The sequence below is a fragment of the Paenibacillus andongensis genome (assembly GCF_025369935.1).
Taxonomy (GTDB): domain Bacteria; phylum Bacillota; class Bacilli; order Paenibacillales; family NBRC-103111; genus Paenibacillus_E; species Paenibacillus_E andongensis.
In genome coordinates this window covers 543,529-658,871 of record NZ_CP104467.1, presented here as the reverse complement: position 1 = coordinate 658,871, position 115,343 = coordinate 543,529, and the positions used below count along the sequence as shown (strand labels likewise).

110 protein-coding genes, 2 pseudogenes and 3 riboswitches (2 of these 115 only partly in view) are annotated in these 115,343 nt (G+C 46.1%); of the genes and pseudogenes, 41 read left to right on the top strand and 71 right to left on the bottom strand.

Going from position 1 to position 115,343, the window contains the following annotated elements; genetic code table 11:
• From uvsE to NYR53_RS03065, 5 genes are all read right to left on the bottom strand, one after another.
• Nucleotides 1-741 carry the 5' portion of a UV DNA damage repair endonuclease UvsE gene (uvsE, locus tag NYR53_RS03085; protein ID WP_261303877.1) on the bottom strand. Its footprint begins 249 nt before the window's first position, so only the first 741 of its 990 coding nucleotides appear in the window; the start codon lies at nucleotides 739-741; the stop codon falls past the left edge of the window.
• Between the two features lie 152 nt (nucleotides 742-893).
• On the bottom strand, nucleotides 894-1,205 hold the full coding sequence (locus tag NYR53_RS03080; RefSeq protein WP_261303876.1) for a hypothetical protein: 312 nt from the start codon (nucleotides 1,203-1,205) through the stop codon (nucleotides 894-896).
• Nucleotides 1,206-1,848: 643 nt separating this feature from the next.
• A complete protein-coding gene (locus NYR53_RS03075) occupies nucleotides 1,849-2,166 on the bottom strand; it encodes a hypothetical protein (protein ID WP_057303481.1) in 318 nt (105 codons plus the stop codon).
• A gap of 6 nt (nucleotides 2,167-2,172) precedes the next feature.
• Nucleotides 2,173-3,321 carry a D-alanine--D-alanine ligase gene (locus NYR53_RS03070; protein ID WP_261303875.1) on the bottom strand — a complete coding sequence of 383 codons (1,149 nt, stop codon included), beginning with the start codon at nucleotides 3,319-3,321 and terminating at the stop codon, nucleotides 2,173-2,175.
• A 38-nt stretch (nucleotides 3,322-3,359) separates the two neighbouring features.
• The gene (locus tag NYR53_RS03065) at nucleotides 3,360-4,379 is read right to left on the bottom strand and encodes an amidase domain-containing protein (protein WP_261303874.1); all 1,020 of its coding nucleotides are present in this window, start codon (nucleotides 4,377-4,379) and stop codon (nucleotides 3,360-3,362) included.
• Between the two features lie 195 nt (nucleotides 4,380-4,574).
• On the opposite strand from NYR53_RS03065, the gene acnA reads away from it, so the two are divergent.
• Together acnA and sleB are read left to right on the top strand one after the other, a co-directional pair.
• Nucleotides 4,575-7,292, top strand: a complete 2,718-nt coding sequence (acnA, locus tag NYR53_RS03060) for an aconitate hydratase AcnA (protein WP_261303873.1) — start codon at nucleotides 4,575-4,577, stop codon at nucleotides 7,290-7,292.
• Nucleotides 7,293-7,540: 248 nt separating this feature from the next.
• Complete coding sequence (gene sleB / locus NYR53_RS03055) at nucleotides 7,541-8,200, top strand: spore cortex-lytic enzyme (protein WP_261303872.1); 660 nt, start codon at nucleotides 7,541-7,543, stop codon at nucleotides 8,198-8,200.
• A 104-nt stretch (nucleotides 8,201-8,304) separates the two neighbouring features.
• Here the strand turns inward: sleB and NYR53_RS03050 are convergent, their stop codons facing one another.
• Together NYR53_RS03050 and NYR53_RS03045 are read right to left on the bottom strand one after the other, a co-directional pair.
• A complete protein-coding gene (locus NYR53_RS03050; RefSeq protein WP_261303871.1) occupies nucleotides 8,305-9,210 on the bottom strand; it encodes a cation diffusion facilitator family transporter in 906 nt (301 codons plus the stop codon).
• A 127-nt stretch (nucleotides 9,211-9,337) separates the two neighbouring features.
• Nucleotides 9,338-10,081 (bottom strand): IclR family transcriptional regulator, encoded by a 744-nt coding sequence (locus NYR53_RS03045; RefSeq protein ID WP_261306262.1) that lies wholly within the window; start codon nucleotides 10,079-10,081, stop codon nucleotides 9,338-9,340.
• A 399-nt stretch (nucleotides 10,082-10,480) separates the two neighbouring features.
• On the opposite strand from NYR53_RS03045, the gene NYR53_RS03040 reads away from it, so the two are divergent.
• Nucleotides 10,481-11,500, top strand: coding sequence for an alpha/beta hydrolase (locus NYR53_RS03040; RefSeq protein WP_261303870.1), 1,020 nt, complete (start codon nucleotides 10,481-10,483; stop codon nucleotides 11,498-11,500).
• Between the two features lie 379 nt (nucleotides 11,501-11,879).
• Here the strand turns inward: NYR53_RS03040 and NYR53_RS03035 are convergent, their stop codons facing one another.
• From NYR53_RS03035 to NYR53_RS02990, 10 genes are all read right to left on the bottom strand, one after another.
• Nucleotides 11,880-13,199, bottom strand: coding sequence for a deoxyguanosinetriphosphate triphosphohydrolase family protein (locus tag NYR53_RS03035; RefSeq protein WP_261303869.1), 1,320 nt, complete (start codon nucleotides 13,197-13,199; stop codon nucleotides 11,880-11,882).
• A 305-nt stretch (nucleotides 13,200-13,504) separates the two neighbouring features.
• Entirely contained in the window at nucleotides 13,505-14,092 is a 588-nt protein-coding gene (gene folE, locus NYR53_RS03030) for a GTP cyclohydrolase I FolE (protein ID WP_261303868.1), read from the bottom strand.
• A 27-nt stretch (nucleotides 14,093-14,119) separates the two neighbouring features.
• The gene (locus tag NYR53_RS03025; protein ID WP_261303867.1) at nucleotides 14,120-14,698 is read right to left on the bottom strand and encodes a TetR/AcrR family transcriptional regulator; all 579 of its coding nucleotides are present in this window, start codon (nucleotides 14,696-14,698) and stop codon (nucleotides 14,120-14,122) included.
• Nucleotides 14,699-14,822: 124 nt separating this feature from the next.
• The gene (locus NYR53_RS03020) at nucleotides 14,823-15,032 is read right to left on the bottom strand and encodes a YneF family protein (RefSeq protein WP_036632513.1); all 210 of its coding nucleotides are present in this window, start codon (nucleotides 15,030-15,032) and stop codon (nucleotides 14,823-14,825) included.
• 91 nt (nucleotides 15,033-15,123) lie between these two features.
• Nucleotides 15,124-16,155 carry an HD-GYP domain-containing protein gene (locus tag NYR53_RS03015; protein WP_261303866.1) on the bottom strand — a complete coding sequence of 344 codons (1,032 nt, stop codon included), beginning with the start codon at nucleotides 16,153-16,155 and terminating at the stop codon, nucleotides 15,124-15,126.
• Between the two features lie 17 nt (nucleotides 16,156-16,172).
• Nucleotides 16,173-16,727, bottom strand: a complete 555-nt coding sequence (locus NYR53_RS03010; RefSeq protein ID WP_261303865.1) for a methylated-DNA--[protein]-cysteine S-methyltransferase — start codon at nucleotides 16,725-16,727, stop codon at nucleotides 16,173-16,175.
• Entirely contained in the window at nucleotides 16,724-17,920 is a 1,197-nt protein-coding gene (queG, locus tag NYR53_RS03005) for a tRNA epoxyqueuosine(34) reductase QueG (RefSeq protein WP_261303864.1), read from the bottom strand. Before queG ends, NYR53_RS03010 begins: the two co-directional genes overlap by 4 nt.
• Before the next feature lie 36 nt (nucleotides 17,921-17,956).
• Entirely contained in the window at nucleotides 17,957-18,556 is a 600-nt protein-coding gene (lepB, locus tag NYR53_RS03000; RefSeq protein ID WP_261303863.1) for a signal peptidase I, read from the bottom strand.
• Nucleotides 18,557-19,111: a DUF402 domain-containing protein gene (locus tag NYR53_RS02995; protein ID WP_261303862.1), complete on the bottom strand. Its 555-nt coding sequence runs from the start codon at nucleotides 19,109-19,111 to the stop codon at nucleotides 18,557-18,559.
• A gap of 142 nt (nucleotides 19,112-19,253) precedes the next feature.
• On the bottom strand, nucleotides 19,254-19,685 hold the full coding sequence (locus tag NYR53_RS02990; RefSeq protein WP_261303861.1) for a GNAT family N-acetyltransferase: 432 nt from the start codon (nucleotides 19,683-19,685) through the stop codon (nucleotides 19,254-19,256).
• A gap of 281 nt (nucleotides 19,686-19,966) precedes the next feature.
• Between NYR53_RS02990 and yfhS the strand changes: the two genes are divergently transcribed.
• Together yfhS and NYR53_RS02980 are read left to right on the top strand one after the other, a co-directional pair.
• Entirely contained in the window at nucleotides 19,967-20,173 is a 207-nt protein-coding gene (yfhS, locus tag NYR53_RS02985; RefSeq protein WP_047687546.1) for a mother cell protein YfhS, read from the top strand.
• 84 nt (nucleotides 20,174-20,257) lie between these two features.
• Nucleotides 20,258-20,869 (top strand): superoxide dismutase, encoded by a 612-nt coding sequence (locus NYR53_RS02980; protein WP_029194504.1) that lies wholly within the window; start codon nucleotides 20,258-20,260, stop codon nucleotides 20,867-20,869.
• A gap of 249 nt (nucleotides 20,870-21,118) precedes the next feature.
• Here NYR53_RS02980 and NYR53_RS02975 read toward each other — a convergent pair whose 3' ends face one another.
• Nucleotides 21,119-21,754 carry a LysE family translocator gene (locus NYR53_RS02975; protein WP_261303860.1) on the bottom strand — a complete coding sequence of 212 codons (636 nt, stop codon included), beginning with the start codon at nucleotides 21,752-21,754 and terminating at the stop codon, nucleotides 21,119-21,121.
• 177 nt (nucleotides 21,755-21,931) lie between these two features.
• Here NYR53_RS02975 and NYR53_RS02970 point away from each other — a divergent pair, with 177 nt between their 5' ends.
• Entirely contained in the window at nucleotides 21,932-22,615 is a 684-nt protein-coding gene (locus NYR53_RS02970) for a Crp/Fnr family transcriptional regulator (RefSeq protein WP_261303859.1), read from the top strand.
• A gap of 22 nt (nucleotides 22,616-22,637) precedes the next feature.
• On the opposite strand, the gene mutY is transcribed toward NYR53_RS02970, so the two are convergent.
• Complete coding sequence (mutY, locus tag NYR53_RS02965) at nucleotides 22,638-23,762, bottom strand: A/G-specific adenine glycosylase (RefSeq protein ID WP_261303858.1); 1,125 nt, start codon at nucleotides 23,760-23,762, stop codon at nucleotides 22,638-22,640.
• A gap of 99 nt (nucleotides 23,763-23,861) precedes the next feature.
• Between mutY and NYR53_RS02960 the strand changes: the two genes are divergently transcribed.
• Both NYR53_RS02960 and NYR53_RS02955 read left to right on the top strand, forming a co-directional pair.
• Nucleotides 23,862-24,554: a hypothetical protein gene (locus NYR53_RS02960; protein WP_261303857.1), complete on the top strand. Its 693-nt coding sequence runs from the start codon at nucleotides 23,862-23,864 to the stop codon at nucleotides 24,552-24,554.
• Nucleotides 24,555-24,929: 375 nt separating this feature from the next.
• Nucleotides 24,930-25,337, top strand: coding sequence for a c-type cytochrome (locus NYR53_RS02955; protein WP_290428985.1), 408 nt, complete (start codon nucleotides 24,930-24,932; stop codon nucleotides 25,335-25,337).
• A gap of 8 nt (nucleotides 25,338-25,345) precedes the next feature.
• Here NYR53_RS02955 and acpS read toward each other — a convergent pair whose 3' ends face one another.
• The gene (gene acpS / locus NYR53_RS02950; RefSeq protein WP_047687540.1) at nucleotides 25,346-25,732 is read right to left on the bottom strand and encodes a holo-ACP synthase; all 387 of its coding nucleotides are present in this window, start codon (nucleotides 25,730-25,732) and stop codon (nucleotides 25,346-25,348) included.
• Nucleotides 25,733-25,988: 256 nt separating this feature from the next.
• On the opposite strand from acpS, the gene NYR53_RS02945 reads away from it, so the two are divergent.
• Nucleotides 25,989-26,966 (top strand): aldo/keto reductase, encoded by a 978-nt coding sequence (locus NYR53_RS02945; protein WP_261303856.1) that lies wholly within the window; start codon nucleotides 25,989-25,991, stop codon nucleotides 26,964-26,966.
• A gap of 66 nt (nucleotides 26,967-27,032) precedes the next feature.
• Here the strand turns inward: NYR53_RS02945 and nadE are convergent, their stop codons facing one another.
• The 17 genes from nadE to NYR53_RS02860 all read right to left on the bottom strand — a co-directional run bounded on the left by nadE (nucleotide 27,033) and on the right by NYR53_RS02860 (nucleotide 46,441).
• On the bottom strand, nucleotides 27,033-27,842 hold the full coding sequence (gene nadE / locus NYR53_RS02940) for an NAD(+) synthase (RefSeq protein WP_060646892.1): 810 nt from the start codon (nucleotides 27,840-27,842) through the stop codon (nucleotides 27,033-27,035).
• 173 nt (nucleotides 27,843-28,015) lie between these two features.
• Nucleotides 28,016-28,453, bottom strand: a complete 438-nt coding sequence (locus NYR53_RS02935; protein WP_261303855.1) for a BrxA/BrxB family bacilliredoxin — start codon at nucleotides 28,451-28,453, stop codon at nucleotides 28,016-28,018.
• A 121-nt stretch (nucleotides 28,454-28,574) separates the two neighbouring features.
• Nucleotides 28,575-28,982 (bottom strand): DUF3905 domain-containing protein, encoded by a 408-nt coding sequence (locus NYR53_RS02930; RefSeq protein WP_437180126.1) that lies wholly within the window; start codon nucleotides 28,980-28,982, stop codon nucleotides 28,575-28,577.
• Nucleotides 28,979-29,866 carry a prolipoprotein diacylglyceryl transferase family protein gene (locus NYR53_RS02925; RefSeq protein ID WP_261303854.1) on the bottom strand — a complete coding sequence of 296 codons (888 nt, stop codon included), beginning with the start codon at nucleotides 29,864-29,866 and terminating at the stop codon, nucleotides 28,979-28,981. Before NYR53_RS02925 ends, NYR53_RS02930 begins: the two co-directional genes overlap by 4 nt.
• A gap of 68 nt (nucleotides 29,867-29,934) precedes the next feature.
• Entirely contained in the window at nucleotides 29,935-30,816 is an 882-nt protein-coding gene (locus tag NYR53_RS02920) for a polysaccharide deacetylase family protein (RefSeq protein ID WP_261303853.1), read from the bottom strand.
• A gap of 200 nt (nucleotides 30,817-31,016) precedes the next feature.
• On the bottom strand, nucleotides 31,017-31,997 hold the full coding sequence (locus NYR53_RS02915; protein ID WP_261303852.1) for a substrate-binding domain-containing protein: 981 nt from the start codon (nucleotides 31,995-31,997) through the stop codon (nucleotides 31,017-31,019).
• Between the two features lie 9 nt (nucleotides 31,998-32,006).
• A complete protein-coding gene (locus NYR53_RS02910) occupies nucleotides 32,007-33,797 on the bottom strand; it encodes a cache domain-containing sensor histidine kinase (protein WP_261303851.1) in 1,791 nt (596 codons plus the stop codon).
• On the bottom strand, nucleotides 33,794-35,410 hold the full coding sequence (locus NYR53_RS02905; RefSeq protein ID WP_261303850.1) for a response regulator transcription factor: 1,617 nt from the start codon (nucleotides 35,408-35,410) through the stop codon (nucleotides 33,794-33,796). Before NYR53_RS02905 ends, NYR53_RS02910 begins: the two co-directional genes overlap by 4 nt.
• Before the next feature lie 107 nt (nucleotides 35,411-35,517).
• Complete coding sequence (locus NYR53_RS02900) at nucleotides 35,518-36,552, bottom strand: ABC transporter substrate-binding protein (protein WP_261303849.1); 1,035 nt, start codon at nucleotides 36,550-36,552, stop codon at nucleotides 35,518-35,520.
• Between the two features lie 63 nt (nucleotides 36,553-36,615).
• The gene (locus tag NYR53_RS02895; protein WP_437180125.1) at nucleotides 36,616-37,620 is read right to left on the bottom strand and encodes an ABC transporter permease; all 1,005 of its coding nucleotides are present in this window, start codon (nucleotides 37,618-37,620) and stop codon (nucleotides 36,616-36,618) included.
• Nucleotides 37,621-37,640: 20 nt separating this feature from the next.
• Complete coding sequence (locus NYR53_RS02890; protein WP_261303848.1) at nucleotides 37,641-39,143, bottom strand: sugar ABC transporter ATP-binding protein; 1,503 nt, start codon at nucleotides 39,141-39,143, stop codon at nucleotides 37,641-37,643.
• A gap of 191 nt (nucleotides 39,144-39,334) precedes the next feature.
• Nucleotides 39,335-40,021, bottom strand: a complete 687-nt coding sequence (locus tag NYR53_RS02885; RefSeq protein WP_261303847.1) for a PspA/IM30 family protein — start codon at nucleotides 40,019-40,021, stop codon at nucleotides 39,335-39,337.
• 3 nt (nucleotides 40,022-40,024) lie between these two features.
• Nucleotides 40,025-40,483 (bottom strand): PspC domain-containing protein, encoded by a 459-nt coding sequence (locus NYR53_RS02880; protein WP_261303846.1) that lies wholly within the window; start codon nucleotides 40,481-40,483, stop codon nucleotides 40,025-40,027.
• Nucleotides 40,484-40,485: 2 nt separating this feature from the next.
• A complete protein-coding gene (locus tag NYR53_RS02875) occupies nucleotides 40,486-41,148 on the bottom strand; it encodes a PspA/IM30 family protein (RefSeq protein WP_261303845.1) in 663 nt (220 codons plus the stop codon).
• A gap of 43 nt (nucleotides 41,149-41,191) precedes the next feature.
• Complete coding sequence (locus NYR53_RS02870; RefSeq protein WP_261303844.1) at nucleotides 41,192-41,488, bottom strand: hypothetical protein; 297 nt, start codon at nucleotides 41,486-41,488, stop codon at nucleotides 41,192-41,194.
• A 323-nt stretch (nucleotides 41,489-41,811) separates the two neighbouring features.
• Nucleotides 41,812-42,054, bottom strand: a complete 243-nt coding sequence (locus tag NYR53_RS02865) for a hypothetical protein (protein ID WP_261303843.1) — start codon at nucleotides 42,052-42,054, stop codon at nucleotides 41,812-41,814.
• 47 nt (nucleotides 42,055-42,101) lie between these two features.
• Nucleotides 42,102-42,196: riboswitch (cyclic di-GMP riboswitch) on the bottom strand.
• A gap of 210 nt (nucleotides 42,197-42,406) precedes the next feature.
• Entirely contained in the window at nucleotides 42,407-46,441 is a 4,035-nt protein-coding gene (locus NYR53_RS02860) for an S-layer homology domain-containing protein (protein ID WP_261303842.1), read from the bottom strand.
• Between the two features lie 61 nt (nucleotides 46,442-46,502).
• Nucleotides 46,503-46,593: riboswitch (cyclic di-GMP riboswitch) on the bottom strand.
• A gap of 322 nt (nucleotides 46,594-46,915) precedes the next feature.
• A riboswitch (cyclic di-GMP riboswitch) is annotated at nucleotides 46,916-47,003 on the top strand.
• Between the two features lie 66 nt (nucleotides 47,004-47,069).
• Here NYR53_RS02860 and NYR53_RS02855 point away from each other — a divergent pair.
• Nucleotides 47,070-49,325, top strand: a complete 2,256-nt coding sequence (locus tag NYR53_RS02855) for a stalk domain-containing protein (protein ID WP_261303841.1) — start codon at nucleotides 47,070-47,072, stop codon at nucleotides 49,323-49,325.
• Between the two features lie 173 nt (nucleotides 49,326-49,498).
• Here NYR53_RS02855 and NYR53_RS02850 read toward each other — a convergent pair whose 3' ends face one another.
• Nucleotides 49,499-50,188: a 3D domain-containing protein gene (locus NYR53_RS02850; protein ID WP_261303840.1), complete on the bottom strand. Its 690-nt coding sequence runs from the start codon at nucleotides 50,186-50,188 to the stop codon at nucleotides 49,499-49,501.
• Nucleotides 50,189-50,497: 309 nt separating this feature from the next.
• On the opposite strand from NYR53_RS02850, the gene NYR53_RS02845 reads away from it, so the two are divergent.
• On the top strand, nucleotides 50,498-50,839 hold the full coding sequence (locus NYR53_RS02845; protein ID WP_261303839.1) for an ArsR/SmtB family transcription factor: 342 nt from the start codon (nucleotides 50,498-50,500) through the stop codon (nucleotides 50,837-50,839).
• Between the two features lie 2 nt (nucleotides 50,840-50,841).
• Nucleotides 50,842-51,375, top strand: coding sequence for an SRPBCC family protein (locus NYR53_RS02840; RefSeq protein WP_261303838.1), 534 nt, complete (start codon nucleotides 50,842-50,844; stop codon nucleotides 51,373-51,375).
• A 100-nt stretch (nucleotides 51,376-51,475) separates the two neighbouring features.
• On the opposite strand, the gene NYR53_RS02835 is transcribed toward NYR53_RS02840, so the two are convergent.
• Nucleotides 51,476-52,189 (bottom strand): MerR family DNA-binding transcriptional regulator, encoded by a 714-nt coding sequence (locus NYR53_RS02835; RefSeq protein WP_261303837.1) that lies wholly within the window; start codon nucleotides 52,187-52,189, stop codon nucleotides 51,476-51,478.
• 185 nt (nucleotides 52,190-52,374) lie between these two features.
• Between NYR53_RS02835 and NYR53_RS02830 the strand changes: the two genes are divergently transcribed.
• Nucleotides 52,375-53,004 carry a DUF5701 family protein gene (locus NYR53_RS02830; protein ID WP_261303836.1) on the top strand — a complete coding sequence of 210 codons (630 nt, stop codon included), beginning with the start codon at nucleotides 52,375-52,377 and terminating at the stop codon, nucleotides 53,002-53,004.
• Between the two features lie 46 nt (nucleotides 53,005-53,050).
• Here NYR53_RS02830 and NYR53_RS02825 read toward each other — a convergent pair whose 3' ends face one another.
• From NYR53_RS02825 to NYR53_RS02815, 3 genes are read right to left on the bottom strand one after another with little or no spacing between them, the layout of a single operon-like run.
• A complete protein-coding gene (locus NYR53_RS02825; RefSeq protein ID WP_261303835.1) occupies nucleotides 53,051-53,701 on the bottom strand; it encodes a hypothetical protein in 651 nt (216 codons plus the stop codon).
• Between the two features lie 32 nt (nucleotides 53,702-53,733).
• On the bottom strand, nucleotides 53,734-54,627 hold the full coding sequence (locus NYR53_RS02820) for an ABC transporter ATP-binding protein (RefSeq protein WP_261303834.1): 894 nt from the start codon (nucleotides 54,625-54,627) through the stop codon (nucleotides 53,734-53,736).
• Nucleotides 54,627-54,995, bottom strand: coding sequence for a GntR family transcriptional regulator (locus NYR53_RS02815; protein WP_261303833.1), 369 nt, complete (start codon nucleotides 54,993-54,995; stop codon nucleotides 54,627-54,629). Before NYR53_RS02815 ends, NYR53_RS02820 begins: the two co-directional genes overlap by 1 nt.
• Before the next feature lie 404 nt (nucleotides 54,996-55,399).
• Between NYR53_RS02815 and NYR53_RS02810 the strand changes: the two genes are divergently transcribed.
• From NYR53_RS02810 to NYR53_RS02800, 3 genes are all read left to right on the top strand, one after another.
• Nucleotides 55,400-55,720, top strand: coding sequence for a helix-turn-helix domain-containing protein (locus NYR53_RS02810; protein WP_261300830.1), 321 nt, complete (start codon nucleotides 55,400-55,402; stop codon nucleotides 55,718-55,720).
• Nucleotides 55,675-56,652, top strand: coding sequence for an IS3 family transposase (locus NYR53_RS02805; RefSeq protein ID WP_367618657.1), 978 nt, complete (start codon nucleotides 55,675-55,677; stop codon nucleotides 56,650-56,652). The genes NYR53_RS02810 and NYR53_RS02805 overlap by 46 nt, the downstream gene beginning before the upstream one ends.
• A gap of 303 nt (nucleotides 56,653-56,955) precedes the next feature.
• Complete coding sequence (locus tag NYR53_RS02800; protein ID WP_261303832.1) at nucleotides 56,956-57,942, top strand: metallophosphoesterase family protein; 987 nt, start codon at nucleotides 56,956-56,958, stop codon at nucleotides 57,940-57,942.
• A gap of 96 nt (nucleotides 57,943-58,038) precedes the next feature.
• Here the strand turns inward: NYR53_RS02800 and NYR53_RS02795 are convergent, their stop codons facing one another.
• From NYR53_RS02795 to NYR53_RS02780, 4 genes are read right to left on the bottom strand one after another with little or no spacing between them, the layout of a single operon-like run.
• Nucleotides 58,039-60,231 (bottom strand): hypothetical protein, encoded by a 2,193-nt coding sequence (locus tag NYR53_RS02795; protein WP_261303831.1) that lies wholly within the window; start codon nucleotides 60,229-60,231, stop codon nucleotides 58,039-58,041.
• 21 nt (nucleotides 60,232-60,252) lie between these two features.
• A complete protein-coding gene (locus NYR53_RS02790; RefSeq protein ID WP_261303830.1) occupies nucleotides 60,253-61,431 on the bottom strand; it encodes an ABC transporter permease in 1,179 nt (392 codons plus the stop codon).
• Nucleotides 61,428-62,153 (bottom strand): ABC transporter ATP-binding protein, encoded by a 726-nt coding sequence (locus NYR53_RS02785; RefSeq protein ID WP_290429002.1) that lies wholly within the window; start codon nucleotides 62,151-62,153, stop codon nucleotides 61,428-61,430. Before NYR53_RS02785 ends, NYR53_RS02790 begins: the two co-directional genes overlap by 4 nt.
• A gap of 34 nt (nucleotides 62,154-62,187) precedes the next feature.
• On the bottom strand, nucleotides 62,188-63,870 hold the full coding sequence (locus NYR53_RS02780; protein ID WP_261303829.1) for a permuted SH3 domain-containing protein: 1,683 nt from the start codon (nucleotides 63,868-63,870) through the stop codon (nucleotides 62,188-62,190).
• A 221-nt stretch (nucleotides 63,871-64,091) separates the two neighbouring features.
• On the opposite strand from NYR53_RS02780, the gene NYR53_RS02775 reads away from it, so the two are divergent.
• From NYR53_RS02775 to NYR53_RS02765, 3 genes are read left to right on the top strand one after another with little or no spacing between them, the layout of a single operon-like run.
• Nucleotides 64,092-64,412 (top strand): ArsR/SmtB family transcription factor, encoded by a 321-nt coding sequence (locus tag NYR53_RS02775; protein ID WP_261303828.1) that lies wholly within the window; start codon nucleotides 64,092-64,094, stop codon nucleotides 64,410-64,412.
• The gene (locus NYR53_RS02770; RefSeq protein WP_261303827.1) at nucleotides 64,405-64,848 is read left to right on the top strand and encodes an SRPBCC family protein; all 444 of its coding nucleotides are present in this window, start codon (nucleotides 64,405-64,407) and stop codon (nucleotides 64,846-64,848) included. The genes NYR53_RS02775 and NYR53_RS02770 overlap by 8 nt, the downstream gene beginning before the upstream one ends.
• Nucleotides 64,849-64,892: 44 nt before the next feature.
• On the top strand, nucleotides 64,893-65,330 hold the full coding sequence (locus NYR53_RS02765; RefSeq protein ID WP_261303826.1) for a cupin domain-containing protein: 438 nt from the start codon (nucleotides 64,893-64,895) through the stop codon (nucleotides 65,328-65,330).
• A gap of 405 nt (nucleotides 65,331-65,735) precedes the next feature.
• On the opposite strand, the gene NYR53_RS02760 is transcribed toward NYR53_RS02765, so the two are convergent.
• The 5 genes from NYR53_RS02760 to NYR53_RS02740 all read right to left on the bottom strand — a co-directional run bounded on the left by NYR53_RS02760 (nucleotide 65,736) and on the right by NYR53_RS02740 (nucleotide 74,196).
• Nucleotides 65,736-66,851, bottom strand: a complete 1,116-nt coding sequence (locus NYR53_RS02760) for a hypothetical protein (RefSeq protein WP_261303825.1) — start codon at nucleotides 66,849-66,851, stop codon at nucleotides 65,736-65,738.
• Between the two features lie 541 nt (nucleotides 66,852-67,392).
• Nucleotides 67,393-68,898, bottom strand: coding sequence for a sensor histidine kinase (locus NYR53_RS02755; RefSeq protein WP_261303824.1), 1,506 nt, complete (start codon nucleotides 68,896-68,898; stop codon nucleotides 67,393-67,395).
• On the bottom strand, nucleotides 68,895-69,578 hold the full coding sequence (locus NYR53_RS02750; RefSeq protein WP_029198880.1) for a response regulator transcription factor: 684 nt from the start codon (nucleotides 69,576-69,578) through the stop codon (nucleotides 68,895-68,897). Before NYR53_RS02750 ends, NYR53_RS02755 begins: the two co-directional genes overlap by 4 nt.
• A 286-nt stretch (nucleotides 69,579-69,864) precedes the next feature.
• Nucleotides 69,865-73,620 carry a M4 family metallopeptidase gene (locus NYR53_RS02745; RefSeq protein WP_261303823.1) on the bottom strand — a complete coding sequence of 1,252 codons (3,756 nt, stop codon included), beginning with the start codon at nucleotides 73,618-73,620 and terminating at the stop codon, nucleotides 69,865-69,867.
• A gap of 414 nt (nucleotides 73,621-74,034) precedes the next feature.
• Entirely contained in the window at nucleotides 74,035-74,196 is a 162-nt protein-coding gene (locus NYR53_RS02740) for a hypothetical protein (protein WP_261303822.1), read from the bottom strand.
• Nucleotides 74,197-74,526: 330 nt separating this feature from the next.
• Here NYR53_RS02740 and NYR53_RS02735 point away from each other — a divergent pair, with 330 nt between their 5' ends.
• Nucleotides 74,527-75,786, top strand: a complete 1,260-nt coding sequence (locus NYR53_RS02735) for a BaiN/RdsA family NAD(P)/FAD-dependent oxidoreductase (protein ID WP_261303821.1) — start codon at nucleotides 74,527-74,529, stop codon at nucleotides 75,784-75,786.
• Nucleotides 75,787-75,840: 54 nt separating this feature from the next.
• Here NYR53_RS02735 and NYR53_RS02730 read toward each other — a convergent pair whose 3' ends face one another.
• The 5 genes and pseudogenes from NYR53_RS02730 to NYR53_RS02710 form a co-directional block, all read right to left on the bottom strand.
• Nucleotides 75,841-77,196, bottom strand: a complete 1,356-nt coding sequence (locus NYR53_RS02730) for a dicarboxylate/amino acid:cation symporter (RefSeq protein ID WP_261303820.1) — start codon at nucleotides 77,194-77,196, stop codon at nucleotides 75,841-75,843.
• A gap of 179 nt (nucleotides 77,197-77,375) precedes the next feature.
• Nucleotides 77,376-78,155 (bottom strand): hypothetical protein, encoded by a 780-nt coding sequence (locus NYR53_RS02725; protein WP_261303819.1) that lies wholly within the window; start codon nucleotides 78,153-78,155, stop codon nucleotides 77,376-77,378.
• A 718-nt stretch (nucleotides 78,156-78,873) separates the two neighbouring features.
• A complete protein-coding gene (locus NYR53_RS02720; protein WP_261303818.1) occupies nucleotides 78,874-79,290 on the bottom strand; it encodes a hypothetical protein in 417 nt (138 codons plus the stop codon).
• Between the two features lie 65 nt (nucleotides 79,291-79,355).
• Complete coding sequence (locus tag NYR53_RS02715) at nucleotides 79,356-80,282, bottom strand: inositol monophosphatase family protein (RefSeq protein WP_261303817.1); 927 nt, start codon at nucleotides 80,280-80,282, stop codon at nucleotides 79,356-79,358.
• A gap of 48 nt (nucleotides 80,283-80,330) precedes the next feature.
• Nucleotides 80,331-80,489: pseudogene (locus NYR53_RS02710) on the bottom strand (FAD-dependent oxidoreductase); the annotation flags it as partial.
• A gap of 231 nt (nucleotides 80,490-80,720) precedes the next feature.
• Here NYR53_RS02710 and NYR53_RS02705 point away from each other — a divergent pair.
• Nucleotides 80,721-81,686, top strand: coding sequence for an aldolase catalytic domain-containing protein (locus NYR53_RS02705; RefSeq protein ID WP_261303816.1), 966 nt, complete (start codon nucleotides 80,721-80,723; stop codon nucleotides 81,684-81,686).
• Between the two features lie 95 nt (nucleotides 81,687-81,781).
• On the opposite strand, the gene NYR53_RS02700 is transcribed toward NYR53_RS02705, so the two are convergent.
• Nucleotides 81,782-82,105, bottom strand: a complete 324-nt coding sequence (locus tag NYR53_RS02700; RefSeq protein ID WP_261303815.1) for a hypothetical protein — start codon at nucleotides 82,103-82,105, stop codon at nucleotides 81,782-81,784.
• A gap of 201 nt (nucleotides 82,106-82,306) precedes the next feature.
• On the opposite strand from NYR53_RS02700, the gene NYR53_RS02695 reads away from it, so the two are divergent.
• From NYR53_RS02695 to NYR53_RS02685, 3 genes are all read left to right on the top strand, one after another.
• The gene (locus NYR53_RS02695) at nucleotides 82,307-83,068 is read left to right on the top strand and encodes a response regulator transcription factor (protein WP_261303814.1); all 762 of its coding nucleotides are present in this window, start codon (nucleotides 82,307-82,309) and stop codon (nucleotides 83,066-83,068) included.
• Nucleotides 83,065-84,432 (top strand): sensor histidine kinase, encoded by a 1,368-nt coding sequence (locus tag NYR53_RS02690; RefSeq protein WP_261303813.1) that lies wholly within the window; start codon nucleotides 83,065-83,067, stop codon nucleotides 84,430-84,432. The genes NYR53_RS02695 and NYR53_RS02690 overlap by 4 nt, the downstream gene beginning before the upstream one ends.
• 188 nt (nucleotides 84,433-84,620) lie before the next feature.
• Nucleotides 84,621-85,139: a C40 family peptidase gene (locus NYR53_RS02685; protein WP_437180124.1), complete on the top strand. Its 519-nt coding sequence runs from the start codon at nucleotides 84,621-84,623 to the stop codon at nucleotides 85,137-85,139.
• Nucleotides 85,140-85,202: 63 nt separating this feature from the next.
• Here NYR53_RS02685 and NYR53_RS02680 read toward each other — a convergent pair whose 3' ends face one another.
• Complete coding sequence (locus NYR53_RS02680; protein WP_261303812.1) at nucleotides 85,203-85,715, bottom strand: Hsp20/alpha crystallin family protein; 513 nt, start codon at nucleotides 85,713-85,715, stop codon at nucleotides 85,203-85,205.
• A 76-nt stretch (nucleotides 85,716-85,791) separates the two neighbouring features.
• On the opposite strand from NYR53_RS02680, the gene NYR53_RS02675 reads away from it, so the two are divergent.
• Genes NYR53_RS02675 through NYR53_RS02655 form a run of 5 tightly spaced genes read left to right on the top strand, consistent with a single transcriptional unit; the run spans nucleotide 85,792 to nucleotide 87,739 of the window.
• Nucleotides 85,792-86,016: a spore germination protein gene (locus NYR53_RS02675; protein WP_261303811.1), complete on the top strand. Its 225-nt coding sequence runs from the start codon at nucleotides 85,792-85,794 to the stop codon at nucleotides 86,014-86,016.
• A 40-nt stretch (nucleotides 86,017-86,056) separates the two neighbouring features.
• Nucleotides 86,057-86,266: a spore germination protein GerPB gene (locus tag NYR53_RS02670; RefSeq protein ID WP_261303810.1), complete on the top strand. Its 210-nt coding sequence runs from the start codon at nucleotides 86,057-86,059 to the stop codon at nucleotides 86,264-86,266.
• 60 nt (nucleotides 86,267-86,326) lie between these two features.
• Nucleotides 86,327-87,097, top strand: coding sequence for a spore germination protein GerPC (gene gerPC / locus NYR53_RS02665; protein ID WP_261303809.1), 771 nt, complete (start codon nucleotides 86,327-86,329; stop codon nucleotides 87,095-87,097).
• Between the two features lie 3 nt (nucleotides 87,098-87,100).
• Entirely contained in the window at nucleotides 87,101-87,283 is a 183-nt protein-coding gene (locus NYR53_RS02660) for a spore germination protein GerPD (RefSeq protein ID WP_437180123.1), read from the top strand.
• A 3-nt stretch (nucleotides 87,284-87,286) separates the two neighbouring features.
• On the top strand, nucleotides 87,287-87,739 hold the full coding sequence (locus NYR53_RS02655) for a spore germination protein GerPE (RefSeq protein ID WP_261303808.1): 453 nt from the start codon (nucleotides 87,287-87,289) through the stop codon (nucleotides 87,737-87,739).
• Between the two features lie 300 nt (nucleotides 87,740-88,039).
• Here the strand turns inward: NYR53_RS02655 and NYR53_RS02650 are convergent, their stop codons facing one another.
• Both NYR53_RS02650 and NYR53_RS02645 read right to left on the bottom strand, forming a co-directional pair.
• Nucleotides 88,040-89,680, bottom strand: coding sequence for an S-layer homology domain-containing protein (locus NYR53_RS02650; protein ID WP_261303807.1), 1,641 nt, complete (start codon nucleotides 89,678-89,680; stop codon nucleotides 88,040-88,042).
• A gap of 131 nt (nucleotides 89,681-89,811) precedes the next feature.
• Nucleotides 89,812-90,723, bottom strand: coding sequence for a sensor domain-containing diguanylate cyclase (locus NYR53_RS02645; RefSeq protein ID WP_261303806.1), 912 nt, complete (start codon nucleotides 90,721-90,723; stop codon nucleotides 89,812-89,814).
• Between the two features lie 321 nt (nucleotides 90,724-91,044).
• Between NYR53_RS02645 and NYR53_RS02640 the strand changes: the two genes are divergently transcribed.
• Entirely contained in the window at nucleotides 91,045-91,746 is a 702-nt protein-coding gene (locus NYR53_RS02640; RefSeq protein WP_261303805.1) for a response regulator, read from the top strand.
• On the opposite strand, the gene NYR53_RS02635 is transcribed toward NYR53_RS02640, so the two are convergent.
• The gene (locus NYR53_RS02635) at nucleotides 91,743-92,477 is read right to left on the bottom strand and encodes a DUF554 domain-containing protein (RefSeq protein WP_261303804.1); all 735 of its coding nucleotides are present in this window, start codon (nucleotides 92,475-92,477) and stop codon (nucleotides 91,743-91,745) included. The genes NYR53_RS02640 and NYR53_RS02635 overlap by 4 nt on opposite strands.
• A gap of 123 nt (nucleotides 92,478-92,600) precedes the next feature.
• Here NYR53_RS02635 and NYR53_RS02630 point away from each other — a divergent pair, with 123 nt between their 5' ends.
• From NYR53_RS02630 to NYR53_RS02610, 5 genes are all read left to right on the top strand, one after another.
• Nucleotides 92,601-92,834 carry a hypothetical protein gene (locus NYR53_RS02630; RefSeq protein WP_261303803.1) on the top strand — a complete coding sequence of 78 codons (234 nt, stop codon included), beginning with the start codon at nucleotides 92,601-92,603 and terminating at the stop codon, nucleotides 92,832-92,834.
• 91 nt (nucleotides 92,835-92,925) lie between these two features.
• Nucleotides 92,926-93,567, top strand: coding sequence for a thiamine diphosphokinase (locus NYR53_RS02625; protein WP_261303802.1), 642 nt, complete (start codon nucleotides 92,926-92,928; stop codon nucleotides 93,565-93,567).
• 107 nt (nucleotides 93,568-93,674) lie between these two features.
• Nucleotides 93,675-93,947, top strand: coding sequence for a helix-turn-helix domain-containing protein (locus NYR53_RS02620; protein ID WP_261303801.1), 273 nt, complete (start codon nucleotides 93,675-93,677; stop codon nucleotides 93,945-93,947).
• A gap of 158 nt (nucleotides 93,948-94,105) precedes the next feature.
• On the top strand, nucleotides 94,106-95,110 hold the full coding sequence (locus tag NYR53_RS02615) for a polysaccharide deacetylase family protein (protein WP_261303800.1): 1,005 nt from the start codon (nucleotides 94,106-94,108) through the stop codon (nucleotides 95,108-95,110).
• 92 nt (nucleotides 95,111-95,202) lie between these two features.
• Nucleotides 95,203-95,652: a PilZ domain-containing protein gene (locus NYR53_RS02610; protein WP_261303799.1), complete on the top strand. Its 450-nt coding sequence runs from the start codon at nucleotides 95,203-95,205 to the stop codon at nucleotides 95,650-95,652.
• Here NYR53_RS02610 and NYR53_RS02605 read toward each other — a convergent pair.
• The 5 genes and pseudogenes from NYR53_RS02605 to NYR53_RS02585 all read right to left on the bottom strand — a co-directional run bounded on the left by NYR53_RS02605 (nucleotide 95,645) and on the right by NYR53_RS02585 (nucleotide 100,584).
• The gene (locus tag NYR53_RS02605; RefSeq protein WP_261303798.1) at nucleotides 95,645-96,136 is read right to left on the bottom strand and encodes a GAF domain-containing protein; all 492 of its coding nucleotides are present in this window, start codon (nucleotides 96,134-96,136) and stop codon (nucleotides 95,645-95,647) included. The two genes, NYR53_RS02610 and NYR53_RS02605, sit on opposite strands and share 8 nt — an antisense overlap.
• A 585-nt stretch (nucleotides 96,137-96,721) precedes the next feature.
• A pseudogene (gene araD, locus NYR53_RS02600) lies at nucleotides 96,722-96,898 on the bottom strand (L-ribulose-5-phosphate 4-epimerase); the annotation flags it as partial.
• A 41-nt stretch (nucleotides 96,899-96,939) separates the two neighbouring features.
• Nucleotides 96,940-98,121 (bottom strand): S-layer homology domain-containing protein, encoded by a 1,182-nt coding sequence (locus tag NYR53_RS02595; RefSeq protein ID WP_261303797.1) that lies wholly within the window; start codon nucleotides 98,119-98,121, stop codon nucleotides 96,940-96,942.
• A gap of 270 nt (nucleotides 98,122-98,391) precedes the next feature.
• Complete coding sequence (locus tag NYR53_RS02590; protein ID WP_052228691.1) at nucleotides 98,392-98,841, bottom strand: hypothetical protein; 450 nt, start codon at nucleotides 98,839-98,841, stop codon at nucleotides 98,392-98,394.
• Between the two features lie 123 nt (nucleotides 98,842-98,964).
• Entirely contained in the window at nucleotides 98,965-100,584 is a 1,620-nt protein-coding gene (locus tag NYR53_RS02585; RefSeq protein WP_261303796.1) for a methyl-accepting chemotaxis protein, read from the bottom strand.
• 336 nt (nucleotides 100,585-100,920) lie between these two features.
• Between NYR53_RS02585 and NYR53_RS02580 the strand changes: the two genes are divergently transcribed.
• Both NYR53_RS02580 and NYR53_RS02575 read left to right on the top strand, forming a co-directional pair.
• Nucleotides 100,921-101,487 carry an RNA polymerase sigma factor gene (locus tag NYR53_RS02580; RefSeq protein WP_047678747.1) on the top strand — a complete coding sequence of 189 codons (567 nt, stop codon included), beginning with the start codon at nucleotides 100,921-100,923 and terminating at the stop codon, nucleotides 101,485-101,487.
• On the top strand, nucleotides 101,474-102,781 hold the full coding sequence (locus NYR53_RS02575) for a hypothetical protein (RefSeq protein ID WP_261303795.1): 1,308 nt from the start codon (nucleotides 101,474-101,476) through the stop codon (nucleotides 102,779-102,781). Before NYR53_RS02580 ends, NYR53_RS02575 begins: the two co-directional genes overlap by 14 nt.
• Before the next feature lie 28 nt (nucleotides 102,782-102,809).
• On the opposite strand, the gene NYR53_RS02570 is transcribed toward NYR53_RS02575, so the two are convergent.
• The 5 genes from NYR53_RS02570 to NYR53_RS02550 form a co-directional block, all read right to left on the bottom strand.
• On the bottom strand, nucleotides 102,810-103,337 hold the full coding sequence (locus NYR53_RS02570) for a YfiT family bacillithiol transferase (protein ID WP_261303794.1): 528 nt from the start codon (nucleotides 103,335-103,337) through the stop codon (nucleotides 102,810-102,812).
• Between the two features lie 305 nt (nucleotides 103,338-103,642).
• Nucleotides 103,643-105,127, bottom strand: coding sequence for an HD domain-containing phosphohydrolase (locus NYR53_RS02565; RefSeq protein ID WP_261303793.1), 1,485 nt, complete (start codon nucleotides 105,125-105,127; stop codon nucleotides 103,643-103,645).
• Nucleotides 105,128-105,298: 171 nt separating this feature from the next.
• Nucleotides 105,299-106,744 (bottom strand): flotillin family protein, encoded by a 1,446-nt coding sequence (locus NYR53_RS02560; RefSeq protein WP_261303792.1) that lies wholly within the window; start codon nucleotides 106,742-106,744, stop codon nucleotides 105,299-105,301.
• A 37-nt stretch (nucleotides 106,745-106,781) separates the two neighbouring features.
• The gene (locus NYR53_RS02555) at nucleotides 106,782-107,306 is read right to left on the bottom strand and encodes an NfeD family protein (RefSeq protein WP_496198163.1); all 525 of its coding nucleotides are present in this window, start codon (nucleotides 107,304-107,306) and stop codon (nucleotides 106,782-106,784) included.
• Between the two features lie 250 nt (nucleotides 107,307-107,556).
• The gene (locus tag NYR53_RS02550; protein ID WP_261303790.1) at nucleotides 107,557-110,637 is read right to left on the bottom strand and encodes an S-layer homology domain-containing protein; all 3,081 of its coding nucleotides are present in this window, start codon (nucleotides 110,635-110,637) and stop codon (nucleotides 107,557-107,559) included.
• Between the two features lie 135 nt (nucleotides 110,638-110,772).
• Between NYR53_RS02550 and NYR53_RS02545 the strand changes: the two genes are divergently transcribed.
• From NYR53_RS02545 to NYR53_RS02530, 4 genes are all read left to right on the top strand, one after another.
• The gene (locus tag NYR53_RS02545) at nucleotides 110,773-112,602 is read left to right on the top strand and encodes an O-antigen ligase family protein (RefSeq protein ID WP_261303789.1); all 1,830 of its coding nucleotides are present in this window, start codon (nucleotides 110,773-110,775) and stop codon (nucleotides 112,600-112,602) included.
• A gap of 99 nt (nucleotides 112,603-112,701) precedes the next feature.
• The gene (locus NYR53_RS02540) at nucleotides 112,702-114,267 is read left to right on the top strand and encodes a copper amine oxidase N-terminal domain-containing protein (protein WP_261303788.1); all 1,566 of its coding nucleotides are present in this window, start codon (nucleotides 112,702-112,704) and stop codon (nucleotides 114,265-114,267) included.
• Nucleotides 114,268-114,275: 8 nt separating this feature from the next.
• Nucleotides 114,276-114,791 (top strand): LSm family protein, encoded by a 516-nt coding sequence (locus tag NYR53_RS02535; RefSeq protein ID WP_261303787.1) that lies wholly within the window; start codon nucleotides 114,276-114,278, stop codon nucleotides 114,789-114,791.
• 176 nt (nucleotides 114,792-114,967) lie between these two features.
• A protein-coding gene (locus tag NYR53_RS02530; protein WP_261303786.1) for a copper amine oxidase N-terminal domain-containing protein crosses the window boundary here: on the top strand, nucleotides 114,968-115,343 show its 5' portion. The gene runs 1,226 nt beyond the window's last position; the window shows 376 of its 1,602 coding nt (coding positions 1-376); the start codon lies at nucleotides 114,968-114,970; the stop codon falls past the right edge of the window.

Here is a 115,343-nt window from a genome sequence, read left to right as displayed (position 1 = left end):
CTGTTCGGACTGCTCACTCTCCTGTCTCGACCATGTTTGTCGGATCCGCGGCCAGAGATCTGCCGCATCCTCCCCGTTGTTATTGACCGCATGATGATGAATATCCAGCACCATAGGCGCTCCCACCTTTTCTGCAATATCCAGTGTCTCTTGCGCAGTAAAGGTTTTATCATCATTCTCAAGGGTGAGCCGCCTCTGAACTTCAGGTCGCAACGTGGAAAAATTCTGAATAAATCGCTTCGCCGCTTTCTCTTTATCGCCGTAGGAACCACCAACATGAATATTGCACATGGCTTCCACACCCAGCCCCATCGCGTTAAGCATAGCCGTATGCCGCTCTAGATCCTCCACTGATTTCCGCAGCACATCTTCCTTTGGCGTACTCAGCACGGTGAAATGATCCGGATGAAAGCTAACGCGCATACCAGATTGCTTAGCGTAGCTGCCAAGCTCTTGGAATTCCGCTGATAGTATGGTAATAGGGTCCCAGTCACCTAACATTTCATGCCCAATGAGCGGGATCAGCCTGGAGGAAAAACGAAAAACCATGATATCATGCGCACGATTGTGCCTAAGCAATCTAAGCGTATTTTGCAGATTCTCAGAACCGAGTCGCTCAAGCTTCCGAATGGCCGCATCTCGGTCCAGAAGCTTGCTGAAGTTCGTGACTGTCATCGTTTTGGACGGGGATGCGTTCTTGACTACCGTCGACATAGCCACATAGCCAAGGCGAATAATCATGCGAGGTTAACCTCCAAAAAGAGTGAGTATGCAAGGATAAAGGACTTAAATCATCCATATTGAAGAATGCATTTGTTAAGTTGATGCAAAAAGTCCTTTCATAGGGTACCCTCTGGTGCAGCCGCACATACACAACTCATCTAAATTTAGAACTACATGGATGCCATGATTTTGAAGCTGATAAAAGACGAAATCGCCAGCGGCAGCAGGCTTAACGCTAGCATACCGTACTTGGTGCCCCGATCTTCTTTTCGCAAACACAAATAGTTTCCGATAAACCAAACTAATAAATAGACGCAAAGCACCCCAGCAGCCATATACCGATCATGCATCGTTGGAGGCGACATAAAGCCATAAAACCCAAAGATCATATAAATTAGTGCATATGGGGTTGGTATGCCTAACCCAATATTGAAAAGCCAATAGGCAATAAACTTCCTGTCCGTCAAAAACGTTTGTCTCATTCTCTTCACGCTCCAATCTGAATATCTACTAGGTACATTGTAGTTCTTCGAGGGAGATAGAATAAGTACTAAGTTCTTGTAGTACCTATGGTGGGAGTGAACTTTTGAGTGGGGGTACTTTACCGTCTCGTGCATGCGTTAGTGATATTGCTAATGAGCGGAAAATCGGCTTTTTCGGCTGCAAATTCATCATTTAAGCATGTTTTTCATCGTTATGATAAAATCCCGTACAACATCAAGCCATATCTTTTCGGTTTCCAACAAGTCAAACAAATAAACTTCACTGTCTGCTGACCAGCCCGACCAGCCTCGACCTGCAAAAAGTACATCTTATTTTAAAGGATTGCCGTTTTCAAGGTGCTTACCTGTAAAACCTGCATCTCATTTGCTCGAAAAGCGCTTACAGCGAATAAAGTGGTCGATTATGATGTATCTTTTGCAGGTCATCCACTATAATTCTACTTTTTGTATGTTTTATCATGCATAAAATGCAGGTTGTTCATCTGCTGCCAGAAGGTTGCTGCTTACGGACAACTGCGGCTTCTTCTTTTTGTTTTGTTCCTTTTTGCTTCCCGGCTACCGTCTTATATTGCAAAAAAACACCGTCCATATCGGACGATGCCTTCTACTTTACGCTATGCGGCTATGCTTGCTCACCAAAAAACATCTCATAAGCAAGAGAGGTCTGAATCCGAGATTCTTCCTCCGTCAGACGGCGAATGAGCTCCATCTCTACTTGCGTGACTTCATCGCCTTGGAAATTGATTTCCGCAATGGAAGCAACGATTCGGACAATGGCAATCGCTTGATTCTCAGGTGTGTATGCAATGACCTTCTGACCGGTTGGGAAGACGCGGAAACCGCTCTTCACCATTTTGCCGCGGCCATACTCTAGAAGCTCATAGAGCTCCTGCGCGGACTTAAACTTGCAGACTGAATTGAACTCCGTTTGAAATCCCATTTGCATCTACTCCACATCAAAAGAATATTGGATACTCTGCTTCGCTGTATGCCGTTCGATAGCCAGACGAATAAGATCGTCCAGCAGCTCTGTGTATGGTTTACCGGTTTCTTTCCATAGCAGCGGGTACATGCTGAATGGTGTAAAGCCCGGCATCGTATTGATTTCATTGATGTAGATTTTCTGATCGATTTTGCCTAAGAAAAAATCAACACGGGACAAGCCGCTGCCGTCCACTGCCAAGAAAGCCTGAAGCGCCAGCTGTCTAATCTGTTCGGCCGTTTCGGCGGGGATGTCTGCAGGAATAACCATCGCTGATTTGCCGTCCATATATTTCGCTTTGTAATCGTAAAATTCGTTTGAGGACACGATTTCACCAGCAACAGAAGCAATAGGTTCATCATTGCCCAAAACAGCTACTTCAATCTCGCGGGCATCGATATTCTCTTCAATAATGACTTTACGATCATATTGAAAAGCGAAATTAACCGCCTTAATTAATTCTTCTTGATTTCTTGCTTTGGAAATACCGACACTCGAGCCTAGATTAGCAGGCTTCACGAAGCACGGATATCCGATTGCCGTTTCGAGCTCGACCAGGTGATACGCACGGTTCTTTTCCCACTCGGTACGAGTGAAATGACGGAAAACACACTGAGGAAGACCTTCTTGTGCGAAGACCTTCTTCATCATGACTTTATCCATTCCAACAGCTGATGCAAGCACGCCTGCACCTACATATGGAATGTTGGCCATTTCAAGTAATCCTTGAATGGTCCCATCTTCACCGAATGTGCCATGTAAAAGCGGGAAAATAACATCTATGCCTGTGTCGTTCGTTCCGACTGTATTCGTTGCGGCAATAGCCACATCGCCTTTTGTCTGAATGGCCCCGAATATCGGTGCCAAAGCATTGGAAGCAGGTGCGGCTGCTGCAGTCTCTCCACTGCTAAAAGTCAGTACTTCCTTGGACTCAGCCGGACCTAATAAGGGTGCACCGCTTCTCCATTCGCCTTTTTTGGATATATAGAACGGTATGATGTCATATTTATTGAAGTCCACAGCTTTCATAACCGCCAATGCTGTTTGCAAGGACACGTCATGCTCTCCGGATTTCCCCCCATAAATAAGTCCAATTCGTATTTTGCGGCTCATTACGTACCTCCGTCTAGTATTTGCGTTTAATCTTCCTATTACATTTCATCAGCGACTCGAACGAAAACGTACCTCGTCCTCTCTGTCCAAGCAGGTGAATCCTTATAAGCCCAATAGCGATTTCGGCTGTTATATGTATGCGCATTAACCAACGGCATCCCGTTTGCATCTTTGCCTATCACAATCGTATTGTGCTGATAGCGGCCATCGCCATCCCAGTCGTAGCTAATTGTATCTCCCGGTTGAAGTTCTCTCGGATCATCTACAGCATGCCCTTTCAGACCTCTGCGGCTACGGGAGAGGAATGTTTGTAAGCTGTTGGCAACCGCCCAACTAAAGCTCCAAAGCTCGTGATTGCCTTTTTTGCCAGCATACCACCAGCCCAAATCCCTTTTCCCAGTATAGTCCATCGGAGCCCCGCCTGCAAAGAGGCACTGCGAGACAAAATTCGTGCAGTCGACTTCAAATTCCTCGTATTTCGGATTCGGGGTTTGCCACCAAGTTTCTGCATACTGGACCACTTTGGCACGATTATAAATGATTTTGCGAGGAGCTGATTCCTGAGCACCGCTGTTGAGTATACTATAATTGATATAAGGAAGTGAGGGCGCTCTGCGGAGCCCATCCACAGACACGTCAAGATCCGGCAAAAAGACACCTCGGCGCTTGCTCGGAAGCGACTTTTCTCCGTTGATTGATTCTGTGTATCTGACCTGCCAGCGGTTCGCCGCGCTATCAATGAAAACACGTTCAGGTTCAATACGTTCCTCAAGATGTTCGACGGATCCAATCCGATAATTTAGAAACCGATGTAATTGGATATCCGCGATAATCATTTGGGGCGATTCTTTGACACCAGTAAGACGCAGCTTCGTTTCTCCACGCAGCAATTTGGCATCACGGTCGCGGTAACTGTCCAGGAGCCTTCGTACCTTGACATCCTGTTTCCGTACATAAGCGCTGTCTGAGACATAAGCTTCCAAAGGTGCAGCAGAGCCTTCAATCTCTGCCTGGTTCTTAGCGTGAACGTAGTTATAGAGCGCTGTTTTCCAGGACATCTTGGTATCCTCCTTAGGACGAGCCCGAATTGCTTTGAATTGATTCAATATATGACATTTTGACGGTAAAAATGATTGAAATTAATCTTTACTCATACACAGCGAAACGCTATACTTGATGTAGAGGGATTAATGAAATTGAGTTTCATTAGATGAAACCAATGGATGATCAATAATAATGAGGAGGAATTACCCATGTCCAATAAGGACTCTTTTTCTGTGCGTAAGCAGTTAACTGTGGGCACGAAATCGTTCCAGTATTACAGTCTTCCTGACTTCGAAAACCAAGGCCACGGAACTGTTAGCAATTTGCCTGTCTCCATTCGCGTATTGCTCGAAGCCGCTATTCGTCAATTCGACGGTCGTGCCATTACAAGTGAACACGTGAAACAAATCGCTGGTTGGGCTGAAGGCCGCGATGAAAACAAAGAAATTCCTTTCATTCCTGCTCGTATCGTTCTTCAGGATTTCACAGGCGTTCCCGTCGTTGTTGACCTTGCGGCAATGCGTGCGACGATGGCTCGTGAAGGCGGAGATCCTAAACGGATCAACCCACTCGTTCCTGTAGACCTTGTTATTGACCACTCTGTTATGGTCGATGCTTTCGGATCCCCGGATGCACTTGACTACAACATTAACCTAGAGTTCGAAAGAAACGAAGAGCGTTACCGTTTCCTACGTTGGGCACAAACGGCGTTCGATAACTTCCGTGCAGTTCCACCTTCAACAGGTATCGTTCACCAAGTTAACTTGGAGTATCTGGCTTCCGTAGCAGCAACGAAAACGGTTGATGGCGAAACGGTTGTTTACCCAGATTCCCTCGTAGGTACAGATTCCCATACTACAATGATCAACGGACTTGGTGTTGTTGGTTGGGGCGTAGGCGGTATTGAAGCTGAGGCTGGTATGCTTGGACAACCGCTTTACTTCGTAGCTCCTGACGTTGTTGGTTTCAAATTGACAGGCCACCTGGCAGAAGGCGCTACAGCAACTGACTTGGCTCTGACTGTTACACAAATTTTGCGTAAAAAAGGCGTTGTTGGTAAATTCGTTGAGTTCTTCGGTCCTGGTCTGAGCAACATTTCCTTGGCTGACCGTGCAACCGTAGCGAACATGGCTCCTGAGTACGGCGCAACAATCGGTTTCTTCCCAGTCGACAACGAAACGTTGAACTACCTGAGAAGCACAGGTCGTGACGCAGATCAAATCGCACTTGTAGAAGCTTACTACAAAGCACAAGGCATGTTCCGTACAGACAGCACTCCAGATCCTCAGTTCACTGATGTCATCGAACTTGATCTTGGCGCAGTAGTACCAAGCTTAGCTGGTCCTAAACGTCCGCAAGACCGTGTTGAGCTTACGAACATGAAGGAGTCTTTCAACTCCATCATCCGTACTCCTATCGACAAAGGCGGCTATGGCCTTACCGATGAGAAAATCGAAGAAGTCGTTGATGTTGTTTATCCAAATGGCGAAACTGTCCAAATGGGTACAGGCGCAGTTGTCATCGCGGCAATCACTTCCTGTACAAACACATCGAACCCAAGCGTAATGCTAGGTGCCGGACTTGTAGCGAAAAAAGCGGTAGCTCGCGGTTTGAGAAAACCAACTTTCGTTAAGAGCTCTTTGACACCAGGTTCCTTGGTAGTTACTGAGTACTTGATTAAAGCAGGCTTGCTTGAGCCTCTAGAAGCCCTAGGCTTCCACGTTGCAGGCTATGGCTGCGCAACTTGTATCGGTAACTCCGGTCCGCTTCCAGAAGAAGTAAGCAAAGCTATCATCGACAACGATATGACAGTGGCTGCCGTTATTTCCGGTAACCGTAACTTCGAAGGCCGCGTACATGCTCAAGTAAAAGCAAACTACCTGGGATCACCTCCACTGGTTGTTGCCTATGCACTTGCAGGAACAGTGAACATTGATTTGGCTAACGATCCAATCGGCTACGACCAAAGCAATCAGCCTGTCTACCTCAAAGACATTTGGCCTACAAACCAAGAGATTCAAGAAGCTCTTGGCGTAGCAATGAGCGCTGACATGTTCCGTGATAAATACAGCAACGTATTCCGTGCGAATGAGCGTTTCAACCAAATCGCGATTCCAGAAGGCGATCTGTATGAGTTCGACACGAACTCCACATACATTCAAGAGCCTCCGTTCTTCACAGATTTGGGCACGGTTCTTGATGATATCGCAGATATTCGCAATGCCAAAACGTTGGCACTTATGGGCGATTCCGTTACAACGGATCACATCTCCCCTGCCGGCAACATTAAAGTTGATAGCCCTGGAGGTAAGTACCTCATCGAGCATGGCGTGAAAAAAGAAGACTTCAACTCCTACGGTTCCCGTCGTGGTAACCACGAAGTGATGATGCGCGGAACGTTCGCGAACATCCGTATTCGTAACCAAGTGGCACCAGGAACAGAAGGCGGCGTAACGACTTACCTGCCAACTGGCGAAGTTGAATCCATCTACGATGCTTCCATGAAGTATCAAGCTGAAGGCCAAAACCTCGTCGTTATCGCGGGTAAAGAGTACGGAACTGGAAGCTCCCGTGACTGGGCGGCAAAAGGTACATTCCTACTTGGCGTCAAAGCCGTTATCGCTGAAAGCTTCGAGCGTATTCACCGCAGTAACCTTGTTGGTATGGGCGTTCTTCCACTTCAATTCACTGAAGGTAATGGTTGGAAAACACTAGGTATCACAGGTCGTGAAACATTCGATATCACTGGTCTGAGCAACGACGTACAACCAGGTTCCACTGTAAAAGTTACAGCTACTCGTGAAGATGGTACAACATTCGAGTTCAATGCACTTGTGCGTCTGGACAGCATGGTTGACGTAGATTACTACCGTAATGGCGGTATCCTGCAAACCGTTCTTCGTCAAATCATTTCTGAGAAAAACTAAAACGAATACAGCAAAACACACACAAAACGCATATTACACAGCAAAAGTCCGGGATTGCCTTAAATGGCGGTCTCGGACTTTTTTATACATGAAATGGAAAAAGAGATGCATGCAGGGAGCCATTTTATCGTAAAATGAACCCGCCTTCGCCCTTACAGCCCCAAGGCATTTACTTACATTTCCAAAAACTGCGGGTTGAGCCCTTCCACCTAGGCACCTATACTGAGAGAACGAAAGGGGAGATGACGATGAAGTTGATCAAAAAACTCGTCCTTGTCGTGCTGTTTGCTTCGATTGGTTTAGGTTTTACCGTAAGTGCATGGAGCCAACCGACATCAGCGGCAGGGGCTACATTGAAGCAAGGCAGTCAAAACGGTGATGTCTGGGACGCTCAGTTCCGACTCGAGACTTTAGGCTACTATCAACAATCTGCAGATGGCAAATATGGTCCGATTACGGCTGCTGCTGTTCGCAATTTTCAATATAATTATGGTCTAACCGTTGACGGCATGATTGGAGCGAAAACATGGGAGACTTTGCGCAACTATTCGGTGAATCAAGCTGAATTGGATATGTTGGCGAAAGTGATTTACAGCGAGGCTCGCGGTGAATCCTATGAAGGACAAGTTGCCGTAGGGGCCGTTGTCATGAATCGTCTACAATCGAGTAAGTTCCCAAACTCCATTCAAGGCATTATATTTGAACCTGGGGCTTTTACAGCCGTTAGTGACGGCCAATACTGGCTGAAGCCGGATGCGACAGCCTACATGGCCGCGCAGGACGCTGTTCGCGGCTGGGACCCTACCAAGGGTGCCCTGTACTATTTTAATCCCGATACAGCGACGAGCAAATGGATCTGGTCACGTCCGCAGACTGTGCGGATTGGGCATCATATTTTTGCTGGGTAATGCAAACACCTCTACCGAAAGCCGCTCCATGGTGAGCGACCTCGACTAGAGGTGTTTTTACATAGATATGCGAATTAGCGGATCAGGAGGATTAAGAGTTATGATCAATCTCCGTCTGATGTAGCAGACTCCTCATACCAAGGATTCAAATGTACCAGCACCTCATCCACATCACTATGCGCTTCTTTGATCTTTTGCTTAATACGGCGGCTAATGTCATGGCCTTCTTGGATGGTTAATTTACCTGAAACAGCAAGTCTGGCGTCAACTAATATGTAATGACCGTGCTCTCTGGCGCGCAGGCGGTCGATCCGTTTAACCTCTGGGACTGATCGGATCAATGCCGCGTATTGTTCAATGTACGCCGTACTTACACTGCGCTCCATGAGAATATCGAAAGACTCGCTGCCCATTTCGTATGCCAATTTCAGCACTAAAAAAGAAACGATGATACCAGCCACAGGGTCGCCAAAAGCCAATATGCTATAGTCGTAATGATCCCCGATTAAGGCCAAACCTATGCCGACCGAAGCCGCAATCGAAGCATATACATCAGCTAAATGATCATATGCAGTGGCAATTAATCCTTTGCTGTTAACCTTTTGGCCGATACGCTTCGTATAGATATAAAGAATTTGCTTCCAAACTAGCGAAATGATCGCCGCGATAAATGCAATGATATGCGCCTCTCCTGCTGGCTCAAAAAGCGCATGAATGGAGTGGTAGCCCATATAAATGGCTGCTCCACCTAAGATGATAGCGACAATGAAGGCTCCGAGCACCTCGGCTTTGCCATGACCGTAGGGATGATCAATATCCGCCGGTTTGGAGGAAACGCGCATCGAGCTATATGCCGTTGCGGTTGCTATGACATCTCCCGCGTTATGGATGCCGTCCGCGATAAGCACTTGGCTTTTGAAATTGAGGCCGACGATGATTTTGAGGGCGGTCAGCACGATATTACTGGCAAGACTGATCCAGATCGCCAGCATCGAGGCTGTCTTATTCATCACTTGCCACTCCCTTTCCCTCTTCTAGTATGACCTCCTAGAAGCAAAGCATCCGTCATCCTGACGACGGATGACGGGTAGGGCCGCGGCTTCGCGCCAGCACGAAGCCAGGAGAAAGGACGATGCGCTAGCGCAGCATCGTTCCCATACGCCGCGCCGCCTCCACAATGAGCGGCGCCTGCTCTTGCATCAGCTCCAGCGTGAGCCGGTTCGCTGGACCCGAGACCGCGAGGGCGGCCACAAGCCGGCCGCCGCGGTCCAGAACCGGTGCGGACACAGCCGCCGCACCGGGTTCGCGCTCTTCGACGCTCGTGGCGAAGCCAGCGCGTCGGGTGTCACTGAGCTGCTGCAGGAACGCAGACTGATCTAGCCCAGTCGGCCAATCGGCCGAGGCTAGAAGCTGCTCCTGCAGCGCTGGCTCAGCGAAGGCGACGAGCACCTTGCTCGAGGCGCCGACGTATAAGGGCATTCGCGCCCCGACTGGGGCAACGCGGCGAATGGCGTGGTTGCTCTGTACGGCTTGGACGCGTACACGCTCCAAGCCGTCCTGCACGTACAACGAGATCGTCTCGCCGAGTTGATCCCGCAGCCGTTCCATCTCCGGCAGCAGAATGATGCCAGGGTCTCCCTCTTTGGAGAGGTTAGCAGACAACTCCCATAGACGATAACCGAGTCTGTATTTATCCGTCGAGCCATCGCGCATGATGAATCCTTTGCCTTCTAGGGATGCCAGAAGGCGGTGCACCGTGCTTTTGTGAAGCTGGGCACGACTTGCTATTTCGGTCAGCGTCAATTCCGACGCCCCGGTGAAACAAAGCATAATATCTAAAGCGCGCTCTACAGCACGCACCGTCAGTTTGCCATCTTCCATCGTTTCCACCACTTTCATCCGTGTGAAAAAAGTTTCACTATATGAAACACAGTTATATTTAGTATAACGAAACTCTTTTAACCCGTAAAGGAGAGACTTTGGTCTTAAACAAAGATCTCTATAATGGAGAGATTTTGTCTCATCCAAAGATCCTTATAAATGGAGAGACTTTGGTCTCGACCAAAGATCCCTATATATGATCAAAAATCTGTGTTCTCATTGTTACAGAACGATTACAAAGGGCTTACAATTAGCGCAACCTCATTGACTTGAAAGCGCATTCAGAATACTATTAAGTTAATGGAATACTTATCTGAATATTTAAACAATTTATTCTCCCTTTAACCTCTAACCCGCAGAAGCATAATCTCACTAATTTAATTGAGGGAGGGTACTACGATGTCAACAACATCTCTAACCCCTGGAACTGGTTCACTACAACCCACACTCGAGCAAGTGGTCACCCGACCGCTTTTGCGCAAAAAAAGGCTGGTTTTCACCATCCTCATTTCATTTCTAATCCTATGCACTTCTTTACTTCTTGGTTTTCACGCCTATATTGCTTGGACACTGGCTAGGCCGCATATTGACCCGCTTTATTCGGATCCGATGAGAGCTGTTGGTCTTCCTTACAACAATGTAACCTTTCCCAGTCTGAATGGCACGTCAAACCTAGACGGTTGGTTCATACCTGGTAAGTCCGACAAAACGGTTATCTTCTCCCATGGTTACGGCGGCAATCGCGAAGAACTCTGGGTTCCCATTTACAACTTAGCCCGCGAGCTTCATTTGCAAAACTACAATGTACTCATGTTCGACTATGGCTATGTGCACCCTAACAGTAAAAGAATTATGACTGGCGGCATTCAAGAATCGCAAGAGCTGCTTGGCGCCATCCATTATATCAAGCAGGTTTCCAGCGGTCCTATCTACATTTGGGGCTTCTCTATGGGAGCAGGAACAGCCTTACAGACTGCTCTTCAAAGTGGCAACGATATTTCGGGGATGATTCTGGACAGCACTTTTTTGCTCAATCCAGACACACTCTATCACAATATGAAGCAAGTCGTTAACGTCCCTAAATTTCCATCTCTACCGCTTGTACGCTTATTCTTCCCTTTGCTCAATGGCGTAAGCTTACAAGAAGTGCCTTACAACAAAGTAACTTCAACAGCTTATCCGATGCCGATTTTCTTCATCCATGGTACGGAAGATTACAAAGCACCCTATGGCATGGTAGAAGATATGTTCAAACAGCAAAAAGACTCCGAATCCAAACTATGGATTATCCCAAAAGCGCAGCATGAGTTGCTGTACCGGGCAGAGCCCAAAACGTATATGCGCCGAACGATGAATTTCCTTAACAGTATCTCGTCTACCCCCTTGCAAGCTAACCTTGGTATTCCCTCCTCCCTATAAAATCGGCCCCTCGCGGGGTCGATATTTTTTTGCCTATAAAAGCTTGTTTCTGCCGCGAGTTTCAAATCTCTTCCTGCAATACGCTACTTTAACAATCTAAATCATCACCATTCCACCAATTTGTCCAGTTCCCCCCTCTATTTGCGTCGCAACTCACATTTTAACTTTTCGCACAAACAAAAATAAGAAGCCCATTTTGCTGGACTTCTTTCGCTTCTTCTTTGTGATATCAAGACTCCTGTCAATAGTCCAGGAGCCTCTGAGAAGTCCTTCTCGGACTTCTCAGCAACACTTAGCACCTTTTCCGGCGATGAGAAGTCCATTTCGGCTCTCTCAGGCTGTCCCATCAGCCACTTGGGGTCTTGATCTTAACACCCAACTAATCCATCTCATAAATCGAGCCGGATTTGCTAGCGAACAATTCGGCATAGACTTTCTCCGCGTAGGCGTCAGTCATACCGGAAATGTAATCCGCGACGAAGCGCGGCCAGCTCCAGGTAGCATTACGGCGCTCGTAGCTATCTATCCAGTCGGGAGGCATGATCCACTGCCCCTTGTCCTTGTCGATGAAGCTGTCCCACAGGCGCTCGACGATGATCTCGCTGCGTTTTTGGAGGCGCAGCACGCGGAAGTCTTTGATCAGCGTGACCCATGCAAGCTTCTTGAGAATTTCCATCGTGCGCAGCAGATTCATATCCTCGGCTTCGTCTTTCACGAGCGCAACCTTTTTCCAGCCTCGGTCAGGGTCATCAATAATGTCCAGACTGCTCGCGAAAGAGCTCACCCAGCGGGCTTTCATCTCTCTACGCGTACGCGATTCTTCCCCGTTGCATTCTGAGAAAATTTGCTCCCATTGTTCTAGGTAGTCCGACAGAACTTGCCTGACCATTTGCTCGATATTGACTTGTTCCCAGCCGAATTTATGCTTGTTCGGATCATTTAATATTTCCATGACCACGTGGCGGATCAATCTTTGATCTTCAAAAAAGGTTGCGTTCATTTGAATTTTGCCAGCACGAATACCATCTTCAATATCATGCGTGGAGTAGGCGATATCGTCGCATAAATCCATCAGTTGTGCTTCCAAGGTCGAGCAGCCCTCCGGCATGTTCCATTGCGAGCGCAGATCACGAATGATTTCCCACTCCGAGGCATAGACACCCTTAAGTCGGCCTTCTTCCTCGATTGAAAATGGATACTTATTAATGCCAAGAAGTACCGCGGCTGTAAGATCCAGGCCGCTTTCACTGCCTGCTCTTTTTTCGAGAAACATCAGGATACGGAAATTTTGGGCGTTGCCTTCATATTTCAAGCTATGATCCCTCATCAGAATATGATTCAGAACCTCTTCCCCTTTATGCCCGAACGGCGGGTGACCGAAGTCGTGAGCGATTGACGCACACTCGACGACAGTAGGATCAATAATCAAGCCTGGATGCTCCCTTTTGCTCAAAAAAGGATTCGTCCGTTCTAACCGCTTCGCCACTTCTCTGGCGATTTGGGCAACTTCGAGCGAATGGGTTAGACGCGTTCGATAGTAATCACCTGAACCTGCGCCGAACACCTGCGACTTTCCCTGCAGCCGACGAAAGGTCGGAGATTGGATTAACCTCGCATAATCCCGCTCAAATTCATCCCGTTCTTCACTCAATTTAGAGGAACCAGCCTCACCTGGCCGATATTTTCGTATGTTGTTCATATGCTTGCCTCCTCTAGTGCTGTTGCCGGACCCCCGGTATAGTTCATAGTCTCTTTGTTCAATTAGCCACTCCGTATACCTCTGCATCTTCTTATCAGTTTATGCGAAAGCATGTACAAAAGTCCCTTGGGGATCTTGTATTATAAGAGAAAACCTCAATCAAGGTCCGAACATCTTAAACTTTCTTACGTGGTAAAATAATACTATATCGTCTACCTAGCAACAAGTCATCCGGAACTTCCTGAACAAAAAAAGGGATGCTGCACAAGACTATTGTCTCCATGCACATCCCTCGTACGCATTGCTTATTTTAACAAAGACAGAAATTCGGCACGAAGTGTCGAGTCCGAGCGGAAAGAACCGCGAACAGCTGAGGTAATCGTTTTACTACCGTATTTCTTCACGCCTCTTGAGCACATGCACATATGTTCTCCCTCAACAACAACCATGACGCCATGCGGCTTCAGCACATCATCTAGAATGTCGGCGATTTCTGAAGTAATCCGCTCCTGCACCTGCAGCTTACGAGTAATTACATCAACCAGACGAGCGAATTTGCTAAGTCCAGCCACTTTCCCGCTTGGTAAGTAACCTACATGCACTTTCCCGAAAAAGGGCGCCATATGATGCTCGCATTGACTGTAATAGATAATATCTTTAATAATAACCAGCTCTTCGTGCTGTTCATCAAAAGTTACACCCATCACATCGCGCGGATTCGCCTCATAGCCCGAAAATATTTCTTCATACATACGGGTTACGCGAGCAGGTGTGTCTAACAAACCTTCCCGATCTACATCTTCGCCAATTAGCCGTAAAATCTCGCGGACATGCTGTTCAATCAGCTCCCGATTCTCAGCAACTCTTGTATTTTTGTAGTCAATAGACGCCATCTTTTTATCACTCCTCTTTCTTATCCTCTACCCTATACAAACGGTCAAAACTTTGATACTGTCGCGCAGAGCTCTGCTGTCTTTGTGCGTTTTGGTAAGCAGCATCCCACCCTGTAGAAGGGACACAATAGGGGTCGCCAGCTCCACTGGGGTTAACCCCTGCAGCAGCAGCTCACCTCGTCTCTTACCTTCCTGCAAACAGGATTCCACCTCAGCCGTAAGTTCACTGAAAAAGCGGCTGAGCGGCTTACGCAGCTCCTCAGAGCTATCGCTTAGCTCCAGTGCCAGATTACCGAAGAAGCAACCTCTACGGCATTCATGCTCCTCACAAAACGCCAGCATGCGTTCAAACAAGCTCAGCACCCGCTGCTTCGGAGATAATTTCACATTACCTAGACTAGGCTCCATCACAGATTGCCGCATCTCCTGCACCTTACGCTCAATAACTTTCAAACCCAGTTCTTCTTTACTTTTAAAATGGTAGTAAAAATTGCTCTTGCAAACTCCGCTGCTCGTCAATATATCTTCCAGACCCGTTCCTTGAAAACCATGATCGTGAAATAAATCCATGGCAGCTTCCATGATGCGGTCTTTGTTGCTAGCCATCGCTTGAGCCACCTCTGAATAGTACTGGTATGTCCTACTTTCGTTATACCTAATAGAGAGACTTTGAATGAAGCTCAAAGTCTCTCCTTTTGATAGGTTTCTTTGAGCTACACTCAAAGGTGTCTTATTTCCACTTTTGGTTTTTCATCATTTGCTGCGCTTTGTTCAGCTGCTGCTTGTTCATGTTGTAGCCCATTTGCTTGGCCATTTTTTGCAGCATTTCCGGATTGTTCTGCATGGATTCCAGCTGTCTTTTTAAATAGAATACGCCGATAAAGAACCCACCGACCAAACCAACAATTAACGTGAGAATGGGAATCAGATAACTCCACATATTTTATGCCCCCTGCATGTACAAATTGGTATCGATTGCTTGCCTTATCATATCATTTCTATTCATCTTTTTACAAATGACGGCCCCGTTATTACAGAACCTGTTCGATGAAAACGGTCGTATGCTTGGCTAGATCAATTTCTTTAATATCCAGCGCCTTGTCCATCGCATCCTGCTTCACGATTCTAACAATTGGACGGCTTGGCAGTCCTCTATGCTGTCCGACAACAACACCCGTTTCCCGATTGGACAAACGAACGGAAGCCCCCGTCGGATAGATCGAGACGATTTTCAGAAACTGGATCAAAACATCGCGATCAAGCTTGGTCTCCGCTAGCGCCATCATATGCTCGCAAGCCTCATGCGGCAGCATACGACGCCCTAAGGAGACATCGAAGAGCAGATTATCATACATATTCGCTACGGCCGTAATTTTCGCATAAATATGAATCTCTTCACTCATAAGTCCTCTCGGAACTCCTTGACCGTTAAGCATTTCATGATGCTGGAAGGCCACATGGGCAATAAGCAGACTGAATTCCCGCTTGTTCTTCAGAAGCTCGAAACCGCGCCAAGTATGATGCCTCTTCATATCGGGCGATTCATCATCGCAAACAAGCTCCACCTTGCCCACATCATGCAGAAGCGCACCAATGGCGAGCTCCTTCAATTGGGTTCCATTGAATCCCATATTAATCCCAATGAGCACGGCCATCATACAGACGTTCGTTGCATGAACATACATCTCGTTATCTTGCGTACGAATATCCGTCAACTGCACGAGGACATCACGATTTTTCATGATCTCATCGAGCAGCGTATTAATCGAAATACTCATAGCTCGCGAGTTAAATTCCTTACCCGATTGGATAGCCGCGAACGTTTGACCCATTTGCTGCATGACGATACGCTTGGTTTCATCCGAAAGAATTTCCGGAATCTCTACATCCTCTAGGTTCGGGTCTTTGATGTAAATCATCGTGACTCCGATTCGGTTAAGTGTGTTAATCATAAACACCGTTAATTGCACATCTTCTGAAAGCAAAACGGCTCCATTGCTGGCAAATATCGTTCGGCCCAAAATTTGACCCGGCTCAACGGAATCCAAATGCACATATTTCATAGGATTCACTCCACGTTTTATTTATTAGTTATCACCGTATTGGGGCTTCGTTCCAAATCAAGCAAGAGCACTTTAATCGGGAGCCCTCCGCCGTAGCCGACCAGGTCGCCACTAGCGCCAATAATGCGATGACAGGGGATAATGACCGGAATCGGGTTTTTATTGTTAGCTCCACCAACCGCTCTGACGGCTTTCGGTGAGCCTATGGCTTCTGCAATATGTTTATAGGAAGCTGTCTCTCCATATGGAATAGAAAGCAGTGCTGTCCAGACTTGTTTCTGAAAATCAGTTCCCTGTAAATCCAGTTCACCCTCAAAACTTAAACGTTCTCTTCTAAAATACTGCTCCAGCTGTTTCACAACTGGTTCGAGCTGATCTGCATTCTCTTGCAGCTCATGCCTGCCAAACCAGCGGTTAGCCCATTGCTGCAGCTTCTCTTGGTTCTGATCGTAGGTGCCGAAATCAACCTTGCACAGCCCCTGTAAGGTCGATACAAGAACAAGCGGACCTATTGGAGAGGTAACCTCCGTATAGGAAAGGATGGTCGCAGCATGTGTCTGTTTCTGCGTCATATCTGCTCTTTCTCCCCCAACTCAGGTGTAGAATGGCTTATAACATCGAGTGCCTTCTCGATATCTTGCTTAACAGCAGGTTCCTGCTCGGCTGCTCGGGCTTTATCAAGAGCGGCCGCAGCATCTTCGCCGCCAATCCGCCCTAGTGCCCAAGCCGCCGCAGCCCTGATCTCAGGTCGCGGATCGGTCAGCAGCAGCTCTCTTAGGACGGGCACAGCTGATCTGTCCTTGAAATTCCCCAGCGCGATAATCGCATTGCGCTGGATCGGCTTCTTGCCTCTCCAGGACGCTGCGATGCGCCCGTACTGCTCTTTGAAATCCTTGTTTGACATGGTCAGCAAGGGGATTAATAGCGGCTTGACCTTCTCGGGGTCAGGCTCTAGCTCCGGGTGATGCGTCCAGTTCATCCCCTTGTTCTTCGGACAGACGATCTGGCAGGTATCACAGCCGTAGAGGCGGTTGCCGATTTTGAGCTTAAACTCATCATCGACATAGCCTTTGGTCTGTGTGATGAAGGAGATGCAGCGGCTTGAATTTAGCTGCCCCGGGCCAACCAGCGCTCCCGTGGGACAAGCATCGATACAAATCGTGCAGTCCCCGCACTGATCCATAATAGATGTATCGGATGTAAACGGTATATTCGTGATCATTTCGCCCAAATAAACCCACGATCCCCACTCGGGGGTGATGACGGCGCAATTTTTGCCGGTCCAGCCGATCCCGGCCCGCTCGGCTACGGCTCGGTCGACCAGTGCACCCGTGTCGACCATGCTCTGCAGTCTCGCGTCAGGCACTCGCTCCGCGATGAAAGCCTCCAGCTTCGCGAGCCGATCGCGAAGCACGTCGTGGTAGTCGCTCCCCCACGAGGAGCGCGAAATAATCCCCCGATAAGCCCCAGGCTCGGATCGGGGAGGGTTCGGCAGTTTCGACGGGTACGCAACAGCGATAGAAATGATCGACTGCGGCGCGTCGAAGCTTAAGCTGGGATGTACCCGCTTCTCGATATCCGGCTCCTCGAAGCCGGATTCAAACCCCTTCTCCCTATGGCGGAGAAGGATCTCTTTCAGTTCCGTGAACGGCTCCGCTGACGTGAAGCCGATCTTATCAATACCGAGAGATGGCGCGGCTTCCACTATCTCTTGTTGTAGCCTGCGCCAATCCGCATCTGTTCCTGCTGCTATGGAAACCGCCAATCCTCTCACCTCTCTCTTCTTTCGCGTCCGTTAATGTTAAAGCTTCGCGGCCATCGCGAATGGCCACAGCACATACTCGGCCCGTCCTTGGATCTGTCCGATCGGAACAGCCCCGAACCTGCGGCTGTCGCCACTTGCCGCCGCATGGCGATTATCGCCCATCACGAAGACGTGGCCTTGCCCGACGCGTGTCGGGCCAAAGTCTCCGTCCTCGATGAGCGTATCCGTATACGGCTCCTCCATCTTGTCGCCGTTGATATACAAATATCCGGCTCGGCCCTGCACCACGTCGCCCGCAATCGCGACAATCCTTTTAACTAGGAAAGGATGCTGCACCGCGACAAACTCCTCAGACTCTTTGAGAATGACAATCTCTCCGCGTTTGGGTGCCTTCAGGTACGTAATGGCCTTATTCACGAACAACCACTCCCCTTCCTGCAAAGTGGGCTGCATCGAGTGACCTCGAACCGTGGAGAGATTGAATCCGAATTGGTGTACGAGAATAACGACAAGAAGAGCTACAAGAATGGATTTCGTCCAATCCCATAGCTCATGGGTTAGGCTTTTAGCCTCATTATAGGTCTTAGATTGAGAAGCTGCCTTATTCGATTCACTGCGTCCTACAAAGAAGCTCATTTATGCTCCTCCGTTCTTATACTTTTCCCACTGCTCGTAATAATACATGACCATATCGTCTTGAAACGGCGGCTTGTCCTCGTTCACCAACGATAGCAAAGCTGCAAGACCTTCCTTCACCTTCGTTTCCACAAGCGAAGAATAGTGATAATTCAGTTTATGGCGTTCATATTCATCTTGATCTACGATATGCACGGAACGATCCGGCATCCGAATAACATCAAGGTCGTAGTCAATATAAGTCAGTACTTGCTGGGTCACATACAGGGGAGATGCAACATTGCAGTAGTATCTAACACCTGTTTCTTCGATAAGTGCAACAATATTAAACCACATTTTGGGAATAAAAAAAGATACCCCTGGAATGCGGCTAACCCATTCCTTGCCGTCAGCTTCCTGAATCTTGGTCTGGCTGTTAATAAACACCATCATTTCTTGCTGCTGATGATCGGCATGTAGGATGTGCTGTGGAACTCGCCAATTCGTTAGCCACATCCGGTGAAGATGTCCATCATGTTTGAAGCTTTTTATCACATACGGCGCGAAGTTATCCATGTCCAAAGCTCCTCTATTTCATAGCTGCCGAAAAGTTCCCATATTATATAGAAAAGCATATCTGACCCCCAATTGCAATGGCGGCACAGATATGCTTCCCTCGTTCCAAATCTATTCATTTCATGGACATCCGAACGATCAGTTAAACACTGACTTTCTTCACAATGCTAAGACGATGTGCGGTACGGGAAAAGTCCGATGTACTGTAACCAGCAGACTCGTACACAGGCAGCACCATTTCATTATGGACATCCACCGTCACCATTATCTTCTTCACGTTCCGATGAAGGAACCTTTGCTTCATTGCTTCGATCAATGCTTTACCGATACCTTTACGTTGATACTCTGTTGCAACTGCGATCCGATAGTAGTAGCCATTGTTGTTATCAATCGTACCGATAATCATGCCTACAACTTCATCTTCTTCTTGAGCAATTAAAACAAGCTCTGTATCCCATGATAGCTGACGTGCGAAAGCTTCAATCGTTTCCTCATAACAGGTTTCCGATAAAACATCCTGCAGAAGTGTCTTCACCGAAGAGGTATCACCAAGCTGAAATGAACGAACGTGCATACGGTTCTCTCCCAATTCCACTTATATTTGTTAGGAAAAATTTTTTGGTAAAATAGTAAATACGACAAAAAAGTCCGGAATCCTGCTAAAAATGTGTTAAAATTCACAAAAAACTTTGTTTTTTTCGTTTTTTCTCTTGAAAGCGCTTAATTGCAAGCGTTTTCATCAAATTGTTTCAAATTTTTAACTTATAGCTTGTCTAAAAGATATCACCTCATGCATAAAAATCACGATAACGTCGGATTTTATAGAAGGATGTGCAAGGAATGGGAGGTGAATCCATGTCAAACAAAGATGATTCCGCGGCATCATACCCACGAAATATACGTGACTTCCAGGAGTTAAGCTCAATGAAGCCTAGTGAATGGACGGAGATCGAACTCCAATATAATCACAGAGCAATGAGTGATTTATCCCCTTGGCTTAATGAACAAGGAACCCATATTCACAGTCAAATCATCCAGGAAATTGAGCGTCGCGGCGTTTGACTTAGTAAACATACATGTTGCTTTATTATCGAAATTCCTTCATAATGAAGTTGAAACTACATAATTTTAGGAGGTATTTATACAATGGCACATCAATTACCAGCTCTTCCGTACGCGAACAACGCACTTGAGCCACACATCGATGCAAAAACAATGGAAATTCACCACGATCGTCACCATAACGCCTATGTTACCAACCTGAATGCAGCTCTGGACAAACACCCTGCTCTGCATGACAAATCCTTAAACGACCTGATCGCTGACCTGAACAGCCTTCCTGAAGATATCCGTACTGCTGTTCGTAACAATGGTGGCGGACACGCGAACCACTCCCTGTTCTGGGAAACAATCGGACCAGAAGCTGGCGGAGCACCTACTGGCGCTTTAGCAGCAGCTATCGAGAGCGAGCTTGGCGGCTTTGACAAGTTCAAAGCAGACTTCGCTGCAGCAGCTACAACACGTTTTGGCTCTGGCTGGGCTTTCCTAGCTGTTGACAAAGCTGGCAAATTGAAAGTATACAGCTTGCCTAACCAAGACAGCCCGATCATGGAAGGCGAAACGCCGGTCCTTGGTCTTGACGTTTGGGAGCATGCTTACTACCTGAACTACCAAAACAAACGCCCTGATTACATCGCGGCTTTCTGGAACGTTGTGAACTGGAACGAAGTTGGCAAACGTTACGACGCTGCGAAGTAATAGCTATGCATAGCGAAAAGCGACCCTGCGGGGTCGTTTTTTTTTGCAATGATAAGGAACACGGTTAGCATATGTGTAGCCTTACGTGAGTTAAAGAGTCCAAATAACAAATTGGTATCATAAGCTGCGGCGGTATCTAAATTTCGTTGGACAAAATCCAATAAAACACCTATTCGCACTCCTTGGAATCAAAAAACCGACCCCGCGAGGTCGTTTTTAATAGGCTCTATTTATTAGCAAGTGAAGACATTATTGAGGAGCCTTGGTTTGAAGCAGCTTTAACCCCATTCCAATAAAGATAATGCCCGTTATTTTGTTTAAAACCGTGCCAATCTTTGCGCTTCCTCTTACTTTTTTGGTTATGTACGAAGAAAAATAGGCAATAAAGAGACACCATAGCAACCCAGTGAACGTAAATGTAAGCCCCAGAATAATAAATGGGATGGGTCCTGAAGCTTTTTTGTCAATAAATTGCGGGAGAAAGGCAATGAAAAATAAAGAAACTTTCGGGTTCGTTAGACTGGTCAAAAGCCCTTGTGTGTATATTTTGCTTATATTTTGTTTATTAGACTCGGAAGCAGCACTAAAGTTGACATTTGATTTATCAAGCAACATTTTAATTCCAAGATACACTAAATAAATGACTCCAACTATTTTAATGATATTGAATAGGAGAAGTGACTTCGTAAGTATGATCGATAGTCCAAAAGCAACTAATAAGGTATGGATTAAAGAGCCGCTTATAATGCCATAAACCGAGTAAATGCCCGCATTTCTCCCCTGGGAAATACTTCTACCCATCACATACATGGTGTCTGCACCAGGAATAAGATTCAGGAGAATTCCTGTAAGCAAAAACACCTCATAATTAATGATCCCATACATAGTGATACCCCCCCATTTTTTACGATTTTATCACATTAAGGCAAGTTACATGAAGAAAGTTTTTAATATTTTCAACCGCTAAGCCCTCCCCAAACATCACACACTGGAAGTTCTTTACGCAAACACCGGAAAGCTGTACGATAAAGAGTAATATGGCCGAAATGAGATGAATGCCTGGTGAAAACAATTGTATCTTTACTCCAAAATGTCCCCTTATTTCAAGAGCTTTCAGAAGAAGATTTACTGGCAATTGCCCCTTTATTCACAGAAAAAAAAGCAAAAAAGGGCGGCATTCTTTTTCTCGAGGGTGATGAAGGTGACGAATTATTTTTAATTAAATCAGGTGTCGTGAAAATATATCGCTTGGATGAAGCCAAGGAAATTATTCTTGCTTTATTTCGAGATGGGGATTTTTTCGGAGAAATGTCCTTGATTGGCAGCGGTCATACTCGATCAGCTACTGCCGAAACGATGGAGACTAGTACTCTTTATGTTCTTAAACGCACGGTATTTGTTCAGTTCATGGAGAAGAGCCCTAAGCTATGCTTAAAGCTCCTAGAAACCACGATGGGACGACTGCGGCGAGCCAACGATCAAATTTACGACCTTACGTTCTTGGGGGTTCGCTCTCGTATCATGAAGACCATAATCCGTCTATCCGAGCAGCATGGTGTACCTACACCGGAAGGTCTTCTGATCAATGTAAAACTTACTCATCAGCAGCTAGCCAATATGGTTGGCACTGTGCGAGAGTCCGTAACCAAGGTGCTGCAAGAGCTCCTCGATGACGAGCTTATACAAATTGACAAAAAGTTAATCACACTAAGAAATGTGGATGCCATTAAGAGTGAGATTCGATAAAAAAAAGAGAAAGCGGAGGAAATTACTCCTCGTTTCTCTCCTGCCACTCTTTCATAATCCGTATAAAAACATTCGGAAAAGCGTATTGATCGAGGTCTTCCGGGCCTACCCAGCGATAATGAAAAGGGATCCATTCTCCCCCATTACTTGGGCGGTTCGCGTTGCTTAGCTTAGCGCGGTATACTTTCATTTTCCATACAATATGGCTGAAAATATGTTCTGTATCCATGAACCATTCGTCAGGTTGAATACTTATTTGTTCATGATCCACGAGGGCTTGACGCAGCTCGCTCCTATTATCCTCATCCGAATGCCATCCCTCTGACTTCCAGGCCACATGCGGCAGCTCCCACATACGAGCCAGCAATCCCTCTTGCGGACGCTGCCTGATCAACCATTTCCCTTCGTTCTCACCCGTACCTTCGATCAAAGCCACTGCACGCAGTTCTGGACGCGGAGGTTTGGCTTTCTTTTTGATGGGCAGGGCTTCTTCCATACCAGCTTCCCTAGCCGAGCAATGCGCCATTACAGGGCAAGTTAGACAGTGCGGTGAACGAGGCGTACATACCATAGCCCCAAGCTCCATCAAAGCTTGATTGAAGTCACTTGCCGTACCTTCTAGGATGAGTTCGCGCGCCAGCTTCTCCATTTTAGTGCGTGTTGCTGGCTTCATAATATCTTCTTCAATTAGAAAATAGCGCGACAGGACTCGCATGACATTGCCATCCACGGCAGGTTCTGGTTTATTATAGGCGATGCTGAGGATCGCTCCTGATGTGTAGGGCCCGACGCCTTTGAGCGAGGAGATCTCCTCTTTATTTTGGGGGACGATACCGTCATAACGCTCGTGAACTTCTCTGACTGCCGTTTGCAGATTTCTTGCGCGCGAGTAATAGCCGAGCCCTTCCCAAGCTTTGAGCACGTTCTCCTCTGGCGCAGTAGCCAATGCTTCAACCGTTGGAAATTGATCGACGAAGCGATGGAAATACGGAATGACTGTATCCACCCGGGTTTGCTGCAGCATGACTTCGGAAATCCATATATAATAAGGGTTTTTGCTTCTTCGCCATGGTAAATCTCGTTTATGCGTTTGGTACCAATCCAATAGATTTCGGGAAAAATAAACCTTCTGTTCTTCGCTGTACATGAGCTCTCCTTCTCTATGGGACACGTTCCAGTTATAATGAATGAATGGACATGTTTCCATTATACGAGAAGTGTGGAACATAAAACTAGAGGTGATTGTATGCAAAACTCAAAACAAACGAATTTGGCAAATACGAATCAGCAGGACTCGGATAATACTAAGCGGCAGAAACTGGAGAACAACAGACAGCAGGACTTGGAGGATAAAAGAAAAGCTTGGATCGGTCAAGCTAACGCATTAATCCCGCTTCTGTTCATTTGGGGCGCGGAATGGATATTCAGCGCGATAGTCGATGTTGCGATCTATTGGCGCGACTTGGATTGGTTGAAGCAGGCGGCTTTTATCACAGCGGTTGTCGCCAGCTTGATTCAGATATGGAGCCTGCGTAAGGAATTTAGGGCTGAGTCAGGTGAAGACACGCGTGAAAGAGCACATTCTGCTGCCTCCGGTGGACATGCGGGAGAAAGATCAAGTGAGCGCAGTGGTTGGGGACATCCAGCGCTTCTAGTGCTGCCTGGAGCGATGCTCATTGCAGCCGTTGCTCTACTTGAGGCCATTGGCGCTGTTAACCCGCTCTTCGCGCCCGTGCTGCGAGCGTTCATTCTCGCCATCGGATTCGTGCAGGTCGGACTCCTGCTTGGTAGACCGCTTGTTTATCTTGGCTTGTGGCTGTTCGCCTTGTCTGCTCTGATGGGCGTGTGGTATTTGGGTTATTCCGGTGTGATACTTGAAGGAATGGGCGGCATAAGCCTTATTCTAAGCGGGTATATGCTGCGTGTTTGGGGACGGTAAGTGGAAAGAACCTTGAGCCTGAAAGTACATACCTGGAATGCGAATCTCTGAAGCCGGAATGAGCAGATATGCACAAAAGATGTAAAAAGTGCATCTAATTCAGGCTTACGCCTACCGCCTCAGAAGAGATCATGCAAAAAGTGCATCAAATTCAGAGAGTAGCCCACATTTTCAGCCGTTATGTGGGAATTTGATTCACAAAATGCATGATAACTCTTCAAATCAGCAAATAAAGGATTATTTGCTGTACTTTTTGCATCTTTCTGCGAAATCCCGCATGTCCACTCTATCCCCCTCAGCCATGCTTGTTGCTACCCAACTGGGAGCATAGTGGGACAAGCGTTAGAGTTAACCCAGCATAGGAGGAATCTCGCTATGGAACAAAACAAAAAGGCTTGCAATCGCGCAAGCCTGAAGAAATATCTGACCGGCGCGCTCGTCATCGCGCCGATGGCTCTGGTGCTGGCCGCGTGCGGCGGTGGTACTTCGGGCGGCAGCGCCGCCACGAAGACACCGGCAGCAACCGCGGCAGCCGAGAGCAACCCAGCGTTCGTGAAGGCGCAGGAGCTCTTCACAACGAACAAGTGCATCAGCTGCCACGGTGTTGATCTTGCTGGCAAAGTCGGCCCGAAGACGAATTTGCAAAAGGTCGGCAGCCGACTGAGCAGCGAGCAAATCGCCAACAAGATCAAGAATGGCGGAGGCGGCATGCCCGTCTATAAAACCACGATTTCCGAAGAGGAAATCGGACTTCTATCCGAGTGGCTCAATTCGAAGAAGTAGTCGCCGCATTAGAGCTTCTCCACGATTGCATAGGCGGCAGCCATCGATTCTGTATGTGTAATGCTAATATGGATGCGGTGGCTGCCTATTAAGCCTGCCCGCAGCAGCGCTGCCTCGTTCACACGGCATACCGGTTTGCCAAGTTCATCCGGTAGAACCTCGACGTCTTGAAAGCCAATCTGCTTGCCGATGCCGCAGCCAATCGCTTTGACGATGGCCTCCTTCGCAGCAAAACGGCCCGAAGCAAACTCAGCAAGCCGGCCACGCCGTTTCTGCGCTAACTCCCTCTCCTGAGGCGTCAGAATGCGTTCAAGAAACCTTTCGCCCGTAGAACCCTCTAACATTTTACGAAGCCGTGCAATTTCAACCAAATCCGTTCCGACCCCAATAATCATAGACTCCTGAGCCCCACTTTTCTTGCAACGTTGTGCGTACAATTTACATGATTCCTTGCTTCCGGTCAAGGGGGAGGAAGAGCTTGTCTATACTTGACCCTATTCTATTCTTGTTCACTCTAATGGATGGGAGAAGTGAACATGTCGATCCCAATGCTTACTTCGAGGTAAGTAAGTTACACTATTTTCAGCTCTTATGCCGAGCCTCGACTAGGGTTATACTGGGTATAGACTAAAAGCTGGGAGGCCAAACATAATGAGAATCATGCCACTTGAGAAACGTGGAATATCGAATAGCCGAGTCGTCTATGGATGTATGGGAATTGGCGGTGAATGGAATTCAACTCCTTATACGAAGGAAGATTACATCATCGCTGAGAAAGCTGTTGAAGCTGCATTGTCGATTGGCATTACGATGTTCGATCATGCTGATATTTATAAAAAAGGCAAATCCGAGTCTATTTTCGGAGAGATCCTCAAAAAAAGACCCGATCTGCGCGACCAAATCATTCTGCAATCCAAATGTGGCATTCGCCCTGGTGACGGCGTGCTTCCAACTCGCTTTGATTTCTCCAAAAGCCATATCATAAGCTCAGTTGATGGAATTCTGCAGCGTCTTGGCGTGGAACATCTGGATATTCTCTTGCTGCATCGTCCAGACCCGCTTATGGAACCGGAAGAGATTTCAGAAGCTTTCAATCAATTGAGATCCGCTGGAAAAGTCCGTCATTTCGGTGTATCCAACATGTCTTCCGCACAAATTCGTTTCATTCAAAATTCACTGCCGGAACCGCTCGTAGTGAACCAACTTGAAATGAGCTTAGCCCGTCTAGACTGGTTGGATCAAGGCATTTCAGTCAACCAAAAAGCTGGCTTGGACACCAATTTCGCAGACGGCATCATGGAGCATTGCCAAATGCAAGAGATTCAAATCCAGGCTTGGGGTCCTCTTGCCAATGGGAAGTTCTCTGGCAGCAGTCTCGATGATGCGCCTGAAACTGTGAGACAAACAACGGCTCTCGTACAGAAACTAGCCGACCAATATGAAACGAAACCAGAATCCATCGTGCTCGGATGGCTAATGAAACACCCTGCTCGCATTCAACCGGTTATCGGTACGTCCTCCGCAGAACGCATTGTCGCTTGCAAAGACGCGGTGAGAATAGCCGAATCCCTGACTCGCGAAGAGTGGTACACCCTCTACACCAGCTCCCGCGGGCAATCGATGCCATAGGTTAGTTCATGATAACAACCCCCGACCTCATCATGGTCGGGGGTTGTTTTATGTCTGTGCGAAGCCCTACACACCCGGAATCGGGATTCGTTTATGCTCCGTTTTCAAATATTGCTTCTCCAGCTTCTCCTGCACAGCGGGATCAATTTGCTTGCCCTCGAGGTAGTCACTGTTATCTCCGTATGTAATACCCAGCTCGTTCTCGTCCGTCTGGCCGTCCCAGAGTCCGGCTGTCGGAGCTTTATCCAGCACACTTTGCGGCACGCCGAGCTTCGAAGCAAGTGAACGCACTTGACGCTTGTTCAGCGTGCTCAGCGGCGTAATGTCGACCGCACCGTCGCCATATTTGGTGAAGAAGCCCGTGATTGCTTCAGATGCATGGTCTGTCCCTACAACAATCAGGCCAAGTTCAAAAGCAAGTGCATACTGCATAACCATGCGTGTCCGCGCTTTGATGTTGCCTTTGCCGCCGCGGCTTACATGCTGGTGGACGCCGATATGCTTGAGACCGTATTCGACTTCAATGGCGATTTCGTCGACAGCTTCTTCAATATTATTCTCGATTTGATATTTCAAATCGAAAGCTTTAGCCACTGCGTAGCTATCTTCGATGTCCACTTGCTGACCGTATGGTTGAAACACACCGACGGTTTTGTACTCTTTGCCCTTCTCGGCCGTCAGCTCGTCCGTCGCTTGCTTGCATAAACCCGTAGCCACTGCACTGTCGATGCCGCCGCTGATAGCAATCAGTAGGCCGTTTGCATTCGCACCCAATACATAGTTTTTCAGAAAGTCCACACGTTTGCGGATTTCTTCATCCACATCAATCTCCGGCTTAACGCCGAGCTTCGCGATAATTTCCGTTTGCAAACTCATGCATCTCTCCACCTTTTCTATAGTTTGGAACCATTCGTTCTTTAAGATTTAGTATAGACTTTCATTCTTGAAATTTCAAAGGTCAAATCCTTCGGACATGGCTCCAAAAAGCAAAAAGACCCCCTTGCAAAACCTGCAAGGCGGCCTTTCCGAATTATAGTTAATGCTATTTATTATTTGCAGAATTCATTGAAAGCACTAATTAAGTCGCCGGCAATCATATCCGCAGAGCGGTCTTCGATTTGGTGACGTTGAATGAAATGTGCCAGTTCACCATTTTTGAATAATGCGATGGAAGGGGATGATGGCGGGTATGGCGCCAAGTATTCACGCGCTTTCGCTGTTGCATCCTTCTCTTGTCCAGCGAACACCGTATATGTGTACGTTGGCAGTGTATCGTTTTGAAGTGCTTTGGCTACACCTGGACGGCATTGGCCGGCTGCGCAACCACAAACGGAGTTGACGACTAGCAGCATTGTGCCATCCTTCGATTTTTCAATCGCTTCTTCTACTTGCTCTGGTGTAAGAAGCTCTGTAATACCCAGACGAGTCAAATCTTCTCTCATCGGTTTAACCATATCTTTCATGTAAGAATCAAAAGACATTGCCATATGTGCCACCCCTTAGGATTTATTAGTTACTCTCAAAACGTAATCGTTACAACTTATATTATACATCCGATAGCCGTGAAAGCAAAGTCTAATGTCCTAAATAGAAATAAAGCGAAAGCTTTTACGCTTCCGCTTCATCTTCCTTCTTCTTTATCGATTCCTTGTAAGGATCGTAGGAAACATCTTTATCCGGATGCGTGAAAATTCCGCTTTGCGGCACGATGCCTTTTTCAAAATAGTCCCGATTCTCGGCACTTTGGAACCCAACATCCTTAAAAGGATGAACCCATTCATCTCCAGCCATGACCTCAGGGTCGGTCTCAGCCGTCCACTGCTCTAGCGGGGAATTCTCCGATTCATATTCATGATCACCTATAACGACGCCATGCTCATTCACAAAAGCTTCTCTTGGGCCGCGTCCCTGCTCAAATTGAGGGAGAAAGTCAATCTCGAACGGATCGAGATCGCTTTGGTTCTGAGTGCTCTGGTCCTGAGCGGATTTGGCCATTTTATTCTTGTCTGGACTCATGTGGAAGGTCGGTTGGGACCGTCCAGTTTCTTATCAACAAAGCCCTCTTTCCCTGCTGGTGTTGCGGCTTTCTCGCGCTCTTGGTTTTGCTGTTCTTGCTGGATTTGCGTCTTCGAATCATTTTGACTCAATGTACTCAGCTCCTTTCTGCTAGTATTATGTGTCAAAACGGGGAGAAGCATTCCAAGGATGAGCATGAATAGAAACAACAACTGCGCTGTGCTAAGGTACAGCAGTGTCGGTTTAGCAGCGTTAAAGAAGCTGGCCAGCATCCCAGCCGCACCCCCATACACCAGCGAATACTTGAGCAAAACGCCTTGTCCAAGCGTCTTCTTACGCAGCTCAATGAAGTGCTGCCAAATAAGCAGCGGCACAAGAAGCAGCGAGATATAAGCGTGATAAGGATGAAAACGAGATGCCGTACCCTCGACTCCAATGCCCCAAGGTACCGTTGTAGGCAGTCCATATGCGGGAATCAGTGCGCAGAACAGGAAAACTGCAGCCGTTACTCCAACGGCGATAACATCCAGTACAAGGAACAGAGGAATTCGATGTTTACGAATTTGATAATAGATATAGATACAAGCAATAAGTACACCTAATGCAATCTCCGTGCTGGAGCCAGACACCATGAGCAGCTTTAATGGATTGTTCCATAATAGGAATGGCTGCATCACAATGACCCCTAGCTTCCAGATCAACAAAACGATAATAGCACCGTTAAAAATTAGATCCTCAATAGGCTTGGCTATCACGATTTGGGTGTCCTGCAGCAAACGTTGCGTGACCCTCCGAATTAGCCATAGTCCCAATGCACATGCAAGCAGCAGTGCTAGTAATCTTCCTTGCAGTTGAAATGGTCCAATCTGTAACACATCAGGCATAGATAGCGCCAGCCTCTCTCTTTTCGATTACCTTAATCGTAATCAATTTAAGAGGCTTCTTGCAACTGTTAAGGTTCCAAGAATTGGAAGGTGAATGAAGATTTCTTTAATTTCTCAAAATGAAACCCAGCTGCTTGCAGCTTTTTAATCACAATAGGAAGGGCTTCAAGGGTCGTCGTCTTGTAGGTGTTGTCGTGCATCAGCACAATAATGCTCTTCTTGCCGCGGCTTGCGCTAAGTACGGAATCGATGATCAATTCCCTATCTTGCACAGGGGCAGCCGCATCGGTTGAGCTCACGTTCCAATCGAAATACTGGTAACCCTCCCTTTTCACCACGCTAGCTACTTTACTCATAATGCCTCTGCCTCCTGGCTTCCAGCTCAAGTGATTATTCGACCCTCCCGGAAACCGTAAAATATCAGGCCGATACCCAACCGTTTCCTCCAAGAGCTGATCCAGCCTACGCACATCCTTCATGAAAGCTTCAGGGGATTTATAAATACGATTATAGTCATGGGTGTATGTATGATTCCCTAGGGCATGGCCTTCAGCGACGATTCGCTTATAAAGCGCGCGCCCCTCGCTCGTATCCGCGCCGACAACAAAAAAAGTAGCGGTGACACCGAATTTATTTAAGATATGAAGAATCTTGCTCGTACTTTCTGAGGGACCGTCATCGAAGGTAAGGTACGCAATTTTGCCAGTTGAAGGGATATGTTGAGGTCCTGTGTAAAAATGCTGTGTTTCTACGATTTCGTCGTTAACGTGAGTCGCTGTTGATACTATGGCTGTCCTCCCTGTCCCAGGTGGTGATAGTGGCACTGTTTCGATGGAAACTGATTTCGGTGCCTTCCCTTCATGTAATTCTGGTGTCGAGCATCCAATTAAGCTTGAACCACTCAGATAGATCGTAACAAGCACACCTGTTATCCGAATCATGCTGCCCATTTCATGTTCCCCCTTTTGGATATGAAACCTTATTTTTCATCACGAACAGCAGGTCATTACAATCCGTTCTTATTATGGCTTCCTTTGCTTTCGACATTAAACCCAATATTTCCCGGGAAATTTGTAGAAGTGCTGTTTTCTTCGTCTAAATAACACGAAAAAGCCCCCCCACAAGGAGGAGCTTCTTAATAAAACACATTCTATTTCTCAACGAAAGGAAACAGCAGCTTTTGATTTTCTCTGGTGTACATATTTTCTTTCGTGATAACCTCAGAGCCTGTATCTATGGTTGGTTTAACTTTTTCCCCATTATGAACCTGAATTGCTGTTTTTACCGCTAAATATCCCATGTTAAAAGGTTTTTGCACAATGGCTGCTTGCAGGGTCCCCTCTTCCAGGAATGCAATTTCATTCATTGAGCCATCGAAACCGACCAATTTAATGCTATGCTCAGGATCAAGCTCTTTTAAAGCCCTCGCAGCCCCGACCGTAGATACTTCATTCAATCCGAAAATACCGCGAATATCCGAATGTTCGGCAAGGAGCTGCTTCGTTTGCTCGTACGCTTTGTCTTCAGAACCATTACTATATAACGTGTCTAATATCTTGATGGAGGGATCATTTTGCAAATGGTCTCGCACCCCATTCTCCCTATCCAGCTGGGTAGTGGATCTTTTGACAAAACTGACAATTGCATAAGTAGCAGGCCCCTGTACATAGCGTCTCATCGCTTCCACTGCCTTGCTCCCTGCGGCATAGTTATCCGTTGCGATCAAACTGGTTGAAACACCGCCTTCGAGACCCGAATCTACCGTAACTAGCGTAATGCCGGAGCCTATCACTCTTTGAGCAACTGGCCCCAACCTGTTATAGTCCGTTGCCGCTAAAATAATGGCTTTCGGCTTCAATGCGATCGCCTCTTCCACCAACTTGATCTGCTCCTCGATGTCGGACTCGGAAGGCGGACCCATCACTTTCACCCCAATATTGTACTCTTTGGCCGCTGCAGTCACGCCTTGGTTCAAAACCCGCCAAAATTCCACGTGAGGATTGATCGTCTTGGGAATGAGAATAATCGGCCTGTCCTTTGCCTCCATCCCCTTTGAAACGAAGAGATACGCAGTCGTCATGAGCAGGACCACTATGACGGCAATCGCTGCGTAGCTTGCTCTAATTTTCAACTTCACACCTCAATTCTCACTATCGTTATAGATTGGAGGTATGGCCGGAATACGTACGGTTACCGTCGTACCCTCTTCCAGTTCACTCTCAAAATGCAATCCGTACAGCTCCCCGAAGTAAAGCTGAATGCGGTGATTCACGTTGTGCAAACCGAAGCCTTTGCCTGACTCTGTTTGGCGTGTTTTGAGCATCAACGTTTTCAATCTCTCCTCGCTCATCCCAACACCGTTATCCATCACCTTGAGCTCGATAACCCCTTCAATCCTGCGTCCCGTGATGCGTATATGACCGCGTTCCGGCAGATGTTTCATTCCATGGTATATGGCATTCTCGACCAAGGGTTGCAAAATAATTTTCAATATTTGATGGCTTAAAATGTCTGATTCTACGTCGACCGCGTACGTAAATTTATTCCGATAACGGATGTTCTGAATCGTCAAATAGTTCTGAATATGCTCCAATTCAACCGCAATTGGAATGAGTTCCTCCCCTTTGCTAATGCTTGAACGGAGAAGCTTGGACAAGGCCGAAGTCATCGTAACCACTTCATCCACTTTCCCCATTTCAGCCATCCAAATGATAGAATCCAGTGTATTGTACAGAAAATGTGGCTGAATCTGCGCTTGCAGCGCTTTCAGCTCACTTATTCGTTTGACTTCCTGATCTTTCAAAGTTTGATTCATGAGCTCTTTGATCTTGCTAATCATTAAATTAAAGGTACGCGATAGTTTACTAATCTCATTCGCACCTTCTACATCGACGCGAATGTCGAAGTTCCCTTTTTCCACCTGCTTCATATGGACTTCCAGTTGTTTAATCGGCTTGGTTAGGGTGATAGAAAGCAAAATGGAGATCGTTAAGGCAATGATTAACGAAATACCGCCCCACATCGCCGATGTCAGCTGCATGTCTTTCTTATTTCCGCTTAGATCCCCGGCGTAAGTAACTCCAACAATTTTCCAGCCAAATTTCGTTGTACGGACGGTGTAGATTTTGCTTTGCTCATTTTCTTGCGTATGGAACGTGCTGTCCTTCGCCTGCAAAAGAGTGGGAATATCCTCTGATTTTAGCCCGGAATAGATAAGCTGCTGCTGAGGATGATAAATCAGATCGCCTGCTTGATCGAGTATGAAGACGTACCCTCTTTGCCCCAGCTGAATTTGGTTGCATAAATCATTAATGACGTTATAGTTCAGATCGACCAATAGAACACCGCTTGCCGCTCCAGGCAACGGGTTTGGCATCTGCTTGCTGATCGACACGACCCATTTGTACTCATCCTTATATAGATGCTGAACGTGTGAGGGAGAAATGGCCACGTCGCCATTGTCTCTATTCGCCTTGCTGTACCACTCTTGCGTAATTAATTCGGCATATGATTTGAAATTTGCATCCATGCGTTCCGATACGACGGCGCCATTGGAGCCCGCAAATACGATGGAAGCGATATCATTTCGAGAAGCAACAATGTCATGAAAATAACTGCTAATCTGACTGGCCAGCTGCTCACCCTTTGCCTCCTTCGGGTTCTTCAAAGCCAAGTATCGTTTCAGATCAGCGTTGCTCAGCGATAGTGCAGATATACTTTCCATGTTGCCGATGTAGGTTTGGATATTTTTATTCACTTGCTCGATAAGCTGTTTGGTATATTCTAATGAAGTATCCGTAACGGCCACCGTAGAGAGGCGGTAAGCGCTGTAACTTAGGATGATGGTTGTGCAAAGAATTAAGCACGAAAACGCCAGTGCAATCTTTGTATGAATGCTTTTGAATTGAATAGGACGCCGCCAGGTTCTCATAAGCTAGGCTGACCTTTGCTCGCTGACCTGAATTCTTTGGGGGTCATGCCTGTATGTCTTTTGAAAATAACGCTGAAATATTGCGGATCACTGTAGCCAACCTTAGCGGCCAACTCATAGGTTTTGAGCTGCGAAGCGGCCAGCATTTCTTTGGCTTTATCCAAACGGTATCGAGTCACGTACTCGACAAAAGTCTCGCCCGTATGCGGCTTGAACAAAGCGCTGAAGTAGCTCATGCTCATATAAATATGATTGCATACCTGCTGAAGCGAGAGCTGTTCATCCGCATAATTCGCTTGAATGTAGGCGACCGCGGCTTCCATTTGGGCTTGTGACACTTTGGTACGTTTCTCAGCTAGCAAGTCCACGAGCGCAAGACAAATTTGTTCAAGCCAGAGCCGCACATCATCTAAGGTTTTCCTCGCATATAGCTGCATGAAAGAATGATCGCCAAGCACCTCAGCTTCTTCGAAACCTGTCTCTACCAATACATTCATTAAGGCGACGAGCAGTTTATTCAGTTTGCCGTAGCACTTATCCATCGAGCAGTTGCCATTCTTCATTTCATTGATCCAATCCTTTAGAGTATGCGTCACGACTGCCTTTTCACCTGTTTTAATGGCGGAAATCAGTCTCTTCTCCATATGGATGTAACTCAGATTATCCAGGCTGCTCCCAAATTCCATGTCTCCAATCGAAATGATCCGATTCTTCCCGAGCAAAAAACGGTAATCCAGCGCAGAAAGCGCTTCCTGAAATGCTTTTGACAGGTCTTGCAGATCGCTGTAAGTACGCCCAATTCCCATCGTTACTGTCATGTTTAAATATTTCTCGATGCTGTGCCGCACATGCTCGGCAAGCGTTTGACAGGTCAATTCGATTCTTTCCGAATCACCACAGAGCAGTGCGACAAGCTTGTCATCACGCGTTCTGAATACGATGCCGCCTTGTTCTTTCTCCATGATTTCATGATAAATGTTGTAGGCTGCAAAGCGTAATAGCTCCTCCTCAGCCACTGGGTCACTGTAGAATTCACGGTGAAACTCATCAATATCAAGAGCAAGTACCGTAAAACTAGGACCGTTCAAAGAAAGCCCAAACATCTGGAACTTGCGCTCCATTTCATCTTTTCTCATGCAAGAAGTAACTAACCGTTCAAGAAAACGCTCTCGAAGAAGCGGCATGCTCTCGTGAAACTGATGACGGAGAAAGGTGACATCTTCCCGCTGTTTGCGCTCCTCATCCAGCTCTAGCCTCAACTTATAAAGAAATTCGGTAAACTCTGCGGAGTTAATCGGTTTCAGTAAATAATCTTTGACCTTGAGTTTGATCGCCTGCTTGGCATAATCAAAATCCTCGTAACCGGTTACAATAATAACTTTAACATCCCGGTAATTCGCGGAAATTAACTCTGTCAGTTGAAGGCCGTCCATGAACGGCATGCAAATATCTGTAATGACGGCATCCGGCTGCAGACTCTCCAGCGCCTCATAGGCATCTCTGCCATTATCGAAATCACCAACCAGTTGGAAGCCGCAGGCCTCCCAATTCGTCTTCCGCTTGATGCCTTCTCTGACTTCGTCTTCATCGTCAATTAGGATGATTTTGTACATTATGGGTCACCTCTGGCGAAATCGAATTAAGCTCTATGTGTATTGTACACAGCAGTTTCATAAAAAGACAATAGAGGCTGGCCCGAATGGGCGCAGCCTCTTTCTTCCTATTCGTAAAGCAGTGGCTTGATGTCAGCAGCATCAATGTTCGTTTTGTCGTACCAGTGGAAGCCTGTATCGATCGACTTGGGAACAGTTTCACCTTTAATCGATTGAACCGCTGCTTTCACTGACCAGTAACCGATGCCGATCGGATCCTGAGTAATAGCGCCGGCCATTTTGCCGCTGCGGATCGCTTCCATTTGCTGCTTGCCGGAGTCGTAGCCAATGATAGTGATTTTGCCGTCTTTTTTCAGTTCTGTCACGGCATTGATAACACCGATCGCGGATCCCTCGTTCGCACCGAAGAAGCCTTTAATATTCGGATGAGCTTGGATAATGGCTTTGGCCAAGTCTGTTGACTTAAGTTGATCGCCTCCGCCGTACTGCGTATCCACAATTTTGATATTCGGATATTTCTCTTTGATCCGATTGGTGAAGCCATCCCGGCGATCAATGCCCGTGCGGCTCGTTTGGTCATGTACGACAAGCGCGATCTCGCCCTCGTTGCTGATGAGCGATGCCATTTTGTCCGCTGCCAACGCGGCAGCAGCTTTGTTATCGGTGGCGGCGGTCGTCACCGGAATGTCGCTGTCCACACCGGAGTCAAAGCCGATGACGGGGATTTTGCCTGCTTTCGCTTTCTCCAGCAGCGGCGTAGCGGCTTTGCTGTCCAGCGCGGCGAAAGCGATGGCTTGCGGCTTTTTGCCGAGTGCAGCCTGCAGCATTTCAATTTGCTTATCCACTTGTGACTCTGTTTCCGGACCTTCGAACGTTATTTCTACGTTAAATTCTTTGGCGGCTTTCTCAGCCCCTTGTTTGACAGCTTGCCAGAATTGGTGCTGGAAGCCTTTGGAGATGACCGGAATATAAATTTTATCCGATTTTGCTGCAGCAGGCGCTGCAGTTGTTGCTGCTGCTGGCGCAGTCGTTGTCGCCGCTGTTTTCGTATCCGTCGTTTTGGTACCGCATGCCCCAAGTACAATCGTCGTTAATAATAATAGCGATGATGCTACCGCAAATTTCTTTGTCCTTTTATGCAATCTTAATCTCCCCTTACTTATAATTTGTTGTATGTGACTCCGAGTTGGAGTGAATACCGAAGTTTATTTCTTGCGGCGCCGCATCATATCAGCGTAAACCGCCAGTACAACGACAACTCCTACAATGACCGTCTGCCACTCTTGTTTAACAGATAAGATACGCAGCCCATTCGTGAGCACGCTCATGATAAGAGCACCGATGACGGTTCCGAGAATGGAACCTTTGCCCCCACTTAAGGAAGTGCCGCCGATGACCACAGCTGCAATTGCCTCCAGCTCATAACCAGACCCAAGCGCGGGTTGAGCGGAATTGAGACGGGAAGCCATCATAATGCCGGCGATCCCGCTGAATACACCAGTTAGCGAGTAGATGACGATTTTCCAATAGTCTACATTAACGCCGGAAAGCCTCGTGGATTCTTCATTGCTCCCCAGGGCAAAGTTATAGCGTCCAATGATCGTCCTCGATAGAATAATGCTGGCAATAACGGCAGCGCCGAAGAAGACGAGAATCGCGTTAGGAATTTCGAAGCCGGGGATGATCGAATTAAGCATGGACCCCATCGAAATCTGCGAGAATGCCGGCGTATCGTTAAAATAGATCGGCTTCGTCCCCGAGATGACGAGTGAAAGTCCTTTGGTCACCATCATCATAGCTAGTGTGGCAATGAAAGGCGGAATTTTCATCTTCGCCACGAGCAGCCCGCTGATGAGACCGCAAATGGCTCCTGTGGCGATGCCCCCGATAATGCCAAGCGGCATCGGTAAATGCCAAGTTGTAATGATGACTCCCGCCATCACCGATGAGAAGGTCATCACCGTTCCGACGGCTAAATCAATCCCCGAGGTGATGATAACGAACGTTGAACCTAGAGCAAGCACACCGATAACGGCTGTTGAAAGCATAATCGCTACGATGTTATCGAATTGAAAAAAATTGCTGGAAGATACCGAGAAGATAATAACTAGCATAATCAAGCTGGCGAAAGCCAGCAGCTTCTGTGCAGCGCCCGTTTGCCCAGACATCGTGGGCACTATTTTTTTACCTACAAGCCATGTTGACATCATGATTCCTCCTAAGACTTATGCTAACTGATTCGCATGGTGGCATATTTCATAATCGCTTCCTGCGTGGCGTCCTGTTGGCGAAGCTCGCCGGTAATGCGCCCTTCACACATGACCATGATGCGGTGGCTCATGCGCAATATTTCAGGCAGTTCCGATGAAATCATAATGATCGATTTCCCCTGCGCAGCGAGCTCATCCAGCAGCTTATAAATCTCCGTCTTCGCGCCAACATCGATCCCTCGTGTGGGCTCATCGAAGATGAGAATGTCGCAATCTCGAAGCAGCCATTTACCGATAACGACCTTCTGTTGATTGCCGCCTGACAGAAATTTGACTTGCTGATGAATGCTTGGTGTCTTGATTTGAAGCGCTTCCACAAAGTGTGAAGCTGACTGATCAATTTTGCCGTCGTGCATCCACCCAAGCAGGCGTCTCGCTTTGCGATAAGAGGCTATGGCGATATTCGTCTTCACATCCATATCCACCATGAGCCCATAGCGTTTACGATCCTCGGATAAATAACCGATGCCATGCTTCACGGCATCATGCGGGGTTTTGAGCTGGACCTTGTGCCCGTGGATGCGTATGTCGCCTGAGTCAATCGCATCTGCTCCGAAAATGGCCCTCGCTACTTCGGTACGACCGGCTCCCATAAGACCCGCGAAGCCAAGAATCTCACCTTTTGCCAAATGAAAGGTGACATCTTTCACAGCAGAACCGCGGTTCAGATTCGTAACCTCGAGTACTCTTGTCTCTGAAGTACCGATGGCGATCTGCTGATTGCTGACATACAGTTCACGACCAACCATCATCGCAATGATCTGATCGATGGACGTATCTTTCGTCTGCACGGTATCGATATAGCGGCCGTCACGCATGACGGTGATGCGATCGGTAATTCGCTTCAACTCTTCCATCCGGTGAGAAATATAGACGATGCCTACCCCCCGCCCGCGCAATTGTTCGATGATCCTAAACAGATCCTCGATTTCCGCATTGGTAAGTGCCGCCGTCGGCTCATCCATGATGAGTACTTCGGATTGAAATGACAACGCCTTGGCGATTTCCACCATTTGCTGCTTGGCGACTGTCAGCTCCGACACCTTCGTGCGCGGATCGAGCTGGAGATTCATTTCGTTCAGCAATTGCTGTGCCTGATCGTTCAACTTCCGATCATCGACGAACAGCTTGATTCCCTTCCTCGGCTCTCGCCCTATAAATATATTTTGGGCTATCGTCAGATCTGGCATTAAATTCAGCTCTTGATGAATCATCGAGATGCCAAGCTGCTGAGCCGCTCTCGTATTGGGGATGTTCACTTCCTTGCCTTTCAAGATGATTCTGCCTTCATCTTTCTGATAGACACCCGTAGCGATTTTCATTAACGTGGATTTTCCGGCGCCGTTCTCGCCAACAAGCGCATGCACTTCACCGGCTGCCAACTCCAGACGACATTGATGGAGGGCGTGCACACCAGGAAAATGCTTCTCAATTCCTTCCATCCGGACCAGAGCTTCACTCATGACCTCACCTCGTGTTTCGTTTTAACATTTCTTTCGTGCTCCTGTGCTAATTCTATCTGTAATCTGCTGGAAAAAGAGTGGATAAATCTCTGCAAAAAAGTTGAAAATCTTATGATTTTGTAAGCCTCTAAGCCCCTGGAAAACACAAAAAAGCCCCTCACAAAAAGGGGCTTCTCACTAAACACCGTTCATTACTCGGCTTCTTTGCTGCTTAATTTCTCTTTCAGCAAATTCAACTGCTCATCAACTTTAGCTTGCTTTGCAACGTCAACAGGTGTATAGCTGCCTACTGAACCTGCTGGTACGTAAGGCTTGCGAGCGATTTCCGCTTCAACTTCCAATTGGATAATTTTCTCTTCCATACGTTGGAAGCCGCGGGATGCGTTGCCGCTTTCGATGACGCCATTGTAGGATACTTGTGCCATTTGTTTTTTGGCTTTAGCCAGTTGAGCGCGGGACACAAGCTCGTTGCGTTTGTTACGCAGTTTGTAGAACTCATCTTTCATTTCGTGCAGCTGCTGTGTTAACTCATCCGCATGCGCTTTGGAAGCAGTATATAGATCAGTGTACTCAACAATTTTATCTTCGTGGTACAATTTTTCTTCGACGGCTTGGCGAGCGATTGCCTCTTGGCCATTTTTGATTGCTGCGGAAGCTTTGGCTTCACGGTCAGCCACGAGACGAACAGACTCTTCCAGACGTTGTTTCAGCTTGCGCTCATTGGCGATTTGTCTAGCAACAGTCACTTCAGCTTGCGCGATTTCTTGCTCCATATCCCGCAAATATTGGTTCAACATAACGATCGGATCCTCAATTTTATCCAATACCTCGTGAATTGATGCTTTTGTCATATCTTTCATTCTTGTAAATACTCCCATGGTTTACACGTCTCCTTTTTTAATATCAATTGGTTGTTGTTCGAAGCGAGCGACTTTGGCTCTCAGTTCTTCTACTTCTCTTTGCAGAGCTTTCTTTTCAATGTCTTTCATCATCTCGTCGATGTTGTTTACTTTCCCTGCGTCGTACGGAGTATTGTACCCTGTATGTTGTGGCGCATGGTTAGGGTGGGGGGGCTTGTGAGCGTTCCAAGCACCGCCATTATAGCCTTGACGGCCATATGAGCCAGCATAAGGATCAAATGGAGGCTGATCGTACCCAGGTTCCTTCGGAATAACAAGTGCAGCTACAAAGTAGATGAAAATGACCGTTCCTCCGGTGAAAATTGTGGTAATCACCACTAACAAACGTAATAGCGTTGCATCTACATTCATGGCCTCGGCGAGTCCGCCGCATAGACCAGTAACCTTCTTATCTCTTCGTGAGCGATAAAGTTTGCTCATGATTACTTGGCTCCCTCCTGCTGCAGTCTGTTTCTCAGAGCTTCCATTTCAGCATCTACGGCCGAGTTGCCCCCGCTATAGTAACTTTCGCGCCCCATTCGTCTTACATCGCGAAGCGTTCTTGCATGGAGCTCCATATCGGAAACGCGCTCTTCCAAGCGACCGAACATCCGTGGTGTCGCATCCTGCGCCACACTGCTGCGAGCATGCAATCTTTGCTGCAACCTTGCGGACTCCATTCGCGCTAAGTAGTAGCTGCGTTTGTCTGCCACTTCTTTGTAATCAGCTTTGAGCTGCTGCAGCTCTTCATCCAAATCAAGGATGGACTGCTTCGCTTGATCGTACAACTCATGATACTGCTCGCTTTTCTCTTCGGCTTGCAGCTTCTCTTGAAGCACGATCCTTGCCATATGTTCTTCGCCGGCCTTCAGAGCAAGCAACGCTTGATGCTCGCGCTTCTCTTTGGTTTCCAGCGCCGTCAGATATTGCTGCCGGAGTGAAGCTGCGTGGCTTACGCATTGTTGATACAGTCTCTCGGACTGTTGAAGCTGCTCACGCTGCGCTGCTAAGTACTGGTCAATCAAGCGGACCGGATCTTCCGATCGCTCCAGATGTTCATTCAGTGTCGCTACGGTAATGTCTCTCATTCGCCTAAGTAGGCTCATCTCTCATACCACCTTTTTCACTCTCTGTATTCGTTTCATTGCCTTACACCGTTCTTCTTGTCAACATCGAAATTCCGTAACCGATCAACCCAATCGCCAGTAGAATGATGATCCAACCAGCTAATTTACCAATCAGGATGATACCGCCAAGCCCTGCAATAATCCAACCGATTTTGCTGCCGTTCTGTATACCTACATAACCAAGGCCGACCATTCCTATTGGAATCAAGTATCCCATCACCGAGCCAATAAATGGTCCCATGTGAATGCCTAGCTTATTTAACAGAATCAGTGCACCGAATGCGATTAGCAGAGCGGCTAAGCCTGTATTTCTTTTCATCGTTTCGTCACCGCCTTTCGTTGTTTGCTGTGTTGTTTGCTGTGCTCTTGTTCATGTCTTTATTTTAGGTAAAAACGAAGCTTTCCAAAACGGACTAACGACGGTATTTGTTCCTAGACCTTAGTCGGGGCGCGTCTAAGACCTGTGATAGAGCGCGATGAATACGACAGTCTTTACTTAGCAAGCTTGGTAACCCAGGGGGTAATATTCTGAGCCAGGCATTTGTGAACGTGTTATGGGACAGAATAAAAAAACTACCAAGCGAGGTCGCAAGGTAGCTGATCATTTATTTACATCATGCATTTAATGAAAGTACAACACTATTATGAAGCAAAAAAAGTTCTATCCGGAAAGCCCTCTCCCTCCGTATAACATCTTGCAATAGCCGAAGCAGCCCTCATGAACATATGGTCTTTGGTAGTACCCGGGATTCTCTCTATCTGCCGAAACTCTTCATTAACTAGATTAAATTCAATTTCACCCATACTTTCTTCTGTTGGACCAAATTTATAAATAACCTTCTCGGCATCGTCGAACACTTTAATCAACATCAGATATGTTGCCATTTTTCGCCCCTCCCTTCCTTTTTTGGCAATAAAAAAACAAGCCTCTAAAGAGTAACCCGGCTATCATCCCAAGAGATTTGACTCATGGCTTAGACCCGTGGCTTTGCGTCTCCACCTTTCGATGGATTTGCCTTTGTTCATTATTGCTTGATATTAGGTGTGTTTCAGTGATTATTTCTAGTTGTAAAGTACTATCTATTTTCCATGGTATTCCATTAAATAATGAAATTCAACATATTTCTACAAAAAAGAAGGACTTTGCACGCAAAGTGTGTGATTTCATACAAAAAAGGCCAACCAGAGTACTGGTTGACCTAAGAGAACTACATATCTCTCACGGGTCATTATTATTTTACTTCTGTATAGACAATAACGCACCATTTACATAATAATACAGCATTCTATTCTGATCAAAGAAGATTTCTGTTGCTGTCCCCAGCGCCAAAGAATCAACCTTCTGATAGGTCGCCGCACTGTATATCCCATTTTTACCAACCAGCAGCTCTCCATTAGCACTCGCTGCATAAATCGGTTCTGGCAATGTACTGATTACCTGCGCAACATTATTGAGATCAAGGACCTTATTCTTTACGACCAGTTTCCCTTGATTTTCCAACAATAGAACCGGAGTATCCAAGGGATCTCTCAAGAAGTTCGGGTAACTTAGGCTGGATTCGCCTGATTTGGTTACGCTATTGCCACTAACGGAATATGCCAATACGTTGGAGCCGGCATTTCCTGCATTCCAGCCAGACTGATACCATGTAAAGAATGTGCTCTTTTTGCTGGAGAAAGCCAGATCGCCAACCCCTTTGATCACAGTTCCGTAGTTTACGGCTGCAAAGGAAGTCGAATTGAACGCCAGCAGCGTCGGCTCCCAATCACCCATCACAACATACAGAATCCCGTTTTTATGGTAGATATGTCTATGAGCGATGTCACCGGAATCAACAGTTGACGTGTAAGTCAAGTGCCTTAAAATTTGTAAATCAGTTATGCGCACTTCCGTTATGAGATTATTTAGATCATCATTCACGATAAAGAGACTTGAACCGTCTTCCGATATAGTAAGTCCGGCAGGACGATATGGAAGCTTGACTGTTTTTACAATCGTCTGTGATTGAAGATCAACCACATATAGATTGCGGAACGCTTCGTCGATGGCATAAGCTTTCTTATTTGCGGAATCGTAAGCAATGTCGACAACTCTGCCGTCCAACTGGACACCAGGCACCGCAATAGGGGCAATCGCTTCGATTGAATTCTTTTCTACAATTTCGACGATATTCTTTCCGTCTAGCGTAGATACAGAAATCAATCGATTGGTACCATTAAATACATTCTTGGCTGTACCGTCCAAGTGATAGAGCCCGCTTTTATTAAAATTGGTGTAATCATAGACTTGTATCGCATTGTTCTTCGCTGTGTAAAAAATGTTTTTTGACAGATCAAAGGTAATACCGTCATATGCTTGTCCAAGTCCGTATACAAATTTCATATCGTCGTACTTATTGCTTGTTGCCATAAATACGTTGCCGGAACCGTTAAAGATGTAGGCACCGTCCGGAGAAATGGTGAAATTCGTCGACATTGCATAATCGCCATGGTACGGAGAATCGTAACCGCCTGGCTCGACGTATTGTCCGTTCGTTACGTTATACGCTCCAAGGTCTCTCGGTGACGTATCCGTTGTGATCGTATAGAGCTTATTCCCTAAAGGATGCGTTTGGATATAACTCTGTTGGCGAATATCGCTTGAACCCACCTCCGCAAAGGTCTTCAAATCATATGACTTAATCTTCGTCCACTGCCCTGAACCAGATGACACGTAGAGATAACCGGAAACGACTGCGACATCAAAGGGGTCAATCGCAATATTATGTGTTCCTTCAAGCGTAAGGGTAGCCGCATTCACAACCGCAATTGCGCCTTGTTGCTGTGCAATATACGTATAGGAAGAATGTTCCGCTTTTAGCAAGGAAACGTAGATTTTACCGTCTGCATATGTGAGACTCTCCGGTGCTAGGTCAAACGCAATGGAGGTTTTATCACCTGTTTCGTAATTGACGCGATAAAGCTTTTTGTTCGTTTTATCTGTGATATAGAGAATTGGCTCCGATGGATGTTTCAACGTATTCGTGATCTCAAAATCCAGAGCTATGTGTGCATTATAATAAGTTGTAGCAAAAGCAATGCTGCTTGGTCTGGATTCCACGCCAATTCTATCCATTGCTGATGTAACGACATAATATCGTGTCGTATGTGGAAGATTCGTGCTATCGACATAGGTCGTTCCGGTTACCGTAATCGGTTTACCATTTTGATCCTCCAAGGGAACAAACTTGCCAGTAGCAGTTGCGCTGTAATAAATATGGTACTGGTCCGCATTCGCAACTGGGTTCCATTGCAAAGCGATCTCCCTATTCGATACTGTGGATGCTTTTAGACCAGTTGGAGACTCAAGTTGATCATAAATCCCATCAAGTTCCCAATCACTTCCGTTCCATGTTGCAAAAACAAGATACTGACTTCCGTAAACGAGCGTAATCCTATCCCCTGCAGCGAGCGGCACCGCCTGTTCTGTCAGCTGATTACCTAGATCATGGACAGCGTAACTGCCATTGATTTGATAAGAAATCATCTCGTTGCCAACATAATAAACCTGAGCATACACGCTTTCGTTAACAGTAATGCTGGATAACAGAACCCCGGAATAATGCTTTGTTGAATTTCGTTTGGTTACGTCATACGGAGCTGGAGAAACCGATCCGCCTATAATGCTGTAGATTCCTACGTCTTCTACCGTCCCACTATATTCGGTCTGGTATGTATCCTGTGTAACCGTGTTTGAAACGTCCCATTGAACCGTCGAATAATCTGCCATGGCTGGGTACAGTGTGTATACCTTGTTTTGTATGATAAAAGCAGCATTAATATCCTCTACATTTCCCGGCTCAGTATCCGGTTCTCCACCTGTCGGCTTCCCAGGAGGTACACCTCCTCCCGGGCTGTCCTCATTCGGAACAGGAGATATGTTCGTTGATCCAGGTGTAGTAACCGGAGAGTTTCCTGTAACTTCCTTACCGCCAATTACGACGAGTTTTACCAGATCGCCAAGTGTATATTTCTTTACAATTTGCTCAAAGCTTACGCCTTCCACCTTAATCACCGCATTAAGTATCGAGCCTTCTCCCGTCACTTTCGCGGCTGATTGTAAAATGATCTGCTCCAATATGGCATTGCCCAGCATCTTGATTCCTGAGCCTTCCGAACCTGCTTGCGTTTCAAGCAAGGTGACAACGGATTGACTGGAAACCTCGACAGTTACCGTCGACTTCAGGTCAACTTTCACAAATGTACCTACTAACTGAACGACATCATTCACAGTCGTTCCTTGCACGGAAACAGATTGGAAGCCCTCGTTTCCTTGCTCTTGTTCTAATTTCGCACCCGATTTGATAATGGTATCGCTTATTATCGTAGAGCCTTTAGTAAAAACTCTGACTCTGCCGAAGTCCTTTTGAACCACCATCTGATTGAGGGTTGAATCTTGAATTTCAATGCTGTTTTCTCCGCCCCCATTCACAATCGTTCTTCCCTTTACTGTCACGTGATCAAGGAACACTTCCCCCTCCCCTATCCCCGCTGCCAAGATGAGATCGCCTTTGATCACAGCATTTTTTATAGTGACACCGCCGCTGTTGACCGTCATATTCCCTTCAACATCAGCTTTTGGAGTATAAGTTCCAGGCTTATGGATCAAATGCCCTACGGCATTATCTAGCATCACTACGGCTTCTGCTCTTGTAATGGATTTCTGAGGACGGAAGCTCTGATCAGGATATCCTTTAAGATAACCCTCCGAGGCGACTGCTTTTATGTAAGGCTTGCTCCAGTCAGACATTTGCTGCTCATCGAGAAACGTTCGCGTATCACTCTTTGGTAACACGTCTTTTAATTGTATAAGTTGATAGATGATTTTGGCAGCCTGTTCTCTGCTAATCGGTTGATCTGGACGAAAGGAGCCGTCATCGAACCCGGAAATATAGCCGGCATATTTTGCTTTGGCCACATCGTTATAGAACCATTTTTCCAGAGAAACATCTTTGAAGGTTTGGTCATCTTTATGGAGATACCCAAATGCCTTGTTGACAAGTAATATGAATTCCGCCCTGGTAATGACTTTATCGGGTTGAAAGGTTTGATCGGCATAGCCCGAAATCAATCCATTTCCGATCCATTCGTTTATGGCATCCTCTGCCCAATACCCATTAATGTCACGTAATGCTGGTTGGTTTTCTGCTTGCGCTAAACCTGAGAAAGATACGATTTGAACGGTCAAAAACATAACAATAAATACAATTTTCCCCAGCAACCTTGCCAACATATAATCTTCCTCTCTATTACTTTGATATAAAGGCAATAAAAAAAGCCACTCCAAAAGGAATGTAGGCGGCCCGGCTGTCGTACAAGGAATGCCCTTGCTTAGACCCGTGGCTTTGCGTCTCCGCCTTTCGGACGGATTTGCCGTTTCTTATTCTCGGAATGACTCTAGGACCTATCGAATAGTTCTAATTGCCTAGCAACAATTATATACTTAATTAATTTAATAGGAAACAAATATTTTCCATTTTCGACAAATTATTTTTAAATTCCATTTTGAAATACTTACGACTGAATCCCAAACCGGGTAGTACTATAGCGAGGTAATTGGGATGTTCTTCCCCATCCCCTTCGTGAGAACTATAAGCGGAACAAATAAATCTTTCAAATAAGTATTAGACTATATGTCGTATATTGTAGAATTAACACAAATACCATATAATGGTTAAGGGTAGCATACCTGTTTAAGCCAATACAATAAGATCAAAGGCACATTCGCGCGAAAGCCGGAGTCGCAAAGCTACGGGTCTACGTCCCCTTCGGGATATGATAGCCGGGTCGCTCTATAGTTTGGCTTTTTTGCATGCACGGAATTTATAGGGTTTTAATAAAAAAAGGGGGGGTATTTCAACGTGAAGTTTAAAAAAATTGCGTTAGGGGCACTTGCGCTCATGCTGGCGTTTGGCTCGCTGTCCTTCTTGCCGGAAGTGCATGTAAGTGCTGCAACATTCACCAAAAAGGATAACTCAACAGACTACTCGGTACCTGAGTTTCCGATCATTACCGATTCCAAGATGGTTTGGATGGGAGATGACGAGAACAAATTCTATCAAGTGTTCGCCCGGGATTTGTATAGCGGCGAATTAAAACAACTAACCGAGACCCAGACCTACAAAGCAAAATTATCGGCAGCGAATAATTATGCCATATATCTGGATAGTCAAAAAATTATTATAATGGTTAATCTTCAAACCGGCGAATCTACCCAAGCAGATGTCAAGCCGGGCTATTATGAAGATCTTCAAACGGACGGCGAATACATAGTCTACAAAGATAAATCTACAAGCACTCTTAATGTGTACAATATGACAACTAAGGAAACAAATATCATTGGAAAAGGTCAAGATGCTACTTTGGCGAACGGCCAAGTCGCCTATTATGGTTCTTCGGAGAATAGGCTTAAGCTTTACGACATTGCAAGCAAGACTTTACGAGTTCTGTGGGATAAAAATGATGGCAGTTTATACAACAGTCATCCAGTCGCATTCAACGGCAAATACGTCGTATGGATTCAACAGCCCTACAATCAACTAAAATTTCAATTGAGAATGATCGACGTTACTCAACCGGATTCACTACCTAGTGTACTTAGCCTATTTGACAAGGTAGCTATCCCTCTCGATATTTTCGTAAGTAAGGAAATTGCGGCATGGACTGTTGAGAAAGATGGACATAAAGTGGTGATGGCAGCAAACTTGCAAAACAAGCAAGCCGATGTAGCAGCCGATCAAGGCGAGAAGCTATTGGGTGTTACCGGAAGCACAATTATTTTGAAAAACGTGGATAACAATCTGATTCTTCGAACCCTTCAATCTACAGGTGAAGGTAACGCCATTCAGGATACACTAGTTTCAGCTGTCCCTTATGCAGATAAAATACCTGAACAAGTGACGGGTTTCTTCGGCGGAAGCAGTCCGAGCAGCGTGCACGAGTTGGCGACTTCCGATCGCGCGGTTATTTTATCCTCTCCGTTCGAGAATCCGTTTTCCTATAAAGGGGGCGATTATACAAGCATTCGGTATACAGTGGAAGGTCCGAAACTGGAACTGACCAAAGCTCTTCAACCGGAACAGAAAATGGTGAGCCTCCCATGGTCGGTCGACGTACAAGAAGCATTCGATTACCATGTCCTAAAAATGGCCTATATGCCATCTCGTGTCCCTTCCGATCAGCTTAGCAAGCTGGGAATTTATAAACTCGTTGAGGGCAAATGGATCTATGCAGGGGGGATTATCGAGGAAAAAAATCAACTTCTTCGTACCCAAATTCATAGCGGCGGGGTTTACGCAGTGCTTTATCAAGATATGAATGCAGCTTCCCTCCGGGACTATTGGATGCGGAAAACCATTACGCAAGTGAACGCAGACAAACCTATTCGTGTTTATCTTGACGGAGAGGAAGTAATCTTCCACGAACAGCCTCAACTTAAGGACAGTTCTACAACGGTTGAGTTTCGACCTATTTTCGAAAAGCTGGGTTTGCAAGTAAATTGGGACGAAGCATCCCAAACGGTTACAGGCAGCAAAGAGGGAACGTCGATTAGTCTCACATTAGGACAGTCGCAAGCAACCGTTAATGAAAAGACATCCGAACTGCCAACAGCCCCTTACCTTCAAAAGGGGTACACGTTCGTCCCTCTTAGATTGGTTGGTGAAGCTTCCGGTCGAAAAGTGGTGTGGGATGCGAACCTCAAAGCCGTATATCTCTATGACCCTGCAACGGAAGGCAAGCTGTACGACAAAGCCGGCAACTTGCTTTATGAAGGTCAGCTTAAAGACGGGCATATGTACGGAAAAGGGAAGCTCTATCACGAAGATGGCACAATCTGGTACGATGCCGAGTTCATTAATGATAATGTTGTGGGCTGGGGAACCATTTATTTTAATGGAGAACTTATGGGTAGAGACCGGACTGGTGACGTTCTGATTGGACAATTCAAGAACGGGATTCCAGACGGATATGTGACAAGTATTAAAGATAACGGCAAACTAATTTATGAGGGTTACGAGGTTCAAGGAAGATTCAATGGCAAGGGAAAGTATTATGAAGATGGCAAACTCGATTTTGAAGGCGAGTTTAAAGACGGTCAGCCTGTACACTCAAATTAATGATTACGACGAAGCCGTTGGAATTATTGGGAAATGGCTGATTAATTTTCATTCAAAATAAGAACTGCTAACATTATGGTAAAAAAACGCCCTTTCAGCACCTTTGCTGGGGGCGTTTTTGATCTGTAACTGTTGTCCCGGTTGACCCTTAACCTATTAAATTGCTTATCAATTTAAACATTCTCTCTATCTAGCAAATAAACTTTCACGTTCTTTTTCACGCCAAAATCCTGAGCCTCATTCAAATCATTCATGAACACATCAATTCTAGAACCGCGAATAGCCGAACCGATATCCTCCGCTTTACGAATGCCGATACCTTCAATGAACACCGTTGAACCTAGAGGGATTACAGCAGGATCCACGGCGATCGTGCGTCCTTCTTTGGCTTTAAGACCACTAAATGTGATGCCATACATGGGATGGGAAGCCTTTTTGCCTGTTGATTCAAAGCCAGCCGTATAAGCTGTAAGGGTTGTGTTCAACACTTTTTTGATAATTTTCTTTTGACCATTTGGTAAACCAATCTCTGATTCATTCTTCGGAATCGTTAAACTTTGACCAATCGTTAGTTGGTTCGGATTTTGAATATTGTTAGAGTTGATAAGGTCGTCTACGGTTACGCCAAAATCACGTGCAATTTTGAACAGCGTATCGCCTCGGTCCACTTGATACTGCGTCCTAGGCTGAGCTAGTTCAGCTTGAGCTGTTCCTTCCACAGGGCCTGCATTTCTTGCCATACTATACGTAGGAGGTAATTCCCCCCCATCTTCACTTTCAGGGTACGAATAGGCGGGCTGTACCTGCCACAAACAAAGCAGCAAAGGCAGCGTCAAAGTCACATAAAGAATTTTACGAAACATAGTAGTTCCTCCTCTTAAAAAATAGTAGAGTTATAGCTACTAGATTCGTCCAATTCGAAGATTTATATACGTCTCTTAATCATTTTTTCATATTTTAATAGATCGAGAACGCAAACCAAGGTGGACCAAGCGCTAAAAAAACAAACTAAGAAAGCATAAAGCAGTATACATAACGAATCTTGGCTTAAACTATAAATGTGAAATAAGAAAAGACTGCCGGTGAGGCAGTCTTTTTGCTATTCAACAAATTGCGATTGCATCGACAAATATTCCTTGACAGGAATATTCCATACGGAGTATATTATGTGTATGAATAAGACTTTCAGTGCTCTAGCCGAGCCAAACCGCTTGCACATTGTCGAGCTTTTGCGTGACGGCCCCCTTACTGTCGGGGAAATAGCAGATCGGCTTGAGCTTCAGCAGCCACAAGTATCCAAGCATCTCCGCGTGCTGAGTGATGCAGAACTTGTCGAGGTACAACCCGCCGCGAATAAAAGAATCTATAAGCTGCAGTTTCAGTCGCTCAAAGAGCTGGATGGCTGGCTGGACTCTTTCCGCCGCATGTGGGAAGAGAGATTCAATCGCTTGGACGATTATTTGCAGCAATTGTTAGAGAAGGAAAAGAAAAAACAATTTGATTTGGAGGATTAGACATGACTCAAGAAAAAGCAGGGAACAACTTCAATGCCACATTAGAAGGAGGAGAGTTGGTTCTTACTCGTACTTTCAATGCACCACGCGACCTCGTTTTCAAAACGTGGACTGAGGCTGAACATTTAGCTCGCTGGTGGGGACCAACAGGCTTCGAATTAAGCGTGCACACCTTAGATCTACGCCCAGGCGGTATCTTCCACTACAGTATGAAATCAGCTGAAGGCTTTGAAATGTGGGGTAAGTTTGTCTACCATGAAGTTAATTCCCCTGAGAAGCTCGTCTACGTAAATTCCTTCTCCGATGCTGAGGCTAACACTATCAGAGCTCCGTTTAGCGAAAGTTTTCCGCTGGAAATAATGAATAAATTATCTTTCACTGAAAATGAAGGAAAAACTACACTAATCATGCGTGGAGGACCTATTAATGCAACGGAGGAAGAACTTAAGTTCTTTGAGGGCATGTATGATTCCATGAAACAAGGATTCGGCGGAACGTTCGATCAACTCGATGCTTACTTAGTCAAAGTCGTATAAGCGTTTTTGCTGGTTAAAAGATGTTTTTTGCGCCACTCTAGCTGCACTTGCCGATCCGGGCATGCCGCAAGGGTGGCGTATTTTTCTTTTTTGGGAGATATTAATCAAGCAAATTCAACAATCGGCAAAGCCGGTATAAATAGGACATGCCGCGAAGCTGCTCTTTGTTGATTTTGACTAAGTAGTTTAAGGAATCCTGAGCGACCTTTTTGACATGTTCCACATCATGAACATTCATCTCCGCAATGGCTTGCTTGAGATCAACAAGATCTACGGAATAAACGGCTTGCCGCAAAGCGCGAAGCAGTGAAATTTTACGCATTTGAGATCGACTAAATAGGCGATAGCCATTTTCAGGATCCCGTGATGAGGTAATGAGCCCCACCTTTTCCCAGTGTCGGATGGCTGAGCTTGGGATGGACGTTTCCGCTGAAACTTCTCCGATGGTCATCCATTCTTTTATTACGTTTGAATCGAGGCTGGTCTTAGGTTCCTGAGTCTCTAGAATTTGAATGTTCCTATCTGCCAACGTTTTATCGCGATGGAGATCGGCCTGGCTGTTATTGATCAACCAAAGGGCAGCATCTACTTCTTTTAATTGAATTTTCCGAAGAACCTCGGATGTTACATCCATACCAAACCCTGGTGCCATTGCTTGAATACACTCAAAATAAGCAATATGTTCTTCGGTGTAAATCCGATAACCGCTGGATGAACGTTGCGTAGGAGGAACAAGTCCATTCGTTTCATAATTCCTTAAGGCACTTGTACTTAGCTTAAGTTTTCTGGCAATATCAATTGGCCGCAAGTTCATGTATTCACCTCGGGCTGATCTTCACTTTTCCATTAAGATTAAATCTCATTTATAAAGTTTTCACAAGAACTGCCCCATATTAAAGGTCAATCCTTCAATTAGTTTACCATTGGCATTAATGTTGTAAAATGATTTTATATAAAAAAGAAAGATTGTTGGACAAAGAAGGAAGGAGTTGAATCGCCTTGTTAACTGATGAATTCGATCGGCAAGTCGAAAACCTAGTGGATAAAGGCTACCCTGACATTGCTGGGTTAACCAAGGAGGAATTTAAGCAGCAGCTCGAACCTCTCAAGGATAGAGTCAAGGAGCTCGAAAAGCTAAAAAAAGAACCGCAAGCAGGATATGTTCGGTTCGTCATCGTCGTTCAGAGCGACTGGGTAGATGGTGAAAAAGCGATGCAGCTTGTTAAGCGAAATAATAAAATGGGCTTTAGCGTCATGGATGCAGATGATATCAAACGCTTTAAACCTATTGAGGGTATTGAGCTTCCTACTGGTATCGCCTATCTGGCGGTGGATATCGATACAGGTAAAGAAACGCTTAATATCACTCCAAATGAAGCGATCAAAACCATTAAGGAGAAACATCGCACCCCCCTTACCCTCGAGGAAGGCATTGCCTTGATTACTCATTTCCCGGATATTTTACAGAAAAATAACGGCTTCTCTCTGCTCGGTTCTCGCTGCAGTGACCGCAGAGTGACCGCTTTATGGATTAGCGGCGGTAAGCCAAAATTAGGATGGTGCTGGGCAGGTAATCCGCATACTTGGCTTGGTTCCGCTTCTTGCGGATCTCGATTAGGATGTGACTGAACAAATAGAAAAAGCCATTGCAGCTGCAATAGGCTTTTTCTCAGTTCTAAACTGTCGCTCTACGAAGCAAACCATAAGCTGCAACTAAGTACACGACAACCAAAGGCACCATCCACCAGAATATATCCATATAACTGTGAATGATCCAATCCACGAGACCGCCCCACAATCCAAAGTGTGTAAAAATATAGGAAACTACCGTACCAATCAAAAGCAGGGATGTAAAAAAGATATACATCGAAGCCCCGCCGAAACGACGGTGTAAACTGGATATTGCAAACCCGAGGAAATACATATGAAGAAGCATAATCAGATAAATACCAAACGTGCCTATCAGCGAAAGATCGTTTAGAAATTGGACATTAAAAAGGTGCAATCGAACCCACCAGCCATTGGTCGCCTCTTCAATCACAGACAGGATGGCAAGTGCTAGAGCTGAACTAACATTAACAATAGTAGCTGTCACAGCTGTCCCAAAGAAATAATCCTTCCTACGAATACTCAGTCCCAAGGCAAATGGGAAGGTTTCCTTAATAGTGACCGTTCCTGCTACAAAGGTGTAGATGAAAATCGAAATGATCGCCCCAGTATTTATAGATTCACCTACCTCTAGCGACAGCGCTATGAGCAGATTGATCAAAAAGTTTGCCCCGATAATGCTCCACGGGATAGCCAACGATGTCATTTTGCTCCTCATATGGAGTTTTACTACCTGTTTCACTTGATTCATTATTCCTCAGACCCCTTTCCCGCGATTGACGTGCGTGTCAGATGAACGATAAGCTGCTGCATGGAAACTGGAGCGAATTCAAGCCCCATCGCCTCCGCTTCCTTCCGATCCCGGTCACTCAGAGCACCAAGAATCGTAGCCGATGCAGCCGCACCTATCGCCGTGCGTTCAAGCAGCTCTTTGCCTCTCGTGAATGAATCCACAGCTGTCGCTAGACCTGAAACCGTGCAAGCACGACCGCGAAGAGCATCCGCATCTTCATTCATAATCAATTTGCCGTTATCGATAACCAGCACATGCTCGAGCAAGCGGCTAACTTCGTCGATAAGATGTGTGGAGAGAATAACCGTCCGTGGAAACTCGGCATAGTCTTCAAGCAAGCGATCATAGAATAGGATTCTTGCCACAGCATCCAGCCCCAAATAAGGCTCATCGAAAATGGTTAATGGAGCACGGCTTGCCAGACCAACCACTATACCGACGGATGAAAGCATCCCTCTGGATAGTTTTTTTATTTTTCTTTTCAAAGGCAGACGAAAATCTTCAATCAAAGCATGCGCATAAGTATGATCCCAGTTCGGGAAAAGCGATCTCGCAACCTCGATTACATCTATGACACGGAAGGTATCTGGGTACTTCTGGCTTTCTTTAATGAAGCAAATCTGATTGAGCACCCGGCTGTTCTCGTAAGGCTCTTCCCCAAATACCTTCAACTCGCCGCTTGTAGCGAACTGTTGAGATGAGATCATATGCATGATCGTCGTTTTGCCTGCACCGTTTCTGCCTAGCAAGCCATAGATTTTATTTGCTTCAATCGTGAAACTAACATGATCCACTGCCGTCACTTGGCCATAGGACTTGGTTAGTCCTTTCACTTCCACAATGTTGGTCATCACTCTTTCTCCCCTCTGCGCACCATTTCCGTCAATTGCTCTACGGTAATCCCGAGCTTCTCGGCTTCTTTCACCATCGTCACGACATATTGCTCATAAAATAGTTCTTTCCGCTTCTCCATCAGCTTCGTTCGCGCTCCCTCCGCTACAAACATGCCAATCCCTCGTTTCTTGTACAAAATCCCTTGGTCTACCAACAAATTAACACCTTTCGCTGCTGTCGCCGGATTAATTTGATAAAAGGATGCAAACTGATTCGTAGAAGGCACTTGCGATTCCTCCGGCATTCTTGCCTCAATAATGTCGTCTTCAATTCGCTCTGCAATTTGCACAAAAATCGGGCGGCTATCGTCCATCATTAGTCCCATTTCTCTCACCACCACGTTGGTTAGTTACTCATGTAATTAACCATACAACCAACTGACTTAAAAGTCAACATAAAAGCTGATATTTGGGCTGGGCGGCAAAATAAATAAATTCCCTAGGAACTGGGAATACCACTAGGAGTGGGAAGCTAGTTGCAATGTTGTACTTTGTGCAACATTAAGTGAGAGAATCCGCGAGTTGTCGGCGATTGTTGTAAAAAATACAACACTTAGCTCAAAAACAGCCCAAACTTAAGAATTAATGCTTTTTTGTTGTAAAAACTACAACAATCTCAGCTTTATAAGAAAAAATAGACAAAAATGTTGTACGCCGCTCCTAGGCCCCCTAATTAAACTGGAGTCCTCCCACCCAATAATTTAAACTAGGGACAAGGAGATGATTCAGTATGGGGAAAAGGCTGAAAGAAGAAGCACGGCTTAAAATTGTTAAGGAAGCATTGGCTGGTATTAAGGTGGGGGTATTAGCCCGCATGTATGACATCCATCCTGAAACCATCCGTTTGTGGATCAGAGATCACCGTGACTCTATTCCTCCGGAAGAAATCCCAGTGGCTGACGAGCATCTGCAAGAATTGCAGCGTCTACAAGATGTAGAACAACGCTATGAAAAAGCCGTTAAAGTACTTGGCGAGAAAGAGCTAGAGCTTGAGATCCTGCGCGAATTGCTAAAAAAGAAAGACCCCGCTTATCCGAGAAATTCGAAGTAGCAGAACCATTTATTAAGCGGGGTGAACCAGTAGCGTTGGTTCTGCGTATCCTTGGCCTTTCAGAGTCCACCTATTACGATCGTAAGAAGAGAGCTACCACCCCGCTATCTGAATGTTCCAAAGAAAGCCGGAGAGGGCGCCCTGTGCCTGGATACTCACATACGTTTACGGGTGAACAAGTGTGTGACGAACAAATCAACGCGTGGCTGCTTGAGCTCATAGAGGGCGAAGAACATGTCTATGGCTACAAGCTTCTTGCACAATGTATTCGTGACCAATATAACGTGAGGCTGGACAAAAAGAAATCGTATCGCTTATGCAAAGAGTTAGGCATTCTTCAAAAGCCACGCCAGCGCATACAGACACATCCGCGCAGGCTGCCGAAGAACCGAGTAGTAACAGGCTCCAACCAATTATGGCAAATGGATATCAAGTACGGATACGTCATTGGACAGGAGCGATTCTTTTATATGCTCAGCATCATAGATGTGTTTGACCGTGTCGTCGTTAAACAGTACAGAGGTACGGTATGTGAGGCCAAGCATGAGGTCCAGACGCTTTGTTATGCGATACAGAGCCGGCTAAACCCTGGAGAAGAGATGCCTGTAATCCGTACAGATAACGGCCCGCAATTCGTAAGCAAACTGTTTGGAGATATGTGCGAGTGCCTAGACGTCGTCCATGAACGCATTCCGCCAAGGACGCCGAATATGAATGCTTACATTGAGTCGTTTCACAGTCTACTTGAACGTCACTTGTTCGGCATAAGAGACTTCATGACCTTTGAAGAGGCTTATGATGCACTCGATCGTTACATGGACTTCTACAATAACCGCAGGATGCATGGTAGTTTAAACCGAAAACCTCCGAAGATGTTTTCAGCATGGGTCAAGACGCTGGATGACACTTCTGCCTTTCATAAAGCGATGTAATAGCTTGAAAAAACGCGATATTCTACGCATGAATCATTTTTGGTGGGCAAGACTCCGGTTTTAGGGGGCCTAGCCGCGCCGTACAACTTCTCCCCCTAAATGCCGGGAAAGATAGCTACTCTGACATTGGGTTCCAATCGTTCACTCCTAGCTAAACAGAATCATAACCAGCAACCTATTACCAGAAGGAAATCGCTCACTAAGTGAGCTTGAATGTTTCCTACGATCTAAATCTGCACGATCTATCGCTAAAGCAAGCTAAATAAGGACAACCGATAAGTCTAATTGGAAGGTGAATACCAAATGAAATCTTTAAAGCTGCGAATACTTATCCTTAGTTTTCTTCTATTGTTGACCTCGGTGCGAGACACAACCTTGGCTAGCGAACAGGTGGAACAGCCGCTGGCTGCGCCGCTGTTTTCGTTCTCCGTGATGAGTGATGTTCACATCACTTCCTACGACCAGGTCGCGCAGCTGCGGCTGAGCCAAGCGCTGGCCGATCATCACGCGCTGCGCCCGGACAGCAAGCTGCTCGTCTTGAACGGCGACCTCACGAATGGGAGTGAGGCCGACTATCGCAGTTTGCTGGCGCTGCTCGGCCGCCAGCACCATGCCCCTGTGCATGCGACCATGGGCAACCACGATTACTACGGCGTGTGGCGCACGACGGAGGGTGGTTTGGATACATCGAAGATGAATCCAACATGGTCGAGCAAGCAAGCGGTCGCGTTGTTCGACCGCATGATGGGCTACGATAAGCCGTATCACGAGCTTATCGTGGAGGGCTACCGCTTCCTCTTCCTTAGCGGGGAAGCGTACAGGGACGTGAACGCATCCTACGGTGAGGATGCGTTCCTCTCGCCCGAGCAGCTCAGCTGGCTGCGCGAGCGGCTTACGGCCGCGGGCTCGGCGGACGCCGGCAAGCCCGTGTTCGTGTTCCTCCACCAGCCGCTGCCGCAGACGCTGGATGGCACGGATCGGGAGCTGGGCGTCGTCCAGCACGAAGAGCTGCGGGCGCTGCTCGATGCGCACCCGAACGTCATTCTGTTCAGCGGTCACACCCACTGGAACCTAGAAACGACCAGTCAAGTGAAGCAACTGAAGTTCCTTGCCGCTTCCAGCGCTTCCATCCGGGAGGTATGGAACGCGCAAAACGTGCCCGAGACGCAGGCCATCAGCCAAAGTCTCGTCGTGGACGTCTACAAGGACCGCGTGGTGATCATGCGCCGCGAACACTTCAAAAAACGATGGATTGAGCCATCCATCGCCAAAGGATACGACGTGAAGTAGGCGTCTCCGTGACAACCAAAAAAGACTGCCCGACAAGGCTAAAATAGCCCCATGCCTGGCAGTCTTTTTTTGTATGAATTACTTTTCCCATCAATACTAATGAAACTGCTTAATAAGTCTCTTAGCAGTCCCATTCGGCGTCTCAATGACCTCGTACATATTGACGACCACACCGGAGTCAACTTGCTCATTCTTCAAGCCAGTGACAACGACTTTTTGCTTGCCGCTGGTTAATTTCCCAGTCCCCGTGAGAGTTGCTGTTTGAGTGCCAACAATACGACCGAGGGAATCGACCATGTCGAATTCAATTTTGGAGAAATTCGAATCGATAATCACCTGATCTTCATGAGCAATGTCTAGATCCAGATTAAGTTGATAAGAGTACGTTCCACTGTTATAAAGCCAGCTTATCGAGCTGTCATTCACTTTGAGCGAGAAAGGATACAGGGCAAGCGTATCGCCTTCCGTCTCTTTCTGCATCGCTACCCGATAAGTACCGATAGATACATTGCCCTCGGATACAGATTTATCATCATAAACGTTCAATGCGAATGTCTCCTCATCCGATTGTGTTTTATTCGGAAGCAGGTAGGAATAGCTCACCACATAAGAACTTCCCGGTGTAATTTGAGTCGCAACTACGCTTTGGCGAGAGCCCGTGTAGGTGTTGCCTTTGCTGTCGATCAGTTCATTTTGAAGCTCCGGAAGGGCAAGGGTGCTTGTTCCGTTGTTCGTGATTTTATATTTAGCTACGGCTGTTTTGTAGCCTAGATCGTCGTTCTCGAGCGCATGCAGCTCCACTAAGGAGACATCTAGATTTTTGTTTACAACAGAGCTGTTGTTGAAATTTAGCTTGCTGCCAAGCTCATAGTTCACAGCAGTAGTAAAACCGCTTTGCGCTTCACTTGCCCCTTTAAGCTGAAAGACGGCAACAGGCATTTGACCGGTCGCAGCAGTTCCACTACTGCCAGACGTCGAGCTTGCAGAAGACCCTGAGCTGGCGGTTACTGTTCCAGAAGCCGTCCCGCCGCTCGATGTACTTGCTGTCGATCCAGTTCCTGAGCTACTCGAACTCCCCGCGCTAGCCTTCTGCCACAGCACCAGCTGAGCCGTATTCGGATCAACGCCCGTAGGCAAAATGCCGTTGAAGTAGTACGTTGCCGTCTCCTTTGAAGCCAGGTAACCGCTGCGGACGGAATTATCTGTCGATGTAACAGACGTGCCGGCGTCACCGAACTGATAAGAAGCGGAGAAGGATGGCACGGAAGCGATCGCCCCGCCGTCATTGCTGAGCGTGACAACGGTCTGCACATGCACACCGTCATCTTGAATCGAATATGTCGACATATTCGCCTTCACGGTGACCTGCTCGCCCTCCTGCTGCCCAGCATAAACTTGTTTGGCGCCAAGCGCAGTTGTTTGGAGCGAAGCGTTTAGACTTAACGTACCTAGCGAGACATCCTCGCTTTGATTCAAGTAATAATATTCCAGCGTGAGACCACTGGTCGGCATTTGCCTTGAAACGAGTGTTTTGAGCGTCATCGTATCCGATTGATTCGGTAGGAACGTTGTGTCGGAACCGCTGGCAACCGCCGCTGTATATTTCAATCCGTTAGCATCCACGAGCCTAACCTGTAGACCGGAAGGCAGCTTAACACTGCTCGAGCCTAAGTTTTTCACAGAAACTTGCGTGTACATGTGCCATTTTCCATTTTCCGTCACCCGAACGCTTTGGCCCAATTGGAAAGCAACGGAAGCATCATCGGAGAGCGTACTATCAAGTGCATGCAAATTAATTATTTGCTCTGGCACCTTGACCTGTCCCTCCTGCACAACCGAGGAAACAGGAAGATCGCCTAGATGATTCATGAAATCGGCTTTGCTAAAGTCCCAACGGAACACATCAACCTTAAGTTGATCTGCTGTTTCACCTGCTGGCAGGTTAGCGTAGAAGCGGAAGCTTTGATCCTGCCCGGGGAGCACACTTGCACTCTTTTTCTCGCTTAATTTCGCCGTGTAGCTGTGTCCTGCTTGATCCGTAACCCGTACCCCATATTGGTTAAAATCGATTGATTGGCTTTCCCCATTATGTAAAAGAACGGAAAATTGAAGCGAAGAGGACGAAAGTGCCGCTTGGTTTAATGTAAAATAGGAGGAATTCGAGATATAAATCGCTTCGGATGCCGCATGAGCAGCGGGAGCCACCCACGGCGCAGCCGCCAAACTGCCAGTCAACAGTAGGGCCAAGCTCATATTTTTGAGTGAAATCGATGTTAGTTTGCGAATCATGTTTTCATACCTCCTGTGGACCTAATCAAAACGCAGTGCGTCGATAGGTTTTAATTTTGATGCTTTATTAGCTGGATATAATCCGAAAATAACACCAACCAAGGCCGAGAATAGGAATGCGTAAAGCCCAATATTTATAGACAAACTCGTTTGTTGACTAGGGTTGATATAAGGCCACGCCAGAGATAAGCCAATCCCCAAAATCAATCCGATCAACCCACCCATGCCACTAATCAGCGTAGCTTCAACTAGGAACTGCAGTAAAATGTTTCTCCGCTTCGCGCCAATCGATTTCCGAATCCCAATTTCCCGGGTGCGCTCACTCACGGTTACGAGCATGATGTTCATGATGCCGATCCCGCCTACCAGAAGGGATATCGCCGCTACCGCAACTAGCTGATTGGTCAATGTACTGGAAGCCGTCTGTCTGGCGCTAATTAATTCGGATGAATTCAAAATGTTATAGCCCGTAGTACTTTTAAATTTATTAAATAAATACGCTTCTAGCGTTCTTTGTGCCCGGCTCACCTCATCGCCAGAAGCTGCTTCGACGTAAGCCGTCCGAATGTTGCCCAGCTTAAAGTCCCTGCTCATGGTAGGGAGAGGTACAAAAACCGAGCTATCGAGCGAAGTCCCGCTTGTATTGGATCCTTTCGTCTTGAGAACACCGATTATCGTGTACATATATCCGTTCACATTAATTTCTTCGTCAATCGGGTCATCCGTACCGAAAAACTGCTTGGCCACATCACTGCCTATGACCGCAACGTGATTACGGAAGTCCAGATCGGCTTGTGCCAGGAAGCGGCCGCTAGCGACAGTCCCCTTTTGCAAGCTTAGATATCGATCATTGGTACCAATGACATTGTAAGTCTCTGTTGTCCGGTCGTATTTGATACTAGTACTATTTCTAGTCATCGTCGGTGCAATTGCACTGATTCCCGAAGTATTCTCAAGCTGCATAACCTCATCATAATTCAGTTGTGTAGCTCGTCCGTTGCCCATCAGATTCACCGTCAGCAGGTTCGTCCCCAGTCCTTCGTACTGCTTTTCAATCGCCTTGGACGTGCCTTGGCCTATCGAAACTAATGTAATAACTGAGCTCACGCCAATGATAACGCCTAGCATGGTTAGCACCGTACGAAGCGGATTTGAACGCACCGTGGCCAGCGCCATTTGGAAAAGCTCCCAAATTCTCATGAAACCGCCCCCTCTAACTTACGTGCAGGTGTTGGGAGCAGTTCGTTTCTTTGATCGCTAATGATTTCTCCATCACGCAGCGTCACGACGCGTTTGGCATTGTCCGCAATGTGATGATCATGGGTGATCAAAACAATCGTGTTGCCTTGCTCATTCAGCTCCTTAATCAATTCCAGCACCTCAATGCCCGTCTTCGAATCCAGTGCACCAGTCGGCTCATCTGCTAGAATTAAGGACGGTGATATGGCCAAAGCTCTGGCAATGGCAACCCGCTGCTGCTGCCCGCCAGACAGTTCACTTGGCTTGTGATGACCTCGCTCACCCATCCCCAGTTTCTCCAGCATCCGCTGCGCCTGTTCTCTCCGCTGTTTGGATGAAATGCCTGCATAAATCATCGGCAACTCTACGTTCTCCATCGCTGTAAGTCTAGGCAGCAGGTTGAACTGTTGGAAAATAAAGCCGATTTTACGATTGCGCAGCTCTGCAAGCCCGTTGTCCGACATCTTCTCCGTCGCTACGCCGTCTAATGTATAGGAGCCAGAAGTTGGACTATCCAGAAGTCCGATTGTATTCATTAACGTTGACTTTCCCGATCCGCTGGGACCAATGATGGCAACAAAATCTCCTACCCCAATATGCAGGGTAATGCCGCGCAAAATCTGTAATTCCTCTGCACCCCGAGCATAACTCTTCGTTACCTCGTTTAGTTCAATGATATTCACCCGAATCACTCCTCTCCGTTGGGCTGGCTCCCGGCTAACGGCCCGTGCCTCCACCATTTTGCGTTCCGCCTCCACCAAAGCCGCCAGCTCCTCCGCCATTGAAGCCGCCTCCACCACCCGGAAAACCACCTGCACCCCCAGGGAACCCTTGCTGCTGTTGATTCGTTGTAGTCGCTCTGCGCACCGGCATCACGACCTCGTCGCCTGCGTTCAAACCGCTTACCACCTCAACCTGCGTTTTGCTGCGAATACCCACTTTGATTTCGTGCTGCTCTTCGAGCGAGCCATCCGCTTTTTTCAGCGTAACGGTAGACTTTCCTCTGGTTGTTGTAACCACTTGGATCGGAAGCACGAGAATATCTTTCTTATCTTGTATAGAAATTTCAGCCGTCGCCGTCATCGCATATTTCAAATCATTCTGATCCGTATTCGGAATCGCTACCACAGCATCATACGTTGTGACCCCATTCGTCGTTGTTCCTACATTAGATACGGAAGTCACTTCACCTTGGAACGTCTTTCCGGCGATAGCATCAACTTTCACGGTTACCTTCTGCCCCACCTTGACGCTTGTTAAATCGAGCTCATCTACGGCAATAGCCAGCTGCATCGTGCTTAGGCTCGCTACGGCTCCTAGGGTTGTATTGGCATTAATTTGCGCGCCTACTGGATAATTGCGAAGCACATTGTTTTTACTATTGGCAAAATCAGCCGAGAACACGCCATCGAACGGCGCCTTGATCGTCAATTGATTTACTTTCTGCTCCGCATCACTCACACGGATTTTCTGACTTTCAATGGCTGATTGCTTGCTAATGATATTGTTTTGAAGGTCGTCATTGAACAAGGTGGCGATCAATTCGCCCTGTTTCACCGTCTCTCCGTCTTTAAATTTCATGCTTTTTATCGTTCCGCTTGCCTCTGCAAAAATGGAAGATGTACGCACATACTCAAGCGCCACCTGCTCGGAGGAGTCGATTTTACCATCACCGCTGCCGATGCTGCCCTTTACCTTAAGACCCGCCGAAAGCGTCCCATCATTGCTAACCAGAACCTCCACTGTAACCACTTTATTCCCGTTAGCATCCGCTTTAATTTCACGGTCTATCGTATCCACGGCTCCGACCTTGGATAGTAAATAGCCATCGACGCTGAGCTCTACAGGGTCACCTTTTTTCAGCTGCACAGCTTCTTGCAGGGAGAATGGCAGCTTCACTTTAAACTGCGATGTATCTGAAATCGTGCCGATCTTCGTTGTTTTATTGACTTGACTGCCCACATCAAGATTGGCCGGTAATGTAAGCTTGCCAGACATGGAAGCTGCAACACTCATATGATTTTGTTGGTCCTGCAGATCTGCAAGCTCTTTCTCAAGCTGCTGTAAGCTGACCTGGGCTTCCTTGAGAGTCGTTTCCGTTGAAGGCACCGAAAGCTCGACTAGCACATCGCCTTTCTTGACCGCCTGATTTTGCGTCAAATTCATCGTTTTGATGATACCATCTATGGGGATCACAATATTTTGCTTGTCCTTGGCATCCAGCTGAGAAGTTCCTGATACCGCCATGGATATCGCCCCTTTGGACACTTTCATCGTAGTTTGCTGTGCTGCTGCAGACGCTGGCTGCGCCTTGCTATGTACGTAATAGTAAGTTCCCGCTCCACATAGAATGGCAGCTAGGGCCACAATGACCCATTTCTTCTTCCGACCTAATTTCATCCTTTATGCCCCTCTCCCAGGTACCCAGACTGTCCACCGCCCAGGCTATAACAATTCCTACTGGACTTAGTGTAAATGAGATCGCTGAAACCAGTCTGAGCGTAGGCTGAATATAAGTTGAACACAAGCTGAGCGTTTGCTGAAAACTAGTTCCAGTGGCATAAGCTAAAGTTTTTTTACAATGTTTGACATGCAACTAAATTGTTGCATATAATAGAGACATGGACAAACTTTTTAAAGCACTTGCAGACGGTACACGCAGAGAATTACTCGACCTCTTGTTCGAGAATAACGGACAATCCTTGGGAGAACTCTGTAAACAAATGACCATGACTCGTCAAGCTGTTACGAAGCACCTATTGCTGCTGGAAGAGGCAAATCTAGTTACTGTGGTTTGGCAAGGCCGTGAAAAGCTTCATTATCTTAACCCCGTACCTATCGGGGACATTTATCAACGATGGATCGGCAAGTTTGAGCGTCACCGGATCGAGGCATTAAACACACTAAAACAAGCCTTAGAGGAGGATTCAAAACTTGAATAAAACTTCATTCGTTTATACAACTTACATCGCGACTACACCTGAGAAGCTTTGGGCAGCTCTAACTAATAGTGAATTCACTAAGCAGTACTTTTTTGGTCGTGAAATCGTTTCAGATTGGCAAGTCGGATCTAGCTTTAAGTTGATGAATAAAGATAAGGTTGATCATTATGGTGAAGTTCTTGTATGTGAGCCGCATCGTTTACTCACAGTTAGCTGGAGCGTCAAAGACGTTGAAGGCGATCGAATTTCGAGAGTTACTTATGAATTAACACCTATGAACGATACTATAAAGCTGACGCTCCGACACGAGGATTTGTTAGAACAGGATATTCGCAAAGATGAAGGTAAGATCGAAGGATTTAATAATGGCTGGCCTGTCATTCTCAGTAATTTGAAGAGCCTGCTCGAAACAGGTAAAACCCTGCCAGCCTTTTAATTTAACGTTACTGATACAATTAGATCTAAGGAGAGGTGAACAAATTGGAGCCGAATCAAGTGAATTACTCCATTAACCATGCAGGTGCATTTTCGAATTTTGGAAACGTCACGGAAGGAATGATAAAAGGTAAAATTTTCCTGAAAGAATCCCTAAATCTTACGAGCATGGAAGTATCACTGAATAATCTGCCCCCAAAGGGAGAGATCCCCTTCTATCACAAACACCAAGAAAATGAGGAACTTTACATCTTTCTTAAAGGACAAGGTCTTATCCAAGTGGACGGAAACGAATTTGAAGTGATCGAAGGAACCTCGGTTCGAATCGCTCCTGACGGAGTGAGAGTGCTAAAGAATACGTCCGCTTCGGAAGACCTGCATTTTATCGTTATTCAAGCCAAAGAGAACAGCCTTTCCCAATGGGTGCAGACAGACGGGATAATCCTGGAACAACCTGTCGAATGGGGAAAGAGCGTTAAGTAATTCTAGGGAGCGAAACTATCTTAATCACGTTAAATATTGAGAGCGCTCGTGGCCTCAAGCTTTTTGGGTCAAATAATGACCCGTCGGTTCCATAGAACGTTAGCATGATAGAAGCAGCAGCAGTCTAAGACATTATTTTCAGTCCTAGTCCGCCGCTGTTTCTTTATAGGGTCAGTCTAAAAACTTATTTTACGCAGACTACCAATCTACGAAGCGGAATCGGACTACTCGGCCAGCGCCTCATCATTTAAGCATATTTTACATCACTAACGAGTCACTCCTCCGCCTCTCGCACACTTTAGTGATGTAAATCATCACTAAAGCGTGGAATCTGGACTTAATTGCTATCTCACCGGAACGGCAAAAAAGCCGCCCGCATAGCGAGCAGCCTCCTCCAATTCATTTTTAGCTCGTTGCAGCCGGAGCTGGTGTTGGTGCTGTTGGATTGGCAGACGGTGTGCCTGTTGGGCGCTTACGGTCAGTGCCTTTTTGCTCCACATGCTTCTTAATGGAATCCGTCATTCCGTCTTTGATTTTGCTGACGAGATCATCTTCACTGATGCCTTTAGCTGTAGCAACATCCAGGATTGATTTACCTGCTTCTAATTCCGTTCTTAGCTCATCTTGCGTGATGCCCAGAATTTGTGTCAACACTTCAGGGTTCCCGAAAAGCCCACCACCAGGGCCACCAGGGCCACCATGACCGCCGCCTCTACCTTCCCGACCACCTTCAGGACGCGTGCTTTGCACTTGTTTTGTCAATCGGTCGGATAAGCCGGACAATATTTGGTCTGCTTGTGCTTGCGTGATCTTCCCAGCTGTAACCTCAGCGTTGATAGCTGTTGTTTCTGCGGCAACTAACTTAGCTACATAGTCTGCTTCCGTTAATCCTTTTTCCACTGCAAAAGCCGATAATGTTTTGCCAGCTTTCAAAGCATCCTGCACAACACTTTGCTCTACGCTAAGAATGGTTGCTGTTTGTTCTACCAGATTGCCTCCGTGGCCTTTGCCCATACCCATGCCCCCGCGACCGCCTTCTCCACCAGGGAATCCGCCTTTGAACCCAGTCGCTTCAATACGCTTCGTCAACTGATCAGTTAGACCTTTGAGAACTTTATCAGCTTGTGTTTGTGTAATTTTGCCCGCTGTTACATCAGCTGTAATCGAAGCGGTCTCTGCTGCGACCAGCTTTTGCAAAAAGTCTGCTTTCGCCAGTCCTTTTTCCTCTGCAAATGCAGCTAAAGTTTTGTCCGCTTTCAATGCGTCCTGTACGACGCTTTCCTCAACGCCTAGGATTGTCGCTGTTTCTTTTACAACGTTCACACCCCTGAAGCCACCGCGGTCTCCGAAATCTCCACGACCTTTGCCTCCCGGTCCTGCGTTTTGAGTTGATGTGCTCGTTGAAGTGCCAGTCACCGTATCTGCAAATGCTTGATTATGTAAGGCTCCAACAAAACCAACTCCGAGTACAAAAGAAGCTACCAATGAACCTGTAAGAATTTTTCTACCGATGTTTTTCATAATTTGTTTCCACCTTTTTCTTTATTTTTTTGTTTCTTCCTTACAAAACCAAGTATAGACGCCTAACCTGAATCTCATCTGAGTGTAAACTGAAGATTGGTTGAGAGATTTCTGAGGGTTGGCTGAAAATAGCAGATGCCCATAAGGCAGCTCGCAGATGTAGTTTGGCTTGTTATCATTGGCCGGCTACCCTTCCATATCTCGAAACCAAATAGGACTGTCCCAAAACTCATAGTTGGAAAATTCAGCTCCCACTTTGTGAATTTCGGAACCTGAATACAATTTCCATTGGATTAACTCCAGTGGAAGTAGGGATTTGGCAGCCCGGAAGTCAATTCCATTGGATTTTTTCCAATAAAAGTACGAATTTCGAGATCAGAGAGTCGATTCCATTGAAAAAATTCCAATGGAAATATAAATTTCGTGCTGAATACAGCATTAGCCACCTTTTGCCCAAATAGAAGCTTCTGGGGGCTCTTTTTTTCTATAGACAAAAAAATGCCCCACCCCGACAAGTCGAGATAAGGCTCCTTCATCTAACCTATGGAAGCAGCAGCACTTTAAATGTACTACCTTCACCTACTGTGCTATGAACCTCAATCGTTCCGCCATGCAGCTCCACAATGGAGCGCGTGATCGACAGCCCCAATCCGGCACCGCCACTCCGCCTAGCCCTTGAGGAATCGATGCGGTAGAACCGATCAAACAAATGAGGGAGATGCTCAGGTGCGATACCCGGCCCATTGTCTTGCACAGCAATCTCGACACCTGCATCTGTCTTTGTTAACGAAAGCCCTAGTTGTCCGGTCAACGGATGCGTATGCTGAACGGCGTTGTGAAACAAGTTGAGTACGACCTGCTTGATTTTATCCGAATCATATAGACAACGGATCTGAGGCTCCAGCGTAAAAGTAACGGTTCTGTCTCCCGCCAGTAGACGAAGCTGAGGCTCCATCTCATGCAGCATCTCATCGAGCAGCCCTTCCGTTTTCTGAAAAGATGGCGTTCGATCCAATCTGGCAAGCAGCAGCAGGTCTTCAACTAGCTTATTAATGCGTACGGATTCGCCGTGCATAGACTTCAGCGCTTTCAGCAATGGCTCCGGCTGTTGATACGCTCCGCGAAGCAGCACTTCCAGAAAGCCATGAATCGAAGTCAGCGGTGTACGAAGCTCATGCGAGGCATCCGCAGCGAAGCGGCGCATTTGCTCTTTGGCCTCTTTTTCCGCCTCAAAAGAAAATTCCAGTCGCTCCAGCATACTATTGAAAGAAGTCGATAACCGGTCAATCTCCACCTGCCCCTGATGCGCAGGAAACCGCTCGCCCAGATTACCTGAATCGATTTGTTTCACGGTATCCACCATATTCGAAAGCGGCACCAACGTCCGCCTTAGTACGGGCAGGAATCCAAGCAGTCCTATAACCATTGCTGTCATGGACAATAGTAGAAAGGTAAACAACTGACGGAGCAGCAAATCTTTGATCGGTGCTGTGCTCGAACTCGCTTGAATAAGTCCTTGTACGCCTTGGGATCTCTCACGAATTTGATGAAAGACAATTAACTGTTCATTGCCATCTTTATCCTTCATGATTCGGTAATCGCCTGGTTTCAATTTCAATTTCAATAATTCCTGATATTCTTCCTTCGTAAGCTGCAAAGAGGTCGTTACATTTTCTGAAGATAACTGCTTGTAAGTCCCTTCACTATCGATCAAAGCAATGGATAAATCAGGAATGAAAATTCGGGGAAACTCTCCTCCAGCATTCTCCGAACGGTTACCACCGTTAGTGTCTCGTCTGGACATAAAAGGATTCTGGCCTCGATCCGGAAATTCCCCTGCCCGTTGCCACGTATTGGGAGGTAACGTCGCAAGCTGGTTGCGAATCGTTTCCGCCTTGTTCTTATACAGAAATTGCTGCATGAAAATATATTGGAATACACCAATCAGCAGCAGCAACGCAGACATCACCAACAAGGACCGCGATAGCAGCTGGAATTTCAGCGAACCGATAGCAAAATGCTCGGCAAACCGGCCCCGCCTTTTCATGTTAAGTCCATCCGATAACCGGCGCCGCGAATTGTGCGGATCAGCTTATGTTCTTTATCGCCTAGTTTATCGCGCAAGGAGCGAATATACACCTCGACGATGTTCTCTTCGCCACCGAAGTCATAGCCCCATACTTTATCGAGAATCATCGATTTGCTTAATACAAGTCCGTGATTAATTGACATAAATTTGAGCAACTCATATTCCGTAGGAGATAGCTCCAGCACGTTGTCATGCAGGCTAATTTCCTTGCGCCGATCATCCATGCGAAGCGGTCCAATGATCACTTCACCGAACAAGTTGGGGAAATGGTTGCGAATCCGCGCATAGATACGGGCAAGCAGCTCCTCAAAGCTGAACGGCTTAATCATATAATCATCGGCCCCAAGCGTGAGTCCCTTAACCCGGTCATCGACTTCATCCTTAGCCGTCAGCATGATAACTGCGACATTTTCCGTCTTTTTAATCATTCGGCAAACTTCGAATCCGTCCATCCCCGGCATCATCACATCCAGAATTGCGATATGCGGCTGAAATTTATTGCATGCTGTAATCGCACTGATCCCATCCTGAGCCGTCATAACCTCAAACCCTTCATTCGCTAAACCTAACTCCAGAAATTCTAAAATATGAGGCTCGTCATCGACGAGTAGAATTTTGATACCTTTTAATTGACGCATAGTTATAATCCCCCCGAAATTCATTGTACACGTTTTCTACAACCAGTATCCCATATCCTCCCTAAAAGCAATCTGAGCGGTTGCTGAAAGGTTGCTGAATGTTCGATATCCAAGCGCCATCAACCCTTCATGCAGACACATCTTAAGCAGAGTATCTGTCAGCTGAAACTCGTTCCCCGCTCCCCGTTCAATCGTTCGTATAACCGGTTGCGATCAGCAAAGAATCCCGACCAAAAAGGCTGCCCCTCAGTCATAACGACCTTGGGAGCAGCCCTTTTTGAACATTCTATAACTTTTGAAGCAGATTATAAATGGCTTGCGCACTTTGAGCGCGATTTGTCAGCTCCTGTGGAGCGAATTTACTATTGCCGATCCCATTCATTAATCCATTGCTCACTGCAGTTTGAACTTGGCCTTTAGCCCATCCTGAGATTAGGCTGTTATCAACAAGCGATAATTCCCCTTGTCCTAGTTTTTTAGCCGTTTTAAACTCATAAGCGCGTACGAGCATGGCAGCCATCTCTTCGCGAGTCATGGTAGCAAGAGGTGCAAATTTCGTCTCAGAGCGTCCGCCGATAAGACCCGCCTCATAGGCAGCTGCTACAGCATCTGTGTACCATGCTGATTGATCCACATCTTGGAAAGGAGCAGGTTTTGATGCTTTCAATCCAAGTGTTCGTACAAGGAGTGCCGCGAATTCAGCTCGTGTCGTTTTAGCCTCGGGTGAGAACATGGTTTCTGAAGTTCCGGTTACGATATGCTTAGCCGATAATGACTTTAATGCTTTATTTGCCCAGTGATCGGATGGAATATCGTTGAACTGTTTGTCCAATTCCACAACTGCATATTTGCTGAAATGGGAAAGAACAACAGTGATAGTGTTATTGCTCTTATTAGAAGTGCCTCCGACATATTCCCACTGGGAAGTCGATTCGTTGTAATAATATACACCGAGCAAATCTGGATTAGTTCCCTGCTTGTAAGTAAGCGTCAATTCAACAGGCTTCTCAAATTTGCCAAGCTTAAGGCTCTGCCCGCCGTCCACTGCTTGCAATTCAAAATTATATATTTCTGTTGCGGGCTTCATGCTGCCGTTAGCTCCAGCAGCTTTGTTGATTAATTGCTGGCTTTCACTCTCGTTAAGCTTCTCGTGTTTAAAAACAAGCTTGGCATCTTTCCCCTTATTCGAACCAAGCAGATTTGCCAAATCCTTTAGTATGGAACTATCCAGCGAAAGAACCGCGGTTCCAAGGTTTAATTGCAGTTTGTTATTGCCTATCAAATCAAAAGCATTAACTGGAAGAACAGCTTCTTTTTGATCTACAGTTATAGTGACTTTTCCATCGACTGCACTTTTAAGTGCGGTTTCTGCAACAGCCTGCTGTCCTTCGGTTGTTTTTTCCGGTGTGCTCGGTACAAAGCCACCGCCAAATCCACCGCCAGCGCAGCATCCACCTCCACCGCCGCCGCTATTGCTAAGCGTTGTAGCTGTCACTGATAATCCTGTCGTCGTCCAATTGCCTAAAGCATCTCCAGCCTTTACTGTGAATGTATAAGGAGTATTGGCGGACAAAGTCGATACATCGTACGTGTTCACGCTAGCTGCAACTGTGCCAAGCAGAGTGCTGCCCTGGTATATTTTATACTGAGTTACTCCTGATAAAGCATCTTGGGCAAGGGGCCAGGTTAATTTCAAGCCTGATGTAGTGATATTGGAAGCACTTAATGCACTTCCCGATGACCAGCTTGGAGCAGCTTTATCTGTTTCAGCAGAAAAGGTTTTGATTGCTGTATCAAGCTTAAGTGTCTCATTAAACTGTGTTTCGGCAGCATACACAGAACCAGTAACGGACAGTGCCTCGGTAACGGCTTGATTCAATGCATTTTTCTTGTCTGCAGGCATATAGGTATGAACGTCCAGCAATTGACCAGCTTCATTGATACGTTCAGCCAGATGAGATGTTATGGCTGATTTACTCGAATCATTAGTAAAGAAAAGGCTATAGGGTCCTTTGGAATTAAACGATTCACCATAAGTATCAATTAATAGATAATAATTTCCTGGTTCCAATGATTGTTTAAAAGCCGAAGCTCCATAGGTAGAATAAGTGATACTAGGGTCAGTGGTATTAGTTAAATGCACTGGTACTGTATTAGTATCTTTGAAGAGAATAGCAGCCATATTACCTGAATAACCATAAAGATAGGCATATACATTCTGCGTTACATTTCCACCAATTGTAAATTTGTAAAAATCTAGGTCATCCGTCTGCAAAGTTCCTGGAATTTTCGTTCCAAAAGTGATCGTTTTAGCTAGCGCAAATGTGTTGTTGGGCTCAAATGCATCTGCAGCGATGGAATCTGTGTAAGGGATACCAACCTCTTTCCACGCTTGATCTACAATGTTGCGTACAGTTGTAATGTCAGTGGAGGACACGCCCAAATCATCAACTGCCGTGTAAAAGGCATTCCTTGCATCAATAAACTGAGAAGTATGGGTTAGATATTTGGTTAGCGCATAATAGGCTAACTTGCCGAGTAAGCTTTTTCCGTTATACCCTGCTTGGTCCAACTTCGTAGCGATCAAATAAGCAGCGTGGTTCGGAATTCCAGAGTTCACATGTACACCACGATAATCCGTTACAGTATTTACATATTGGTCCAAATGTTGCGGCTGGCCCTTCGCATTGGGGTTAGACATATCTCGAATTATGGTTCCTGTATCTTCACCTACAGTCCAGTTGCCGTCCATCACAGCCGCCATAATATCGGAGAAAGCTTCGTTCAAAGCACCTGACTGGCCTACGTAGTCCAAGTCCGCAGTAAATGCTGTTAATCCGTGAGTCAGTTCGTGTGCGACAACGTCCATTTCACAAGACATACACTTGTAGCCTACTCCATCGCCATCACCATAGAACATGACACCCTGTGTTGGTGTTAACATTGTCCAAAATGCGTTAGGGACATTGGTTCCATCATGAACATAAGATACCATTTTCATACCATTTCCGTCTAAGCTATCACGATTGAAATTTTGCTTATAATAATCATAAACTTTGCCAGTTAAATAATGGGCGTCTACCCCGTGCTTGTCGGTAAAGTGTTTCGTCGAGTCACTAGTAACAGGGTAATTCGTTTTTTCATTATATGTAATAATATAACCGCCATTAGACATGTTTTTTGTGTTGTCTACAAGGACATAGATTGGCGATGGGTTACCAGGGTTATCTAGGAAGATATTTAAAGGCCGCTGCTGGCCGCTAAAACTATCCCCTGTTCCTGTACTATTCCTGCTCGTATCGAGCCTTTCGATTTTACTGAATTCATCTATAACTTGACCAGAAGAGGCATCAACAAATCCAGTCCAGTTTCCGAACTCAGGCTTCATGTAATTAAAATCAATCACGTACACAAGCAAATAAGCACCCTCTTTTTCATAAACCCTTAAACTTGCTTGTGGTTGGGAAACAGCCATATCATGAAACGTGCCCCCTGTTTCGATTGTATAGCCAAGCTGTTGTTCCAGATGAGCCTTGTACTTGGCAACAGCTTGTTCGCCAGTTAGGGATGGATTAACATTGAGATTCAATTGATCCATGCCTTCGGCAGTGGAATTCATAATTGCATAAATTTGTCGGTTAGCGTTTAAATGCACTTGCAGAAATTTTCCATATACAGGTGTCCCCTTGTATAATTGTTGATACAAAACGTGCTGCTTGTTTTGGTCATCTGTCTCACTTTTTACCACTTGAAGCTGCTGGTCTGTTGGATCAAAATGTAAAAATGAATTCGTCTGAAACTGCTGGACAATTTCTTTGTCACTCTCAATGACTGGCGATAAAATTCCTTTCATAAACCTCGGGTGTTTAGTTTTGCCGTCATAAACAATTTCCTCAAGATTTGCCGAATGGGTCCATCCCGATTCGAATTTTGACTCACCATTGGACAACTCCCCATTCGCTAAAGCAGGTGTGGCCAAAGATAAGGTGAGTACAGTAGCTAGCATTGCTGTCAGGTTACGAAGACGTTTTTTTTTGCTCAATTGCATGTTTCCCCTCCATGTCGGATATGTCTTACATTTTCTACAAGAAGAAAATTTCGACAGGAAGTGGTAAATTCCTCCTTTTTTGGACAAATCACAAAAAAAACCGCTATCCGTACGTTTTCAAGACCATACAGAATGCACTATATAACTGCTGGGTCACAAGTACCCAGACTTTTCTGGACAGGGAAAGCAAGGGAACAATTGCTCCAGAATATGTAACTTTAGAACGATGAATATTCGAAGAGCACCTTGATAATCTTTCAAGACTCTAAGGTCATCAAAGACGCCTGCTCACAAGCAGCAATAGAATATTCACTCCCACCCCCTATATATAGCAAAAAGCACCCTACTCAAGCTTTATGAATACAACAAATAAGCCTGACCCAGAGCGGACCCGACCTTTATCCCTGCCTATTCTTTTACACAACTCGCCTCCGCAGCTTCTCCTCCCGAGCTCTTTTCATCTCTTTGAAGGCCCAGCCCCGTAATCGCCTTCATATAACCGAATTTATCTCCGATATCGTAGCGATCTTCTTTGAGTTCCAGCGCCATCAGCCCTTCCTGCATACACATCTTGCGCAAAGCGTCCGTCAGCTGATACTCATTATCACTTTCAGGATATGGTGTCCTGAGGTATTAAATTACCGGTCAGGTCTTAGAAAATACTTTGATGATCCAGCCCTTTATCCACACCCTATCGGGCTTTATCCACAGAACCCTTACAATTTATTCACAATATAATCTATTTTATCAACATGTTATCCACAGCCTGTGTGCATCTTTATTTTTTATCTTCGTTAAAAACCTATATAATCGGATATCTGCCTGTCCTCCTACTTTGAATTAGACACACCTTGCATGCTATGATGGTGTCAAAATATGCGATGTAGGGGCTTTATTCGAATGACATATGATGTAATTGTAATTGGCGGCGGTTCCGCTGGGCTTATGGCCAGCATTGCTGCGAGTGCAGATGGCGCGAAGGTGCTTTTGGTGGATAAAGGGGACAAGCTGGGGCGTAAGCTCGGGATATCCGGCGGCGGCAGATGCAACGTAACGAACAACAAAGACATGGATGAATTGATCAAGCATATTCCAGGCAACGGGCGCTTCTTATATAGTGCTTTAACCCATTTCAGCAATAAGGACATCATTGATTTCTTTGAAAATCTCGGCATCCGCCTGAAGGAAGAGGACAACGGTCGCATGTTCCCCGTTAGCGACAAGGCCAAAACCGTCGTAGACGCGTTGATCGGCCAAGTTCGCAGGCAAGGTGTCGAGATCCGGACGAACAGTCCGGTCAAGATGGTCTTGTACAAGGACGGCAGCGTCCAAGGCGTCCGTCTGCAGTCCGGCGAAACGATGAACAGCAAAGCTGTCATCATTGCTTCCGGCGGATGCTCTGTCCCGCATACCGGCTCAACAGGAGACGGTTATGCTTGGGCCGAAGCTGGTGGCCACACCATCACGCAGCTCTTTCCGACCGAGGTTCCGTTAACCTCGAAGGAAGCTTTTATCCGCAGCCGTGAGCTGCAAGGACTTTCCTTGCGTGACGTGACGCTCAGCGTGTGGAACGCCAAAGGGAAGTCGATCATTTCACATCGCGGCGATATGCTTTTTACGCATTTTGGTTTGTCGGGGCCGATTGCGCTGCGCTGTAGTCAGTTCGTCGTGAAAGAGCTCAACAAATCAGAGCGCAAAGAAGTCTTGCTCACTGTGGATCTCTTTCCGGATCTAAGCACGGACGAAGTTTACAACCAAAGCATGGCTCTCGCCAAAGCTGAAGCCAAAAAAGCGATCAAAAACGTGCTTAAGCCTCTCTTATCCGATCGATTAATCCCGATCATGCTCGAGAAGTCCGGCTTAGACGATCAGCTTACATACGACAACATCCCGAAGCAAAAATGGCTCGAGCTGTGCAAACGGATGAAAGCTTTCCCTATTATCGTCAAAGGAACACTCTCCCTCGAGGAAGCCTTTGTCACAGGCGGCGGCGTTCAATTGAAAGAAATCGATCCAAGCACCATGCAATCGAAGCTGGTGAATGGGCTTTATTTCTGTGGTGAAATCCTCGATATTCACGGCTATACAGGCGGTTATAACATTACCGCGGCTTTTTCAACGGGCTTTATGGCTGGTAAAAATGCTGCTCAGCAGGCATAAAAGAAGGACCCGCATCCTAAGATGCAGGTCCTTCTATCTTTTTAGAGATATAGATTACGCAGTAGCCAATTCGAGGTCATCCTCTTCGTCGCGGTCAAATGCAGCACGATCGAATTCTCCCTCAGACTCAGCCACGAGCAAAGCTGTAACTGTTGTTCCTGTAGCATTAACTGCTGTACGACCCATGTCGATCAGTGCCTCAACTCCAAGCACCAGACCCATACCTTCCAAAGGTAAGCCTAAAGCTGTAAGTACAACTGTTGTCGAAATCGCAGCAGGACCCGGAACGCCGGCCACACCAATGGAGGAAACCACACTAACCAAGATAAGAATAAGGTATTCGGAAATGCCAAGCGGAAGATTGTAAACCTTCGCTACGAAAATCGCCACAACCGCCGGCCAAACCCCGCCGCAACCATTGAAGTTCATCGTTGCGCCAAGCGGTGCCACGAAGCTTGCAATACGCGGCGATACACGAAGACGCTTCGTGATCACTTCCAAGTTCACAGGCAGCGTTGCATAACTGCTGCGTGTTGTGAATGCGACAGCAATCGTCGGATAAGCCTTTTTGAAGAATTTGATTGGGTTTACTTTTGCCACGAAAAGAACCAAACCACCGAAAATCAACACAAAGTGAATGATCAAAGCTACATAAGAAGTTAGAATAATTTTAGCCAATGGAGCTAGTGTGTCCAAACCATATTTAGCAGCCATAGCTGCGATCAACGCGTACACCCCATAAGGTGTCAGACGGATAACATACTTAACTACTTGGTGAACAACAACTGTTGCTGATGTAATAAACGATTTAACGGCTGCTACACTTTCCGGCTTTTTCGAGCCGACATGTACAATTGCTACGGCAACAAAAATCGCGAAGATCAGAACCGGTACAACCTTCCCAGTCGCCATATCGTTAATTGGATTGGAAGGAACCAAGTCCAGAATAACCTGTGAGAACGTGGGGATTTCTCTTGCTTTAAAATCTTTCGGCACAGCCTGTGCAATTCCGTTACCTGGATCAATCGCCAAAGCGACAACCAATCCGATCAGCGCCGCGATTCCTGTTGTTAGCAAAAACCAACCGATCGTTTTCAAACCCAGTTTACGCAGCTGACCTAGACTCGATAACGATGAAATACTATTGATGACAAGAATAAGTACTAAAGGCATAACGAGCATTTTGATCAAATTCACATAGATCGTTCCGATCGTACTCACACTTTTATATTGAAGCCCCAGTTGATTAAAAACGACCCCTGCTACTAACCCAAGTCCTAAACCGATGAAAACGCGGCTACCAAAGCTAACTCTTTTCTTCGCCAAAAAGACGAGGACCCCGATAATAATAATTGATACGACTAGGCTGACCCAGTTGGTTTGGAATGCCGTCACTAAATTGTTATTCACTAGAATCATCTCCTTAATTCCTATGATGTTACTCGGTTTTATGGGATAAGAATATGACATTAAACGGAAGCTGTCAATCCTAAATTTTGAAAAAAAGCGAAAAAACCGAACTATCCCCCGGAATAATCGAGATTTAATACGGCTTTTGGACGTTTATTGGAATTAGAAATGGAACGGAGCTACATCGTATGCTGGTCATGGACAATCGCAACTAGATACCACTGAGAACCTGAGTACTCGTAAACAAGCCGCAGACTGGTCCAATCCATCCCCTGAAACTGCGGATCTAGGCCGGGGTAATGATACTCCACCGTAATCGCTGAAGTCGTCGGATATACACTGAACACATTATTAATCATATTCCCTTTGCCGAGAATAATGTTATAACTGATTTGCGGTGCGGCTGCAAAATCTTCGTTATAGACAAATTTATCCCAATAGTTGGGAAAAGTAAGGTCAATAGGGTCACCTGAACCATCGTAGTCGCCCCAATGTGTAGTGCTGGTATTTGCCCAAAGGGTTGCAAGCCCGCTGCCCAGAACCTGGACATCACTCGACACATGAATATAAGAGTACGGTGAGAATTGTACACCTTTCTTCGGATGAATTAGCTCTGCGAGCTTTTTCAGATCCTTCTCCTTCAGCGCTTTTATCGTTTCTTTGGTTCGGCTTTCGATTGCTTTCTTCGCGTCGGCTTCTTTGGCGTACGAAGTTGGACTTGGTTTGACACTAGGAGTAGGAGTAGTTATTGGTACCTGTGCGGTTGAATTTGGTGTGACTTTTGGTGTTGGGGAGATTGGCGTCGATGGTGTAGAAGGAGAAGCTGTCGGAGGAACCATTGATGTCGGTTGGGGACTATTGCTGCTTTTGCTCGTGCTACTCTTTGTTTGCTCACCCACACATCCAGTCATCACACTTATGATTGCTGCCACCAAAACCATCTCCACCATTCGTCTCATCCGACTCACTCCTCCACAAATTATCTTCCTTATCTCACCAGACGCAGTAATGAGGGTAAAGGTTACGGATTCTGTGGTATCTACAATAAAAAGGCGGATGCCTAGAAAGGAGTGAAAGAAGTGAAAGAAATGAAAGAAATGAAAGAAGTGGAAGAAGTGTAAGAAGTGATTAAATAGGCTAAGTAGTCGGCTTACTCAGCCCTGGGGCGAGAGTATTGCGGTTGCTGCAAAGCAAGTTGGTAGCCTCCAAGACGAATATGTTCAGGGCATTTGATTGCTTATCCGTGAATTGTTGTACAACATACACCATTCGGAGCTTTTCCTTGATGAAATCAAGAAAATTATTGTACGCTGTACAACATACTTTCCTAATTCAACTAAAAATGCACTAACCCGTTCGGGTTAGTGCGTGGGAGCGTCCACGGGATGAATGGACACGTAGGATTGTGAGGGTAGGCGAAGCAGGCCAACATAAGGATGATTTTCATCCTTATGGCTGAGTTGCTCGGCCGCGGGCGCGAGTTAGCGATGTTTTTCATCGCTATGACTCTGCTTTCGCGCGACCAGCGCGGGTTTCGCACTGGGTCCCTGCGACCCGCGTGGATTCACCCCTCGCTAGCCGCCCCTCACTAACTCGCGCCTAGCTCAACAAGCTCGCTAACTCGAACAGAATTCGCTCACAATAGCACAGCTTCCGCGCGGTCTCCCCCAACTCATTTTACAGCCGGATACCGGCGCTGAAATGGTTGTAGTCGTCAGCGGACGGGTCAAAGGCCGCCTCTTCCTCACTCGGCACTGCGTCGGTTGCGGACGATACATTCGCCTCAGCGTAGCTATCGGACCAATCCTCATTCACGGTGTGGGCCGGAATGCGGATGGAGCCCTCGAGATCGTATGCCATGGCGTAAACGGCTGGCTCTGACTCTGTCTGCGGACGCTCCACTAAACGTCCGCCGTGTGACTGCGCAATTTCTAGCGCAGATGTTATTTCTTGTTCATCAAGATGGATGTGCACCGTGGACTTCTCTCCGCCCAGTAATTCCGGCTTGTAGCCAAGCTCGTCCAGCGTATCAAGCGCAAGGAGCGCATCCCGCTCCTTTTCAAATTCAAAAAATATAGGAACAAAGCTCTTCATCGCATAGCATCCTCTCTTCTTCAACTTGCAAAGTATGCCATTATCATCTGCATATTGTTCCCACATTATTCTACTTTGATGGCTTCCTGCACCAATTTCAGCAGCTCCGCATGATACTCCGGCACAGCAGCCACCAAGTAAACCGCCAGAGCCAACTCTTCCCCCACCTCGGAGCTTGTACTTATACCTGCACTTGCACTCGCACTTGTACTTGCACCCGCACCCTCACTCGCACCTACACTCACACCTACACCCACGCCCAAGCCCCCAAGCATAGCAACTGGATTACCCGCAAAATCCGTCACCTTCACGCCGGCCTCCTGCGCGAGCAGCAAACCCGCGTACAAATCCTCACCTTCGGAGTTGTACAGCACGACACCATGCAGGTCGCCTCTGGCGAGCATCGCCCAGGTCAATGACGGTGCCCACATGCGCAGCACTCTTTTAACCGAATGCTCTAGATGATGCCTTAGCCTGAGCGCTCTGTGATCATCCTTGCCAACCCCATGGCCTTGAATCCATGAAATTGTGGACTTGACCAGCGCACCTTTCGGCTTCGCCTCAAGCTTAACATCCTCCTGCCAAGCACCTTCGCCCTTAACGGCAACATAATTCAGCCCCAAAGCCGAATCGCGGATCACTCCTAAGACAATTTGTCCCTGATAGCTCAAAGAGATGCAAACGCCGTAAAGCGGTATGCCTAAGGCAAAATTATTCGTGCCATCCAGCGGATCGACGTGCCATACCCAATCGCTGTTTGCCCCTCCTTCACCCGCTTCTTCACTATATATACGATGACCTGGAAATACCGCCAGGATGTCTTCCACAATCAAACGATCCGACAAGACATCCACTTCGGTGACCAAATCTCCGCGATCATCCTTGTGCTGAATATCCAACTTGCCCCCGAATCGTTCTTTTGCCAGCTCTCCTGCTTTCCATGCGGCTTTCACGGCAACCTCTTTTGCTGATGACCACTCGTTTCGATTCATTAGGCACCCTCCCCCGAGACCCTATGCAGCTGCATACTTGGCCAAATTTTAAAATCCGTATCCATAAATAGGAAGCTCATTTACATTGTACGCTACTCTAATACCGGACTCAATCGCGCCTTCAACCCAGCCGCTCATAGCTGACGTATGATCGCCAGCGAAGTGAGCTCTCCCCTCGGGGAGGGAAATGTAGCGGCCTAGCTCTATCGCCTTAGGCGAGTTGGCATTCGTCTCACTCCTTCGTCGGCATATCGAATACTACCGCCATCTTATGCAGGCGGCATACGTGTCTATACTTAGAAGGATAAGTTTTCCTTTCAGTTTGAAGGACCTAACACATGTTTATTAAGTGACATTCATTGACAAGCTGCCTCAAGATAAGTGATAATATAGCAAAATCAGAAGCGATATATGTAATCGAAAGGGGCTTTTGCGAGTATGGTTAAGCATCATCAACACAAGATTTTGGATTGTACGATTCGGGACGGCGGTTTGGTGAACGATTGGGATTTTAGCGTGGAATTTGTCCAAGACATGTATCGCGGCTTAAGTGCAGCCGGTGTAGAATATATGGAAATTGGTTATAAAAACTCGGAAAAGCTGCTTAAAGGCGGAGCATCCGGTCCATGGAGATTCTTGAATGAATCCTTCCTTCGTGACGTTATTACCAAAAAGACCGATACGAAGCTATCCGCACTCGTAGATATCGGCCGCGTCGATGAGAACGACATTTTGCCTCGTGAAGACAGCTTGCTTGACCTGATCCGCGTTGCTTGTTACATCAAAGACGTTGATAAAGGCCTTGAGCTTGTTCAAAAATTCAATAACATGGGCTACGAAACGTCACTTAATATTATGGCGCTTTCCCATGTCATGGAAAATGAACTGGTTGAAGCTTTCGAAGAAATCAATAAAAGCCCTGTTGACGTTGTCTACATCGTAGACTCCTACGGCAGCATGGATCATAAGGACATTGAATACCTCGTAACGAAGTTTCAACGTCTGCTTCCTGAGAAAGAACTTGGTTTACATATGCACAACAACCTGCAGCTTGCTTTCGCAAACACGATTGCCGGTGCTTCCAAAGGCGTGACTTTCCTCGACTCCTCTGTCTATGGAATGGGCCGCGCAGCAGGGAACTGTACAACGGAGCTTCTTCTTAGCTATCTAAAAGGAGCACGTTACGACATTCGTCCGGTACTTGAAATTATCGAGAAACACATGATTACTATGCGTCAAAAATGGGATTGGGGCTACCTCATTCCTTACATGATCGTAGGAGCGCTAGATGAGCATCCGCGTACGGCTATGGCTCAGCTTAGCTCAGATGAAAGAAATAACTTTGTGGATTTCTATGACCGTTTGACTTCCGTAGAGACAGCTCCTATTATTCATAAAAATTAATATTCTCAACTGAAAGACCCCTTATCGACTGTTCTCAAAGGCATTGGCCTTCAGATCTATCGATAAGGGGTTTTTCATTTGGCCTCACCTTACCCTTATTTAACGATTTTGGCGGATACCACGTAGTCTTCTGCATACGCACGGTCAATGAGGAAGATGAAATCCTCCTCTTCTCGGCGATACGGATTTTTTTTAGGGAACACTTCAATATACTCACTCTCGATTAACTCCGTACAATCCACGTCTGCATAGATCAATCCATCTTCTAAACGTTTTAGCGCCTCAACCATAACCTCCCGCGAATTGAGCTCCCCTTGAATCTCCACATAGACTCTTGTAGTAGCATCATGGTCTTGCAATAAAATCGCTACTTTCTGGTTGGATTTGATGCGCACCTTCTTTTTCGGAGATATACTCATTTGTCCTACTCCTTCATCAGTCTTCTAGGATTATTTTATGTCACAAAGGATGAACGCGGACTAGGCTAATGACGCTAACAAGACATTCCCCCAAAGACTCCGCTTTTTACCTATGTATGTAAATGTACCGAATAGAGAAAATAAAGAACGAATCGACACCTTTGATCATTAGTGAGCCGTTAGGAGTGAAATCTATCCGCCATGAGCCGCATATTGCTAATTGAGGACGAAGAACGTATCGCCAGGGTACTTCAGCTGGAGCTGGAGCATGAAGGATACGAGGTACATACAAGAGCAGATGGGCGCTCTGGACTGAATGCAGCCTTAAACGAGTCGGACTGGGAACTTATCCTGCTTGACGTCATGCTGCCGGAGCTCAGCGGTCTAGAGGTGCTGCGCCGCATACGGCAGGTCAACACAACCCTCCCCATAATCCTGCTGACGGCACGCGATGCTGTCCCGGACCGAGTCAGTGGACTTGACCAAGGCGCTAACGACTATGTGACGAAGCCCTTTGCCACAATCGAGCTGCTCGCCCGCATTCGCAGTCTACTTCGCCAAAGAAGCTTGCAGGACCAGTCGGCAGAGCAGCCTCATTTGCTTAAAGTAGATAATCTCACCATGGATTTAAAAAGTAGAGCTGTTACGCGAGAGGGGACACCCATCGAATTAACACCTACGGAGTTTGATTTACTGCGTTTTCTGATTCAGCATCAGGACGAAGTGATGTCGCGGGAGCAGATCATTTCTGAGGTTTGGGGATATGATTTCGTAGGAGATACGAACGTGGTTGACGTGTATATCCGATATTTGCGGCAAAAGGTGGACAAACCCTTCTCCTCCAAGCTGATTCAGACGATACGCGGTATTGGCTACTTGCTGAAGGTTGAACCTTCCTCAAGCAAAGAAGCGGACGATTCGGCTAGTGAATCTGTCCCCAAAGACGGGCAGACGCCCTCATGAGCCTTAAGCTGAAAATCACACTGTGGGTTTCTGCAGGGCTGATGTTGATTCTTTTTTTCAGCTTCACTTTTGTCTACTATATGTTCATTCGGGTTACGACTAAGGGCGAAGTGGAGCTGCTGAAGGACAAGGCCCGCACCTTGATTCTGAAGGATTTACCTAGTCATCCTGAGTATTGGCAGAATAACTCGCAGATGGAGGAGCTCCTCATTCCGCAAGAAATGTTGCGGTATATTGCTCCAGATTCAAAGGTTGTTTATCAAATATATTCGGACCCCAAGCTGCTCCAATTTCCTGCCAGTTATGTAGATAAAGAAACGGTCATCTTAAAAACAGCGCCGGACGGAATTTTTATATTCGTGAAAATGCCTGTGTACAAAGAAGGGCATCAAGTTGCTATTTTAGAAATTGGACGCAGCATGCAGAGGTTGGGCGAATACTCTCGCATGCTCATCTCTATTCTTTTATTAACTTCCACAGGTGCGCTGATACTAGCTCTTCTTGGGGGTTATTTCTACACGAATGTGCTCTTTCGACCACTTCAGCAATTAGTGACCACGATGCAAAACATTGAGAAAAGCGGCTCATTTAGGCACATCCCCATGCCTGACAAGCTCACGAATGATGAGTTAACCATGCTTAGTGCAACGTTTAATAGAATGATTGATAGGCTGCAGGAAATGTTTCAAAAGCAGGAGCAATTCCTTGCGGATGCCTCCCACGAGCTGCGTACGCCGCTCACGATCATTGAGAGCTACGCAAGTTTACTGCGAAGATGGGCTTTGCAGGATGATCAGCTGCGTGAAGAAGCGCTCGAAGCCATCATCTCCGAATCAGCCCAGCTGAAGATCCTTACACAAAACCTGCTTTCCCTTACAGATAAGGAGAAAGAAGATTGTGAACAGAAGATCACCTTCGACCTCCTCCCGATTGCCCAGCAAACCGCAGCTTCGCTTAGAGTTACGTCAAGCAGAGAGATCGCGGTGCAGATTGACCAAGACCTGAAAGAGCTTCATATGAACGGAAATCCTTCTAAGATCAGGCAGCTTCTCATTATTTTGCTAGATAACGCGCTCAAATACAGCCAAGAAATGGTCGTATTGAAAATCGGCGTCACAGAGAATACGCGGGTCACTATCGAAGTCATTGATCAAGGTATTGGCATCGCGGAAAGTGATTTGCCGCACCTTTTCGACCGCTTCTATCGGACGGATAAAGCAAGGAATCGCAAGCAAGGCGGAGTGGGTCTGGGACTGGCTATTGCGGAGCATATCGTTCAGAAGCATGAAGGGACCATTCAGCTCAAAAGCTGCTTAGGTCAAGGTACTTCCGCTTTGATTACGCTGCCAAAAACGTGTCAATAAGAACATTATAATGAAATTCTCATCATTCCCTCAGAATTAACCTTAAAACCTTGGATACCACTGGCCAAAGGATTGCAAGGTAAATAATAGGTGGAATTTCATCTGGTATACTTGGGCCTGTAGACGAACCCCAGTTAACTCAGTAGAGACGTAAGTTCACTTACGAAAACACTAAGGAGGCATACCAGATGAAAAACCAACAACAAACGTGGTATAAGAAATTAATCATTGCGGCATTGACCGTTTCCATAGGACTTTCTGCAGGAATGGTGAGTGCGCCTCATCAAGCCGGAGCAGCACCAGCCATTGATGCATCAATCACAGCAACTTCTCGTGCCAGTCAAGTGATTTCGATCGGTAAACACTATTTGGGAAGACCTTACCAATTCGGTGCAAAAGCGGGTCAAACGCGAACATTTGACTGCTCTTCCTTTACCCAATACGTGTTCAAGCAGGTTGGCGTAAACCTGCCGCGGACCTCTAAACAACAATCCCATGTCGGAAGCTATGTATCCAGAAACAACCTTCGCACAGGCGATCTTGTGTTCTTCTCTATTCCGGGCAAACCTGGTGTCATTAACCATGTAGCCATTTATATGGGCAATGGTAACTTACTGCAGACATATGGTGCAGGCGGAGTCCGTATTACTAACATTCACAGCGGAACTTGGTCGTCCCGTTATATGACAGCTCGCCGCGTTCTTTAGTCTAAATAAGGATAACCCTCAGCCATATGGCTTGAGGGTTTTTGCTTTTTACCTACTAACTCGCTAGTAACGGATGTACGCCTCAACATAATTCTCCCTCAAGCCACGCTTGCGCACCTTGATCTCCAACAGACGCTGTTTGTAGCTCACTCTAGCCGTCCTTGGCTGCACAAGGGTCGGAAGCTTAAGGATTCGGTTCTTTCCGCTTACAAAGCCGGTTAGCTTGATCTGATTGGATTTCACAAACACCTGAAGCGCTCTTGGATTTTCATCTTTGGCAATCTTCACCTTAATAATGACGTGTTCATGCGTCTCAAAGATTTCTGAGCCCGCATATCCCTGAGAAGAAATACTGGCATCCAGACCTGGCATTGCTTTTTTCAGCATGTCCTGTACATATCCCTCAGCCCACGTCATATTATCTAGAAAGGTCTGCCCTTTTTCACCGAATGGCAGCTTTTGCCCAAGGAACTTCTCAACTTGCTCCCACTTTAGCCAAGGATGGCGATTAAACCCGCTCAAGCCCATCACCTCATTTTCACTAGCAGTATATGTGCCTATTCCCTGATGTGACACCCAAAGGAAAAACAAGGGCACCTCTAGGCGAATACCCTCATATACTATAGTTGTGATAAGCGCAAGGGGGTCGACTATGCCATCTATCGTAGGGAATGTCAAAATCATCAGCGTGGGGCCGAGCTCCGTCGTCCACTTCGGCGATTCCTTAATCATCGCACCTAACAGCTCCTCCAAAACTTTTGCCGGTGCAGGCTCATTTAATACCGGGGATTTCCCTCGCATATATAATGCTTATAGCACAACCGTAACCAATGATTCTGACCTAATCGAAAACAATGCCAGTGGAATCATTATTTAAAATCCATCCATTATTAACCTGAGCGAGGTGTTCATCCAACATGAACTGGACCATCCAACAGACCATTATGATTCAGCATTTAAAAGTGGATTCAGTGGCTAACTCCTCCGTTCTGCAAATTGGCACTGCCGGATCTATCCGATCACTATCTAATCTGTACAATACAGGCGGCTTCGTTGAAGCCGCGCCACAACTTGGAGCAAGCACAACGAACCCAGTCTCTCTGGTTCCTTTACCGCCGCCAACTTAATATATCCCCCAACTCGGGCGTTACAAGCTGATTGAAACCGGAAGGAGGTGCCTTTCCTAGATGCATAATTGTATAACTTGGCAGCAATGGGCCCAGCAGGTCTCCGCCTATATTGAAATGCAGAAGCAGCGAATTGATAAGCTCGAACAAACCGTAACCAAACTGCAAACGGACCTTAACGACTTGAAAAATCAGAAGGGCGTCCACATCGATAAAATTGAATATAAATTCGATCAACTCAAAGTCGAAAAGCTAGACGGGACCTTAACCATCGGTATCAGCCCCAGCTTACTTGACAATATCGATGACCTCACAGTGAATGGTGCCTCTGTGGGCAAAAATGCTGAATCTGAGGCGAATGCATTTTTTCAGGGGCAGGGACAGGGACAAGGGCAGGGAAAAAGTCAAATGCAAGGACAAGGGATTAGTACGTGGGAAGGAATAGGGGTAAGAACACAAGGGCAAGATCAGGGGCAAGGGACGGGGAATCAAGGGCAAGATTTGGGGAAAGAAAGCACCTCTGGTTTTGGCATTCAGCAGGAGGTCTCTAGCAGGATAGAACAATACTTGCAATATGGTGTTCATGCCGATATGAACAATCTCGAAAACAAATATCAGTATCCTTTGGACGAGGATTACAAAGCCCTTATTATCGATGATATCCGTAAACAGTTAGACACCCGCATTCAGATTTATGTCAATCAGTACCGCGGTGTTGGTTTCAAAGAACCCCTGGAGGCCGTGACAACCAGCATCATCGAGAAAACAAAACAAGATATATTCCGTGCAATTGAGAATTACATATCCAGTTTACCAAGGAAGGAAGGCTAAAATATGCTGAACTTACATGTAGAAAACAAACAACTTTGCGTAGGTGACGTGCGAATCGTCGGGGTAGCCAGTTCTTCAGTATTTCTCATTGGTGATACAGAAGTCATTTCATTATCCTCTATGTTCGACACGCCTCCCGAATCGGTTATCATTTCTCCATTCGTACCTCTTCCATCGGAGGGATGACCTATGGGTCGCTTATCCATCGTCGGCAATGTCTATATAAATGACTTAGGCTCGAGCAGCGTCATGCATGTTGGCGATAACATCAACACAGCTCTAAAAACAAGAGTCTTCGCTGTCCAGCGCGAAGTCCCCTTCTATTATGGGAATGAGGGGAGCTTCCAGGCTTATCCCTTTTTTCGAAGAGCCTTTCCCATCCCCCAGCCTCCGGAACCCTTCACAATGTGTGTGGATAACTTAGGTTCATTTATTTGTGTACAGAACATCCGAATTATAGGCGTTTCTTCTTCCGCTCTGCTGCACATTGGCTCCAACCGGATCACCAGTGCCGAAACCCATGTTAAAAATACCCGTCAATTCGTCACAGATAAGCCCGGCCCCAAAGAAAAGACAACCTTTGTCCAACTTGGCAAAGAAGAAGGCGTCGGTTTTTTTGAAGGAGCTCCCCAGCAGACTTAGGTGTGATGTTGTAGTAAGTGCAACAATTGCGGTCTAGATCGCACTTCTCTTTCTTCATTGTTGCATAAAGTACAACAATTGAACCCCATTCAGGCGATTTTGCAACAAATGGGCTCAAAATGTTGTATGAGATGCAACTTCAAGCTGAAAAACAACCTTTTGGCCTGCGAATTGTTGTAGGAATTACAACATTGGTAACCACCATTAACCATATCCCTCGCAGCCTCACAATCTAATGAACAAAGAACCGCACCCCACTCGGCAAGCCGGAGTAGGGTGCGGTTCTCTGCTAAAGCCGGCTCACTTCGTGAGCAGCGGCTGGGCGCGGCTGAGCAGCGCCGCCATCTCCCCGCGCGTCAAGGACGCGCTCGGGCGGAACGTGCCGTCCGCGTAGCCGTCGACAAGGCCATTGCTGCTCATCGCAGCGATGGCCTCCGCCGACCAGCTGCCTGCCGGCACGTCGGTGAAGCCCTTCGCAGCGGCTCCGCCGCCAGCCTGCGAAGTCAACTTCAAAGCGCGGGAGAGCAGCACACTCATCTGCTCCCGCGTCATGATCTGATCCGGCGCGAAGCGTTCGCTGCTGATCCCTTGGATCAGCCCGCTCATCTTCGCGAGCCGGATATCCTGCCACGCCCAATGGGTGGCAGGGACATCACTGAACGAGGCGTCGATTGCAGCCGCCTCGCCCTTCAAGCCCAGCACGCGCACGATAATCGTCGCGGCTTCTGCTCGTGTGAGCGCCGCGTCCGGCGCGAACCGGTCGGAGGCTATGCCGAGCATCCATCCGCGGTTCGCCGCGGCTATCACGTTAGCTTGCGCCCAATGCTTCTGCATGTCGGCGAAGTAAAACCCATCCGACCATAAGCTGTAATACTCCCAGGTATCAGACGCTTCCTGATTCAAGCTCCAGCTTCCAGTCCCCTTCAAGTTATACTTGCTTACCAATTTCAGCTTTTCTTTGAGCGACTGTTCGTTCTCGAACCACACGGTGTAGTCTCCGGGGCCGAGCTTATTGCCATATACGCTAGATGCTGCATCAGTCGGACTTATCGTGAAAGTTGCAACCGGTGATTGGCTAGCTGCATCATATCGCACAGTTCCCTTATACATGTCAATCAGGTTCATTAATGCCTGATCGGATACACCAGAACCATTTGCAGCAGCATCTTGATTCCAGTACCGCCCGTAGAACGGAACACCAAGAACGATTTTATCAGCTGGTGCCTGCGCTACTGCGTATTGAATCGATTTCTCGACAAAGGGTAAACTTGCCACAGGTCCCGGGGTCGGATCTCCAGGGTAGCTTTCATCATAAGCCATGACCATTAAGTAATCACTCACCGCGGCTAATGCCTTGTAATCATACAATGCAATCCAGCTCTTCGTCGTCCCTGTAGGATTCGCTGCTACAGCGACTGATACTTCCATCCGGCTCGGGAGTTTATCGCGCAGCATTTTGACCATATCCGTATATTTATCCCGATAAGCTGCATCTACATTCTCAATATCCATGTTAATACCATCCAACTTATTATCCTCGATAGCCTTTACAATTTGATTCACAAGCGCTTCACGATTATCAATGGCTTTCTCACCTAGCATTCTATCGAAATCGTTACTAAGAAAAGGGACAACCCTCTTCCCTCGATTATGCATGTCGGTAATGAACGAAGGCTGAAGAGAATCGGAGAGTTGCAAACTACCATCTGCCTGGATATTAAAATAACTAGGCGAGACAACATCGAGGGTCTGACCGCTTTTATCTACTTGCGAGGTATAGGAATTTGGGCTCCCAAAGAAGAGATAGGACATCGTAAATTTCCCTTGAGTCGAGCTAGCTTCAGCCTTAACAGTAGGTTCTGAGCTTGTTGCTATTGTCAAAAGCCCCGCCGCGGCTAGTAAAATCACGAATTTGCTCCATCGTTTTTTGGATCTATTCATCGGCCAACTCCCATTTCTAGTATCTAGCTGCTTCCTCTATTTTGCTAGAAAGAATAGGAATGTGCTAGGAGTAAATATTGGGGATAACAAAAAACCGCTACTTTAGAGCATTCAGCCCCGAGTAACGGTTTCTAATAAAACTGGTAGTGATTACGGCCTTTGCCCTTCACTTTGTATAGAGCAATATCTACTTCTTTCATCATACTAGTCGCATCGGATTCATCCGAGCGGTATATCGTGATCCCCATACTGACTGTTGCTCGAAACAGCAGCCCCTGTATGTCCCATGGCTGTTCAAAACACTGAATGATGCGCTGGGCCACGCTTTCCACGTGTTCCTTACAATCCACCGCGGGCAATAAAATGGTGAACTCGTCGCCTCCCATTCGGGCGAACATATCAACCTCACGGAGACATCCTTTGATGCGGTGGGTGAAATCTTGCAAGAATGCATCACCTACATCATGGCCCATCGTATCATTAATCACTTTGAAATCGTCTATATCTAAGTATAAAAGTCCAAACGGTCTCTTCGTTCGATTCGCTTGCAAAAGCATTTGCTGCAGATGCTCCTTAAACATTCGCCGGTTAGGCAAACCTGTCAGCGGATCATGAAAAGCCATAGCAACAAGACGGCTCTCTTGATTTTTGCGCAGCGTGATATCCGTAAAAACGAAAGAAATTTCGGCTAGAACTCCCTCATCATTACGAATTGGAATTGCGGTACACTCGAACCAGATGATAGCCTTAGTAACACTTCTCGCTCGAAATTCCAGCTTACTGCTGCTGCCAGTTTGCAAGGTTTTGATAAACATTTTATGTACATCCATACCATATTCCGAATCAATAAAGTCCACTACTTGCTGAAAGTCAGTAGGTATAAATCCTAACACCTCATTAAAACTCTTGGAGGCGTAAGTTAAATTTCCATAAACATCAAATATGCTAAACAGATCCGATGCTTGTTCGATAAATTGGCGTACGAATGTATCCTTCTGTAACGATGAATGCTTGGCAATATCCGAATCAGCCTTATGACTCATGACTTTCGCAGCCCCTCTCGTTCTTTCTACATAGAGACTTAGGTAGCTTAGCATGGGAACATAAAGATTCAATAAAGTTCGACCAAAATTTTCGTCAATTGAAGTCGAAATTTGACTCTTTTTTCACACTTGTCACATTTACCGGGATTTAGAGGCAGATCAAATTACCTACTTCGACGTAAGAACCTTACCAAATCTCTTTATTTGTCAATAAAAGGATAGAAATGTCTAGGAGAATCGTTCTATAATGAAGGTAACATGTGAGAGCGGGAACACCGTTCTTTCTACCAAGCTGTTCCGTTACTGAGGAGGATTTCTAGTATGGCAGGAGAAACTATTTTAGTCGTCGATGACGAACAAGAAATTGTCCAATTAATTCAACTTTACTTAGTGCGGGAAGGCTATAAAGTCATCAGCGCCAATAATGGACAAGATGTATTTGAGATCGTGAAGGAACATAAGCCAGATCTTATCATTCTGGATATTCTATTGCCAGGACTTGATGGTATAGAAGTTTGCCGGCAGCTTCGCAAAACGAGCAATACGCCGATCCTGTTCATCTCCTGTAAGAGCGAGGATATTGATATTATTCTCGGATTAAGCATGGGTGGCGATGATTATATGACGAAGCCTTTCAGCCCTAGTCAGCTTGTCGCTAGAGTCAAAGCTCATTTACGTCGAAACTCCATTCGAGAGCAGCATCAGGATGATCCTCAGTTAGTGAAATTCCCTGGCCTCGAAATCGATCTGGTCAGCCACATCGTTCGCGTGAATGGACAGACCATATCGTTATCGGCCAAAGAATTCGATTTGCTTTCCTTAATGGCTAAGACCCCTAATCGGGTATACAAAATCGAGCACCTGTTTGAACTTATATGGAGCCTGGACAGCATGGGCGATCCACGAACACTCATTGTACATATTAGTAATCTGCGTAAGAAAATTGAATCTAACCCTGCGGAGCCTCGCTACATTATTACGGTTCGTGGTGTCGGATACAAATTTAACGGTTCCGCTGTTTAGAACAGTCGGTTGAACCATACAGTGAAATAATGCTGTAGAGGAACCGCTGCTGCCGCTATGACAAGCGCCGGAAGCATGTTGGCTACATTCATTTTTTTAATTTGGAGAATGTTGAGGCCTACGCCAATAACCAGGACGCCGCCCACGGCAGTAATTTGGACGATCATCGCATCTAGGGAAGCTTGGGTAAATGCCATGGCAATTAACGTTGCAGCTAGTGCGATGACACCCTGCATAAGGAACACAGATACTGCCGAGAAGATTACACCTATCCCAAGGGTAGATGCGAAGATAATAGACAAGAATCCGTCCAACAATGATTTGGTATATAAAATATCATGATTATGCCTAAGGCCACCATCCAGTGGCCCCAGAATAGCCATAGCTCCAATGCAATAAATCAAAGTGCATGTCACGAAGCCTTCCGAGATACTGCTTGTTTGATCAGGTGAATCTTTCCGTAGTGCAGCCTGCAGCCAGTCACCAAGCTGTCCAAGTCTATGTTCGATTCGCAGCAGCTCTCCAATGATACCTCCAATAACTACACTCATGATGACCAGTACGATTTGATTAGACTTTAATGCCATAGTAATGCCCAGCACAGTAATGGCGAGCCCAAGGCCCTGCATAACTGTGCTTTTTATGCCTTCCGAGATGCGGGGCAGCATCATTCCTAATAATCCCCCAATGATAATGGCGATTGCATTCACAATCGTCCCCCATAAAGCCATGCTGATTCATTCCCTTTCTGCCCTCTAGTCTGTGACAACCTTCTCATTCTACATGATTCTGCTCATAATTTCCTCCATCGTTGGAAATGGTATGAATGAGCAACAGGAAAGGAGGAATACAGCATGTCGAATGACAAATCGATGGACCCCATGACTGGCGACATTGTTGAGACAGACGGTATTTATGCCAATGAAGCAGGACGAGAGGTTACGCTCAAGCGCGGCGACGAGTTTCCTGCCGATCTTATTTTGGGACGAACGACTTGGGAATTGCAAGGCTTCGCCGATGAAGCCGTGATTGATCACGACCAATCTGAGCTTAACCCTATGCGCAAGCGTGTGGACGCGAGAACCTAATCATAGAACCGGGCTGCGAGGCATGCAGCTCGGTTTTTGCCTGCGTATGATATACTAAGGGGATGATATATCAAGCGTTGGGGGAAAAAGCATGAACGGAAAACGAATTATCATTGTAACTGGAGGGACACTCGGGGATTGGGCGCTTGGCGACATTCATGAGGATGACGTGCTCGTAGGATCGGACCGTGGTGCCTTATATCTGATTCAACATGGCTATGCGCCGCATATTTCACTTGGTGATTTCGATTCTGTCACTGCCGAAGAGTTGAGCCGTATTCGCTCTTCAAGTCTCACTTTCATCGATTGCGACCCGGTCTTCAAGGATTTAACCGACACCGAAATGGCCTTTAACTGGGCACTAGCTCAGCAGCCTGATCAAATCGTCCTGCTTGGCGCGCTAGGCACACGCTTCGATCACTCGTTAGCCAATGTACATCTGCTTCGCAAAGGTACAGAGCAAGGCGTCTCCTGTTCCATTGTGGATGCCAACAATCAAATTATTGTCATTAACCAATCCACTCGCATATTGCGGGGGAGCTATACACATATATCCTTGCTGCCGCTCAGCTTGGAAGTAACAGGCATCACGCTGCACGGTTTCCAATATCCACTTCATCAAGCGACTCTTCAGATTGGACAGTCCCTCGGAATTAGTAATGTACTTGAGGAATCGGAAGGGCTCATCGAACTCCAAACAGGCTTATTACTTGTTATACAAAGTAAAGATTAAGCAAAAAATTTTAAAAATAGACAATCTCATATGAATTCTATAGGGATTAACTCTGTTACAATGAACTGTACGCCATACATTAATTAAGATATTGAGGTCGTTCAAGCATGCAGCATGTATATGAGAATCCGGTAAAAAGCCTTCATCATAAGAGTGTGGAATCCGTCATAACCCAATTTGCAGCCTTACATGTGCTTACGAACAGGGAAGCCGAAATAATAGGTCTTATCGCGCTCCATGGCTACAGTAACAAAGAAATAGCCGACCACTGCAGCATTAGCGAAAAAACAGTTAAAGTCCATATCGATAAAATTATGGATAAAGTCGGAACACGATCGATGCGCAAGCTTCTAGCTGCCATCATCAGCAACGCAGTTTAACGCACGCGCCAAATACTGCTATTTGAACTGGAGACAGTTTGGATAGCAGTATTTTATATGAGGCAGTCTCTCTAGCTGGATAAATTAGGTATATTTCTTCCAACCTTTGCTTACAAATAGAGTTATAGATTATTCCTCTAGAAATGGTTGGTGTGCCTATGAACTACCAAAGAAAGCGAATCTTTTTTTATTCGGTTCTAGCAGGTCTATTTACTATACTTCTCCTACTCGTATTCATCGGCCTAGACTCCTCGGGATATCGATTATGGGGGTCCTCACAAACAACGACAATGATCCCTCATCAGGTCAATGCTCAGATCGTCGAACCTCCTTCCCAAGCTCCGATCGAGGTCTATCATTTTGCCCTGGACAAGCCTGCTCCAAGCTTAGAAACAATAGCTGATCTACCTCTCCTAGTGGAACCCCAATTACCTGCGGCCTCCTCCGTTACATTGGATACTTACGTTCCAATAAAACCAACACCTCTGCCGTCCAAAATTAGCATACCCGTCCTCAACTACCACAGTGTCACGATTGACCCAGGGAATGTTGTCGTTATTTCCCCAGCCAAGCTGGAAGAGCAGCTGGCGTATCTTCATGAACACGGCTACACCCCAGTCTCGCTCGCTACGTTTATTAGCCTTATCGAAGGAAACGGAGTCGAGGCTGCTCCAGAGAAGCCAGTGCTGCTAACTTTTGACGACGGATACATAGATAACTATGAGCAAGCGATGCCTCTTCTTGCCAAATACGCCTTCCCGGCCACCCTCTTTATTTCACCAGAGATGAACGATCAGGAAGGTTATCTGAACTGGGAACAGATCAAGAAAATGCAAGAAGCCGGTTGGGACATTCAACCTCATGGGATGACACACCCTCATCTCCCGCAGCTTTCCGCGGATCAGCAAGCCTACGAAATCTTAGAAGCCAGAAAGCAAATTGAGGACAAGCTCGGAACCAAAGCCGATGTATATTGCTATCCTTATGGCGAATATAACAAAACGACGTTGAAGCTTCTTAAGGATCATGGATTTCGTTATGCTTTCACGATTGAACAAGGCTTTGCAACAAACCAGCAGTCCCCCTATCTGCTCAAAAGGCTTTTTATTAACGGAGAAGAAAGCCTGAAATCGTTCATTCGCAAGCTTTCGTCACACGATTAGGCAGCAATATTTTCAAACCCATTAAATGAAAGGTAGTTCAAATAAATCATCAATATAGTATAATAGTCCTATCAACCATGAGGAGCAGTAATATGTCACAAGCAAATAAGCGCTCCAGCTTCCGTCTCAATCTTCAAATTCCTTTATCCGCCTTGTTCAAAATCATTGGTATCAAAAACAAGGCAGCCGACACCAAACATTCTAAGATTATGATAAGAGATATAAGTTCAGGCGGTATACGTATACACACCCCATTGAATCTGCCTATCGATATGAATTTACTGCTGGAATTCACTTTTCATCTTTTTCATCAAGAGATCAAAGTATTGGGCGTCCTCACACGAAAAACGATGCTGAAGCCAACCCTCTATGAATACGGGATCGAATTCAGCATCGCAGATCCAATCATGGAGCAGCAGCTCACCAGTCATCTGATCTTATTAGGTGCTCGTTTAAAACATACCAACATGCTAGCTAGCTGCAGCTTCTGTTCCGATGAGGATATGGAGGATATTTTCTCTACCACCTATGAGATTACATAGCAGCTGCAAGTTTCTGCACAAATTGCTCCAAATACTGCTGATCGATGTCATCAAATCGGCTCTTGATAGGGCTATCAATATCCAGCACTCCGACGAGCTCATTATTTACAAGGATCGGTACCACGATCTCCGACTGGGATGCCGCATCGCAGGCAATGTGACCTGGAAATGCATGCACATCTGGAACAAGTACCGTTTCCCGACGTTCAGCAGATGTACCGCAAACACCTTTCCCCAGTGGAATCCGTACACAAGCCGGAAGTCCTTGGAACGGCCCCAGCACGAGCTCCTTCTTGTCACTTGTCTCATCCAATAAATAAAAACCTACCCAATTCACATCGCTCAAAAACTGCCCGAGCAGCGCAGCGGCATTAGCCAGATTTGCAATGCGATTAGGCTCGTCATGTATCAAAGCTTCAACTTGCTGAATCAGCAAGGCATAATTATGTTCTCTTGTTCCCTCATAACTTGATTTCGTAAACATCTCTCGTCATCCCTCTTCCCCAAATCATTCCTACCTGCTTATCATACCAAAAGAAGGCGCCCCTTCCCAAATGTAAAAAAAGGGCGATTCGGCTTACGCCCGCAAATCCCCACCGACGAGGCTCAGAAACCGCGCTTTCAAAGCAAAGAAAAACGGCTTACGCCGTCCTTGAATTCGAGAGTCTATAAAAGTTGACGCAAGGCAAGTTACTCTTAAGACGTATATGTTTTATACATTCGCTTGCTTATCCGTGGGCTCACAATAACTGCGAAAGTGCAGGTATTTTGCTAAAATCGTTTGAATAGAGGAAACGCCTGCTATTATGCAGGAATTTTTAGCTTTTCCATCTTGAAATTAAAAAAAGACCGTAAAAGCCTGCACGATTGCAGGAATTTACGATTAGGAGCTATTCAAAGAAAAAAGGCATGTATAATTGCAGGCTTACCACAACAGTAGTCACTTCTTCTCGTTAAAGTTCACTCCAACCCAAACAACATATAAATTATCTTCAAAAAAGACAGTCAGCAACGTGCGCCAACTGCCCTTCTTTTATCCTTTGCTCCGCATCAACGGAGCCGTTTATCCTTACTGCCCGTAATAAGCGTTCGCTCCGTGCTTTCTCAGGAAATGCCGATCCAGCAGCGTTTGATCCATTAGCTTTACCTCGGGGTTCAAGTTGTAAGTGCGGTAGGCAATCTTCGCTACCTCTTCCAGTACAACTGCGTTATGAATCGCATTGTGCAGATCCTTGCCCCAGCTGAAAGAACTTGTATGTACAGCTTTTACACGCATTTTATGTAAATTTAGGAATGAATAATTGAAAAAATAATCGTTTTCCCATCCGCTTCTAACCGAGTTTCAACAGAGTAGCTGCCGATTTGTTTCGTTGTGGTTTCAAGAATACCTTTAGTCGCTGCGCGTTCACAAGCGTCAGTAAACTGGCGATAGAAAATGTCTGCGTCATAGCCAAAAAGGAAATCCGTGAATTTCCGGATGCTCTCCGTATTACGAGCAAGTGCCCCGTTTTCTAAGTGCACAGTCACGCCATAGGTTATAAATTGAGGATCTAACCATAAGGATACTTCATTGCTGTTGCGCACATCGGCGGTCGCACCGCTCATCACCAGCCCCTTGGCCTCGGCATCTCGGAATAAGCGCAGCGTTGTTTCTTCAAGGTCGTAATTCGCTCCTCGCAGCTTGCCCGCTTCCTCCATCACATCGTAGGCTTGCAGCATTCGCTGATCGGGAAATACCAGCTTCTTGTAACTGCCATCCTTCGTAGGTACGACTTTGATGAACGCTTCACTTCCGCTTTTCACACTGATGCGCTTCGACTTCGTCTGCAAACGAGCAATGATTTGCAGCGCTTCAGCCCGGGTAACCGTTCGTCCAACGCCGAAGTAACCGTTCGGGTAGCCTTCCATGATTCCCTTTGTCATGGCCTCGCCGATAAATTTCTGCTGTCTGGCCGTCGCACTATGAAGATCACCGAATTGGGAAGCTGCTTTGAGACTGTACACTTCATCTTCCAAATACTCGGTTTCCTTGAGTAAATAGTAGAGAATTTCGGCCACATCTTCGCGTTTTAGCATCGCTTTATAGTCACTGAACTGACCTTTACTTATAAAATGAAGATCACTAGCCAAATCCAAATAAGGCTTGGCCCAATATCCGACTGTGTTCGGTTTGAATGTGAAATCCCGATAATCCTGCTGCAAAATGCTTTGGTTGCTCGCGCTTAGCGTTTGCAAAAAGCTCGATTTCCATTTGCGTTCGCCGTTCGGATATTTATCTGTAAAAGCGAGCAGCACGATTTTCACAAATTGGTCCGCAGTCACAGTATCATCTGGCCGAAAAGTCCCATCAGGAAAGCCATCCAGCAACCCCTGCTGCACCATCTGATTAATCGTCTGCTCCGCCCAATGGCCTCGAATGTCCGTCATACCGGCCGCTTCACTCTTCCCTTGTACGACACCTATTGTCATTACGCAACAAATTGTTGCAATTGTAAGCCATTTGTTCAGCTGTAACATCTTATTACTCTCCGCTTCTCCATGAGTTTTTGGCATCGTTTACACCAGTCTTTAGGATAAGCCTTCTACTATGCTTTGAGAACAGGCTTAAAGCCTAGTGATCCAAGGGGCCAAGAACTATCCACCTTGGGACTATAGCCATAGGGATGGGTATGCAAAAAGACCATGCTTTCTACACAGGTAGAAAACACAGTCCTTACTTTCCATCGATAAACAGCTCATTTAGCCGATCTTTTTCCCAGCACCCACGGTTATAACTGAATTATAATAGCGCAGCCAATCTGTTATGTACAACATTTTGGTCAGGAAATCTGGAGCATTCCCCTGTAAACTCGCATACTTTTCTTGTTGCAGCAGTTTATGCATCTCCCAGCTTTTCACAAATATTGCTTTGATGAAAGCTTCCTCCGTTTGCGGCTTATGCAGATCCGTCCCGCGCGAGAGTTCGATTTCCTCAATAATAACGCCTCGATAATAAGGATGAACGTTCACTAGTTGCCCCATATCAATGTAAGCAAGACCTGTAAATTCGAAAGGCAGCCAAATTAAATTCGTCTTCCTGTCTTCCAGTTTAACTGTATAAGCTAAGCCCAAGTTCAGAGCAATCGGCTGTGGATAGTTTTTAATTTGTCCAGACCGCAAATGATCCACTATATGCTCAACGAAATTCATGGTGTTCTCCCTCTCCGAAGGACCTGATCTTTCATCCAGTGTCCTTACTTCATATTGCGCGTTAAGGCCTTCTATTGTCAAGACACCACTTGAATGATCTTATACCTCTTTAATGTGATGCTCCTACACTTTAAACCGTCCAACAACACTTTGTAAGGCTTCCGCCGTTTCGCTAAGACTAATGACCGATTTATCAATGGCTTCCATCGCGTACAATTGCTCTTTCGTATGAGACACAATGGTTTGGGATTGCTGCGATGATTGCTTAGCTAGATGAGCCATCTCCGCAATGGAAGCAGACACTTCCTGAGATCCAGCGGACATTTCTTCTGTGGCAGAGGAAAGATCCTGCACCTGTTCAGAGATATTGGCGATGGCTTGAAGAATCCCTCCAAACATGTCACCTGACTGTATGATTAGCTGCACACCGTGCTGCACCTCATCCTTCACCTCCTGCATGGAAGTCACAGAAGCCAAGGCATCTTCTTGTATTCCTTTAATAATATCATTGATTTGCGAAGTAGACTGGATCGCTTGCTCAGCTAACTTCCTTACTTCCGTAGCCACGACAGCAAAGCCTCTGCCATGCTCCCCTGCTCTTGCGGCTTCAATCGATGCGTTAAGCGCTAGTAGATTCGTTTGTGAAGCGATCCCTGTGATGACATCCACAATATGATGGATTTCCTGCGATCTTTCCCCTACTCGATCAATAATTTGCGTAGAGGTTTGCACGGATTGCTCAATCCGATTCATTTGGTGGATGGAATCTGCAATGGTCGCATGACCTCGCTTCGCATCTTCCCTAGCATCTAAGGAGGCTGCCGCTACTGTAGATGAGGATTCTGCCATACGCTGAATCCCTATGGCCATCTCTTCCATGGCTCTTGCGCTTTCAGATGCACCTTGATCCTGTGCCGCATTTCCCGCAGCGACTACATCAATTGCATGAGCGATTTCACTCGTTGCTTGTATGGTAAGCCTTGCGTGGTTCCCCAGCTGACCCCCAGAATGTTGAACCGCGTCCGCATTCACGGCGGCTTCATGCAGAAGGGAGCGAAGTTGACCCACCATATTATTACAAGCATCAATTAATTGCCCAGTTTCATCCTTACTCATCTTCCCATCCAGACGCGTGGTAAGGTCGCCACTTGCAACGCGACGCAAGAAACCTACTGCTCTCGTAATAGGCCTCGTGATCAACCGCTCTAATGTAAAAGCTAGAATTAATCCAATCACAACAACAGCTACGCTAGAAATAATCAAAGTCTTCACCAATTGCGACATATCATGATCTAATTTGTTTTGCGCTTCTGCGTACTTCTTGTCATATGCAAGCACAAGTTTATCTGTTAACTCGTAAATTTGATTTTTGGCTTCATCGGTTTCATCGTCTACTTTCTTATATTCCGCTTTCAACTGTTGAGCTGTATATTTATTTTGATTGTTATAGACCGCTACCACCTTATCGAACATCTCGATGTACAGTTGGCTTTGCTTAACAATATTCCCGGCCCACTGGCGCTCTTCATCCGTGCTGGCCGATGCATGTATACTTTCAACCATTTCAAGAAATGCCTTCGAGTTCTCTTGATATTCCTGAATAATCTCTTTATTTTCGTTGATGATCAAATCTGCTTGATTACTGTAGAGAATGCCTACCATGCTTTTTAAAGATAAGGCAATCTTTTCGTTGGTCATACTGGCCATTTGTTCATTTGCACTGAGCTTAGTTGATTGTACCATTTGATAGGATAGTCCAGTTGAAACCATAAACAGCAAGATCAGAGTGACAAAACTTATCAGAAACTTAAAGCGTATTGAATGTATAAAAGAAACCAAGAGCCCCACCGCCTTAAGAGTTTTATTGTAGATTCTTCTTTACCGCTGCAAAAAGATGTCTCTCATCGATTCTCTCCCTTGAAGCAAATCTCCTCCAGATTTCGAGCTATGTCATTTTTCAAATTATTCGTAGAAGTCCGACCCATCTGCCAATTCACTTTCGAATCCTATAAGGCATGATTTTTTTAAAAAAAACGAACTTTTTTGTGCTTGTAACGTCTAATTCAGAGAGGTGAGAGAATGGAGACGACCGGTGTCCATGTATTTGAATATTTAAAGTACGTATCTGAAACCACGGATCAGAAAGTGATTCTTCGTAATATAATGGAAACTTATGGGAATGACGTCTGGAATTATGCGTTTAGTATTTGCCGGAATTCAGATTTAGCTGATGACATTACGCAGGATGCTTTCTTGAAAGTATATCGCAATCTTACTACATTCCGCGGCGAAGCTTCGGTCAAAACCTGGCTGCTTACCATTACACGTAATACCGCATATGACTACCTACGTAAAGCATTCTGGCGCAAAGTTACACTAGTGGGCTTCATTCAATCTGCAGGCACATCACAATCGGCAGAAACAGAAGCCATGGAGAAATTATATGCTAGCGATATATGGAAAAAAGTGATATCTCTGTCCCCAAAATACAGAGAAATTCTAATTTTGCATGCCCATTATCAGCTCTCAACGAAAGAAATGGCTGCCATCCTTAACATCTCGGAGGGAACCGTTAAATCCCGACTTCACCACGCCAGACTCAAGGTGATCAGTTTGAAGGAGCGTGAAGCGCTTGAAAACTCCTGATCCAGATGATTTACATAAGCAATTGGAATCAGGACCGCTTAAGCAAACTGGCTTTACTTCCAAGCTTCAGGGCGAGATCGAAGAAGCGATTGAGCGGAAGGAACGAGCGAAGCCGAAGGTAAAGCCCCTACTCTGTTTCGCCGGACTCGGCGCAATAGCTGCTGCGTTACTGCTCTTCCCATGGCATACAATTCATACTCAAAGTGATGCGGCTCCTGCAATGGATGCTTCTGTTACGACTGCTGCGTCCACTAGTTCGTCACCAGCCCCAATAAGCACCGCACTGCTTATTGGGCTAAGGACCGAGCGTGAATCTAACAATACTGAGGCTCAGCATGCTTTAGGACCCATTCGTTACAGTACTTATCGAACAATGCTTATAGCGCCGGTTCGCGGCCAACTGCAGAAGACCTCCGAGGGCACGGGAATTCTCATGCCTTATAAGCAAAATTTTTGGAAAATCGATTCCTTGGTTCACAAAACGAAAACAGACGAGATCCACTATTTATCCGCTCATTTAGCGGACCAGCCCGTGAAACCAGAAGTGTTCCCAGATCAGGCTGACGAACAGTTAAATCGCGTGGAGACCCTGTTATTCGCTGGGAATCAATATGTTTCCATCGCTGAATCGGAGGAGGCTTGGCGAGGTAATGCCCCTTACCAAGCGGAACGCATCTGGGTTCGTACCCTCCCACAATTAAAGGAAGGGCATACCGTACAGTTCTATAATAAACCGGTGGACAAGAACCATGTATCGCTCACCGATCTGTATAGCAGCAGCATCAGCAGCCTTCTTGCAAATGTACCGAGCAGCTCTACCAAATTGCTTGGAGAGATTACAGGCCAAAGCTGGACCGTCCAACGTGAACCAGGCCGCTGGGTCGGCAAGGTCGCTGAGACGCCGCGAAGTAGTGCAGCGACACCAGATAACTACGTTCTTCACGACTTCCCGCGCGAGCTGCCTGATAAAGTCATCAATCACGATGAGCTTTGCTGCTCCTGGAGCGCCATTCAGTCTTCGTGGCCGTTAGCAACCGATGCGTTAACTTCGCCGATGAATGATATGATCGTCATTTTCGAGAACGGCAAGCTCAAGTTCTACCCTTACGGGCAAGCGCCGGGGAATGCTCCACAGCTTAGCATAGACCTCCAGCCTGGCGAGAAACTCGTCATGGCGCAGTGGGCAACCGATCACTACGTACAAGAGTGGATCGATAAAGTCGGACGTTATTTGAATGCTGACCAGGCTGAATCGAACTTCAGTGTCGAAGTGGATAATGGAAAAACCCGTTAAGTCCTGGGACTTGACGGGTTTTCGTTGTTTACCAGCCCCTGCGAGCGCGCAAGCTCGTAATGTGGGCAATATGATGATTACCATGCCATGCGTAATTGCCAACGTTCCAATCCAGTCGAATCGTCTTCCCCGACTCTGGATGTACGAATGCACGTGCAAACTGCTCATGCTGCATATCGTGCAGAACCATCATCCAGCGGCTGTGCAATGCATCTAGCAAGGTCAGCGACAACTCCACCGGAGCCGACTTGCCATCGCTAAGCTCAGCCCAGCGCTCCTCGTAGTAAGGTCTGATCGTCGGCTCTTCCTCCGTCAGCGCCAGTTTAAACCTTGTGTAGCTGTTCATATGGCTGTCTGCTACGTGATGCACGACTTGTCGCAGCGTCCACCCTCCTGGGCGATAAGGCGTATCCAGCTGCTCATCAGACAGCCCGGCAACCGCCTCACGGAGCCTACTTGGCGTCGACTCGATATCAGCCATCCACTCTTGCAACTGTTCTCGTGAAATTTCACCTTCGTGTGCAAACAATCCAATAGGGAAGCGCAATTCATCCATATATGACCAACCTCCAGCATCTTTTTCTCTATTATAGCGGAGTTTTGCTAGACTGCCCATAATGTGGAAGGGTTAAGCGCTACAAAGCCACAGGATGCCCGCTTTCTCCCACTCATCAGCAACTTTAACGCTATAAAACATCGCTAACTCAACAACTAGCTAGTCAACACTAGCTTTAGCGATGTAAAACATCACTAAAGCCATCAAGTCCCCTCCTTCCACCCGATAACTCTCCTCGCACCCATTCAACAACAAAAAAAGGCCTCACAACCCGCAAACCCCGCGGCTGTGAGACCTTTCCTTCTCTAAACCTTATAAACATCAATAAACCTTTGAGCGAATCGGGGATCCCACTGGGTCCCCTTTCCCTCAGCGAGAATGGCCAGTGCCTTCCGGGCCGGCATCCCTTTCCGATAAGGACGATCGGAAGTCATGGCATCGAAGGCATCAGCTACCGCAATGATGCGGCCGAACTCGGGGATATCCAGGCCCTTCAGGCCATCCGGATACCCGCCGCCATCATAGCGCTCATGATGAGAGCGCACGCCTGGAAGCAGAGGCGCCATAGCCTCAGCGGGCTCGATTTGTTTCAAAATCGATTCACCGAGCACGGGGTGCAGCTTGATTTGCTCGAACTCCTCGTCGGTGAGCCGACTTTCCTTCAGCAGCACATCGTCGCGCACACCAATTTTGCCGATATCATGCAGTAGAGCGGTCTTGTTCAATAGATCTAGCTCGTGCTCGTTCAAATCTACAGCTCGTCCAATCATCAACGAATACTTGGCGACACGCGTCGAATGACCTGCTGTATAGGCGTCCCGAGCATCTAGTGCAGCAGCTAATGTGGAATAGTAGCTCTGCAGCAATTGGTTGTTCATTTTCTCACGCGTTTCAAGACCCTTAACCATGTGGTTGAAGCCCGCAACAAGCCGCGAAAATTCATCTGAATATAAGTCCGAGGCTCTTACTTGCAGGTCACCGGATTGGACTTCTTTCATTGCCCTATATAAATCTCCTATTGGCTGCTGAATGTCTCTTGCCAGCATGCGCGCCCCTAAAGAGGAAAAACCGACACCAAGCAGTAAAATGATCCCCGCCCATTTCCAATAATCGACCGTCAACTCCGAGGACTGTGAAATCAAACGAATTTGGGTTGCTAAACTAAATAGAAAGAGCGGCATAGTTCCAATTAGAAAAGCGCTTAGCTGAAACTTTCGTTGAATCGATACGATGACTCGTCCATCCAAGGAAACATCTTCACCATAAAGTCGCTGTCCCACTTCCCGTATATGTATGAGCACCGGTCGAATGGCCTGAGCTGTCGTGAAGAACTCAAGTAAAGCATGCATGCTAGCAACAAGAACCGCCCCGATACCGGCGAGTCCAATGTAATAAACCGGTAGAGATAACCAACCTCGTGCAATCCCGATACTAGCCATCGTCATAGCAGGGATCGATAAGCCAAGAAAGTGCGGGCCCATGATCCGCATCACCGAAAGCGCCGGAAATCGGTGCGTTTGCAAATAGGCTTCTCGGATGGCCGCTAGATCCGGAGTCTCCTGCTCCAGCATCTGGCGAATCGGCTTCATGTGCTTGCGAAACACTGCGATTTCAGCAAGTATCATCACGCATAGCGAGGTGATCATTATGAAGAATACGCGCATCATTTCCGCATTTGAAATCGATAGAGTTGTAGAAATGATAACTCCGCCTACTACAACAACAGCGATCCCAGAGCCCATGATATAATTTAGCAATAAATTCCGTAGAAACTTTCTGTATATCTGCACGATGTAAAATCCTCATTTCTTTGAAACTAACGATCACTAAGGTGAAATCCAGTGTTTTTTTCATTGTATAGCAATTCAACCGTTTGCGCTTTAAATCTAAAACATTTTTAACAAAAAAAATCCTCAGCCTGAAAGCCGAGGACATTGCTCAATTGCTCAATTACATTCACGTTATTCCGATTCCTTATTTAAAATAAGTTCATTATCCTTGCCTAGAAATGCACGCGCAAGATCTGTCACGCTTTTACCCGTTAGCGTCTGTGTAATTTCCGGCACTTGCGCGATCATTTTGGCAATATCGCCCGTTATCCGATTCACGCCTGAGGTCGTTCCATCTTGTGAAATCACCGTAATTTTATCTACATTGCTTAGCGGCGTCGCAATTTTCTCAGCCAATTCCGGCAGTATGCGAAGAATCTCCACCGTAACCGCGGCCTGCGTATACTGTTTGTAAGCCTCTGCCTTCTTCTCCAGCGCTTCAGCCTCCGCAAGCCCCGCCAAGCGGACGACTTCCGCATTCGCCTTCCCTTTGGCGAGCTCCGCTTCCGCAGTCGCTTCGCCGCGTTTTCTCGTCGACTCCGCATCCGCCTCGGCTTCGAGAATTTGCCTCTGCTTATTGACTTCGGCGCGCATAATGGCAGCCAGTTTCTCCGCTTCAGCCGGCTTAATGACCGACGCTTCGAGCTCTTTCGCCTTCAGCTCGACTTCAATCTGGCGAACTGTCTTGTTCGCTTCCGCTTCCATCTGCCGGATCTTCACCTGTTCCGTTACGAGCGACTGTTGAATCTGCTTCTGCTTCAATTCATAAGCCAAATCCGCTTCCGCCTGACGGCTTGTCGTTTCCTGCTTAAACTCCGCTTCCTTCATGCTAAGCTCTTTGCGGTACTGCGCTTCCTTCGCCGATGCGGCGCTCTCTGCCTCAATCTTTAACTGATGGGCTTCTGCACGACGAATCGCGGATTCCTTCTCTGTATCTGCCTGACGAATTTGGATATCCCGCTCCACTTCAGCTCTGGCAATACTAGCACTTTTGCGAATACGCTCCACTTCCGGTACGCCCAGGTTCTCAATGTAGCCTTGATCATCAGCCACTCGTTTGAGCACGAAGGAGATGAGACTCAGCCCCATTTTATCCAAATCCTCTGAGCACGTTTCCCTCATCTTGCTGTTCAGCTCATCCGGATTCTTAAGAATGGCTTCCACAGTCAATTGTCCAACCAATCCGCGAAGATGCCCTTCTACCGAATGCAATATCATCATTTCCCGCTCTAACAGTGTGTGGTCAAGAAACTGCTCCGAGGCTGTACCGATCGCGACTGGATCACTTTGGATTTTAATCTGAGCCACCGCCTCAATTTTGAGCCGTATGCCCTGCTGAGAAAACATAGGTTGATCCGGCTTCACATCGAAGCTCATGAGCATCATGGAGATCGTTTTATAGCTTTGAAAACCAGGGATGACGAACGTCCCGCCGCCTTGTACGACCCTTTTTCCACCTAAACCGTACACAATCATCGCTTCATTCGGCGGTACCTTCTTGTACGCTTTCACAATCGAACCCAGTAAGATAAAAACGACAACAACAATCGCTACAACCGTATACAAAATTCCCAACATAAACGCATAACCTCCCTGTAGTTAATTGCAGCTGCTATTATGGGTTAAACCTTGTTACCGTCGCAATACCTTTATTCATGTGCAAAACGACGACCTTTGTCCCTTTCGGGATGGATTCCCCATTCTCAGAACGAACACTGATGGAGCGCGTAGTGCCATGCATCACAAACATCATTTCGCCCATACCCTTCCCATTAATCGGCACAGACAGCTTCCCTAACTGACCACTCAGATCAAAATCGCTCTCTTTCATGCTGTTGTCATGCTTATAAATAACTTTGGCGTAGAGAAGGAAGAAGAGCCATCCTATGAGGAGACCCGCACCAATCGCGATAAGCAGAATGAGCAAACTACTCGTCATCCCAATTTGATTGAGCATATACCCCATGCCGCCAAACACCGTCAAACTAGCTAAAATGGAAGATAAGTTAAAAAAAGACGGTCCACCATGGCCATGGGCAGCCCCGTGATCCGCATGGAACTCAAAGAAATCGCCGCCAAAAAACGTAACAAGTACCGTAAGTACAAGGCCTACAAAGAAACATATGGCAAACAACGTCATCAATTTTGTCACCCTCTTACAGACGTAATATACAGTATATTTTATTTCTTAAAGCATAAATCTAAGAACATCAATTTCATTCCATAATTTAACATTGCATACACTTTATAGACGCGAATAAAAGGAAAAAGTTTCACGGCCTCTTTTCACTCTTTGTGAAAAGAACTTCTTGCAATCCAAAGAATAGAAAAAACCTCCTACGAAAGTAGGAGGAAAGTTTCGGGTGGCTCAATTGAGGCTTTTTCTTATGTTAATTAATAAATTGTACGTATTGCAGGAATCGTTTCAACATCACCGTTGCTTGTGCTCTTGTCGCATTTTCTTTAGGTGAGAACGATTGGTCAGTTAGACCATTTACAATATTGGCTTCTATTGTCTGAGCCACTGCTGACTTAGCCCAGTTACTTATTGCATTGCTATCCGTGAAACGGGAAAGCTTTTCTTGTGACGTAGTTGATTGCACTGCTTTACCCGAAAGTTTCAAAGCACGGGAAATCATCATGGCCATTTGCTCTCGTGAAATATTTGCATTCGGAGCAAATTCTTCAGCAGAGTTTCCTTCAACAAGTCCTAATTTAGCAGCAGTGTTTACTGCATCTGAAAACCAATCTTCAGCTTTCACATCACGGAAAACAACTGATTTAGAATCGGTATTTAGGGCTAGTGATGAAACAAGCATTGCAGCAAATTGTGCGCGAGTTACATGTTGATCAGGTGCAAAAGTTGTTTCATTCATCCCTTGTACGACAAACTTGGAAGCTAACATTTCAATGTCAGCTTTAGCCCAGTGAGTGCTGATATCACTAAATGCTTTACTCAACTTAACAAGCGTATACATACTATTATGCGGCGATTTAATGGTGATCTCGGTTTTCCCATTTATATGCGTCACAACGGCAGGAATGAAACTCATTTTTCCCGTTATCGGATCAAATGAAACCACCGTTGACTTATCGCCATCTACAATTGATGGTACTATAATTTTTCTTTCAACATAGGTTCCTGAAAAATCATTGATTTCAACTTTACCGGATCCTGTCTCTGCTGTTATCGTAAATTCGATAGGGTTTGCAATCAATGTTTTAACAGAGGGATTTGCTTGTTGAAGTGCTTGGTATGACTTCTCTGATGCCTGCGTCACGGAAATCGTCACTTTTACATCTTTAAGATCCGCATTTAACTTACCAGTTAAATCTTTAAAAATGCTAACTGGCACCTGATAAGAACCTGTATCCGATTGAATAGAAATAATAATATCCGAATTCGACTTAATCGCATCTACCAAAGAAGCGGCTGGAATATCAATTTTAGCCCCAGCTTCCGTACCGATTACTTCCACTGAGATTGTTTGATGATCTTTATCTTTACTCTTTACTGCATCAAGAGCTTTACTCAGTGCTTCAGCATCAAGTTTTACACGCGAAACTTGTTTGCCGTCTGAGCCAGCCTCTTTTGTAACATTCAATGAGCCAGAATCCAGTTTGACACCATCTTCTGTAGGCTTAGGAGAGTTATCTATAAAGCCTCCGCCACCTGGAGCTCTTGGAGCTGCTTTTAATTCCGCTATTTTGGCTAAGGCATCAGCCAACTTTGTTTGATTTACTGTGATTACCAACGCTTTTTGAGCGGTTGTTAATTGATCAAAGGCGGTTTTCGCCTCATTTACAGCCGTTTCATTGGCTAAAGTTACACTCGCTGCCGCTGGTAGAGCTGTAATTTTTGCTGTTACTGCTGCGGCAGCATTGGCATTTGCTACGCTAGTAGAAGTAATCTTGACTGTTTGTTGTTCTAAGAAAGTGTCAATAAGCGTTCCATCATAGACATATTGATCTAAGAGATAATTATTATGGTTATCTGCAGTTGTTGAAATAGATGCACTAAATTTATCTCCCGACCAAAGAGGTAGCCTTATCTCATTCGCTCCACTAGTTGGCGACATTTTAAGAACATATTGCTCATTAGGTTCTAAGCCTTTATCAAGCATAAGAGCTAATATACCTTGTCGTAAGAGAATGTCACCTGAATACCAATTCTGGATACCAACCACTGATTGATCCGAAACTTTTATTAATTGGAAGTCAGAAACTGATAAATTTTCACGCTGTATGCTAGTAACATTGTGCGCCCCCAATCCATTTACAGGCCAAATATCATGAGGAAACTGTATGTTCAAAAAATTCCCTTCTCCTCGTGAAGGAGTAAACTTTGCAATTTCTTCATTCGGTCCAAACCAGTGACCTGCTTCTTTATTATTAAAGAAAAATGTCGGTATTGTTTTAAAATGACCAAACATAAAAATCTCCGAGTGAACTACATTTGCAAATTTACCATCGTACTCAACATAAGCGGCAAAATCAGTAGGATACAATTTCGGTTGAAAAATCATATTTTCAATATTTGTTACAGTAATAGAATAATCTTTACCGGGCAAATCAAAATAATACTCTAAAAACTTACCAGCAAAACCAGGTGAATTATAGTTTATCCAATAACGACCTAGATCAGATTGACCTTTAATTGCCTGGTCATTATAAGTGAAACTCTCCACAATAACCCCTGAAGCATTCTTGACATCAAACTTTGTACCCTTCACAGAGATCCCATTTAGGAACACTCTACCTTGATAGTGATAACCATCTGGCTCTACGGCCGATTGGAGAGTCACCTTCTCACTTAGCGGTGATTCGTTGCCTAGCACATCAACTGTACTCAATTGAAGATCTATAGGCGGCTGATTAAAATAATAAGGCGTTCTCCATTCATTGTTCCAAAAACCTCCACAACATGATTCACCCGTCAACTTGCCATTCCTATATTCTCTTATGCCACTTTGAAATGTCTGATTGAGTGAATCCCAGTTGATCCGCCAGTACCCATGGTCAAAGGTCGCAACCAGACCAGTAGGCGCTCTAAGATTAGGATTATTCCCACTGTTATAGCTATAAACATCACCAGTTACATTGTTTTTTGTTGAGTAAACAGGTGTACTGCCTTCATATACAACCGCGGTAACAGGCTTAAGACCTTTAAGCTCACTACTACCCAACTCATTTAAATCGTAATAATAGCCATTATTAAAAGTCTTTGTAAAATTCATATTACTAACAACCGTTTTCGTCCCGTACGTAGCATCATTTACACTAACGGAAAGCGAAGGCTTGTCCGAATAAATGAAACCATGAACTTTACCAGTTACAGGATCAAACTGTAGATTAAACAAACTTGCTGCCGTTGCTAGAATCGGGGTAAATACATTCAACAGTAAAAATAAAACAAGTGCTGCAGAGGCCCTTTTTGTGAGCCGTCTAGTTAAATCTCGTTGCAATTTCAAGAAAATTCCTCCCCAGGTTGATAATCCCTATGTAGATACCAACTAATAATAAGAGATATCAGAAATTCCGACAATACTTGAGCCCTATGTATTATAATGAAAAATAGGAACATAGAATCAAATTTTACTTAAATTTTGTTAAACGGAGTGATTATACCTATTGCGCACCTTGTAAAGCCCCCAAAAATATATAAAAATCCGGAAAATTGGAAATCCCTTACTTCACTTGTCGTACTCACCCTTTTTTTCTGTATTGCTCTTTTCCAGCATGGGCTGCTTTTTAAAGAAGAGTATTTGACGATTGGTGGCATCCTATATGCAATAGCTGCTATCATCTTTTCGGGAGGGCGAATGCCCTCTCATCCTGCATTTTATGTCTTAACTGCCTTTGTCTTTTTATATTTTTTGGTTACTATAAATGCTATTAATAGGCAAGAATCACTCTCAGTATCTTTTCGTATCGCAATAGTACTGCCTCTATTATTGATAGCAGTACAGCTTACGAAAGAACACGCAATAGCATTGGTTCGAATGTTAGTCTATATTTGTTCCGGTTGGGTTATTTTAGGGGTACTCTTCAACCAATTCCGAGAAGGACGTTTCGAAGGATCACTGGAATATGCTAATACATGGGGAATATTGCTTTTAACTGCTTTGATATTATCCTTGATGCTATCAGCATTAGAGAACAAGATCCATTACATCTGTCTATGCTCCTTATTAACATCAGGTGTCATATTAAGTGGATCCCGCACTGTTCTGGTACTTTTAATAGTCACTGTACCTGTTCAATATTTGGCATTTGGAAAAGGAAATAGAAGAAATCTTCCTCAAGTATCTTTAGCAATTAGCGCAGGAATGATCAGTGCCCTAACCTATACATGGTCTAAATGGGCTTTTATTTGCTCTGTTCTTATCGTTGCATTATTTATTTTATTCACTCAAAAAATACAAGCTAGATTACTATCCATAACAATAATTCCTATCCTTTTAGTGCTGACCGGGGTTATTTTTTGCTCCAGCAACACTACACTTCTACAACGATTGATTCATATTAACCCGCACGCATCTGAATGGAGTTCTCGCTTAGGATACTACAATGACGCTTGGCTAATGATTAAGGATTTTCCCCTATTGGGATACGGTGGGGGAGCATGGAACATTTTGCAATATCAGTATCAAACTGCTGCCTACTCTGTCCGTTACTTACATAATCACTGGTTGGAAACTTGGATTGAATCAGGTGTAGTTGGCGTATTGCTCTTCTTAACTCTTGTTTTACTGTTTATATGGAAAGGCATTTCCGTATTCAGAATTGCAGAAAACTCTACAAAGATATGGGTCGTAGGTTGTCTATCAGCTTTCGGCTGTCTTCTGGCCCATAGTGCAGTTGATTTTACGTTTGATTATTCCATTCTGTTTGGTCTATGGGCTCTTTTGGGATTGATTATCCCTATACATTTGAATGAAACTACTCAAAAAAAAGAATCACTACACACCAGACGGCGTCTCCGAATCCTAGTTTCATTAGCTCTTGTCATAATATCTTATATTTCTATCCGTCTAGGCATTTCAGAATCTTTAATCTTACAGGCCGAGCAATTACCTAGTCATTTGAAAAACAATCCTCAAGCGATTCAACTGCTTGAACGTAGTTCATCTCTTGCCTTCATACCATCAGACCAACATTCAAGAATGGCCTATCTCTTATTAAAAGATTACCTTGAAACAAACAATTCAACGAATCTTAACCGCGCAGCTACCGAAATAAACTACGCTTTGTCTATGAACCCAAGAGATGTTCATGTTTTATTTCTACGATGTCAAATCGATTACGCACAAGGAAATAGAAAAAGTGCAAAGTTAGAACTCCAGAAACTTAAAAATCAGTTTCCTTTTCGGACAGATATTCAGAGCGAGCTCGAAAAATGGGAACGAGCATCGGCTGCCATTTCCACTTCCTAGGAAAATTCACTACACCGCGCATCCTTCTGCTACTTCCAGCGTATAATCTTTCGACGACTTTATCGCTTATTCTATTAAACCTAAGGAGTAGATTATCACATGTACAAAAAGAAATTGACTTGGTGGATCTCCGCCGCAATGGTTCTAATGATGCTTACTTTATCAGGCTGTCAGGCTGTGCAAGGATTAGACCTTGCTGGGGCCATCAAGAATGACTGGGCTGTGAAGTCCTCAGAATCCAAAGGTACCCTGCAGGTCGAGTTTGTGCCCGGCGACACTTCGAAGCTATCCGCTGAAGAGCAGAAGGCGCTAACTGCCTTGCAAAACGTGAAAATCGATCTCACCAATGTGAAAACACAAGATGCACAGCACCTTTCGGCAGATGGTACGATTACATACAGTAAGGGCACAATTCCTTTCAAACTTGCAACCGAGGGCACCAAGATCATTTTGAATGTCGAGGGCGCGAAGAAACCGATTGTTTTCGATGTTTTAGGAGGTTCTAATTTATCGTTTACTAAGCTGTTACCGACAGCCGTGCAAGATCAGTTCGGCAACAAAATTGCGGAGATTAAATCTGCGATTATTGGACTTATTTTAGCTAATACGCCTAATCCGTCGAACATATCGGTCACACCTGTCACAGACAAAGTGAACGGCGAGTCTCTCTCTCTGCAAAAAGCGCATATCGAGCTTAGCGGCACGGAACTGGCTTCCCTTCTCAAAAAGCTGCTGAGTAATGTTCTCGCTGATGAAGCTGGTTTGAAAGAACTGATTAGCCAATTGTACGATGCCCTCTCACCTATTATTGAGGAGCAAATCAAGGGGGGATCTACTGACTTTTCGCTAAAAATTTTAAGCAATAAAAAGTTAGCTGTTGAACTTGTCTATCCACCTGTTCAAGATTTCTTGAAGAAAACAGCTGCGTCCTTGGAAGAAATGATTGCCGGAGATGCTTCGGGCGAGCAGGGCATTCTGCCGATTCAGGCTTTATTTAGCAGTAAATCCGCCCTTCAAGCAGATATCTACACAGACGCTGATAAACAAGTTCGCAAGCAAAGCCTTGCGCTCAATGTTCCTCTTACGAATACGAGCTCAGGCGTTGCTGCTCTCAAGCTGTCTTATGTAAGTGAGACGTGGAATATTAATAAGCCGGTCACGGCAAATACCATCGACATTTCTGACGGTGCGCTAAATATAGGTATGGAAGCTTCATCTATCTACAGCTTATTGAATAACCTAGATAAGCAGTCTCTCATTTACAAGTTTCTCAAGGAAGATTTGAAAGTGACGAAAAAAGAAGTCAATCTGAAGTTGAACGAAGGTGCTTCCGGGGCTGAATCTGATACCCCACAGCCTTTTATTAATTCAGATAACAAAACGATGGTACCTGTGAGATTTATTTCCGAAAAGCTTGGCGCTGAGGTCGGCTGGAACGGAGATCTTCAGCAAGTTACCATCAAAGACCTGTTGTCAGGCGCAACAATCATTCTGAAGCTAGACAGTAAGATCGCAAGTGTCAACGGCGCTTCTGTCGAGTTGGAAAGTGCGGCTGCGCTCCATAACGGATCCACTTTCGTGCCGATTCGATTCATCGCGGAGCAGCTCGGCGGCAAAGTTTCCTTCAATGACGATACGCGTGTAGTTACGATTAAGCGCGACTAACCTGTTGAATGGACACGAGTTGGCGATACACCTTTTTTGGGCGGCTGAATAGTCTAGTAGTGAACCTAGGCAAACAGCCTGCTGCTAAGCGCAGCCGCACGAAAAAGGAGCGAAACCGTATGTATACGAATCCATCGCAACACCCTGTCCATCCAGTTCATCCAGTTCATCCTGTTCATCCTGTTCATCCAGTTCATCCAGTTCATCCTGGTCATCCTGGTCATCACGGGCCTCATGTTCTTTTCCAGGCAGAACCAAATTGGCAGCACATGTTAAGGCAGAAAAAAAATACGATCTTAGGTGCACTCCACCCTCATATCGGTCGTACTATTCGTGTCACAACGTTAGAAGGACATACGCATGAAGGGGTTTTGGTTAACGTGGATGGACACCATGCTTACCTTCAAGTGACTCCTCATGGACATCCTCATGGTCAGCATAGACCCATCTATACACCAGCTCAATACAACCAAATCATTACGCTTGTCCTCTTCGAACTATTGGTTATCTTACTGCTTTCCTAAGACAAGGCTCGTTCTCATCAGGTCGTCAAGACCTCTGAGAGCGAGCTTTTCTATTAGGTGTATTTTGAACCGTTGTAAAATTTTTCTAATCGAAGCGCATCCTTCCCTCTTTTTTTGCGTATAATCTATCACTGCTATTTTTTACTAGCTATTATATCTAAGGAGTAGATTTGTAGATGCAAAGAAAGAGATTTAGTTGGTGGATTTCCACTGCATTAGTTATTATGCTTTTGGCGTTAACGGGGTGTCAGGCTGTTCAAGGGCTAGATTTGGGACAAGCTATTCAAAATAGTGCCTCCATTCAATCCGCCGAATCCAAAGGCTCACTTGAAATGGATATCATCACAGGTAACACAGATGGCTTATCTGCTGACGAGAAACAGTTAATTGACGTCTTGCATCATGTGAAATTAGAGCTGAAGAGCGCTAAAATGCAAGATAAGCAGCACATCTCTGTAGACGGTGCTCTTACTTACAGCAAGGGATCTATCCCCTTCCAGCTGGGCGTAAATGGGACCAAACTAACGATACAGATCGAAGGTGCTAAGAAAC

Excerpts from the sequence above, each read along its gene's own strand:
- NYR53_RS03080 (WP_261303876.1), bottom strand. The coding sequence starts at position 1,205 with ATGAGACAAACGTTTTTGACGGACAGGAAGTTTATTGCCTATTGGCTT.
- NYR53_RS03075 (WP_057303481.1), bottom strand. The coding sequence starts at position 2,166 with ATGGGATTTCAAACGGAGTTCAATTCAGTCTGCAAGTTTAAGTCCGCG.
- NYR53_RS03070 (WP_261303875.1), bottom strand. The coding sequence starts at position 3,321 with ATGAGCCGCAAAATACGAATTGGACTTATTTATGGGGGGAAATCCGGA.
- NYR53_RS03065 (WP_261303874.1), bottom strand. The coding sequence starts at position 4,379 with ATGTCCTGGAAAACAGCGCTCTATAACTACGTTCACGCTAAGAACCAG.
- acnA (WP_261303873.1), top strand. The coding sequence starts at position 4,575 with ATGTCCAATAAGGACTCTTTTTCTGTGCGTAAGCAGTTAACTGTGGGC.
- sleB (WP_261303872.1), top strand. The coding sequence starts at position 7,541 with ATGAAGTTGATCAAAAAACTCGTCCTTGTCGTGCTGTTTGCTTCGATT.
- NYR53_RS03050 (WP_261303871.1), bottom strand. The coding sequence starts at position 9,210 with ATGAATAAGACAGCCTCGATGCTGGCGATCTGGATCAGTCTTGCCAGT.
- NYR53_RS03045 (WP_261306262.1), bottom strand. The coding sequence starts at position 10,081 with ATGGAAGATGGCAAACTGACGGTGCGTGCTGTAGAGCGCGCTTTAGAT.
- NYR53_RS03040 (WP_261303870.1), top strand. The coding sequence starts at position 10,481 with ATGTCAACAACATCTCTAACCCCTGGAACTGGTTCACTACAACCCACA.
- NYR53_RS03035 (WP_261303869.1), bottom strand. The coding sequence starts at position 13,199 with ATGAACAACATACGAAAATATCGGCCAGGTGAGGCTGGTTCCTCTAAA.
- folE (WP_261303868.1), bottom strand. The coding sequence starts at position 14,092 with ATGGCGTCTATTGACTACAAAAATACAAGAGTTGCTGAGAATCGGGAG.
- NYR53_RS03025 (WP_261303867.1), bottom strand. The coding sequence starts at position 14,698 with ATGGCTAGCAACAAAGACCGCATCATGGAAGCTGCCATGGATTTATTT.
- NYR53_RS03020 (WP_036632513.1), bottom strand. The coding sequence starts at position 15,032 with ATGTGGAGTTATCTGATTCCCATTCTCACGTTAATTGTTGGTTTGGTC.
- NYR53_RS03015 (WP_261303866.1), bottom strand. The coding sequence starts at position 16,155 with ATGAAATATGTGCATTTGGATTCCGTTGAGCCGGGTCAAATTTTGGGC.
- NYR53_RS03010 (WP_261303865.1), bottom strand. The coding sequence starts at position 16,727 with ATGACGCAGAAACAGACACATGCTGCGACCATCCTTTCCTATACGGAG.
- lepB (WP_261303863.1), bottom strand. The coding sequence starts at position 18,556 with ATGAGCTTCTTTGTAGGACGCAGTGAATCGAATAAGGCAGCTTCTCAA.
- NYR53_RS02995 (WP_261303862.1), bottom strand. The coding sequence starts at position 19,111 with ATGGATAACTTCGCGCCGTATGTGATAAAAAGCTTCAAACATGATGGA.
- NYR53_RS02990 (WP_261303861.1), bottom strand. The coding sequence starts at position 19,685 with ATGCACGTTCGTTCATTTCAGCTTGGTGATACCTCTTCGGTGAAGACA.
- yfhS (WP_047687546.1), top strand. The coding sequence starts at position 19,967 with ATGTCAAACAAAGATGATTCCGCGGCATCATACCCACGAAATATACGT.
- NYR53_RS02980 (WP_029194504.1), top strand. The coding sequence starts at position 20,258 with ATGGCACATCAATTACCAGCTCTTCCGTACGCGAACAACGCACTTGAG.
- NYR53_RS02975 (WP_261303860.1), bottom strand. The coding sequence starts at position 21,754 with ATGTATGGGATCATTAATTATGAGGTGTTTTTGCTTACAGGAATTCTC.
- mutY (WP_261303858.1), bottom strand. The coding sequence starts at position 23,762 with ATGTACAGCGAAGAACAGAAGGTTTATTTTTCCCGAAATCTATTGGAT.
- NYR53_RS02960 (WP_261303857.1), top strand. The coding sequence starts at position 23,862 with ATGCAAAACTCAAAACAAACGAATTTGGCAAATACGAATCAGCAGGAC.
- NYR53_RS02955 (WP_290428985.1), top strand. The coding sequence starts at position 24,930 with ATGGAACAAAACAAAAAGGCTTGCAATCGCGCAAGCCTGAAGAAATAT.
- acpS (WP_047687540.1), bottom strand. The coding sequence starts at position 25,732 with ATGATTATTGGGGTCGGAACGGATTTGGTTGAAATTGCACGGCTTCGT.
- NYR53_RS02945 (WP_261303856.1), top strand. The coding sequence starts at position 25,989 with ATGAGAATCATGCCACTTGAGAAACGTGGAATATCGAATAGCCGAGTC.
- nadE (WP_060646892.1), bottom strand. The coding sequence starts at position 27,842 with ATGAGTTTGCAAACGGAAATTATCGCGAAGCTCGGCGTTAAGCCGGAG.
- NYR53_RS02935 (WP_261303855.1), bottom strand. The coding sequence starts at position 28,453 with ATGGCAATGTCTTTTGATTCTTACATGAAAGATATGGTTAAACCGATG.
- NYR53_RS02930 (WP_437180126.1), bottom strand. The coding sequence starts at position 28,982 with ATGAGTCCAGACAAGAATAAAATGGCCAAATCCGCTCAGGACCAGAGC.
- NYR53_RS02925 (WP_261303854.1), bottom strand. The coding sequence starts at position 29,866 with ATGCCTGATGTGTTACAGATTGGACCATTTCAACTGCAAGGAAGATTA.
- NYR53_RS02920 (WP_261303853.1), bottom strand. The coding sequence starts at position 30,816 with ATGGGCAGCATGATTCGGATAACAGGTGTGCTTGTTACGATCTATCTG.
- NYR53_RS02910 (WP_261303851.1), bottom strand. The coding sequence starts at position 33,797 with ATGAGAACCTGGCGGCGTCCTATTCAATTCAAAAGCATTCATACAAAG.
- NYR53_RS02905 (WP_261303850.1), bottom strand. The coding sequence starts at position 35,410 with ATGTACAAAATCATCCTAATTGACGATGAAGACGAAGTCAGAGAAGGC.
- NYR53_RS02895 (WP_437180125.1), bottom strand. The coding sequence starts at position 37,620 with ATGATGTCAACATGGCTTGTAGGTAAAAAAATAGTGCCCACGATGTCT.
- NYR53_RS02890 (WP_261303848.1), bottom strand. The coding sequence starts at position 39,143 with ATGAGTGAAGCTCTGGTCCGGATGGAAGGAATTGAGAAGCATTTTCCT.
- NYR53_RS02885 (WP_261303847.1), bottom strand. The coding sequence starts at position 40,021 with ATGGGAGTATTTACAAGAATGAAAGATATGACAAAAGCATCAATTCAC.
- NYR53_RS02880 (WP_261303846.1), bottom strand. The coding sequence starts at position 40,483 with ATGAGCAAACTTTATCGCTCACGAAGAGATAAGAAGGTTACTGGTCTA.
- NYR53_RS02875 (WP_261303845.1), bottom strand. The coding sequence starts at position 41,148 with ATGAGCCTACTTAGGCGAATGAGAGACATTACCGTAGCGACACTGAAT.
- NYR53_RS02870 (WP_261303844.1), bottom strand. The coding sequence starts at position 41,488 with ATGAAAAGAAATACAGGCTTAGCCGCTCTGCTAATCGCATTCGGTGCA.
- NYR53_RS02865 (WP_261303843.1), bottom strand. The coding sequence starts at position 42,054 with ATGGCAACATATCTGATGTTGATTAAAGTGTTCGACGATGCCGAGAAG.
- NYR53_RS02860 (WP_261303842.1), bottom strand. The coding sequence starts at position 46,441 with ATGTTGGCAAGGTTGCTGGGGAAAATTGTATTTATTGTTATGTTTTTG.
- NYR53_RS02850 (WP_261303840.1), bottom strand. The coding sequence starts at position 50,188 with ATGTTTCGTAAAATTCTTTATGTGACTTTGACGCTGCCTTTGCTGCTT.
- NYR53_RS02845 (WP_261303839.1), top strand. The coding sequence starts at position 50,498 with ATGAATAAGACTTTCAGTGCTCTAGCCGAGCCAAACCGCTTGCACATT.
- NYR53_RS02840 (WP_261303838.1), top strand. The coding sequence starts at position 50,842 with ATGACTCAAGAAAAAGCAGGGAACAACTTCAATGCCACATTAGAAGGA.
- NYR53_RS02835 (WP_261303837.1), bottom strand. The coding sequence starts at position 52,189 with ATGAACTTGCGGCCAATTGATATTGCCAGAAAACTTAAGCTAAGTACA.
- NYR53_RS02825 (WP_261303835.1), bottom strand. The coding sequence starts at position 53,701 with ATGAGGAGCAAAATGACATCGTTGGCTATCCCGTGGAGCATTATCGGG.
- NYR53_RS02820 (WP_261303834.1), bottom strand. The coding sequence starts at position 54,627 with ATGACCAACATTGTGGAAGTGAAAGGACTAACCAAGTCCTATGGCCAA.
- NYR53_RS02815 (WP_261303833.1), bottom strand. The coding sequence starts at position 54,995 with ATGGGACTAATGATGGACGATAGCCGCCCGATTTTTGTGCAAATTGCA.
- NYR53_RS02810 (WP_261300830.1), top strand. The coding sequence starts at position 55,400 with ATGGGGAAAAGGCTGAAAGAAGAAGCACGGCTTAAAATTGTTAAGGAA.
- NYR53_RS02800 (WP_261303832.1), top strand. The coding sequence starts at position 56,956 with ATGAAATCTTTAAAGCTGCGAATACTTATCCTTAGTTTTCTTCTATTG.
- NYR53_RS02795 (WP_261303831.1), bottom strand. The coding sequence starts at position 60,231 with ATGATTCGCAAACTAACATCGATTTCACTCAAAAATATGAGCTTGGCC.
- NYR53_RS02790 (WP_261303830.1), bottom strand. The coding sequence starts at position 61,431 with ATGAGAATTTGGGAGCTTTTCCAAATGGCGCTGGCCACGGTGCGTTCA.
- NYR53_RS02780 (WP_261303829.1), bottom strand. The coding sequence starts at position 63,870 with ATGAAATTAGGTCGGAAGAAGAAATGGGTCATTGTGGCCCTAGCTGCC.
- NYR53_RS02775 (WP_261303828.1), top strand. The coding sequence starts at position 64,092 with ATGGACAAACTTTTTAAAGCACTTGCAGACGGTACACGCAGAGAATTA.
- NYR53_RS02760 (WP_261303825.1), bottom strand. The coding sequence starts at position 66,851 with ATGAAAAACATCGGTAGAAAAATTCTTACAGGTTCATTGGTAGCTTCT.
- NYR53_RS02755 (WP_261303824.1), bottom strand. The coding sequence starts at position 68,898 with ATGAAAAGGCGGGGCCGGTTTGCCGAGCATTTTGCTATCGGTTCGCTG.
- NYR53_RS02750 (WP_029198880.1), bottom strand. The coding sequence starts at position 69,578 with ATGCGTCAATTAAAAGGTATCAAAATTCTACTCGTCGATGACGAGCCT.
- NYR53_RS02740 (WP_261303822.1), bottom strand. The coding sequence starts at position 74,196 with ATGTGTATGCAGGAAGGGCTGATGGCGCTGGAACTCAAAGAAGATCGC.
- NYR53_RS02735 (WP_261303821.1), top strand. The coding sequence starts at position 74,527 with ATGACATATGATGTAATTGTAATTGGCGGCGGTTCCGCTGGGCTTATG.
- NYR53_RS02725 (WP_261303819.1), bottom strand. The coding sequence starts at position 78,155 with ATGAGACGAATGGTGGAGATGGTTTTGGTGGCAGCAATCATAAGTGTG.
- NYR53_RS02720 (WP_261303818.1), bottom strand. The coding sequence starts at position 79,290 with ATGAAGAGCTTTGTTCCTATATTTTTTGAATTTGAAAAGGAGCGGGAT.
- NYR53_RS02715 (WP_261303817.1), bottom strand. The coding sequence starts at position 80,282 with ATGAATCGAAACGAGTGGTCATCAGCAAAAGAGGTTGCCGTGAAAGCC.
- NYR53_RS02705 (WP_261303816.1), top strand. The coding sequence starts at position 80,721 with ATGGTTAAGCATCATCAACACAAGATTTTGGATTGTACGATTCGGGAC.
- NYR53_RS02700 (WP_261303815.1), bottom strand. The coding sequence starts at position 82,105 with ATGAGTATATCTCCGAAAAAGAAGGTGCGCATCAAATCCAACCAGAAA.
- NYR53_RS02695 (WP_261303814.1), top strand. The coding sequence starts at position 82,307 with ATGAGCCGCATATTGCTAATTGAGGACGAAGAACGTATCGCCAGGGTA.
- NYR53_RS02690 (WP_261303813.1), top strand. The coding sequence starts at position 83,065 with ATGAGCCTTAAGCTGAAAATCACACTGTGGGTTTCTGCAGGGCTGATG.
- NYR53_RS02685 (WP_437180124.1), top strand. The coding sequence starts at position 84,621 with ATGAAAAACCAACAACAAACGTGGTATAAGAAATTAATCATTGCGGCA.
- NYR53_RS02675 (WP_261303811.1), top strand. The coding sequence starts at position 85,792 with ATGCCATCTATCGTAGGGAATGTCAAAATCATCAGCGTGGGGCCGAGC.
- NYR53_RS02670 (WP_261303810.1), top strand. The coding sequence starts at position 86,057 with ATGAACTGGACCATCCAACAGACCATTATGATTCAGCATTTAAAAGTG.
- gerPC (WP_261303809.1), top strand. The coding sequence starts at position 86,327 with ATGCATAATTGTATAACTTGGCAGCAATGGGCCCAGCAGGTCTCCGCC.
- NYR53_RS02660 (WP_437180123.1), top strand. The coding sequence starts at position 87,101 with ATGCTGAACTTACATGTAGAAAACAAACAACTTTGCGTAGGTGACGTG.
- NYR53_RS02655 (WP_261303808.1), top strand. The coding sequence starts at position 87,287 with ATGGGTCGCTTATCCATCGTCGGCAATGTCTATATAAATGACTTAGGC.
- NYR53_RS02650 (WP_261303807.1), bottom strand. The coding sequence starts at position 89,680 with ATGAATAGATCCAAAAAACGATGGAGCAAATTCGTGATTTTACTAGCC.
- NYR53_RS02645 (WP_261303806.1), bottom strand. The coding sequence starts at position 90,723 with ATGAGTCATAAGGCTGATTCGGATATTGCCAAGCATTCATCGTTACAG.
- NYR53_RS02640 (WP_261303805.1), top strand. The coding sequence starts at position 91,045 with ATGGCAGGAGAAACTATTTTAGTCGTCGATGACGAACAAGAAATTGTC.
- NYR53_RS02635 (WP_261303804.1), bottom strand. The coding sequence starts at position 92,477 with ATGGCTTTATGGGGGACGATTGTGAATGCAATCGCCATTATCATTGGG.
- NYR53_RS02630 (WP_261303803.1), top strand. The coding sequence starts at position 92,601 with ATGTCGAATGACAAATCGATGGACCCCATGACTGGCGACATTGTTGAG.
- NYR53_RS02625 (WP_261303802.1), top strand. The coding sequence starts at position 92,926 with ATGAACGGAAAACGAATTATCATTGTAACTGGAGGGACACTCGGGGAT.
- NYR53_RS02620 (WP_261303801.1), top strand. The coding sequence starts at position 93,675 with ATGCAGCATGTATATGAGAATCCGGTAAAAAGCCTTCATCATAAGAGT.
- NYR53_RS02615 (WP_261303800.1), top strand. The coding sequence starts at position 94,106 with ATGAACTACCAAAGAAAGCGAATCTTTTTTTATTCGGTTCTAGCAGGT.
- NYR53_RS02610 (WP_261303799.1), top strand. The coding sequence starts at position 95,203 with ATGTCACAAGCAAATAAGCGCTCCAGCTTCCGTCTCAATCTTCAAATT.
- NYR53_RS02605 (WP_261303798.1), bottom strand. The coding sequence starts at position 96,136 with ATGTTTACGAAATCAAGTTATGAGGGAACAAGAGAACATAATTATGCC.
- NYR53_RS02595 (WP_261303797.1), bottom strand. The coding sequence starts at position 98,121 with ATGACAATAGGTGTCGTACAAGGGAAGAGTGAAGCGGCCGGTATGACG.
- NYR53_RS02590 (WP_052228691.1), bottom strand. The coding sequence starts at position 98,841 with ATGAATTTCGTTGAGCATATAGTGGATCATTTGCGGTCTGGACAAATT.
- NYR53_RS02585 (WP_261303796.1), bottom strand. The coding sequence starts at position 100,584 with ATGGTACAATCAACTAAGCTCAGTGCAAATGAACAAATGGCCAGTATG.
- NYR53_RS02580 (WP_047678747.1), top strand. The coding sequence starts at position 100,921 with ATGGAGACGACCGGTGTCCATGTATTTGAATATTTAAAGTACGTATCT.
- NYR53_RS02570 (WP_261303794.1), bottom strand. The coding sequence starts at position 103,337 with ATGGATGAATTGCGCTTCCCTATTGGATTGTTTGCACACGAAGGTGAA.
- NYR53_RS02560 (WP_261303792.1), bottom strand. The coding sequence starts at position 106,744 with ATGTTGGGAATTTTGTATACGGTTGTAGCGATTGTTGTTGTCGTTTTT.
- NYR53_RS02555 (WP_496198163.1), bottom strand. The coding sequence starts at position 107,306 with ATGACGTTGTTTGCCATATGTTTCTTTGTAGGCCTTGTACTTACGGTA.
- NYR53_RS02540 (WP_261303788.1), top strand. The coding sequence starts at position 112,702 with ATGTACAAAAAGAAATTGACTTGGTGGATCTCCGCCGCAATGGTTCTA.
- NYR53_RS02535 (WP_261303787.1), top strand. The coding sequence starts at position 114,276 with ATGGACACGAGTTGGCGATACACCTTTTTTGGGCGGCTGAATAGTCTA.